General features: G+C 64.5%; 119 protein-coding genes, 4 tRNA genes and 4 riboswitches (1 of these 127 running past the window's edge). Of the genes, 30 read left to right on the top strand and 93 right to left on the bottom strand.

Translation table 11 applies throughout. The features are described 5' to 3' along the window. The 8 genes in view from IB273_RS16515 to IB273_RS16480 are tightly spaced (at most 44 nt apart) and all read right to left on the bottom strand, a layout consistent with a single transcriptional unit that may run on beyond the window. A protein-coding gene (locus IB273_RS16515) for a septal ring lytic transglycosylase RlpA family protein (RefSeq protein WP_139791516.1) crosses the window boundary here: on the bottom strand, positions 1 to 527 show its 5' portion. 496 nt of this gene lie to the left of the window's left edge; 527 of the gene's 1,023 nt are visible here — the first part of the coding sequence; its start codon is at positions 525 to 527; its stop codon lies off the left edge, out of view. Next, positions 524 to 1,546, bottom strand: a complete 1,023-nt coding sequence (gene mltB, locus IB273_RS16510; RefSeq protein ID WP_138216917.1) for a lytic murein transglycosylase B — start codon at positions 1,544 to 1,546, stop codon at positions 524 to 526. The genes IB273_RS16515 and mltB overlap by 4 nt, the downstream gene beginning before the upstream one ends. An 8-nt stretch (positions 1,547 to 1,554) precedes the next feature. Next, positions 1,555 to 2,658, bottom strand: a complete 1,104-nt coding sequence (gene rodA, locus IB273_RS16505; protein ID WP_138216950.1) for a rod shape-determining protein RodA — start codon at positions 2,656 to 2,658, stop codon at positions 1,555 to 1,557. A 44-nt stretch (positions 2,659 to 2,702) separates the two neighbouring features. Continuing rightward, positions 2,703 to 4,592 (bottom strand): penicillin-binding protein 2, encoded by a 1,890-nt coding sequence (gene mrdA, locus IB273_RS16500; RefSeq protein ID WP_192224564.1) that lies wholly within the window; start codon positions 4,590 to 4,592, stop codon positions 2,703 to 2,705. Positions 4,593 to 4,607: 15 nt separating this feature from the next. Continuing rightward, complete coding sequence (gene rlmH / locus IB273_RS16495; RefSeq protein ID WP_192224563.1) at positions 4,608 to 5,075, bottom strand: 23S rRNA (pseudouridine(1915)-N(3))-methyltransferase RlmH; 468 nt, start codon at positions 5,073 to 5,075, stop codon at positions 4,608 to 4,610. A 7-nt stretch (positions 5,076 to 5,082) separates the two neighbouring features. Then, entirely contained in the window at positions 5,083 to 5,436 is a 354-nt protein-coding gene (gene rsfS / locus IB273_RS16490) for a ribosome silencing factor (RefSeq protein WP_024763994.1), read from the bottom strand. Positions 5,437 to 5,455: 19 nt separating this feature from the next. Beyond that, on the bottom strand, positions 5,456 to 6,112 hold the full coding sequence (gene nadD, locus IB273_RS16485; RefSeq protein WP_192224562.1) for a nicotinate-nucleotide adenylyltransferase: 657 nt from the start codon (positions 6,110 to 6,112) through the stop codon (positions 5,456 to 5,458). Next, positions 6,112 to 7,377 (bottom strand): glutamate-5-semialdehyde dehydrogenase, encoded by a 1,266-nt coding sequence (locus IB273_RS16480; protein WP_192224561.1) that lies wholly within the window; start codon positions 7,375 to 7,377, stop codon positions 6,112 to 6,114. Before IB273_RS16480 ends, nadD begins: the two co-directional genes overlap by 1 nt. A gap of 299 nt (positions 7,378 to 7,676) precedes the next feature. On the opposite strand from IB273_RS16480, the gene IB273_RS16475 reads away from it, so the two are divergent. Next, positions 7,677 to 8,903 carry an alpha/beta fold hydrolase gene (locus IB273_RS16475; protein ID WP_081517139.1) on the top strand — a complete coding sequence of 409 codons (1,227 nt, stop codon included), beginning with the start codon at positions 7,677 to 7,679 and terminating at the stop codon, positions 8,901 to 8,903. A 36-nt stretch (positions 8,904 to 8,939) separates the two neighbouring features. Here IB273_RS16475 and IB273_RS16470 read toward each other — a convergent pair whose 3' ends face one another. Then, a complete protein-coding gene (locus IB273_RS16470) occupies positions 8,940 to 9,794 on the bottom strand; it encodes a class I SAM-dependent methyltransferase (protein ID WP_081517138.1) in 855 nt (284 codons plus the stop codon). Positions 9,795 to 9,857: 63 nt separating this feature from the next. On the opposite strand from IB273_RS16470, the gene IB273_RS16465 reads away from it, so the two are divergent. Beyond that, entirely contained in the window at positions 9,858 to 10,577 is a 720-nt protein-coding gene (locus tag IB273_RS16465) for a DNA-3-methyladenine glycosylase (RefSeq protein WP_151189297.1), read from the top strand. Beyond that, positions 10,574 to 11,890 carry a bifunctional DedA family/phosphatase PAP2 family protein gene (locus IB273_RS16460; protein ID WP_151189296.1) on the top strand — a complete coding sequence of 439 codons (1,317 nt, stop codon included), beginning with the start codon at positions 10,574 to 10,576 and terminating at the stop codon, positions 11,888 to 11,890. Before IB273_RS16465 ends, IB273_RS16460 begins: the two co-directional genes overlap by 4 nt. 7 nt (positions 11,891 to 11,897) lie before the next feature. Here IB273_RS16460 and IB273_RS16455 read toward each other — a convergent pair whose 3' ends face one another. Then, entirely contained in the window at positions 11,898 to 12,812 is a 915-nt protein-coding gene (locus IB273_RS16455) for a LysR family transcriptional regulator (RefSeq protein ID WP_081517135.1), read from the bottom strand. 103 nt (positions 12,813 to 12,915) lie between these two features. On the opposite strand from IB273_RS16455, the gene IB273_RS16450 reads away from it, so the two are divergent. Both IB273_RS16450 and IB273_RS16445 read left to right on the top strand, forming a co-directional pair. Then, positions 12,916 to 13,203, top strand: a complete 288-nt coding sequence (locus IB273_RS16450) for a putative quinol monooxygenase (protein ID WP_017521835.1) — start codon at positions 12,916 to 12,918, stop codon at positions 13,201 to 13,203. A gap of 25 nt (positions 13,204 to 13,228) precedes the next feature. Then, positions 13,229 to 14,242 carry a zinc-binding alcohol dehydrogenase family protein gene (locus IB273_RS16445; protein ID WP_192224560.1) on the top strand — a complete coding sequence of 338 codons (1,014 nt, stop codon included), beginning with the start codon at positions 13,229 to 13,231 and terminating at the stop codon, positions 14,240 to 14,242. A 61-nt stretch (positions 14,243 to 14,303) separates the two neighbouring features. Here IB273_RS16445 and IB273_RS16440 read toward each other — a convergent pair whose 3' ends face one another. The 13 genes from IB273_RS16440 to nrdR all read right to left on the bottom strand — a co-directional run bounded on the left by IB273_RS16440 (position 14,304) and on the right by nrdR (position 24,046). Beyond that, positions 14,304 to 15,104, bottom strand: a complete 801-nt coding sequence (locus IB273_RS16440) for a cobalamin-binding protein (protein ID WP_192224559.1) — start codon at positions 15,102 to 15,104, stop codon at positions 14,304 to 14,306. After that, positions 15,104 to 15,520 (bottom strand): MFS transporter, encoded by a 417-nt coding sequence (locus tag IB273_RS16435; protein WP_192224558.1) that lies wholly within the window; start codon positions 15,518 to 15,520, stop codon positions 15,104 to 15,106. Before IB273_RS16435 ends, IB273_RS16440 begins: the two co-directional genes overlap by 1 nt. Then, on the bottom strand, positions 15,517 to 16,146 hold the full coding sequence (ribA, locus tag IB273_RS16430; protein ID WP_081517131.1) for a GTP cyclohydrolase II: 630 nt from the start codon (positions 16,144 to 16,146) through the stop codon (positions 15,517 to 15,519). The genes IB273_RS16435 and ribA overlap by 4 nt, the downstream gene beginning before the upstream one ends. Before the next feature lie 137 nt (positions 16,147 to 16,283). Next, positions 16,284 to 16,928 carry a TIGR02281 family clan AA aspartic protease gene (locus IB273_RS16425; protein ID WP_081517130.1) on the bottom strand — a complete coding sequence of 215 codons (645 nt, stop codon included), beginning with the start codon at positions 16,926 to 16,928 and terminating at the stop codon, positions 16,284 to 16,286. A gap of 5 nt (positions 16,929 to 16,933) precedes the next feature. Next, entirely contained in the window at positions 16,934 to 17,719 is a 786-nt protein-coding gene (locus IB273_RS16420) for a substrate-binding periplasmic protein (protein ID WP_081517129.1), read from the bottom strand. Positions 17,720 to 17,728: 9 nt separating this feature from the next. Further along, the gene (locus tag IB273_RS16415) at positions 17,729 to 18,244 is read right to left on the bottom strand and encodes a phosphatidylglycerophosphatase A (RefSeq protein WP_081517128.1); all 516 of its coding nucleotides are present in this window, start codon (positions 18,242 to 18,244) and stop codon (positions 17,729 to 17,731) included. Positions 18,245 to 18,246: 2 nt separating this feature from the next. Beyond that, positions 18,247 to 19,206: a thiamine-phosphate kinase gene (gene thiL / locus IB273_RS16410; protein ID WP_081517127.1), complete on the bottom strand. Its 960-nt coding sequence runs from the start codon at positions 19,204 to 19,206 to the stop codon at positions 18,247 to 18,249. Between the two features lie 3 nt (positions 19,207 to 19,209). Then, the gene (gene nusB, locus IB273_RS16405; RefSeq protein WP_138216902.1) at positions 19,210 to 19,692 is read right to left on the bottom strand and encodes a transcription antitermination factor NusB; all 483 of its coding nucleotides are present in this window, start codon (positions 19,690 to 19,692) and stop codon (positions 19,210 to 19,212) included. Beyond that, positions 19,689 to 20,165 (bottom strand): 6,7-dimethyl-8-ribityllumazine synthase, encoded by a 477-nt coding sequence (gene ribE, locus IB273_RS16400; protein WP_081517125.1) that lies wholly within the window; start codon positions 20,163 to 20,165, stop codon positions 19,689 to 19,691. The genes nusB and ribE overlap by 4 nt, the downstream gene beginning before the upstream one ends. A gap of 97 nt (positions 20,166 to 20,262) precedes the next feature. Next, on the bottom strand, positions 20,263 to 21,360 hold the full coding sequence (gene ribBA, locus IB273_RS16395) for a bifunctional 3,4-dihydroxy-2-butanone-4-phosphate synthase/GTP cyclohydrolase II (RefSeq protein WP_081517124.1): 1,098 nt from the start codon (positions 21,358 to 21,360) through the stop codon (positions 20,263 to 20,265). Positions 21,361 to 21,376: 16 nt separating this feature from the next. Continuing rightward, entirely contained in the window at positions 21,377 to 22,045 is a 669-nt protein-coding gene (locus IB273_RS16390; RefSeq protein ID WP_192224557.1) for a riboflavin synthase, read from the bottom strand. 154 nt (positions 22,046 to 22,199) lie between these two features. Continuing rightward, a riboswitch (FMN riboswitch) is annotated at positions 22,200 to 22,362 on the bottom strand. Positions 22,363 to 22,484: 122 nt separating this feature from the next. Continuing rightward, positions 22,485 to 23,585, bottom strand: coding sequence for a bifunctional diaminohydroxyphosphoribosylaminopyrimidine deaminase/5-amino-6-(5-phosphoribosylamino)uracil reductase RibD (ribD, locus tag IB273_RS16385; RefSeq protein ID WP_192224556.1), 1,101 nt, complete (start codon positions 23,583 to 23,585; stop codon positions 22,485 to 22,487). Next, a complete protein-coding gene (gene nrdR, locus IB273_RS16380; protein WP_045215192.1) occupies positions 23,582 to 24,046 on the bottom strand; it encodes a transcriptional regulator NrdR in 465 nt (154 codons plus the stop codon). Before nrdR ends, ribD begins: the two co-directional genes overlap by 4 nt. Before the next feature lie 129 nt (positions 24,047 to 24,175). Between nrdR and IB273_RS16375 the strand changes: the two genes are divergently transcribed. From IB273_RS16375 to trxA, 3 genes are all read left to right on the top strand, one after another. Then, positions 24,176 to 24,643 (top strand): YbaY family lipoprotein, encoded by a 468-nt coding sequence (locus IB273_RS16375; RefSeq protein ID WP_081517121.1) that lies wholly within the window; start codon positions 24,176 to 24,178, stop codon positions 24,641 to 24,643. Next, on the top strand, positions 24,640 to 25,296 hold the full coding sequence (locus IB273_RS16370) for a class I SAM-dependent methyltransferase (protein ID WP_151189288.1): 657 nt from the start codon (positions 24,640 to 24,642) through the stop codon (positions 25,294 to 25,296). Before IB273_RS16375 ends, IB273_RS16370 begins: the two co-directional genes overlap by 4 nt. A gap of 212 nt (positions 25,297 to 25,508) precedes the next feature. Continuing rightward, positions 25,509 to 26,378, top strand: a complete 870-nt coding sequence (gene trxA / locus IB273_RS16365) for a thioredoxin (protein ID WP_192224555.1) — start codon at positions 25,509 to 25,511, stop codon at positions 26,376 to 26,378. A gap of 187 nt (positions 26,379 to 26,565) precedes the next feature. On the opposite strand, the gene IB273_RS16360 is transcribed toward trxA, so the two are convergent. After that, positions 26,566 to 26,919, bottom strand: a complete 354-nt coding sequence (locus IB273_RS16360; protein ID WP_192224554.1) for a hypothetical protein — start codon at positions 26,917 to 26,919, stop codon at positions 26,566 to 26,568. Positions 26,920 to 27,048: 129 nt separating this feature from the next. Between IB273_RS16360 and IB273_RS16355 the strand changes: the two genes are divergently transcribed. The 6 genes from IB273_RS16355 to IB273_RS16330 all read left to right on the top strand — a co-directional run bounded on the left by IB273_RS16355 (position 27,049) and on the right by IB273_RS16330 (position 31,450). Next, entirely contained in the window at positions 27,049 to 27,630 is a 582-nt protein-coding gene (locus IB273_RS16355; protein ID WP_081517117.1) for a DUF2796 domain-containing protein, read from the top strand. Between the two features lie 15 nt (positions 27,631 to 27,645). Beyond that, entirely contained in the window at positions 27,646 to 28,353 is a 708-nt protein-coding gene (locus IB273_RS16350) for an ABC transporter ATP-binding protein (protein WP_081517116.1), read from the top strand. 2 nt (positions 28,354 to 28,355) lie between these two features. Continuing rightward, on the top strand, positions 28,356 to 29,621 hold the full coding sequence (locus IB273_RS16345) for an ABC transporter permease (RefSeq protein ID WP_192224553.1): 1,266 nt from the start codon (positions 28,356 to 28,358) through the stop codon (positions 29,619 to 29,621). Positions 29,622 to 29,660: 39 nt separating this feature from the next. Next, positions 29,661 to 30,179 (top strand): DUF3299 domain-containing protein, encoded by a 519-nt coding sequence (locus tag IB273_RS16340; protein WP_081517114.1) that lies wholly within the window; start codon positions 29,661 to 29,663, stop codon positions 30,177 to 30,179. A 137-nt stretch (positions 30,180 to 30,316) separates the two neighbouring features. Then, complete coding sequence (locus IB273_RS16335; protein WP_081517113.1) at positions 30,317 to 31,036, top strand: OmpW/AlkL family protein; 720 nt, start codon at positions 30,317 to 30,319, stop codon at positions 31,034 to 31,036. A 57-nt stretch (positions 31,037 to 31,093) separates the two neighbouring features. After that, on the top strand, positions 31,094 to 31,450 hold the full coding sequence (locus IB273_RS16330) for a SirB2 family protein (protein WP_192224552.1): 357 nt from the start codon (positions 31,094 to 31,096) through the stop codon (positions 31,448 to 31,450). Here IB273_RS16330 and IB273_RS16325 read toward each other — a convergent pair. From IB273_RS16325 to IB273_RS16310, 4 genes are all read right to left on the bottom strand, one after another. Then, entirely contained in the window at positions 31,431 to 32,378 is a 948-nt protein-coding gene (locus IB273_RS16325; protein ID WP_192224551.1) for an NAD-dependent epimerase/dehydratase family protein, read from the bottom strand. The genes IB273_RS16330 and IB273_RS16325 overlap by 20 nt on opposite strands. Further along, complete coding sequence (locus IB273_RS16320; protein ID WP_192224550.1) at positions 32,371 to 33,255, bottom strand: sugar nucleotide-binding protein; 885 nt, start codon at positions 33,253 to 33,255, stop codon at positions 32,371 to 32,373. Before IB273_RS16320 ends, IB273_RS16325 begins: the two co-directional genes overlap by 8 nt. 140 nt (positions 33,256 to 33,395) lie before the next feature. After that, entirely contained in the window at positions 33,396 to 33,884 is a 489-nt protein-coding gene (locus IB273_RS16315) for a DUF934 domain-containing protein (protein ID WP_192224549.1), read from the bottom strand. After that, positions 33,881 to 35,557: a nitrite/sulfite reductase gene (locus IB273_RS16310; RefSeq protein WP_192224548.1), complete on the bottom strand. Its 1,677-nt coding sequence runs from the start codon at positions 35,555 to 35,557 to the stop codon at positions 33,881 to 33,883. The genes IB273_RS16315 and IB273_RS16310 overlap by 4 nt, the downstream gene beginning before the upstream one ends. Positions 35,558 to 35,902: 345 nt before the next feature. Between IB273_RS16310 and ccoG the strand changes: the two genes are divergently transcribed. Together ccoG and mapR are read left to right on the top strand one after the other, a co-directional pair. Further along, positions 35,903 to 37,312 (top strand): cytochrome c oxidase accessory protein CcoG, encoded by a 1,410-nt coding sequence (gene ccoG, locus IB273_RS16305; RefSeq protein ID WP_192224547.1) that lies wholly within the window; start codon positions 35,903 to 35,905, stop codon positions 37,310 to 37,312. An 86-nt stretch (positions 37,313 to 37,398) separates the two neighbouring features. Further along, on the top strand, positions 37,399 to 38,808 hold the full coding sequence (gene mapR / locus IB273_RS16300) for a GntR family transcriptional regulator MpaR (RefSeq protein ID WP_081518143.1): 1,410 nt from the start codon (positions 37,399 to 37,401) through the stop codon (positions 38,806 to 38,808). A 337-nt stretch (positions 38,809 to 39,145) separates the two neighbouring features. On the opposite strand, the gene cobM is transcribed toward mapR, so the two are convergent. The 4 genes from cobM to IB273_RS16280 form a co-directional block, all read right to left on the bottom strand. Beyond that, positions 39,146 to 39,901, bottom strand: coding sequence for a precorrin-4 C(11)-methyltransferase (gene cobM / locus IB273_RS16295; protein WP_081517106.1), 756 nt, complete (start codon positions 39,899 to 39,901; stop codon positions 39,146 to 39,148). Next, positions 39,898 to 40,314 (bottom strand): cobalamin biosynthesis protein, encoded by a 417-nt coding sequence (locus tag IB273_RS16290; protein ID WP_192224546.1) that lies wholly within the window; start codon positions 40,312 to 40,314, stop codon positions 39,898 to 39,900. The genes cobM and IB273_RS16290 overlap by 4 nt, the downstream gene beginning before the upstream one ends. Before the next feature lie 77 nt (positions 40,315 to 40,391). Continuing rightward, positions 40,392 to 41,102 carry a CbtA family protein gene (locus IB273_RS16285; protein ID WP_192224545.1) on the bottom strand — a complete coding sequence of 237 codons (711 nt, stop codon included), beginning with the start codon at positions 41,100 to 41,102 and terminating at the stop codon, positions 40,392 to 40,394. Between the two features lie 158 nt (positions 41,103 to 41,260). Beyond that, positions 41,261 to 41,449 (bottom strand): CbtB domain-containing protein, encoded by a 189-nt coding sequence (locus IB273_RS16280; protein WP_015475371.1) that lies wholly within the window; start codon positions 41,447 to 41,449, stop codon positions 41,261 to 41,263. A 99-nt stretch (positions 41,450 to 41,548) separates the two neighbouring features. Further along, positions 41,549 to 41,768, bottom strand: a riboswitch (cobalamin riboswitch). A 71-nt stretch (positions 41,769 to 41,839) separates the two neighbouring features. Further along, a riboswitch (cobalamin riboswitch) is annotated at positions 41,840 to 42,035 on the top strand. 234 nt (positions 42,036 to 42,269) lie between these two features. On the opposite strand from IB273_RS16280, the gene cobW reads away from it, so the two are divergent. Together cobW and cobN are read left to right on the top strand one after the other, a co-directional pair. Next, positions 42,270 to 43,322: a cobalamin biosynthesis protein CobW gene (gene cobW, locus IB273_RS16275; RefSeq protein ID WP_192224544.1), complete on the top strand. Its 1,053-nt coding sequence runs from the start codon at positions 42,270 to 42,272 to the stop codon at positions 43,320 to 43,322. A gap of 93 nt (positions 43,323 to 43,415) precedes the next feature. Further along, positions 43,416 to 47,147 carry a cobaltochelatase subunit CobN gene (gene cobN / locus IB273_RS16270; protein WP_192224543.1) on the top strand — a complete coding sequence of 1,244 codons (3,732 nt, stop codon included), beginning with the start codon at positions 43,416 to 43,418 and terminating at the stop codon, positions 47,145 to 47,147. 79 nt (positions 47,148 to 47,226) lie between these two features. Here cobN and IB273_RS16265 read toward each other — a convergent pair whose 3' ends face one another. The 4 genes from IB273_RS16265 to IB273_RS31625 all read right to left on the bottom strand — a co-directional run bounded on the left by IB273_RS16265 (position 47,227) and on the right by IB273_RS31625 (position 49,631). Then, positions 47,227 to 47,784, bottom strand: a complete 558-nt coding sequence (locus IB273_RS16265; protein ID WP_081517101.1) for a disulfide bond formation protein B — start codon at positions 47,782 to 47,784, stop codon at positions 47,227 to 47,229. A gap of 9 nt (positions 47,785 to 47,793) precedes the next feature. Next, positions 47,794 to 47,952, bottom strand: a complete 159-nt coding sequence (locus IB273_RS16260; protein ID WP_167523254.1) for a DUF5993 family protein — start codon at positions 47,950 to 47,952, stop codon at positions 47,794 to 47,796. 144 nt (positions 47,953 to 48,096) lie between these two features. Next, positions 48,097 to 49,194 carry a 3-deoxy-7-phosphoheptulonate synthase gene (locus IB273_RS16255; RefSeq protein WP_174824616.1) on the bottom strand — a complete coding sequence of 366 codons (1,098 nt, stop codon included), beginning with the start codon at positions 49,192 to 49,194 and terminating at the stop codon, positions 48,097 to 48,099. Positions 49,195 to 49,496: 302 nt separating this feature from the next. After that, a complete protein-coding gene (locus IB273_RS31625) occupies positions 49,497 to 49,631 on the bottom strand; it encodes a hypothetical protein (RefSeq protein ID WP_263866027.1) in 135 nt (44 codons plus the stop codon). Between the two features lie 143 nt (positions 49,632 to 49,774). Between IB273_RS31625 and IB273_RS16250 the strand changes: the two genes are divergently transcribed. The 3 genes from IB273_RS16250 (at position 49,775) to IB273_RS16240 (ending at position 52,151) form a co-directional block, all read left to right on the top strand. Then, the gene (locus IB273_RS16250; RefSeq protein WP_192224542.1) at positions 49,775 to 50,782 is read left to right on the top strand and encodes an ATP-binding protein; all 1,008 of its coding nucleotides are present in this window, start codon (positions 49,775 to 49,777) and stop codon (positions 50,780 to 50,782) included. Next, on the top strand, positions 50,707 to 51,453 hold the full coding sequence (locus IB273_RS16245) for a vWA domain-containing protein (RefSeq protein ID WP_151189274.1): 747 nt from the start codon (positions 50,707 to 50,709) through the stop codon (positions 51,451 to 51,453). Before IB273_RS16250 ends, IB273_RS16245 begins: the two co-directional genes overlap by 76 nt. A gap of 86 nt (positions 51,454 to 51,539) precedes the next feature. Further along, a complete protein-coding gene (locus IB273_RS16240; RefSeq protein ID WP_151189273.1) occupies positions 51,540 to 52,151 on the top strand; it encodes a hypothetical protein in 612 nt (203 codons plus the stop codon). Between the two features lie 13 nt (positions 52,152 to 52,164). Here the strand turns inward: IB273_RS16240 and IB273_RS16235 are convergent, their stop codons facing one another. From IB273_RS16235 to cbiE, 4 genes are all read right to left on the bottom strand, one after another. Further along, positions 52,165 to 52,788 (bottom strand): glutathione S-transferase family protein, encoded by a 624-nt coding sequence (locus IB273_RS16235; protein WP_151189272.1) that lies wholly within the window; start codon positions 52,786 to 52,788, stop codon positions 52,165 to 52,167. A 135-nt stretch (positions 52,789 to 52,923) separates the two neighbouring features. Next, positions 52,924 to 53,652, bottom strand: coding sequence for a cobalt-precorrin-6A reductase (locus IB273_RS16230; protein ID WP_192224541.1), 729 nt, complete (start codon positions 53,650 to 53,652; stop codon positions 52,924 to 52,926). After that, complete coding sequence (locus tag IB273_RS16225) at positions 53,649 to 54,746, bottom strand: cobalt-precorrin-5B (C(1))-methyltransferase (RefSeq protein WP_192224540.1); 1,098 nt, start codon at positions 54,744 to 54,746, stop codon at positions 53,649 to 53,651. Before IB273_RS16225 ends, IB273_RS16230 begins: the two co-directional genes overlap by 4 nt. A 2-nt stretch (positions 54,747 to 54,748) precedes the next feature. Beyond that, entirely contained in the window at positions 54,749 to 55,960 is a 1,212-nt protein-coding gene (gene cbiE, locus IB273_RS16220; RefSeq protein ID WP_192224539.1) for a precorrin-6y C5,15-methyltransferase (decarboxylating) subunit CbiE, read from the bottom strand. Positions 55,961 to 56,028: 68 nt separating this feature from the next. Beyond that, positions 56,029 to 56,269, top strand: a riboswitch (cobalamin riboswitch). Positions 56,270 to 56,346: 77 nt separating this feature from the next. Between cbiE and cobG the strand changes: the two genes are divergently transcribed. The 8 genes from cobG (at position 56,347) to IB273_RS16180 (ending at position 66,579) form a co-directional block, all read left to right on the top strand. Beyond that, a complete protein-coding gene (gene cobG, locus IB273_RS16215; protein ID WP_412548084.1) occupies positions 56,347 to 57,702 on the top strand; it encodes a precorrin-3B synthase in 1,356 nt (451 codons plus the stop codon). Beyond that, entirely contained in the window at positions 57,695 to 58,321 is a 627-nt protein-coding gene (locus tag IB273_RS16210) for a precorrin-8X methylmutase (protein ID WP_081517092.1), read from the top strand. The genes cobG and IB273_RS16210 overlap by 8 nt, the downstream gene beginning before the upstream one ends. Then, entirely contained in the window at positions 58,321 to 59,061 is a 741-nt protein-coding gene (locus tag IB273_RS16205; protein ID WP_081517091.1) for a precorrin-2 C(20)-methyltransferase, read from the top strand. Before IB273_RS16210 ends, IB273_RS16205 begins: the two co-directional genes overlap by 1 nt. Further along, positions 59,061 to 60,710 carry a precorrin-3B C(17)-methyltransferase gene (gene cobJ / locus IB273_RS16200; protein ID WP_192224537.1) on the top strand — a complete coding sequence of 550 codons (1,650 nt, stop codon included), beginning with the start codon at positions 59,061 to 59,063 and terminating at the stop codon, positions 60,708 to 60,710. Before IB273_RS16205 ends, cobJ begins: the two co-directional genes overlap by 1 nt. 274 nt (positions 60,711 to 60,984) lie before the next feature. Then, entirely contained in the window at positions 60,985 to 61,482 is a 498-nt protein-coding gene (locus tag IB273_RS16195) for a sigma-70 family RNA polymerase sigma factor (protein ID WP_081517089.1), read from the top strand. Beyond that, entirely contained in the window at positions 61,479 to 62,453 is a 975-nt protein-coding gene (locus tag IB273_RS16190; RefSeq protein ID WP_218189938.1) for a FecR domain-containing protein, read from the top strand. The genes IB273_RS16195 and IB273_RS16190 overlap by 4 nt, the downstream gene beginning before the upstream one ends. A gap of 177 nt (positions 62,454 to 62,630) precedes the next feature. After that, positions 62,631 to 65,075, top strand: coding sequence for a TonB-dependent siderophore receptor (locus IB273_RS16185; protein ID WP_192224536.1), 2,445 nt, complete (start codon positions 62,631 to 62,633; stop codon positions 65,073 to 65,075). A 175-nt stretch (positions 65,076 to 65,250) separates the two neighbouring features. Beyond that, a complete protein-coding gene (locus IB273_RS16180; RefSeq protein WP_081518140.1) occupies positions 65,251 to 66,579 on the top strand; it encodes an MFS transporter in 1,329 nt (442 codons plus the stop codon). Positions 66,580 to 66,632: 53 nt separating this feature from the next. On the opposite strand, the gene IB273_RS16175 is transcribed toward IB273_RS16180, so the two are convergent. From IB273_RS16175 to IB273_RS16165, 3 genes are all read right to left on the bottom strand, one after another. Beyond that, entirely contained in the window at positions 66,633 to 66,821 is a 189-nt protein-coding gene (locus tag IB273_RS16175) for a hypothetical protein (protein WP_081517087.1), read from the bottom strand. Between the two features lie 175 nt (positions 66,822 to 66,996). Beyond that, the gene (gene ssb, locus IB273_RS16170; RefSeq protein ID WP_081517086.1) at positions 66,997 to 67,497 is read right to left on the bottom strand and encodes a single-stranded DNA-binding protein; all 501 of its coding nucleotides are present in this window, start codon (positions 67,495 to 67,497) and stop codon (positions 66,997 to 66,999) included. A gap of 18 nt (positions 67,498 to 67,515) precedes the next feature. Then, positions 67,516 to 68,904, bottom strand: a complete 1,389-nt coding sequence (locus tag IB273_RS16165; protein ID WP_151189264.1) for an MFS transporter — start codon at positions 68,902 to 68,904, stop codon at positions 67,516 to 67,518. A 213-nt stretch (positions 68,905 to 69,117) separates the two neighbouring features. Here IB273_RS16165 and uvrA point away from each other — a divergent pair, with 213 nt between their 5' ends. Next, entirely contained in the window at positions 69,118 to 71,952 is a 2,835-nt protein-coding gene (gene uvrA, locus IB273_RS16160) for an excinuclease ABC subunit UvrA (RefSeq protein WP_081517084.1), read from the top strand. A 119-nt stretch (positions 71,953 to 72,071) separates the two neighbouring features. Here uvrA and bfr read toward each other — a convergent pair whose 3' ends face one another. The 50 genes from bfr to birA form a co-directional block, all read right to left on the bottom strand. Then, a complete protein-coding gene (gene bfr / locus IB273_RS16155) occupies positions 72,072 to 72,536 on the bottom strand; it encodes a bacterioferritin (RefSeq protein ID WP_015475340.1) in 465 nt (154 codons plus the stop codon). A 134-nt stretch (positions 72,537 to 72,670) separates the two neighbouring features. After that, positions 72,671 to 74,119, bottom strand: coding sequence for a catalase KatA (gene katA / locus IB273_RS16150; protein WP_192224535.1), 1,449 nt, complete (start codon positions 74,117 to 74,119; stop codon positions 72,671 to 72,673). A 272-nt stretch (positions 74,120 to 74,391) separates the two neighbouring features. Further along, a complete protein-coding gene (rplQ, locus tag IB273_RS16145) occupies positions 74,392 to 74,781 on the bottom strand; it encodes a 50S ribosomal protein L17 (protein ID WP_015475338.1) in 390 nt (129 codons plus the stop codon). A gap of 43 nt (positions 74,782 to 74,824) precedes the next feature. Continuing rightward, positions 74,825 to 75,826, bottom strand: coding sequence for a DNA-directed RNA polymerase subunit alpha (locus IB273_RS16140; RefSeq protein ID WP_009617182.1), 1,002 nt, complete (start codon positions 75,824 to 75,826; stop codon positions 74,825 to 74,827). A gap of 22 nt (positions 75,827 to 75,848) precedes the next feature. After that, positions 75,849 to 76,469, bottom strand: coding sequence for a 30S ribosomal protein S4 (gene rpsD, locus IB273_RS16135; RefSeq protein WP_054906702.1), 621 nt, complete (start codon positions 76,467 to 76,469; stop codon positions 75,849 to 75,851). Between the two features lie 16 nt (positions 76,470 to 76,485). Continuing rightward, positions 76,486 to 76,875 carry a 30S ribosomal protein S11 gene (gene rpsK, locus IB273_RS16130; protein WP_003093689.1) on the bottom strand — a complete coding sequence of 130 codons (390 nt, stop codon included), beginning with the start codon at positions 76,873 to 76,875 and terminating at the stop codon, positions 76,486 to 76,488. Between the two features lie 18 nt (positions 76,876 to 76,893). Then, positions 76,894 to 77,250: a 30S ribosomal protein S13 gene (rpsM, locus tag IB273_RS16125; protein WP_024767079.1), complete on the bottom strand. Its 357-nt coding sequence runs from the start codon at positions 77,248 to 77,250 to the stop codon at positions 76,894 to 76,896. 130 nt (positions 77,251 to 77,380) lie between these two features. Then, positions 77,381 to 77,497: a 50S ribosomal protein L36 gene (rpmJ, locus tag IB273_RS16120; RefSeq protein ID WP_014854209.1), complete on the bottom strand. Its 117-nt coding sequence runs from the start codon at positions 77,495 to 77,497 to the stop codon at positions 77,381 to 77,383. A gap of 24 nt (positions 77,498 to 77,521) precedes the next feature. Beyond that, positions 77,522 to 78,853, bottom strand: a complete 1,332-nt coding sequence (gene secY / locus IB273_RS16115; protein ID WP_024767080.1) for a preprotein translocase subunit SecY — start codon at positions 78,851 to 78,853, stop codon at positions 77,522 to 77,524. Beyond that, positions 78,854 to 79,288: a 50S ribosomal protein L15 gene (gene rplO, locus IB273_RS16110; protein WP_045215310.1), complete on the bottom strand. Its 435-nt coding sequence runs from the start codon at positions 79,286 to 79,288 to the stop codon at positions 78,854 to 78,856. Between the two features lie 3 nt (positions 79,289 to 79,291). Then, complete coding sequence (rpmD, locus tag IB273_RS16105; protein ID WP_009617174.1) at positions 79,292 to 79,468, bottom strand: 50S ribosomal protein L30; 177 nt, start codon at positions 79,466 to 79,468, stop codon at positions 79,292 to 79,294. A 2-nt stretch (positions 79,469 to 79,470) separates the two neighbouring features. Beyond that, entirely contained in the window at positions 79,471 to 79,971 is a 501-nt protein-coding gene (gene rpsE / locus IB273_RS16100; RefSeq protein WP_009617173.1) for a 30S ribosomal protein S5, read from the bottom strand. Between the two features lie 3 nt (positions 79,972 to 79,974). Then, complete coding sequence (gene rplR, locus IB273_RS16095) at positions 79,975 to 80,325, bottom strand: 50S ribosomal protein L18 (protein WP_017521897.1); 351 nt, start codon at positions 80,323 to 80,325, stop codon at positions 79,975 to 79,977. Between the two features lie 10 nt (positions 80,326 to 80,335). Then, positions 80,336 to 80,869, bottom strand: a complete 534-nt coding sequence (rplF, locus tag IB273_RS16090; protein ID WP_015475332.1) for a 50S ribosomal protein L6 — start codon at positions 80,867 to 80,869, stop codon at positions 80,336 to 80,338. Between the two features lie 11 nt (positions 80,870 to 80,880). Continuing rightward, positions 80,881 to 81,273 carry a 30S ribosomal protein S8 gene (gene rpsH / locus IB273_RS16085; RefSeq protein WP_015475331.1) on the bottom strand — a complete coding sequence of 131 codons (393 nt, stop codon included), beginning with the start codon at positions 81,271 to 81,273 and terminating at the stop codon, positions 80,881 to 80,883. A gap of 188 nt (positions 81,274 to 81,461) precedes the next feature. Continuing rightward, positions 81,462 to 81,767: a 30S ribosomal protein S14 gene (gene rpsN / locus IB273_RS16080; RefSeq protein ID WP_045215313.1), complete on the bottom strand. Its 306-nt coding sequence runs from the start codon at positions 81,765 to 81,767 to the stop codon at positions 81,462 to 81,464. 13 nt (positions 81,768 to 81,780) lie between these two features. Next, positions 81,781 to 82,320 carry a 50S ribosomal protein L5 gene (gene rplE / locus IB273_RS16075; protein WP_017521899.1) on the bottom strand — a complete coding sequence of 180 codons (540 nt, stop codon included), beginning with the start codon at positions 82,318 to 82,320 and terminating at the stop codon, positions 81,781 to 81,783. A 19-nt stretch (positions 82,321 to 82,339) separates the two neighbouring features. Beyond that, positions 82,340 to 82,654 (bottom strand): 50S ribosomal protein L24, encoded by a 315-nt coding sequence (gene rplX / locus IB273_RS16070; protein WP_045215317.1) that lies wholly within the window; start codon positions 82,652 to 82,654, stop codon positions 82,340 to 82,342. Positions 82,655 to 82,666: 12 nt separating this feature from the next. Continuing rightward, positions 82,667 to 83,035, bottom strand: coding sequence for a 50S ribosomal protein L14 (gene rplN / locus IB273_RS16065; RefSeq protein WP_017521901.1), 369 nt, complete (start codon positions 83,033 to 83,035; stop codon positions 82,667 to 82,669). 16 nt (positions 83,036 to 83,051) lie between these two features. Then, on the bottom strand, positions 83,052 to 83,318 hold the full coding sequence (gene rpsQ / locus IB273_RS16060) for a 30S ribosomal protein S17 (protein ID WP_009617165.1): 267 nt from the start codon (positions 83,316 to 83,318) through the stop codon (positions 83,052 to 83,054). A gap of 2 nt (positions 83,319 to 83,320) precedes the next feature. Continuing rightward, the gene (gene rpmC, locus IB273_RS16055; RefSeq protein ID WP_003093720.1) at positions 83,321 to 83,512 is read right to left on the bottom strand and encodes a 50S ribosomal protein L29; all 192 of its coding nucleotides are present in this window, start codon (positions 83,510 to 83,512) and stop codon (positions 83,321 to 83,323) included. Next, positions 83,512 to 83,925: a 50S ribosomal protein L16 gene (rplP, locus tag IB273_RS16050; protein WP_009617163.1), complete on the bottom strand. Its 414-nt coding sequence runs from the start codon at positions 83,923 to 83,925 to the stop codon at positions 83,512 to 83,514. The genes rpmC and rplP overlap by 1 nt, the downstream gene beginning before the upstream one ends. Positions 83,926 to 83,936: 11 nt before the next feature. Then, positions 83,937 to 84,623, bottom strand: coding sequence for a 30S ribosomal protein S3 (rpsC, locus tag IB273_RS16045; protein ID WP_015475326.1), 687 nt, complete (start codon positions 84,621 to 84,623; stop codon positions 83,937 to 83,939). A gap of 13 nt (positions 84,624 to 84,636) precedes the next feature. Further along, positions 84,637 to 84,969 (bottom strand): 50S ribosomal protein L22, encoded by a 333-nt coding sequence (rplV, locus tag IB273_RS16040; RefSeq protein ID WP_015475325.1) that lies wholly within the window; start codon positions 84,967 to 84,969, stop codon positions 84,637 to 84,639. Positions 84,970 to 84,981: 12 nt separating this feature from the next. Next, positions 84,982 to 85,257 carry a 30S ribosomal protein S19 gene (gene rpsS / locus IB273_RS16035; protein ID WP_017521902.1) on the bottom strand — a complete coding sequence of 92 codons (276 nt, stop codon included), beginning with the start codon at positions 85,255 to 85,257 and terminating at the stop codon, positions 84,982 to 84,984. A 16-nt stretch (positions 85,258 to 85,273) separates the two neighbouring features. Then, positions 85,274 to 86,095, bottom strand: a complete 822-nt coding sequence (rplB, locus tag IB273_RS16030; RefSeq protein ID WP_024767388.1) for a 50S ribosomal protein L2 — start codon at positions 86,093 to 86,095, stop codon at positions 85,274 to 85,276. A gap of 11 nt (positions 86,096 to 86,106) precedes the next feature. Next, on the bottom strand, positions 86,107 to 86,406 hold the full coding sequence (gene rplW / locus IB273_RS16025; protein WP_015475322.1) for a 50S ribosomal protein L23: 300 nt from the start codon (positions 86,404 to 86,406) through the stop codon (positions 86,107 to 86,109). Then, positions 86,403 to 87,005, bottom strand: a complete 603-nt coding sequence (rplD, locus tag IB273_RS16020; protein WP_017521904.1) for a 50S ribosomal protein L4 — start codon at positions 87,003 to 87,005, stop codon at positions 86,403 to 86,405. Before rplD ends, rplW begins: the two co-directional genes overlap by 4 nt. A 14-nt stretch (positions 87,006 to 87,019) precedes the next feature. Further along, the gene (rplC, locus tag IB273_RS16015) at positions 87,020 to 87,655 is read right to left on the bottom strand and encodes a 50S ribosomal protein L3 (RefSeq protein WP_024767389.1); all 636 of its coding nucleotides are present in this window, start codon (positions 87,653 to 87,655) and stop codon (positions 87,020 to 87,022) included. An 82-nt stretch (positions 87,656 to 87,737) separates the two neighbouring features. Next, positions 87,738 to 88,049, bottom strand: a complete 312-nt coding sequence (rpsJ, locus tag IB273_RS16010) for a 30S ribosomal protein S10 (protein WP_003243886.1) — start codon at positions 88,047 to 88,049, stop codon at positions 87,738 to 87,740. Positions 88,050 to 88,204: 155 nt separating this feature from the next. Continuing rightward, the gene (gene tuf / locus IB273_RS16005) at positions 88,205 to 89,398 is read right to left on the bottom strand and encodes an elongation factor Tu (RefSeq protein WP_054910987.1); all 1,194 of its coding nucleotides are present in this window, start codon (positions 89,396 to 89,398) and stop codon (positions 88,205 to 88,207) included. Between the two features lie 28 nt (positions 89,399 to 89,426). Beyond that, a complete protein-coding gene (fusA, locus tag IB273_RS16000) occupies positions 89,427 to 91,562 on the bottom strand; it encodes an elongation factor G (RefSeq protein WP_045217356.1) in 2,136 nt (711 codons plus the stop codon). Positions 91,563 to 91,592: 30 nt separating this feature from the next. Then, positions 91,593 to 92,063, bottom strand: a complete 471-nt coding sequence (gene rpsG / locus IB273_RS15995) for a 30S ribosomal protein S7 (RefSeq protein ID WP_015475318.1) — start codon at positions 92,061 to 92,063, stop codon at positions 91,593 to 91,595. A gap of 85 nt (positions 92,064 to 92,148) precedes the next feature. Further along, positions 92,149 to 92,520 (bottom strand): 30S ribosomal protein S12, encoded by a 372-nt coding sequence (gene rpsL, locus IB273_RS15990; protein WP_015475317.1) that lies wholly within the window; start codon positions 92,518 to 92,520, stop codon positions 92,149 to 92,151. Between the two features lie 154 nt (positions 92,521 to 92,674). Next, entirely contained in the window at positions 92,675 to 96,874 is a 4,200-nt protein-coding gene (gene rpoC / locus IB273_RS15985) for a DNA-directed RNA polymerase subunit beta' (protein ID WP_026078720.1), read from the bottom strand. 66 nt (positions 96,875 to 96,940) lie between these two features. Continuing rightward, a complete protein-coding gene (gene rpoB / locus IB273_RS15980) occupies positions 96,941 to 101,014 on the bottom strand; it encodes a DNA-directed RNA polymerase subunit beta (protein ID WP_192224534.1) in 4,074 nt (1,357 codons plus the stop codon). Positions 101,015 to 101,237: 223 nt separating this feature from the next. Next, positions 101,238 to 101,606: a 50S ribosomal protein L7/L12 gene (rplL, locus tag IB273_RS15975; protein ID WP_017516430.1), complete on the bottom strand. Its 369-nt coding sequence runs from the start codon at positions 101,604 to 101,606 to the stop codon at positions 101,238 to 101,240. Positions 101,607 to 101,682: 76 nt separating this feature from the next. After that, entirely contained in the window at positions 101,683 to 102,183 is a 501-nt protein-coding gene (gene rplJ / locus IB273_RS15970; protein ID WP_017516429.1) for a 50S ribosomal protein L10, read from the bottom strand. Between the two features lie 202 nt (positions 102,184 to 102,385). After that, complete coding sequence (gene rplA / locus IB273_RS15965; protein ID WP_015475312.1) at positions 102,386 to 103,081, bottom strand: 50S ribosomal protein L1; 696 nt, start codon at positions 103,079 to 103,081, stop codon at positions 102,386 to 102,388. After that, positions 103,081 to 103,512 (bottom strand): 50S ribosomal protein L11, encoded by a 432-nt coding sequence (rplK, locus tag IB273_RS15960; RefSeq protein WP_024767122.1) that lies wholly within the window; start codon positions 103,510 to 103,512, stop codon positions 103,081 to 103,083. Before rplK ends, rplA begins: the two co-directional genes overlap by 1 nt. Positions 103,513 to 103,632: 120 nt before the next feature. Then, positions 103,633 to 104,166: a transcription termination/antitermination protein NusG gene (gene nusG, locus IB273_RS15955; protein ID WP_081520875.1), complete on the bottom strand. Its 534-nt coding sequence runs from the start codon at positions 104,164 to 104,166 to the stop codon at positions 103,633 to 103,635. A 9-nt stretch (positions 104,167 to 104,175) separates the two neighbouring features. Continuing rightward, positions 104,176 to 104,544: a preprotein translocase subunit SecE gene (gene secE / locus IB273_RS15950; RefSeq protein WP_081520874.1), complete on the bottom strand. Its 369-nt coding sequence runs from the start codon at positions 104,542 to 104,544 to the stop codon at positions 104,176 to 104,178. 44 nt (positions 104,545 to 104,588) lie between these two features. Beyond that, positions 104,589 to 104,664, bottom strand: a tRNA-Trp gene (locus IB273_RS15945). A gap of 53 nt (positions 104,665 to 104,717) precedes the next feature. Further along, a complete protein-coding gene (gene tuf, locus IB273_RS15940; protein ID WP_054910987.1) occupies positions 104,718 to 105,911 on the bottom strand; it encodes an elongation factor Tu in 1,194 nt (397 codons plus the stop codon). A gap of 83 nt (positions 105,912 to 105,994) precedes the next feature. Then, positions 105,995 to 106,070 (bottom strand) — tRNA-Thr (locus IB273_RS15935). Between the two features lie 19 nt (positions 106,071 to 106,089). Then, positions 106,090 to 106,163 (bottom strand) — tRNA-Gly (locus IB273_RS15930). A 26-nt stretch (positions 106,164 to 106,189) separates the two neighbouring features. Then, a tRNA-Tyr gene (locus IB273_RS15925) sits at positions 106,190 to 106,274 on the bottom strand. 141 nt (positions 106,275 to 106,415) lie between these two features. Then, entirely contained in the window at positions 106,416 to 107,096 is a 681-nt protein-coding gene (locus tag IB273_RS15920; RefSeq protein ID WP_081517080.1) for an SPOR domain-containing protein, read from the bottom strand. Between the two features lie 9 nt (positions 107,097 to 107,105). Next, complete coding sequence (locus tag IB273_RS15915; protein ID WP_081517079.1) at positions 107,106 to 107,855, bottom strand: pantothenate kinase; 750 nt, start codon at positions 107,853 to 107,855, stop codon at positions 107,106 to 107,108. Continuing rightward, the gene (gene birA, locus IB273_RS15910) at positions 107,845 to 108,789 is read right to left on the bottom strand and encodes a bifunctional biotin--[acetyl-CoA-carboxylase] ligase/biotin operon repressor BirA (RefSeq protein ID WP_192224533.1); all 945 of its coding nucleotides are present in this window, start codon (positions 108,787 to 108,789) and stop codon (positions 107,845 to 107,847) included. The genes IB273_RS15915 and birA overlap by 11 nt, the downstream gene beginning before the upstream one ends. Between the last annotated feature and the right edge of the window lie 206 nt (positions 108,790 to 108,995).

The following is a 108,995-nucleotide window of genomic DNA, read 5'->3' as shown; positions in this document are numbered from 1 at the left end:
GCAGCGGCGAAGGACAGGTCGATCACCCGGTCGGAATAGAACGGGCCGCGGTCGTTGACGCGGACGATGACGCTCTTGCCGTTGTCCAGGTTGGTCACGCGGACGTAGCTGGGCAGCGGCAGGGTCTTGTGCGCGGCGGTCATGCCGTACAGGTCGTACTGCTCGCCGTTGGCGGTGGCCTGGCCATGGAACTTGGTGCCGTACCAGGAGGCGGTGCCGACCACGCTGTAGGTGTTCGCGTTGTTCAGCGGGTAGTAGGTCTTGCCCAGCACGGTGTAGGGGTTGTTCTTGAACGGTCCGTTGTGCGGCATCGGCACGGCATCGGGGATGCGCGACACGTCGACGTCCCACCAGGGCGCGCCGTCGCGGTGCGGGCGGTTGTAGTCATAGGGACCGGAAATGCCGCTGCTGGCCACCGGCTGCTGCTGGGGCGCGCGGTTGCCGGTACAGCTGGCGAGGAACACGGTGCTCAGGCCAACGCAGGCGGCCAGCGACCAGAGGCCGGGACTTGCGATTCGCTTGCTCAATGGACACCTCGTGCCTTGGCGATCTCGCCGGCCAGCTGATGGACCGCCATGGCGTACATGGCGCTGCGGTTGTAACGGGTAATGACGTAGAAGTTCGGCAGCCCGACCCAGTACTCGGTGCCCTGCGCGCCTTCCAGGCGCATGGCGGTCACCATCAGGTCGTCGCGGATCACGTCATGGGTTCGCCAGCCCTGAGAGCGTAGCTGACCGAGGTTCATCTGCGGTTCCAGGCCCTGGGTGAGCGCGTCTTCGGCGGTCGAGGTGCCGATTTCCGCCTGCGACACCACCGGTTCGCCGGTGTGCCAGCCGTGCTGCTTGAAGTAGTTGGCGACGCTGCCGATGGCATCGGTGGGGTCGCTCCAGATATTGATGTGGCCGTCTCCGTCGAAGTCCACGGCGTAGGCGCGGAAGCTGCTCGGCATGAACTGCGGCAGGCCCATGGCGCCGGCATAGGAGCCGGTGAGGCTGAGCGGGTCGACCTGCTGTTCGCGGGCCAGCAGCAGGAACTGCTTGAGCTCCTTGCGGAAGAAGTCGGCGCGCGGCGGGTAGTCGAAGCCCAGGGTGGACAGCGCGTCCATCACCTTGAAGTTGCCGGTATTGCGGCCGAAGAAGGTCTCCACGCCAATGATGGAGACGATGTACTGGGCCGGCACGCCGTATTCCTGCTCGGCGCGGGCCAGGGCCTCGGCATTCTGGTTCCAGAAGTCCACCCCGCGGTTGATGCGCGCGTCGGTGACGAAGATCGGCCGGTATTCCTTCCAGGTCTTCACCCGCTCGGCGGGGCGGGAGATGGCGTCGAGGATGGACTGCTTGCGTTCCACGTCGTGGAAGAGACCCATGAGCTGCTCGCCGGCGAAGCCGTAGTCACGGGTCATCTCGCTGACGAACTCGGCGACCTGGGGCGAACCATCGTAGTCGCCCGCGCCAGCGGCGCCGGACATGCCGATCGCCCCCGCGATTCCGACCCAATGCACCCCCCTGGCAGCCCAGGCGCGCAGTACTTGCATTCCTTTCTTCACTCTTGTCATCAAACCTGGGCGATCCACTTCCGGTGGGTGTGAATCGACATCAAAACGCCGAACCCTGACATCAGGGTCACCAGCGAAGTTCCGCCGTAACTGATAAAGGGCAGCGGTACCCCCACCACTGGCAACAATCCGCTGACCATACCAATGTTGACGAACACATACACGAAGAAGGTCATGGTGATACTGCCGGCCAGCAGCTTGCCGAACAGCGTCTGCGCCTGCGCCGTGATCACCAGCCCCCGGTAGATCACCAGCAGGTACAGCACCAGCAGAAGGCATACGCCGACCAGGCCGAACTCTTCGCCGAGCACGGCAATGATAAAGTCCGTGTGGCTTTCGGGCAAAAAATCCAGATGGGACTGCGTGCCCAGCAGCCAGCCCTTGCCGAAGACGCCGCCGGAACCGATGGCCGCTTTTGACTGGATGATGTTCCAGCCGGTACCCAGCGGATCGCTTTCCGGGTCGAGGAAGGTCAGTACGCGCTGCTTCTGGTAGTCGTGCATGACGAAGTACCACATGCCCACGGCGACCGGCACCGCGGCCGATACGGCCATGATGATCCAGCGCCAGCGCAGCCCGCCGACGAACAGCACGAAGGAGCCGGACGCCAGCACCAGCATGGCGGTGCCCAGGTCCGGCTGCTTGAGGATCAGCACGAAGGGCACGACGATCAGCGCCAGGCCCACCACGCTGTGCTTGAAGCCCGGCGGCAACGAGCGCTTGGACAGGTACCAGGCGATCGTCATGGGCATCAGCAGCTTCATGAATTCCGCCGGCTGGAAGCGGATCACCCCGGGAATGTTGATCCAGCGGGTCGCCCCCATGGCGTTGTGGCCCATCACGTCCACCACCACCAGCAGCGCCACGCCGATCAGGTAGCCCAGCGGCACCCAGCGGGCGAGGAAGCGCGGTTCGATCTGCGCCAGCACGAACATCGCGCCCAGGCCAAGGCCGAACGACGAGGCCTGCTTGATCAGCAGGTCCCAGCTCTTGCCGCTGGCGGAATAGAGGACGAACAGGCCGACCGAGCCGAGGGTCACCAGCAGCAGGAGCAGCAGGCCGTCGATGTGCAGGCGCTGCAGCAGGCTGGAGCGCCGCTTCATCACGTCTTCGCTGGACAGCGTGCGGTCGAAATTTCCGTTCATGGTCATGGTTTGGGCGCCTCCGCCGTGGTCTGCGGTGCGTATTCGGCCTTGAGCTTGCCGGTCTCGTCGAGCAACCAGGCGTCAGTCACGGCCTTGAGCACGGGGGCGGCAACGCCGGAGCCGGACTCGCCGTTCTCCACCATCACGGCCACGGCTATCTGCGGGTTGTCTGCAGGCGCGAAGCCGACGAACAAGGCGTGGTCGCGGTGGCGCTCGAGCAGCTTGGAGCGGTTGTATTTCTCGCCCTGCTTGATCGCGACGACCTGCGCGGTACCGGACTTGCCGGCAATGCGGTAGACGGACGTGGCGCCAACCTTGTGCGCGGTGCCGCGAGCCCCATGGACTACCTGTTGCATGCCGTAGTCCACCAGGTTCCAGTTGTTCGGGTCCTTGAGCTTGATATCCGGCATCGGGTCCTCGTCGACTGGCGGCTTGCCGTCGATGGTCTTGGCCAGGTGCGGTCGAATCCATTTGCCCTTGTTGGCCAGCAGCGCGGTCATCTGCGCCAACTGCAGCGGCGTGGCCTGCATGTAGCCCTGGCCGATGCCGAGAATCAGGGTTTCACCGGGGAACCAGGCCTGTCGGCGCAGCGCGCGCTTCCATTGGCGCGACGGCATCAGGCCTTCCGCTTCGCCGTACATGTCCAGGGCGACCCGTTGGCCGAAGCCGAATTCGCTCATGTAGTCGTGCAGGCGGTCGATCCCCAGCTTATGCGCGAGGTCGTAGAAGTAGGTGTCGTTGGAGCGCATGATCGCGGTCTCCAGGGTCACCCAGCCGTCGCCCATGCGGTTCCAGTTGCGGTACTTGTGGTCGTAGTTCGGCAGTTGGTAATAGCCGGGGTCGAACACTCGGCTGGAGGGCGTCACGACGCCTGCATCGAGGCCGGCGATGGCCACCGCCGGTTTTACCGTCGAGCCCGGCGGGTACAGGCCGCGCAGCACGCGGTTGTACAACGGGCGGTCCTCGGAATCGCGCAGGGCCGCATAGTCCTTGAAGCTGATGCCGGTGACGAACAGGTTGGGGTCGTAGGCGGGCTGGCTGACCATGGCCAGCACTTCGCCGGTGGACGGCTGGATCGCCACGATGGCGCCGCGCCGGCCGGCCAGTGCGGTTTCCGCGGCAGCCTGCAGCTTGCTGTCGATGCTCAGCACGATGTCACGGCCGGAGACCGGCTCGGTGCGCTTGAGTACGCGCAGGACGCGGCCGCGGGCGTTGGTCTCGACTTCCTCGTAGCCAACCGTGCCGTGCAGCGCGTCCTCGTAGAATTTTTCCACGCCGGTCTTGCCGATGTGGTGGGTGCCCGAATAGGCCACCGGGTCGAGCTTCTTCAGTTCCGCCTCGTTGATCCGCCCGACATAGCCGACCGAGTGGGCGAAGTGCTCGCCCAGCGGGTAATGGCGGACGAACTGCGCAGCCACGTCGACGCCATTGAGGCGGTACTGGTTCACCGCGATGCGGGCGATCTGCTCCTCGGACAGCTCGAACATGATCGGCACCGGCTCGAACGGCCGGCGCCCCTGTTTCATGCGCTTCTCGAAGATGGCCTTGTCTTCCTCGGTGAGGCCGAGGATCTCCACCAGGGTCTTGAGCGTCTCCTGCAGGTTCTCGGTGCGCTCGCGGGTGATGGTCAGGCTGAAGCTGGGGCGGTTGTCGGCGATGATCACCCCGTTGCGGTCGAAGATCAGCCCGCGATTGGGCGGAATCGGCTGCACGTGGACGCGGTTGTTCTCCGACAGCGTCGAGTGATAGTCGTACTGCGTCACCTGCAGGTGATACATGCGCGCCACCAGCACCAGGGCGAGCAGGAAGATCGCCACCCCGCCAACGATGACGCGGGCGCGGACCAGACGGGCGTCCTTCTCGTGGTCCTTGAGCTGTATCGGCTGCGGCATCGAAAACGGCTACGACTACTTGTGGTAGGGGTGCCTGGACAGAACCGTCCAGGCGCGGTAGATCTGCTCGCCGACCAGGATCCGCACCAGCGGGTGCGGCAGGGTCAGCGGCGACAGCGACCAGCGCTGCTCGCTGCGCGCGCAGACCTCCGGCGCCAGGCCTTCCGGCCCACCGACCATGAGGTTGACGGTGCGCGCGTCCAGGCGCCAGCGGTCGAGCTCCTGCGCCAGCTGGGGGGTGCTCCAGGGCTTGCCTTCGACTTCCAGGGTGACGATGCGTTCCCCCGGCTGGACCTTGCTCAGCATGGCCTCGCCTTCCTGGCGGATCAGCCGCGCCACGTCGGCATTCTTGCCGCGCGTGTTGAGCGGGATTTCCACCAGTTCCAGGGACAGCTCCGAGGGCAGGCGCTTGACGTACTCCGCCCAGCCCTCTTCCACCCAGCGCGGCATGCGCGAGCCGACCGCGATCAGACGCAGACGCACGGCAGGCTTACTCGGCGCTGTGCGAGGCGCGGCTCTGCTCGGCGCCCTGCCACAGGCGTTCCAGGTCATAGAACTGGCGGGTGGCCGGCTGCATGACGTGGACCACGACGTTGGCGAGGTCGATCAGGACCCACTCGCCGCCTTCCTGGCCTTCGCTGCCGATCGGGCGCACGCCCTGTTCCTTGACCTTTTCCAGGACGTTGTCGGCCAGCGACTTGACCTGACGGCTGGAGGCGCCGGTGGCGATGACCATGACGTCGGTGATGCTGGTCTTCTCGCGCACGTCGATGACGGTGATGTCCTGCGCCTTGAGATCTTCCAGGGCGGCGATGGTCAGTTCGACCAGTTGTTCGGTTTGCATGTATGACTCTCTAGCTTGATCAGTGAGACGCCTGGTACAGGCCGTGCGCCTCGATATAGTTCAATACCGCATCCGGCACCAGGTAGCGCACCGAGCGCCCCTGCGACAGGAGTTGGCGGATCTGGGTGGCGGATACTGCCAGCGGCGTCTGCCAGACGAAGGTGATCTGCCCGGCGGGGCCGGTCATCGCCTTCGGGTCGGCAACACTGCGCGCCGCCAGCAGGTCGCGCAGGTCTTCCGGCGGCTCGCTGTCGGCATCCGGGCGCTGCAGCACGACGATATGACAGTGCTCCAGCAACTCTTCCCAGCGATGCCAGGTCGGCAGGCCGCAAAATGCGTCCCAGCCGACCAGCAGGAACAACTGGTCCTGCTCATCCAGCTCCCCACGCAGCGACTCCAGGGTGTCGATGGTGTAGGAGGGTTTGTCACGCTTCAGCTCGCGGTCATCGACCACCAGCGGGATCACGCCGGCTACTGCCAGCTCGACCATCGCCAGCCGCTGCTCCGGTTTCACCTGGGGGGTGTCGCGGTGCGGCGGGCGGAAGTTGGGGATCAGGCGCAACTCGTCGAACTCGAACTGCTCGGCCATCTCCAACGCACTGCGCAGGTGACCGATGTGCACCGGGTCGAAGGTGCCACCGAACAGACCGACCCGACGGGAACACGCCTTGTTCATCAGGTCCGCACGTGTCCGTCGCCGAACACCACGTATTTCTCGCTGGTCAGGCCTTCCAGGCCGACCGGGCCGCGGGCGTGCAGCTTGTCGGTGGAAATGCCGATCTCCGCGCCCAGGCCGTATTCGAAGCCATCGGCGAAGCGGGTCGAGGCGTTGACCATGACCGAGGCCGAGTCCACTTCGGTGAGGAAGCGGCGGGCGTCGGTGAAGTTCTCGGTGATGATCGCATCGGTGTGCTGCGAGCCGTAGGTGTTGATGTGCTCGATGGCCGCGTCGAGGCCGTCGACAATACGGATCGACAGGATCGGCGCGTTGTACTCGGTGCGCCAGTCTTCCTCGGTGGCTTCCAGTACGTCGGCGCCCAGCAGCGCGCGGGTGGCGGCATCGCCGCGCAGTTCCACGCCCTTGTCACGGTAGATGGCGGCCAGCGGCGGCAGCACGCGGTCGGCGATGCCGGCGTGAACCAGCAGCGTCTCCATGGTGTTGCACGGCGCGTAGCGCTGGGTCTTCGAGTTGTCGGCGACGCGGATTGCCTTGTCCAGGTCGGCGGCGACGTCGATGTAGACGTGGCAGATGCCGTCCAGGTGCTTGATCACCGGGACCTTGGCGTCACGGCTGATGCGCTCGATCAGGCCCTTGCCGCCGCGCGGAACGATGACGTCGACGTACTCGGGCATGGTGATCAGCGCGCCGACAGCGGCGCGGTCGGTGGTTTCCACCACCTGCACGGCGCTGGCCGGCAGGCCGGCGGCGGCCAGGCCGGTCTGGATGCACGCAGCGATCGCCTGGTTGGAGTGGATCGCCTCGGAGCCACCGCGCAGGATGGTCGCGTTGCCGGACTTCAGGCACAGGCTCGCGGCGTCGATGGTCACGTTCGGACGGGATTCGTAGATGATCCCCACCACGCCCAGGGGCACGCGCATCTTGCCCAGCTGGATGCCGGACGGCACGTAGCGCATGTCGCGGATCTCACCGATCGGGTCCGGCAGCGAAGCGACCTGGCGCAGGCCTTCGATCATGTCGTCGATGCGCGCCGGCGTCAGGGCCAGGCGGTCGAGCATGGCGGGCTCCAGACCGTTGGCACGGCCATTGGCCAGATCCTGTTCGTTGGCTTCGGTCAGCTGGGCGCGGGCGGCGTCCAGGGCATCGGCTGCGGCCAGCAGGGCTTGGTTCTTCTGCGCGGTCGTGGCGCGCGCGACAACGCGCGACGCTTCACGGGCGGCGCGGCCCAGGCGGCTCATATAGTCGAGAACGGACTCGGTCATGATCTAACGCGTCTGCGTGAGGGAAATGCGCAAGTATAGCGGGAGCGCGCCCTCAGCGGCCAGCCACAGCAGCCGGCCGGTCAGCGACGCGCTTCGCGTAACGCCAGCGCCCGTCATCCCCCGCCCGCCGGTTACATCCGACACTCCCCGCCTCTCCCTGCCGCCCGAAGGTTGGGTAAACAAATTCGTATCGGCTGGTTACTTTGCAAGCATGGCTCATTGCCCCCGCAGCGTTCGCATTGCCAGGGAGGCACGCCAGGGAAGAACAACAAGAGGCGGCCCACCGCCGGAGAACTGCCATGCGCTATCGCACCGATTACAGCGCCCAGTCCCTGACCACCGCCCCGGCGGTGCTGGAACTGGACGGTTGGCAACTGCACTACCAGGCCTTCTCTTCACGGGAGGATGACACCCGCCCGCCGGTCCTGCTGCTGGGCGGCGCGTTCCAGAGCTTCCGCTCCTTCGCCAGCGAGGTCTCGGAGCTGCTCGCCGGGCACCCGGTGATCCTGCTCGACCTGCCCAGCCAGGGCGGCAACCTGCAACTGGCGCCAGAGCTGAGCCTGGAGGACCTGGCCGACCTGATCGCCGCCTTTGCGCAAACCCTGCAGCTGCCGCCGCTGATGCCCATCGGGCTGTCCTACGGCTCGGCGCTGGCCGCGCTGTTCGCAGCCCGCCACCCGGCGCGCTGCGGCCGCCTGCTGCTGGCCGGCATCACCGCCTTCGGCCGTCCCGGCGCCCGCGCACTGCTGGTGGAAGCCCTGGCGCGCCTGGAGCTGGGCGAGCAGACACCTTTCGCCCACGGCGTGCTGACCGGGCTGATCAACCCGCTGCGCCTGGCCGACACGGGCGTTTCCCCGGTATTCCGCAAGGCCCTGCTGCGCCAGCTGCAGCGCCTGACCCCGGCGGAGATCGAACGCTACCGGCAGAACAGCCAGCGCCTGCTGGCCTTCGGCGGCTTCGACCGCCACCCGCAGTGCCCGACCCTGGTGCTGGCCGGCGAGTACGACCACTTCACCCAGCCCTGGGAGCATGCCGAATTTGCCCACGCCTGCGCGGACGCCGAGTTCGCGCTGATCCACAACGCCGACCACTTGGCCCAGTTCGAGCGCCGCGATGCCTGCGCGCGGCTGTACAACCCGTTCCTGCGCGGTGAAGCACTGCCGCGCAGCGCCGCCGGTAGCACACGCTTCCAGCGCCAGCAGCTGCTGCACCTGGAACGCCGCTTCGAACCGCGCCTGGCGCCGGCCGACACCCGCGCCGTGCTGCGCAACGGCGAAGGTGGCGAATGGCGCTGCGAGCTGGCGGAGCTGGGGTATTTCGGCGGACTGGTCCGCGTCGAGCTGCCGGCAGATCGCCCGGCGCGCGGCTGGAAGCTGGCCGCCGCGGGCCTGCCGGAACTGGATATCCTGCCGCTGCGCTACTGCGGCGATGGGCTGGCCTTCATCTTCGCCCACGGCGACCCGCAGGCCAGCGCGGCGCTGGCGGCAATGGTGGTGCCGATGCAGCAGGGCGCGTGCGCGGCTTGAGACGCGACGGCGTATGACCACCAGAGGTCGTACGCCCTACACCCGCGCTTCGATCACCCGCACCAGGCTCGGCATCCGCCCCTTGGGCAACCCCAGCCCCGCGCCATCCACCTGCGGATCGAGCACAGCCACCCGACCGAACCCGCAGCCGCTGAACGCCTGCTCGATCTCGCCGGCACTGCGGTAATGCAGCGGATAGCCGCCACGGGTCAGCCGGCCGATCAACCCGACGCCCCAGCGGATCTGCCGGTAGCGCGGGTGTTCGCGCAGGTCGGGGTACAGTTCGGTCAGGTAGGTCGCTTCCGGGAACACCCGCAGGGCGGCCGCCAGACGGCGCCAGAAGCCCTCGATCACCGGGCGCTGAAAGTAGTTCACCAGCCCCTCGGTAATCACCGCCACCGGGCGGTCGCGGTCCAGCTCGGAGAACAGCGCAGCCAGGCTTTGCTCGCCCTGTTCGGCGAGGATATCCACGGCCCGCACGCGATGCTTGCCGTCCAGCCAGCCCTGTTCCTGCAGCAGCGCAGACTTGCGCGCCGCCATCGGCGGCAGGTCGGCTTCAATATAAGTCAGCTGGGGATAGCGCTCGCGGAAGCGCCGGCCACGGGGCGAAAGCCCACAGGCGATCTCCACCACCTGGGTCACACCACGCAATTCGATCGCCTGGGTCAGCCGGGCATCGATCAGCAGGTGACGTTGTAACAGGAAGTCTTCGATATTCAGCCCGAAGCCGATCCGCGCGCCCCAGTTGATCGGCGCCACGCAGCCATGCACCCAGCGGCCGAAAGCCGTGGCGAACGCCGGATCGGCCAGTTGGTGGCGATACCAGACGTAACCGGTGTAGTGCGCGCTGGGGGTGATGTGGGCGCTGTCGGCCCGGATCCGTTCAGCCATGCTTAAGAATCTTGTTGTTATGATTCCCCAGCCTAAGACCGGCCCGAGAACCGCGACAATCCGATGCCCGCCGAACCCAACCTAAGTTTGCCCTGGCCCGATGCGAACCCGCTGCCGGATGCCTTCTTCAACCGCGACGCCCTCACCGTCGCCCGCGAGCTGCTGGGCAAGGTGATCCGCCACCGGGTCGGCGAGCTGTGGCTGTCGGCGCGGATCATCGAGACCGAGGCCTATTACCTGGCCGAAAAAGGCAGCCACGCCTCGCTGGGCTACACCGAGAAGCGCAAGGCGCTGTTCCTCGATGGCGGGCACATCTACATGTATTACGCGCGCGGCGGCGACTCGCTGAACTTCAGTGCCGGCGGTGCGGGCAATGCGGTACTGATCAAGTCCGGCCACCCCTGGCTCGATCGCATCTCCGGAGACGCCGCCCTGGCCTGCATGCGCCAGCTCAATCCCGCCGCCGACGGCAGCGAACGCCCGCTGGGCAAGCTGTGCTCCGGCCAGACCCTGCTCTGCCGCTCGATGGGCCTGAAGGTGCCGGACTGGGACGCCCGGCGCTTCGACCCGCAGCGCCTGTTCGTCGATGACCTTGGCGAGCAGCCCTCGCTAGCCATCCAGGCCGCGCGCCTGGGCATTCCCCACGGCCGCGACGAACACCTGCAATACCGCTTCGTCGACGCCGCCTTCGCCAGCTTCTGCACGCGCAACCCTTTGCGTCGCGGACAGGTCGAAGGCCACGACTACCACCTGCTCGGAACCCAGGACGCCACCTTCCGATGATCGATCTCGCCGCCTTCAACACCTGGATGGCCACCCATCCGCAATGGCTCGCCCTGGTCCTGTTCCTGGTCGCCTTCCTCGAATGCGCCGCCGTCATTGGCATCATCCTGCCCGGCGTGGTGATGCTCTTCGCCATCGCCGTGCTGGCCGGCAGCGGCGCCCTCGGCCTGGGGGAAACCCTGGCGCTGGCGTTCTTCGGCGGCTTGCTGGGCGATTTGTCGTCCTACTGGATCGGCCGCCACTTCCACCAGGACATCCGCCGCCTGCCGGTGCTGCGCCACCATCCGGAATGGATGGCCGCCGCCGAAGGCTTCTTCCACCGCTACGGCGTCGCCAGCCTGCTGGTGGGCCGCTTCATCGGTGCGCTGCGGCCGTTCCTGCCGATGATCGCCGGTATGCTCGACATGCCTTTCGGCCGCTTCCTGGCCGTCTCCATCCTGGCCGCCGCCGGCTGGTCGATCGCCTATCTGGTGCCCGGCTGGGCCACCGGCGCGGCCATGCGCCTGCCGCTGCCCGAGGGCTTCTGGCCGGAGGCCGGGGTGGTCGCCGCCTGTGTCGCCGCGGTGCTGGCCCTGATCATCCACGCCGAACTGCGCAAGGAGCGGAAGGCTGCGCTGATCGGCGCCGTCGGCTGCTTCGCGCTGCTGATCGCCATGCTGATCGGCTGGCCGCACCTCGACGCCCTGGACAAGGGTCTGATGGCGCTGGTGCAGGAGCACCGCCACGCCTGGCTGGACGATGTGATGGTGGCCGTCACCCGCGTCGGCGACTTCCGCACCCAGTTCATCGCCGGCGCGCTGCTGGCTGTTCTGCTGGCCGCGCTGCGACTGTGGCGCCATGCGTTCTTCGCCGCCGGCACCATGGTCGGCACCGCCCTGCTCAACACCACCCTCAAGCACCTGTTCAGCCGCGCGCGCCCCGAAGTGATCGCCGACCCGCTGTCCGCCTTCAGCATGCCCAGCGGGCACAGCTCGGCATCCTTCGCCTTCTTCCTGGTGCTTGGCGTGCTGGCCAGCCGGGAAAAATCCCCACGTGTACGCCTGACCTGGATGCTGCTGGCGGTGATCCCTGCCGCCAGCATCGCGCTGTCGCGCGTGTACCTGGGAGCCCACTGGCCCAGCGACATCATTGCCGGCGCCCTGCTCGGCGCCTCGGTATGCGCCGCCAGCCTGTGGATAAGCCAGCGCCGCAGCGAGCTGCCGGCCCTGGCGCCGCGCATCTGGTGGAGCCTGCTGCCGACCGCCATGGTACTGCTGGCGGTGGCCAGCGCCTGGGGCCTGTCCGCGGCGATCCACCGCTACACGCCGCTCTGATCCCGCGTCAGGTCCAGGGGCGCTCGCGCATCAGTTCGGCGCAGCGCAACTGGACGAACTCGCGCAGCTGGGTCACCGCCCGGCTGAGCTGGGCGCGGTGGGTGCAGAACAGGTTCATCGGCGTAGCCTCGCCCAGGTAGTCCGCCAGCGCCACTTCCAGCCGACCGGCGCGTACGTCGGCCGCGACGTCCAGCCAGGACTTGTACACCAGCCCCTGCCCCGCCACGGCCCAGCGCCGCACCACATCGGCATCGTCGCAAAGGCGGTCGCCGCGCACCGCCACCACATGCTGCTTGCGGCTGTCGCTGAAGCTCCAGCGCTCATGGGCGCGCCCGCCGAGCATGTAGAGCAGGCAATTGTGCCGGTGCAGCTCGTCCGGGTGCGTCGGCTTGCCGTGGCGTGCGAAATACTCGGGAGCGGCACAGAGCACGCGGCGGTTGTCCGGGGCCAGCGGCAGCGCTACCAGGTTCGAATCACCCGGCTGGCCGAGACGAAAAGCCACGTCCACCGGCTGCCGGTAGAGATCGGCCTGGCGGTCGCTGATCAGCAGGCGCAGGTTCATCCTCGGGTGCAGCGCCTGGAATTCGTCGAGCCAGGGCAGCAGCACGTTGCGGCCGAAGTCCGACGGCGCCGAGACCTGGAAGTTGCCGGCAATCTCGCTCTTGCCGCCGGCCAGCAGCTGGCGGCCGTCGTCCAGGCTTTGCAGCGCGGCACGGGCGTGAGCCAGGTACAGCTCGCCCTCGGCGGTCAGGCGCAAACTGCGAGTGGAGCGGGCGAACAGGCGCACATCCAGCTCGCTTTCCAGGCGTTTGAGCGCTGCGCTGGCCACCGCCGGCGACAGTTCCAGCTCGCGGGCGGCGGCGGAAAGGCTGCCGCGCTCGGCGGTGCGGACGAAGATCTGCAGGTCGTCGAAACGCAGCATTTTCAAAAATCCTTTGAAAGAGACTCTCTACTTACGCGGTTTTTCTTCCCAACGAAAGAGAGCAGCATGCCCTCACCTTCCCCGCCCCACTGGAGATACCCGGATGAGCCTGACCCTGATCGCCATCATTCGCGCCAAGCCCGGCCGCGCCGACAGCCTGCAGGAGCGCCTGCACGGCATGCTCGCGCCGTCCCGCGCCGAGGCCGGCTGCCTGCAGTACGACCTGCACCGCGACATCAAGGACGCCGAGCTGATCTACATGATCGAGCAGTGGCGCGATGAGGAAGCCCTGGCCGAGCACGAAGCCAGTCCGCACTTCCAGGCCTTCGTGAAGGCCGCCGAACCCGATCTGGCGGAACTCGATATCCGCCTGATGAACCGCATCGACTGATCGCCTCGAACCCATAGGAATTCCCATGAAAGCCATCGGCTATACCCAGAGCCTGCCCAGCAACGACGCCAATTCCCTGCTCGACATCCAGCTGCCCGAGCCCACGCCCGGCCCACGCGACCTGCTGGTGGAAGTACGCGCCATCTCCGTCAACCCGGTGGACACCAAGGTGCGCCAGCGCGCCCAGCTCGCCGAAGGCCAGTACAAGGTGCTGGGCTGGGACGCCGCCGGCGTGGTTCGCGCGGTGGGCAGCGAGGTCAGCCTGTTCAAGCCGGGCGACAAGGTCTGGTACGCCGGCGACCTGACCCGCCCCGGCAGCAACGCCGAGCTGCAGCTGGTGGACGAGCGTATCGTCGGCCCGATGCCGCAGAGCCTGGATTTCGCCCACGCAGCCGCCCTGCCGCTGACCACCATCACCGCCTGGGAACTGCTGTTCGACCGCCTGCAGGTAGCCGAAGGCAAGGTCAGCGTCGGACAGAGCCTGCTGATCGTCGGCGCCGCCGGCGGTGTCGGCTCGATCCTCACCCAGCTGGCGCGCCAGCTCACCGGCATGACCGTGATCGGCACCGCTTCGCGTCCGGAAACCCAGGAATGGGTGCGCAACCTCGGCGCGCACCACGTGATCGATCACCGCAAGCCGCTGAGCGAAGAACTCAAGCGCATCGGCGTCGGCGAAGTCACCCACGTGGCCAGCCTCAACCAGACCGAGGAACACCTCGCCGAGATCGTCGCCAGCCTGCGCCCGCAAGGCCGCCTGGCGCTGATCGACGACCCGCTGAACCTCGACGTGCGCCTGCTCAAGCAGAAGAGCCTGTCGCTGCACTGGGAGTTCATGTACACCCGCTCGATGTTCCAGACCGACGACATGATCGAGCAGCACAAGCTGCTGCAGCGAGTGGCCGGGCTGATCGACAGTGGCGTGCTGAAGACCACCCTGGGCGAGCACTTCGGCAGGATCGACGCCGCCAACCTGCGCCGCGCCCACGCGCTGCTGGAAAGCAACACGGCCAAGGGCAAGATCGTGCTGGAAGGGTTCTGACCTGCGGCTCCCTGTAGGAGCGCCCCATGGGCGATCGCGGGCATGGCCCGCTCCTACAGGGCTACTCTTTCGCCTTGGACAGCAACCGACAGAGCTTCTCGGTCGCGTCGAGCATCGCGAAGCTCGGTTTCTCCAGGTTGCGATTCGGCACCACCCAGAGCTGCTTGAGCCGCGTGGCGCTGAGTTGCTGCATGCCGGTCCAGCTGCGCAGCTGGTCGTCGCTGGCCGCCAGGATCACCTGGGGATCGCGCGCCAATACCGCTTCCAGGCCAACCTGCGGCGCGGGCAGGTCCAGATCGGCGAACAGGTTGCGGCCCCCGCAAACCTCCAGCGCCTCGCTGATGATCTGCTGGCCACCGACGGTATAGAGCGGGCGATCCCACACCTGATAGAACACCTTGAGCGGCTGCTCGCGGCGGTACTGCGCCCGCAGCTGCGCCATGCCCGAATCGAAGGTTTCCGCCAGTTCACGGCCCTTTTCCGCCCTCCCCAGTCGCTCGCCCAGCTCGCGGAACTGTCGGGCGATATCCTCCAGACGGTGCGGATCGGCCACATAGACCGGGATGCCCACAGCCTGTAGACGCTGCAGCTGCGCTTCGGGCACGGCTCCAGGCCAGACCAGCAGCAGGTCAGGCTGCAGGGCAAGAATCTGTTCGAGGTTGACCTGGCCGTAGCGGCCGACGGACGGCAGGTCTTTCAGGGATTCCGCGCGCGGCCCGCCATCGAGCAGGCCGACCAGTCGGTCGGCGGCGCCCAGTTCGAGGACCATGTCGGTGAGGGAAGGCGCGAGGCTCACCACCCGCTCCGCCGCCACGACCGGTAAGCCGGCAAGCAGCAGGAGCAGGCAGAGGAAACGGCGCATCAGGCCAGTTGGCGCGGCAGGCGGTACAGCCAGAGGATGACCAGGCTGGCGAAGCCCAGCAGCAGGACGGGCACGCCATGCAGGTCGACCAGCACCGCCAGGGCGCCGATCCAGGCCGGCAGGCTGCCGACCAGCGCGCCACGGCGCTGCGCGGCGCCCAGCGCCTGCCAGGCGGCGGGTTCATCCACGCCGTCACGGGCCTTGCCGGTGGCAATCAGCGCATGCTTGTAGCGGCGGAACAGCGGCAGGGTGAGGAACATCGACAGCAGGCCGACGACGAACACCGGCGTGGCCAGCGACTCCGGCCCAGGCGCTTCGCCCACCAGCGCCAGCATCAGGTGCTGCGGCGCCAGCGCGAGCGCCAGCAGCAACCACCAGAGCAGATTCAGCCGGCGCCGGGCAGCGACGCGATTCACGAAGCGGATGCCTCGGCCTCGGCTTCGCCCTGATGCATGTTGCCCAGCATGTGGCCCAGCTTTCCTGCCTTGGTCTGCAGGTAACGCTTGTTGTGCGGGTTCAGGCCCTTCTGCAGCGGCACGCGCTCGGCAACGGTCAGGCCATAGCCTTCCAGCGCCTTCACCTTGCGCGGGTTGTTGGTCATCAGCCGCAGCGAGCAGACGCCCAGGTGCTTGAGCATCGGCAGGCACATGGCGTAGTCACGCTGGTCGGCGCCGAAGCCCAGGGCCAGGTTGGCTTCCACGGTATCGGCACCTTCGTCCTGCAGGGCGTAGGCGCGGATCTTGTTGAGCAGGCCGATGCCACGGCCTTCCTGACGCAGGTACAGCAGGACGCCGCGGCCTTCCTTGGCGATGGCCGACAACGCGCCCTCGAGCTGGAAACCGCAGTCGCAACGCAGGCTGAACAGCGCATCGCCGGTGAGGCACTCGGAATGCAGACGCCCCAGCGCCGGCTGGCCGTCGTCGAGCTTGCCCATGGTCAGGGCGACGTGTTCCTTGCCGGTTTCCTCGTCGAGGAAGCCATGCATGGTGAATTCGCCGAAGGGGGTGGGCAGCTTGGAGGCGGCGACGAAAACGACAGACACCGGAAACTCCTGAAAGATTTATCTAAGGAAGGAGGACCGGGATTGTAACAGCTGCGCCGGCCGCACCGTCATTGCGAATTCTGCAAGATAAGCATCGATGCTTTTGATAGAAGTCACGGGGACTGCAGACTACGGGCTCAGTGCTTGGCCTGGATGTACATCATGCCCTGGTCTTCGCGCCAGCCGACGCGGTTGAGGTAGCTCATGCCCAGCAGGATTTCGGTGGGGAAGTCGCCTTCGAGCACCACCGCCTCGACCCCCAGCACCTCGACGCCGCCGAGCTTCACGCTATTGAGCGTCACCCGCCAGCCCTTGGCCGTGCCGCTGGCGGTGGAGGCCATCATCGGCGTACCGCCGGCGCGGTAATCCAGCCCCAGGCGCCGGGCCTGACCTTCGTTCATGGCGATCGAGGTCGCGCCGGTGTCCACCAGGAACTGCGCATTCTGGTTGTTGATCGTGCCGGCCACCCAGTAATGGCCGCCGGTACCGCGGGCGATGCTGGTCTCGGCGTGCGCGGCCGGCGTGGCATAGCCGGCCGTGTTGTACTCGCGGCTCAACTCATAGGTCTGCTCGACGCCGCCCACGCGCAGCACCGCCTTGTGGCTGTCGGCACTGACCACCTGCACGCCTTCCGGGCCGGTCTGGCCGACCTTCACCAGCTTGCGCTGGCCATCGATGCTGAGCACCGCGGCACCGGGGAACAGCCCCACCACCTGCACCTGAGGCGCCGCCACGGCAGCGAAGGAGCAGAGAGACAGGCAGATCAGGGCGGACAGGCGCATGGCGATCACTCCTTGGGCGGCAGCAGCGGTTTCAGCGGGGCGTAGGGCCAGTGCCAGCGGGCGAAGATGCGTTCCAGCTCGCCGCTGCGGTAAAGCACCTGCATGCGTGAATCATAGAGTTTCGCCAATGCCCGCCCACGGTCGTTGTTGGCGAAGCCAAGATACAGCGCAATGGTGCCGATATCGGTGATGTGGTACTCGCTGGCATCAACGCCCCTGGCCTCGATCATCTCTTCCAGCTCGGGCCGCGCGTCGATGAAGTAGTCGATGCGGTGGCCGTCGAGCATTGGCAGGGCCGAGCTGCGCCGTTGCAGCTCGTTGCGCTGCTTGAGGTGGTCCAGGTAGCGGTCGAACGCATAGCCGCGCATCCACGCCAGGCGGTAGCGGTCGAGCGTGGCCAGGGTCGGCTGGGGAGAAGTCTTCAGGCCCAGTGCGCCGATCGGATCGACGTCATAGGGCCAGTGCGGATAGATGATGTGATCGATTTCGTTGCGGTAGGAGCCGACCCAGGCGTCCGCCTCGCCGCGCTGCACCAGCCCGACCGAGCGCACGTAGGGCTCGCTGCGCAGGCTCAGGCGCACACCTTCGGGTTCGTAGATGGCCCGCAGCAGATCCCAGGCCAGGCCACGCCCGTCTGCCTGGCTGTAGTTGACCCAGACTTCGCTGACCACCCGGACTTCCGCGGGCAGCCCGGCAGGCGCTTCGGCGGCCTTGTCAGAGGCCAGGGCCGACGTCAGGGAAGTCGCCGGCAGCCAGCACAGGCAGAGGAGCAGGCACAGCAGTCGGCGCATCGATCTTCCTCAGATCAGCCAGTGGGCCCAACCCCATGTCAGGCCTTGCATCACCAGCCAGGCAAAAACGCCGGCCAGCACATCGTCGAGCATGATGCCGACGCCGCCATGGACGTTGCGGTCGATCCAGCTGATCGGCCAGGGCTTGGAAATGTCGACGATGCGGAACACCACGAACCCGACCAGCAGCCACCACCAGCCTTCCGGCACCAGCCAGAGGGTGATCCACATGCCGACCATCTCGTCCCAGACGATGCCTTCGTGATCGTGCACGCGCAGGTCGTCGGCAACCTTGCCGCACAGCCAGAAGCCGAACAGCATGGTGACGCCCAGCATCAGCCAGTAACCCCAGTCCGGCAGCATCTGCCAGAGTGGTATGAAGGGTAGCGCAACCAGCGAACCCCAGGTGCCCGGCGCCTTGGGCAGGGTGCCCGAGCCGAAGCCGAAGGCCAGGAAGTGCCAGGGATTGCTCCATACCGAATGGGGTACGGGTTGGGCCGGGGCCTGGTTGGGGTGTTCTGTCACGGTCACTCCATGAAATGCAGGTAGCCGCCCTGATGCGGCGTGATGTCGGCACCAGCGCCATCGAGCACGCGTACGCCCGAACCGGCTTCCACCCTACCGACCACGCGTAGGGCCGGCCAGTTCGCCGAAAGTGCCGGCAGATGCTCGGCAGGCAGGGTGAAGGCGAGCACGTAGTCGTCACCGGCGCCCAGCTTGAGCTGCTGCGCGCGCTCGGCGCCCAGCAGGGTTTCCAGCGCCGGGCTTTCCGGCAGCTTGTCGGCTTCGACGATGAGCGCCACGCCAGAGGCGCGGGCGATGTGTCCGCAGTCGGCGAGCAGCCCGTCGGAAATATCCAGCGCCGCGGTGGCCTTGCCGCGCAGCGCCTGGCCGAAGTCCAGCTGCGGCTGCGGCGACCAGTAGCGCGCCAGCAGCGGCTCGGCGACGGACGGTTCGGCGGTCATCTCGCCCAGTACCAGCGGCAACGCCCCGCCCGCTTCGCCCAGCGGGCCACCGACGCAGAGCAGGTCGCCCGGCCGCGCACCGGCGCGGGTCAGCGCCTGCCCGGCGGGCACCCCGCCGAATACGGTGACGGTCATCGCCAGCGGGCCACGGGTGGTGTCGCCGCCGATCAGCACCAGCGCGCATTCCTGCGCCTTCTGGTTCAGGCCACGGGCGAAACCTTCCAGCCAGGCCGGGTCGGCCTCGGGCAGGGTCAGGGCAAGGGTGAAGCCGATGGGCGCGGCGCCCATGGCCGCCAGGTCGCTGGCGGACACCGCCAGGGCACGCTGGCCAAGCAGGAAGGGATCGCAGACGGCGGGAAAATGCACGCCGACGACCAGGGTGTCGGTGGAGATCGCCAGCTGTTCGCCGGCCTTGGGCGCGAGGAGCGCGCAGTCGTCGCCGATCCCCAATGCCACTGCCTCGCCGCCGGCCGCACAGGCGGCCGAGGCGAAGTAGCGACGGATCAGCTCGAACTCACCCATGCCTCAGCGCTTGGCGCCACGCAGTTCGGCGGCGCGCAGGCGCGGAGCGAGCTTGTCCAGCACGCCGTTGACGAACTTGTGTCCGTCGGTGGCGCCGAAGGTCTTGGCCAGCTCGATACCTTCGTTGATGACGACCTTGTACGGCACGTCCAGGCGATTGCGCAGCTCGTAGGTGGCCAGGCGCAGGATGGCCAGCTCCACCGGGTCGATCTCTTCCAGCGCACGGTCCAGGCAGGGAGTGAACGCCTCGTCCAGATCGGTCTTCAGGCGCGGTACGCCGTGCAGGATCTCGTGGAAGTAGGCACCGTCGACATCACTGAAATCGTTGTCGGTACGGAAGGTCGCCTCGATCTCGTTGAGCGGCTGGCCAGCCATCTGCCAGGAGTACAGGGCCTGCACCGCGAGGCTGCGGGCCTTGCGACGCATGGCGATCTTGTTCGGCTTGGCGGGCTTGGCCGGGGTGTTGTTGCCGTCCTGGGTGCTCACTTGGCCTCCAGCTGCGACAGCAGGCTCACCATTTCCAGGGCGGACAGGGCAGCTTCGGCGCCTTTGTTGCCGGCCTTGGTGCCGGAGCGCTCGATGGCTTGTTCGATGGAGTCGACAGTCAGCACGCCGAAGGCGACCGGCACACCGAACTGCAGGGAAACCTGCGCCAGACCCTTGGTGCACTCACCAGCAACGTACTCGAAGTGCGGGGTGCCGCCACGGATCACCGCGCCGAGGGCGATGATGGCGTCGAACTCGCCGCGCTGGGCGACTTTCTGCGCTACCAGCGGGATTTCGAAGGCGCCCGGAGCACGGATCACGGTGATTTCGCTCTGGGCGACGCCGTGGCGCACCAGCGCGTCGATAGCGCCTTCCACCAGGCTTTCCACCACGAAGCTGTTGAAGCGGCCAACCACCAGGGCGAAGCGGCCTTTGGGGGCGATGAAGGTACCTTCGATGGTCTTCAGGGTCATGGGCAAGTCTCACTGTTAAAGAGCCGGAGCGTCACTGTGGCGCTCCGCAAATAGGGTAGAAGAACGGCACCGCCGTGCCAGGGCACGGCGGCGAGGTTCATTCAGCGGGCAGGTATTCTACAACTTCCAGGTCGAAACCGGATATCGCGTTGAAGCGCATCGGTGCCGACATCAGGCGCATCTTGCGAACGCCCAGGTCGCGCAGGATCTGCGAACCGGCACCCACGGTGCTGTAGGTGGTGGTCGGCTTTTGCACGGGCGCCGGGGTATTGGTGATCTCGCGGACATGCGCCAGCAGATCGTCGCCGCCGACCTGGTGACCCAGCAGCAGGACCACGCCGGTGCCGGCCTCGGCCACCTTGGCCATGGCCGCGCGCAGGCTCCAGCGGCCCGCCTGGTTGACCATCAGCAGGTCGCGCAGCGGGTCGGGGTTATGCACACGCACCAGGGTCGGCTCTTCCGGGCAGACGTTGCCCAGGGTCAGCGCCAGGTGCACGTCGCCTTCCACGGAATCGCGGTAGGTGATCAGCTTGAACTGGCCCAGTTCGGTATCCAGCGGCTGCTCGGCGAGGCGCTCGACGGTGCGCTCGTGGATCAGGCGGTAGTGGATCAGGTCGGCGATGGTGCCGATCTTGATGCCGTGCTGCTGGGCGAACTCTTCCAGTTCCGGGCGACGGGCCATGGTGCCGTCGTCGTTCATGATCTCGCAGATCACGCCGGACGGCTCGAAACCGGCCATGCGCGCCAGGTCGCAGGCCGCTTCGGTGTGACCGGCGCGAGCCAGTACGCCGCCGGGCTGCGACATCAGCGGGAAGATGTGCCCGGGGCTGACGATGTCGGCGGCAACCGCGTTCTTCGCGGCGGCGGCCTGCACGGTGCGGGCGCGGTCAGCGGCGGAGATGCCGGTGGTGACGCCTTCAGCGGCCTCGATGGAGACGGTGAACTTGGTGCCGAAGCCGGAACCGTTGCGCTGCACCATCAGCGGGATGCCCAGGCGCTCGCAGCGCTCGCGGGTCATCGGCATGCAGATCAGGCCACGGGCGAAGCGGGCCATGAAGTTGATGTCTTCGGTGCGGACACACTCGGAGGCGATGATCAGGTCGCCTTCGTTCTCGCGGTCCTCGTCATCCATGAGGATGACCATCTTGCCCTGACGCATGTCGTCGAGCAGTTCTTCAATGCTGTTGAGTGCCATACGGGGAAGAGCCTTATCAGTGTTTCATGAAGCCGTTTTCGGCCAGGAATGCTTCGGTGATGCCGCCAGCGCCGGCGGCGGGGTCCGCCGCCTTGTCGCCGAGCAGCAGGCGCTCCAGGTAGCGCGCCAGCAGGTCGACTTCGAGGTTGACCAGGCGACCACCGCGGTAGTCCGCCATGATCGTCTCCTGCACGGTGTGCGGGACGATGGTCAGCTCGAACTCGGCGCCGTTGACCGCGTTCACCGTCAGGCTGGTGCCGTCCACGGTGATCGAGCCCTTGAGCGCGATGTACTTGGCCAGCTCACGCGGTGCGCGCACGGTGAACTGGATGGCGCGGGCGTTTTCCTCGCGCTTGACGATCTCGCCGACGCCGTCGACGTGGCCGCTGACCAGGTGGCCGCCCAGGCGGGTGGTCGGCGTCATGGCTTTTTCCAGGTTCACCCGGCTGCCGATCTTGAGCTGCGCGAAGGCGGTGCGCGCGAGGGTCTCGCGGCTGACGTCGGCCCAGAAGCCGTCGCCGGGCAGTTCCACCGCCGTCAGGCAGATGCCGTTGACCGCGATGCTGTCGCCGAGCTTGACGTCGGCGAGGTCGAGCTTGCCGGTCTTCACGTACAGGCGCACGTCACCGCCTTTCGGGGTGATGGATGCGATGGTGCCGATGGATTCGATTATGCCGGTGAACATGAGGCCTCCCGCACGGCAAAGGCCGCTGGCCGGCAAGGCCGCGTAGCCAACTGGGAAAGATGATGCATGTGGCGAACTCCTGTTTTGGTTAAAAAACAGGGCGTATCGATCGAAGGGATTTCACGGACGCGCGCAGGCACGCCCCGATGGCTCATCCCGTTCTCTCTTCATCCGGACTATTACCGTCGGCCCCGGAATCACACCGGGTCTGCTGACCCTGGCCATCCGGCGAACCGGTCTGGACAGGCGCTCGCGGGCTAGACGCATTGCGCGCCATTACCGCCGGTGGGGACTTGCACCCCGCCCTGAGAACGTCAATCGCGGTCGTTACAGCGTCGACCGCGTGTGGCGTTTTACCACAGGCCGGCGCAAGTCGGAAGCTTCCTATTGATCGCTCCGCGCCCGGCGGCAAGCCCAAGTCAGTGGCGCCGGCGCGCCATCACAGCGGTCTGGCCGTGACCAGCCAGTCGTCTCCCACTGCGCGGATGTCGACGATCTTCAGCTCGCGGGATTCACTCATGCGCTCCAGCGGCAGCTCCAGCAGCGGGCGCGCGGAGGAGCCGAGCAGCTTGGGCGCCATGAAGATGCTGTACTCGTCCACCAGCCCGAGGCGGGCGAAGGCTCCAGCCAGGCGCGGACCGGCTTCCACCAGCACCTCGTTGACGCCACGGCGGCCGAGTTCGGCCAGCAGCGCCATCAGGTCGACCTGGCCGTCGAGGCCGGCGAGGTTCAGCAGTTCGTGGCCGACCACGGCGTAGTTCGGATCGTCCTGGGTGCTCACCACCAGCGCCGGGCCGGCCTGGAAGAAGGTGGCGGTCAGCGGCACGCGCAGGCGGCCGTCGATCAGCACGCGCAGCGGCTGGCGCCGGGAGGCCACTTCAGCCTGTTCGGCGTCCAGGCCCAGCTCGTCCGGGCGCACGGTGAGGCGGGCGTCATCGGTCAGCACCGTATCGGCACCAGACAGCACCACGCTGGCTTGCGCGCGCAGGCGCTGCACGGCGCGGCGCGCGGCTGGGCCGGTGATCCACTGGCTCTCACCACTGGCCATCGCGGTGCGGCCGTCCAGGCTCATCGCCAGCTTCACGCGGACGAACGGCAAGCCGGTTTCCATGCGCTTGAGGAAGCCCTGGTTCAGCGCGCGGGCTTCGTTTTCCAGCACGCCGGAGCGCACTTCGATGCCCGCTTCGGCAATGCGCTTCATGCCGCTGCCGGCGACCTGCGGGTTCGGGTCCTGCATGGCCGCGACTACGCGAGCGAGGCCGGCGCCGATCAGCGCATCGGCGCACGGCGGCGTGCGGCCGAAATGGCTGCAGGGCTCCAGGGTGACGTAGGCGGTGGCGCCACGGGCCTTGTCGCCAGCCTGGCGCAGGGCGTGGACTTCCGCGTGGGGCTCGCCGGCGCGCACGTGCCAGCCTTCACCGACCACCTCGCCATCGCGGACGATGACACAGCCGACGCGCGGGTTGGGATGGGTCGTGTACCAGCCCTTGCGCGCCAGCTCGATGGCGCGGGCCATCCAGAACTCATCCATGCCACTCATTCCTTCGACGGCTCGCGAGCCAGGCGCTCGATTTCCTCGCGGAACTCGTTGAGGTCCTGGAAGCGGCGGTACACCGAGGCGAAGCGGATATAGGCGACCTCATCGAGCTTCTGCAGCTCGGCCATCACCAGCTCGCCCAGCACCCGCGACTTGATCTCGCGCTCGCCGGTGGCGCGCAGCTTGTGCTTGATGTGCGCCATCGCCTCCTCGAGTCGCTCGATGCTCACCGGACGCTTCTCCAGCGCACGCTGCATTCCGGCGCGCAGCTTGTCCTCGTCGAAGGGCTGGCGACTGCCGTCCTGCTTGATCAGGCGCGGCATGACCAGTTCGGCGGTCTCGAAGGTGGTGAAACGCTCGCCGCAGTTCAGGCACTCACGGCGCCGGCGGACCTGGTCGCCCTCGGCGACCAGGCGCGAATCGATGACTTTGGTGTCGTGGGCGCCGCAGAAAGGACAGTGCATGGCGAGTCTTGGGCAGTCAGGAAAGGTAAGAGGCTCATGGTAGCGCATCGACTGGCCGAAGAAACCCCGCTCCCACGAGACACGCCGCAGGCATTAGGCTATATAGGCGCCCGCCTGGAATCTGTTGCGATGGAGCCCGCCATGTTCGCCCGCCTGCTCTGCCTGTCCCTTACCGTCCTGCTGGCCGCCTGCGCCAGCGAGAAGCCTGCACCGGTCACCCAGCCAGTCGCCGTCACGAAGAAATCGACTTCCCCGCTGGACGAGCCCGTGCCGGCCAACATGCGCGCCCTCAGCGGCCAGCTCAGCAGCTCCCAGGGCTTCCTGCCAGCCGGCAGCGAAGTGGAACTGGCGCTGCTGGTGATCGACCAGCGCGACCGCCCGCAGCAGTTGCTCTCCAGCGAGAAGATGATTGCCACCGGCCAGGCCCTGCCGTTCCGCGTGGTGTTCAACCCGGAATCCTTCCCGGCCGGCGCCCGCGTCGAACTGCATGGCCGCGTCTCGCAGTCCGGCCAGCTGGCCTGGCGCCTGCCGCCGGTGCGCATCACCCAGCCGGAAACCCGCGCCCTCGGCGAGCTGCGCTTGGAGCGCGCGCCGTGACGCCACCGCTTTCCCTGCAGACAGCCCTCGGTGAACTGCTCGGCGACGCGCGCCTGTCCGCCGAAACCTTGCCGGGCACCGACATCCGCCTCTGGCTGATCGACGCGCAGAACATGGACCGCGAGTTCAGCCCCGACGAAACCCGGCGCATCCTCGAAGAACCGCCCTACTGGTGCTTCTGCTGGGCCAGCGGCCTGGTGCTGGCGCACTGGCTGGCCGAGAAACCCGAGTGGGTGCGCGGCAAGCGCGTACTGGATTTCGGCGCAGGCTCAGGCATCGCCGCCATCGCCGCGGCCAAGGCCGGTGCCGCCGAAGTGGTGGCCTGCGACCTCGACCCACTGGCGCTGGACGCCTGCCGCGCCAACGCCGAGCTGAACGGTGTGGAGCTGAGCTATTCGGCGGACTTCTTCCAGGAGCAAGACCGCTACGACCTGATCATCGTCGCCGACGTGCTCTACGACCGCGCCAACCTGCCGCTGCTGGACGAATTCCTCAGCCGTGGCCGCGAGGCCCTGGTCGCCGACTCGCGGGTCCGCGACTTCAGCCATCCGCTGTACCAGCGCCTGGGTATTCTCGACGGCTGCACCTGGCCGGACCTGGCCGAGCCGGCCGAATTCCGCCACGTCAGCCTCTATCACGCGCGCCGCGGGTAGCGCCGGCGCGGCGGGGCAAACCATCTCGGATACAGTCCTACGCTCAATGCGCGACGGGTGCGCCATTGTAGGAGCGGGCCATGCCCGCGATCGCGCCCATGGGGCGCTCCTACAGGGAATGCCGGCGCCAGCGTGTGGGTTGTTTCCGTCAGGCAGCGCCCCCACTTATAGTGGCAACCACCTTCATCGCCCCACTCGATTCGAGATTCCCTATGAGCGATACGCCTTACATCTTCGACGCCAGAATCGCCAACTTCGATCAGGTCGTCATCGAGAACTCCTTCCACAAGCCGGTCCTGGTGGACTTCTGGGCCGACTGGTGCGCCCCGTGCAAGGCGCTGATGCCGCTGCTGGCGCAGATCACCGAGTCCTACCAGGGCGAGTTGCTGCTGGCCAAGGTCAACTGCGACGTCGAGCAGGACATCGTGATGCGCTTCGGCATCCGCAGCCTGCCCACCGTGGTGCTGTTCAAGGACGGCCAGCCGGTGGATGGCTTCGCCGGCGCGCAGCCCGAATCGGCGATCCGCCAGATGCTCGAGCAGCACGTACAGCCACCCGCTCCGGCCGCCGATAATCCACTGGAACTGGCGCAGAACGCCTTCAACGAAGGCCGCTTTGCCGAAGCCGAGGCACAACTCAAGGTGCTGTTGGGCGAAGACAACACCAACGCCGCCGCGCTGATCCTCTACGCCCGTTGCCTCGCCGAGCGCGGCGAGCTGGGTGAAGCCGAGACCGTGCTCGACGCAGTGAAGAGCGACGAGCACAAGCAGGCGCTGGCCGCCGCCAAGGCCCAGCTGACCTTCCTGCGCCAGGCTGCCGACCTGCCCGACGCCGCCACACTGAAGACCCGCCTGGCCGCCGACGCCAACGACGACGAAGCCACGTACCAACTGGCCGTCCAGCAACTGGCCCGCCAGCAGTACGAGGCGGCGCTGGACGCCCTGCTCAAGCTGTTCGTGCGCAACCGCAGCTACGGCGAGGACCTGCCGCGCAAGACGCTGGTCCAGGTGTTCGACCTGCTGGGCAACGACCATCCGCTGGTGATCGCCTACCGGCGCAAACTGGCGAACGTGTTGTACTGATAAACAGGGCGCCGCGAGGCGCCCTTTTTCATGGCGGCATGGGCTCGGTCCGTGCCAGCGCTTTCCCCCAGCGCAGAGGCCTCCCGAACCGTAGGGCGCATAACCTGGAACAGGTTATGCGCCATCAAATTCGCGGCGGATAACGCTGGCGCGTTACTCGCCCTACCAGAGCAGGCCGCGAAGGTTTCTACTCCTCGATCCAGTTGAAGACCTGCACACCCTCGTGCACCTCGATCTTCACCTTCGGACTGTGCCGCAGGCGCACCAGCAGCCCCTTCGCCGCCCCTGAACTCCCCGCCAGCGCCGCCAGCTCATCCAGCAGTTGCGGTCCCTCGCTGCTGCCACTGCGGCGCAGCAGGCCCTGCGCGGCCAGCCACAGCTGATCCACTGGCGCGCCCGCTGCGGGCGCCGGCACGGCAGCGGCCACCGGCGCCACAGCGGCAGCCGGCAGGTTCTGCGCCAGCCGCGCCCAGTCGGCGTCGTCCATCTCCACGGTGAGGTCCACCGGCCAGTCGCCGATGGTGCCCTTGATTCTCAGCATCGCCCTTCTCCTCGCGGCCTTTCGCGCATGCTCCCACGGTGCAGGCGTCGCGCCAAATGAACGCTAAGCTGGCGTTAATAATTCATCTGTTATAACGTAACAAAATCATTCAACAGACCGGAGTTTCCCATGCGCCCCCTGCTCCTCGCTGTCGCCCTGCTGCCCCTCGCCGCCCAGGCCCACGACGAACATGAACACGGCAGCCTCGGCAAGCACGAGCATGGCGTCGCCCAGCTCAACGTCGCCCTCGACGGCAAGACCCTGGAACTGGAGATGGACAGCCCGGCGATGAACTTCGTCGGCTTCGAGCACACCGCCACCAGCGACGCCGACAAGGCCACGGTTGCCGCCGTGCAGGCCCAGCTCAAGCAGCCGCTGCAACTGCTCGCCCTGCCCGTCTCGGCAAAATGCAGCGTGCAGTCGGTGGAGCTATCCAGCCCGCTGTTCGGCGATGCGCCCAAGGCGGAAGACCACGATCATGACCACGAACATGCAGATGGCGACCACGACGAACACGAAGGTCACCAGCACGCCGACATCGACGCCCACTACCAGCTGACCTGCGCCCAGCCGCAGGATCTCGCCACCCTCGATTTCGCGCCGCTGTTCAAACGCTTCCCGGCGACCCAGAAGATTCAGGTACAACTGATCGGCCCGAGCGGCCAGCAAGGTGCAGAATTGACCGCCGCCAACCCGACCCTGAACTTCTGATCACGACGCTCTGAAATGACCGCACTGCTCGAACTCGACAACCTCGGCTTCGCCTGGCCCGGCCAGGCGGAGCTGCTGGACATCCCGGCCTTCACCCTGGCCCGTGGCGAGACCCTGTTCCTCAAGGGCCCGTCCGGCAGCGGCAAGACCACCCTGCTCGGCCTGCTCGGCGGCGTGCAGCGCCCCCAGCGCGGCAGCGTGAAGCTGCTCGGCGAAGACATCGCGCAGATGAAGCCTTCGCGCCGCGATCATTTTCGCGTCGATCACACCGGCTACATCTTCCAGCAGTTCAACCTGCTGCCGTTCCTTTCAGTGCGGGAAAACGTCGAGCTGCCCTGTCACTTCTCCCACAGCCGCGCCGAGCGCGCGACCCTGCGCCACGGCAGCGTGGCCAAGGCCGCCGAGGCGCTGCTCAAACATCTGGGCCTGGGCGATGCGGCGCTGATCGAACGCCGCGCCGACAGCCTGTCGATCGGCCAGCAGCAGCGCGTCGCCGCCGCCCGCGCGCTGATCGGCCAGCCGGAACTGGTGATCGCCGACGAACCGACCTCGGCGCTGGACGCCGACGCCCGCGAAGCCTTCCTCCAATTGCTGTTCGCCGAATGCCGCGAGGCCGGCGCCAGCCTGCTGTTCGTCAGCCACGACCAGAGCCTGGCGACCCTGTTCGATCGCAGCCTGTCGCTGACCGACCTCAACCGCGCCGCCCGCGCTCCGGGAATCTGAGCATGTACCTGTTGCGCCTGGCGCTCGCCAGCCTGTCCAACCGCCGCTTCACCGCGCTGCTGACCATCTTCGCCATCGCCCTCTCCGCCTGCCTGCTGCTGGCGGTGGAGCGCGTACGCACAGAGGCCAAGGCCAGCTTCGCCAGCACCATCTCCGGCACCGACCTGATCGTCGGCGCCCGCTCCGGCTCGGTGAACCTGCTGCTCTACTCGGTATTCCGCATCGGCAATGCCACCAACAACATCCGCTGGGAAAGCTACGAGACGGTGACCCACAGCCCGCTGGTGAAGTGGGCCATCCCGATCTCCCTGGGCGATTCGCACCGCGGCTATCGCGTCATGGGCACCGACACCGGCTACTTCGAGCACTACCGCTTCGGCCGCGGGCAGACGCTGGAGCTGGCAGAGGGCAAACCGTTCGGCCAGGACCTGTTCGACGTGGTGCTCGGCGCGGAAGTCGCGCAGGCCCTGCATTACAAGCTGGGCGACAAGATCGTCCTGGCCCACGGCGTCAGCACCATCAGCCTGGTGCAGCACGACGACAAGCCGTTCACCGTGGTCGGCATCCTCAAGCGCACCGGTACGCCGGTGGACCGCACCCTGCACATCTCCCTGCAAGGCATGGAGGCGCTGCACGTCGACTGGAAGAACGGCGTCCCGGCACGCGGCGCCGGCCGCGTCAGCGAAGACCAGGCGCGCGGCATGGACCTGCAGCCCAAGGCGATCACCGCCTTCCTGCTGGGCCTCAAGAGCAAGGTGGCAACGTTCACTCTGCAGCGGCAGATCAACGAATACGACGGCGAACCGCTGATGGCGATCCTCCCCGGCGTGGCGCTGCAGGAGCTGTGGGGGCTGATGGGCACGGCGGAGAAGGCGCTGTTCGTGGTCTCGCTGTTCGTGGTGCTGACTGGCCTGATCGGCATGCTCACCGCCATCCTCACCAGCCTCAACGAACGCCGCCGCGAGATGGCCATCCTGCGCTCGGTGGGCGCGCGGCCCTGGCACATCTTCAGCCTGCTGGTGGCGGAAGCCTTCGCTCTGGCGCTGGCGGGCGTGGCACTGGGCATCGGGCTGCTCTACGCCGGCATCGCCGGCAGCCAGGCGTACGTCCAGGCGAACTACGGCATCTTCCTGCCATTGGCGCTGCCCAGCGCCTATGAATGGTCACTGCTGGGCGGCATACTCCTGGCGGCGCTGCTGATCGGTTGTGTACCGGCGTGGCGTGCCTACCGGCAATCGCTGGCCGATGGCCTGTCGATCCGCCTCTGATTCAGCCCCCTGCGAGCCAGCCCCCTGAAGGAAAGCCCCATGCGTCGCCTGCTGTTTCTCCTGCTGATGCTCACCAGCGCCGCCGTCTGGGCGGCGCCGCGTGAGCTGAGCTGGCCGGAACTGATCCCCGAGGGCGCACCGCCGCCCCCGCCGCCAGTGCCGCTGCACGATATGTCCAAGCTCTCCGATGTACTCAATTCGGAGAGTGGACCGGCGGTGAAGCAGCAGATACCCAACGCTCCCGTGGTACAGCAGCTGGACGGCCAGGAAGTGAAGATGCCCGGCTACATCGTGCCGCTAGAAGTGGAGGAAGACGGCCAGACCGTTCGCGACTTCCTGCTGGTGCCCTACTACGGCGCCTGCATCCACGTGCCGGCACCGCCGTCCAACCAGATCGTCTATGTTCGAGGCGGCAAGGGCGTAAAAGTCGACGAGCTTTATCAGCCCTTCTGGATCATCGGCAGGATGAGCGTGAAGGCGATGGAAAGCGACCTCGCCGAGGCCGGCTACCAGATGCAGGCCAGCAGCATCGAACCCTACGAATACACCGGCCAGTGACAGGGCGCGGCGCTTTGCCGCACCCTCGATTCCTACAAAGCTTGTGGTCTTTATTGAGCCAGGTCAAAAGTGCGCTTTTAGCGCTGTCTACTATTCTGGGCACCAACACTTATACCAAAGAGATATTGGAGCTCATCATGCGTAAGTCCTGGCTCACCACTTCGCTTCTCTCACTTGCCGTCGCAGCGCCGGTCGCAGCCCAGGCCGCCGACATTCGCGGCCACCAGGCCGGCGACTTCCTGGTACGTGGTGGTTTCGCCACCGTGGCGCCCGATGACAGCAGCTCCAACGTCAAGCTCGACGGCACCAAGGTCAGCGGCACCAAGGCCACTGTCGACAGCGACACCCAGCTGGGCCTGACCTTCGCCTACCTGCTCACCGACAAGATCGGCATCGAGCTGGTCGCCGCCACCCCGTTCAACCACCAGGTCGACGTCAAGGGCCTGAACAAGGCCACCGGCCTGACCGGCCTGGACGGCAAGCTGGCCGACATCAAGCAGCTGCCGCCGACCGTGCTGCTGCAGTACTACCCCATGGGTGGTACCAACTCTGCCTTCCAGCCGTACGGCGGCCTGGGCATCAACTACACCACCTTCTTCGACGAAGACCTGGCCAGCAACCGCAAGGACCAGGGCTTCAGCAACCTGAAGCTGCAGGACTCCTGGGGCCTGGCCGCCGAGCTGGGCATGGACTACATGCTCAACGAGCACGCCTTCGTCAACGCCGCTGTCTGGTACATGGACATCGACACCAAGGCGAGCGTAGACGGCCCGTCCGCGCTGGGCGTACAGAAAACCAAGGTCGATGTTGACGTCGACCCCTGGGTTTACATGGTCGGTTTCGGCTACCGTTTCTGACGGAGCAAACATGAAAAAGGCGCCCAAGGGCGCCTTTTTCACTTTCAGGGAACCGGTATGTACCTCGAACTCAAAGCACTGCACGTCAGCCTTGCGATCATCAGCACGCTGCTTTTCCTCCTGCGCCTGGGCCTGAGCTGGTGGGGCAAGCGTCCAACCGGCTGGCAGCGCGGGCTACCCCATCTGATCGACACCCTGCTGCTGCTCAGCGCCCTGGGCCTGGTGCACCTGGCGATGCCCTGGCCGCTGCCGGTCTGGCTGCAGGTGAAGCTCGGCCTGCTGGTGCTCTACATCGTGCTGGCGGCCTTCGCCCTGCGCAGCGCGACGAAGCCAGCCAAGGCACTGCTCAGCGCTCTGGCACTGGGCTCGCTGGCCGGCATCTTCTACCTGGCAGTCAACAAACCCTGGTGGTGATCAACTGGGCCAGGCCATCGGCCAGCGGCGTGGGTGCGTCCAGACTGTAGCGCTGCAGCAGGCGCCGGTTGTCCGCGCGGGAATGGCGGATATCGCCGTGGCGCGCCGGCAGGTAGGTAATCTCCGGCAGGCCGCCGGTGAGGTTGCCGATCTCGGCCAGCAACTGGTTGAGGCTGGTGGACTGGTCGAGGCCGACGTTGATCGCCGACTCGGCCACGTCATCGGCCAGCAGCGCCGTCATCAGCAGCTTCACCAGGTCACCGACGTAGATGAAATCACGGGTCTGCTCGCCGTCGCCGAACACGGTGATCGGCAGGCCCTGCTCGGCGCGCCGGGCGAAGATGCTGATCACCCCGGAATAGGGCGAGGACGGGTCCTGGCGCGGGCCATAGACATTGAAGAAGCGGAAGATCGCCGGCTCCAGGCCGTGTTCGCGACGGTAGAAGTCCAGGTAGTACTCGCTGGCCAGCTTGTCCGCGGCATAGGGCGTCAGCGGCGCCTTCACCACGTCCTCGTCGATGGCGGAGCCTTCGCCGTTCTGCCCATAGACCGCCGCGCTGGAAGCGAACAGCACCCGGCGGATGCCTTCCTGGCGCATGGCCTCGCAGAGGTTCAGGGTGCCGATGAAGTTGGCGCGGTGGGTGCCCACCGGGTCTTCCACCGAAGCCTGCACCGAGGCGATGGCCGCCAGGTGCACGACACCTTGGCAGCCGCTCAGCGCACCACGCAGGGCGGCTTCATCGGCGACGTTGCCGACTATCAGGTCGACGCGGCTGTCGAGGTTCTCGCGCCGGCCGGTGGACAGGTCGTCCAGCACGCGCACGGCGAAGCCCTGCGCCAGCAGCGCGTCAGCCAGATGGGAACCGATGAACCCCGCGCCGCCGGTGATGAGGATGGGCTGCGCGGAGGGGGAAAGACGATCAGACATGGCGGTAATAGCGATCCAGCAAGGCGGGCAGGCCGGCGCGCCAGGCGCGCGGCTTGATACCGAAGGTATGGAGGATTTTCTTGCAGGCGAGCACCGCGTGCTGCGGTTCGTCGCCGGCATCCGGGCGCGCGGCGTGGGCCTGCGGGCTCGGTTCCTGGACAGCCAGGGTATGGAAGGCGCGGGCCTCGCCGAGAACCACCTGGCCCAGGGACAGGGTGGTCGTGGCCTCCAGGCCGCCGTAGTTGTAGGTGCCCCACAGCGGTGCCTGGCAGTCGAGTTGCTTGAGCACGGAGAGGATCACCCGCGCGGCGTCATCCACCGGGGTCGGGTTGCCGCGCCGGTCGTCGGCGAGGAACAGCACCTGCTCCTTCTCGGCACGCTCGAGGAAGCGGCCGAGCACGCCGTCGGCGCTGTCGTCCAGCAGCCAGCCGAAACGCAGCAGCACATGCCGCGGGCAGGTCGCCCGCACCCACTGTTCCATGCGCCACAGCGCCTGGCCACGCGGGCCCAGGGGCAGCGGCTCGTCCTTCTCGCTGTAGGCGGTGGCGCGGGCGCCATCGAACACGCGGTAGCTGGACGGCTGGATCAGCAGGATCTCGTGGTGCTGGCAGAGTTCGGACAGACGCTCCACCGCGCGCTCCTGGCTGGCCAGGCGAGCGGCGTCGACGGCCTCGGCCTGGAACCAGTCGTAGTAGTAGGCGAGGTTGATCACCGCGTCGGGGCGGGTCTCGTCCAGCAGGACGGTGAGGCTGGAAGCATCCCAGCCCTGCTCGGGCGGCCGGGGGGCGAGGAAGCCGATGTCCTCCTCGGCGCCAAGGCGGATCAGCGCCTGTCCAAGGGCATTACCGCCACCCAACAGCATCAGGCGCATGCGCATATTCTGGGGGTCACTCGAATCCGTGGGTTACCGCCGGCGCGCAAGGCGCCGGGGATGATGCCCGCATTTTTCCTGTGCCCCGGCACAGCGTCAAGCTTGGCCGACCCGCTGCAGCCTTCGCCGCACGCGGCGACTCCTGTCTAGGAGCGGCGACGGAACAGCGGACGCGGCTCGATCACCGAGCGGCCATAGAGCACGCTCAGGCCCGCCAGGCCCTTCAGGGCGTCTTCCACGGACTTGTCCTCGCGCACGGCAAAGGCATCGAAACCGCACTGGCGCATATGCGCCAACTGGTCACGCAGCACGTCGCCCACCGCGCGCAACTCCCCGCGCCAGCCCAGGCGGCTGCGCAACAGGTAGGCCAGGCTGTAACCGCGACCGTCGCGGAAACTGGGGAAGTCGATGGCAATGAGTGCGGGTTCCTTCAGGCGCCAGATGAGGTCCTCGGGATCGTCCTCCGGCGCCAGCCAGACGCCGAACCCCGTCCCGGACTCCAGCGCCAGCCAGTGCTTCAACGGCAGGATCAGTCGCCCACCGGGCAATACCTCCGGCACTTCGCGCAGCAATTCCCAGGGGTCGCCCGGCGCCATTTCCGCCACCCCGTCTCGCAGATGAATCAGGTTCCTCATGCCGGCACCTCCGCCTGGCGGTAGACCCGCGCCTTGAAAGGCTCCAGGCCGATGCGCTCGACCGTTTCGACGAAGCGCTCCCCGGCACCGCGCTGCTCCACATAGGTGTGCACCAGCGCCTCGATCACGTCCGGCACCTCGGCGGCGCTGAACGACGGGCCGATCACCTTGCCCAGCGCGCTCTTCACGCCCTGCGCGCCGCCGAGGGTGATCTGGTACCACTCGCTGCCGTTCTTATCGACGCCGAGGATGCCGATGTTGCCGATGTGGTGATGGCCGCAGGCGTTCATGCAGCCGGAGATGTTCAGGCTGAGGTCGCCCAGATCGTGCAGGTAGTCGAGGTCCTCGAAGCGCTGCTGGATACCCTGGGCGATGGGAATCGACTTGGCGTTGGCCAATGCACAGAAATCGCCGCCGGGGCAGGCGATGATGTCGGTCAGCAGGCCCTGGTTCGGCGTGCCCAGGCCAGCCACGCAGGCTTCCAGCCAGAGTGCGTGGAGGTCGGACTTGCGCACGTCCGGCAGCACCAGGTTCTGTTCGTGGGCGACACGGATCTCGCCGAAGCCGAAGCGCTCGGCCCAGTCGGCCACCTGTTCCATCTGCTCGGCGGTCGCGTCCCCCGGCGGCGCCTCGGCGCCCGGTTTGGTGGACAGCACCACGCTGGCATAGCCGGGCACGCGGTGCGGGCGCACATTGCGCGAAACCCAGCGCGCGAACGCCGCGTCGGCGGCCAACGCGCTGCCATAGGCCAGCTCGTCGGCCGCTTCGTGATTATCCTTGTAGCTCGGCGGATCGAATGCCGCGGCCACGCGCTGGTACTCGTCGAGCGTCAGTTGCGCCTCGCCATCGCGCAAATGCTGCCACTCCTCCTCCACCTCGCGGGAGAACGCCTCGATGCCCAGCGCCTTCACCAGGATCTTGATCCGTGCCTTGTACTTGTTGTCGCGCCGGCCGTGCCGGTTGTACACACGCAGGATCGCCTCGACATAGGACAACAGGTGCCACCAGGGCAGGTCGTCGCGGATCACCTGGCCCAGCATCGGCGTGCGCCCCAGCCCGCCGCCCACCAGCACTTTCAGGCGCAGCTCGCCGTCTTCGGCGCGGCGCAGGTAGAGGCCGATATCGTGCATCATCACCGCCGCGCGGTCTTCCTCGGCGGCGCAGAGGGCGATCTTGAACTTGCGCGGCAGGAACAGGAATTCGGGGTTCACCGTCGACCACTGGCGGAGGATTTCCGCCAGCGGGCGTGGGTCGAGGAATTCGTCGGCGGCGACACCGGCGAAGGCCTCGGTGGTGATGTTGCGTACGCAGTTGCCAGAGGTCTGGATGGCGTGCATCTCGACATCCGCCAGGCGCTCGAGAATGTCCGGCACGCGCGCCAGCTCGACCCAGTTGAACTGGATGTTCTGCCGCGTGGTGAAGTGGCCGTAGCCGCGGTCGTGCTCGCGGGCGATCCAGGCCAGGGTGCGCATCTGCTCGCTGGACAGGGTGCCGTAGGGAATCGCCACCCGCAGCATGTAGGCGTGCTTCTGCAGGTACAGGCCGTTCTGCAGGCGCAGCGGCAGGAATTCCTCTTCGCTCAGCTCATCGCTCAGGCGCCGCTGCACCTGGTCGCGGAACTGCGCCACCCGTTCGCGCACCAGGGCGCGGTCGTAATCATCGTATCGGTACATCGCCAGGCCACCTTCAGGACGTTGCGTAGCGGCCTGCTTCTGTCGTCGAGCGCGCTACTTTGCGGTTGACCGAATAGTGGCCGGCGCCTGCTGTGCAAAACAGCGGCAGATCGCGCGGGAAAAACCGGATCAGATGCGCCCGGCGCCTGCCCCGGCGGGCCTGCGACCGGTTGCCGCAACAGGCCCGATCAGCCGCCCCATCGCGCAGCACGCCAGGCCGCCAGCAGCGCGGGGCGGAGCGTTTTCCGCCATCTGATATGGTTTTTTCCGGCGAACCTGAATCTGTTTCGGGTGCAGACCGATTCGTACAGTCGCGGCGCCTCTTCTGCCTGATGGGCCACGACAATGAGCGAAAGAATCCAAGCGAAGGTCATCGAGATCGACGCACCGCAACGTTTCACCCCGCCGCCCAAACCGCTGTCGGCGGTGACCCCGACGGTCTACACCAAGCGCTTCGCCGGGCGTTTCCGCGACCTGCGGCGCCTCGGCGGCGGCCTGCTGTTCCTGCTGTTCTTCGGCACCCTGTGGCTGCAGTGGAACGGCCGCCAGGCGGTGCTCTGGGACCTGCCCGAGCGCAAGTTCTACATCTTCGGCGCGACCTTCTGGCCGCAGGACTTCATCCTGCTCTCGGCGATCCTGATCATCGCCGCCTTCGGCCTGTTCTTCATCACGGTGTTCGCCGGCCGCGTCTGGTGCGGCTACACCTGCCCGCAGAGCGTGTGGACCTGGGTCTTCATGTGGGCCGAGCAGGTCACCGAAGGCGACCGCAACCAGCGCATCAAGCGCGACCAGGGCCCGGTGAGTACCGAGAAAGTCCTGCGCAAGGGCGCCAAGCACGGGCTCTGGCTGCTGATCAGCCTGGTCACGGCGATCACCTTCATCGGCTACTTCACGCCGGTGCGGTCGCTGGTGGCGGACCTGTTCACCTTCAGGCTCGACCTGGAAAGCACCTTCTGGGTCGCCTTCTTCGCCGCCGCCACCTACGCAAACGCTGGCTGGCTGCGCGAGCAGGTGTGCATCCACATGTGCCCGTACTCGCGCTTCCAGAGCGTGATGTTCGACAAGGACACCCTGATCATTTCCTACGACGCGGCGCGCGGTGAGTCCCGTGGTGCGCGCAAGAAGGACGCCGACCCCAAGGCCCTGGGCCTGGGCGACTGCATCGACTGCCACCAGTGTGTGCAGGTCTGCCCCACCGGCATCGATATCCGCGACGGCCTGCAGATCGCCTGCATCGGCTGCGCCGCCTGCATCGACGCCTGCGACTCGGTGATGGACAAGATGGGCTACGACCGCGGCCTGGTGCGCTACACCTCGGAAAGCGCGCTGGAAGGCGGCAAGACCCACCTGCTGCGCCCACGCCTGATCGGCTACGCGGCAGTGCTGCTGGTGATGATCGGCGCGTTCGTCTGGGCGCTGGAAGCACGGCCGCTGATCAACCTCGACGTGGCCCGCGACCGTGGCCTGTTCCGCGAGAACGCCGTCGGCGAGATCGAGAACATCTACAACCTCAAGCTGATCAACAAGACCCAGCAGCCGCAGCATTACCAGCTGAGCCTTGCCGATGGCGCCGGCTACCGCCTGCAGGGCGTGCCGGAACTGATGCTGCAGCCGGGCGAGATCCGCGACTTCGCCGTCTCGGTGGCAAGCCTGGCGCAGAGCAGTGCCGGTGGCTCGGTGCCGCTGCACTTCAAGGTCAGCGATGGCAACGAGTCCATCGACGCCGCCAGCACCTTCGTCTCGCCGAGGCGCTGAGCATGGCTCGGGAGCTTGGCGTGACCTCGGCGCAGCGCCTAGAGTGGGCGGATTCTTCCGCCCCTCAGGCCGCCGTGCAGGACAAGATGAAGCGCTACGAGAAATTCGCCGACGAGATCGCCGGCCTGATCCGCAGCGGCGTGCTCGCCCCCGGCCAGAAAGTCCCCTCGGTGCGGCACGCCAGCCGCACCTACGGGGTCAGCGCATCCACCGTGTTCCAGGCCTATTACCTGCTGGAGGATCGCGGGCTGATCGTCGCCCGCGCGCGCTCGGGCTACTTCGTCCGCGAACACGTGCAGCGCGCCCTGGCCGAGCCGGAAATCGCCCGCCACGACGCGCAGACCACCGAGGTGGACGTCAGCGAACTGGTGTTCTCGGTACTCAGCTCGATCAAGGACCCGGATACCGTGCCCTTCGGCTCGGCCTTCCCGGCGCCGGAACTGTTCCCCCTGCCGCGTCTGGCGCGCTCCATGGCCCACGCCGTGCGCGACATGGACCCGCGCTCGGTGGTCGCCGACCTCGCCCCCGGCAGCCACGCGCTGCGCCGGCAGATTGCCCTGCGCTACATGGTCGGTGGCATGCCGCTGCCGGTGGAGGAGCTGGTGGTCACCAACGGCGCGCTGGAAGCGCTGAACCTGTGCCTGCAGGTGGTCACCCAGCCGGGCGACCTGGTCGCCATCGAGGCGCCGGCCTTCTATGCCAGCCTGCAGGTGCTCGAGCGCCTGAAACTCAAGGCCGTGGAAATCCCCGTGCACCCGCGCGAAGGCATCGATCTGGACGTGCTCGCCGACAGCCTGGCGCGCCTGCCGATCAAGGCCTGCTGGTTCATGAGCAACTTCCAGAACCCGCTGGGCGCCAGCATGGCCGAGGACAAGAAGCGCGCCCTCGCCGCACTGCTGGCCCAGCACCAGGTGCCGCTGATCGAGGACGACGTCTACGCCGAGCTGTACTTCGCCGCCCAGGCGCCCAAGCCGGTGAAGGCCTTCGACAGCGAAGGGCTGGTGATGCACTGCAGCTCCTTCTCCAAGAGCCTCGCGCCGGGCTACCGGGTCGGCTGGGTCGCCGGCGGGCGCTACGCCGAGCAGATCGAGCGGCTCAAGCTGATGACCAGCCTGTCGGCCTCGGTGCCGGCCCAGGCAGCCATCGCCGACTACCTGCAGCACGGCGGCTACGACCGCCACCTGCGCAAGCTGCGCCATGCGCTGGAAAGCCAGCAGCACGCGATGCTCGCCGCCGTGGCCCGGCACTTCCCCGCCGCCACCCGCGTCACCCGGCCCAGCGGCGGCTACTTCCTGTGGCTGGAGCTGCCCGAGCACATCGACGCGCTCAAGCTGTTCCAGCTCGCCCATGCTCAGGGCATCAGCCTCGCGCCGGGGCCGATCTTCTCGGCGACGCGGCGCTTCGGCCACTGCCTGCGCCTGAACTATGGCCACCCATGGACCACGGCCAGCGAACAGGCCATGGAAACCCTCGGGCGGATCATTCACTCGCTGTAGAGCGGCAGCCGGACTGATCCGCACATTCGGAAACGATCTGTACCTGTGCGGCGCTTTGTCGCAGGCCTACCCTGTCAGGCAGGAAACCCGGACGAGGGAAGCTGCCATGGAAGCGGAAGGCCTGATGATCCTGCTCACAGTGAGTGCCGCGCTCGGCGTGCACCTGTGGGTTCGCTGGTACCTGCGGCGCGGGATGCTGCCGCGCGGGGATCAGTGGCTGGCCTGAACCTCGTGCCTATCCGCTCTTCCGCAGGAGCGGGGGGATGCCATCGTTATTGCGCGCGAACCGCCCAGCCCTGGCGCCTCCGGGAATCCCTGCTCGCGAGCAAGCTCGCGCCTACAAGGCGCCCCCGCGATACAGATGCGCATGCCCCGCACTGTACAGCGACGAATCGGCAAACCCCTCCGCCCCCAGCACCTTGCCCACCAGGATCAGCGCCGTGCGCCGGAAGCCCTTGGCCGCCGCCTTGGGCAGGATGTCGCCGAGGGTGCCGGTGACCTGGTCCTGGTCCGGCCAGCTGGCGCGATGGATCACTGCAATGGGGCAGTCCGCGCCGTAGTGCGGCAACAGCTCGGCGACGATGTTCGCCAGTTGACCGACGCCCAGGTGAATGGCCAGGGTCGCGCGGTGCTGCGCCAGTTCCGCCAGCGACTCGCCCTCGGGCATGCGCGTCCTGCTCGCGTAGCGGGTGAGGATCAGCGTCTGGGAAATGTCCGGCAGGGTCAGCTCGCAACCGAGAATCGCCGCGCAGGCGGAAGTCGCGGTGACGCCGGGGACGATCTCGTAGGCGATGCCCCGTTCGCGCAGGTGACGGATCTGCTCGCCTATGGCGCCATACAGAGAGGGATCGCCGGAGTGCACCCGCGCGACGTCCTTGCCCTCCGCGTGGGCCTGCGCCAGCAGCTCGACGATCTCCTCCAGGTTCAGTTCGGCGGTATTCACCACGCGCTCGGCGCTGTGCCCTTCCAGCACGGCCGGCGGCACCAGGGAGCCTGCGTAGAGGATTACCGGACAGGTGCGGATCAGCCGCTGGCCCTTGACCGTGATGAGTTCGGGATCGCCGGGGCCGGCGCCGATGAAGTAGACCGTCATGGCTGCTCCTGTGCGGATTCGACGGGGATGAAGGCCAGCGCACAGGTGGCCTGCTCGCTGCGGCGCTTGCCCACCAGCAGGCGTGCCGGCGCACCACCTTGCGCCTCGGCCTGCAGCAATCCCGCCGCTTCGGCCACGCTCACACTGCCGGTGGCCGCGCGCACGGTTTCGGAAGGGTCGCCCAGGCGCTTCTCGCAGGCCGCGAGCTGTTGCGGCGTGAACAGCGCCAGCGGCAGGTCAAGTGCGGCAGCCAGGGCAGTCAGCCCTTCCTCGTCGGCCTTCAGCGTGGCGCTGGCCAGCGCGGTGAGGTTCGACTCGTCGAGCCCCGCTTCGGCCAATGTTTCTCGCAGCAGCGCACGCAGTTCGTCGAGCGGGCAGCCCCGGCGGCAACCGAGGCCGGCAACCAGCGTCATGGTCGCTCTCCTTGCAGATCAAAATAAAAACCCCGCAGTCGGCCAGGCCGGCTGCGGGGTCGAGCATAGCGCGTGAATCAGGCCGACGGCGCGAAGCGACGGAACAGCCAGGCCGCGACCAGGCCGAGCGCCACCCAGAACACCGCGTTGGTAACCAGCGAGGCGAGGATGAACTCATGGGCCAGGCTTTCCGGCGCAAGGCTGGAATGCACTTCCGGTTGCGGCGCGCCGATCACGTGCGGCACCACCAGCAACGCCAGGCCGACGATGCGCAGCGCCCAGTGGCGACCGAACACCAAGAGCGCGAGGCCGGCGGCGGTGGCGGCGGCCGTGCCGATCCACCAGGTCTGCCGCAGGCTCAGGTCGGCGGCGGCGGTGCCGGGGACTTCCGGCGGCAGGCCGAGGGACGGTGCGAGGGTGAACACGGCAAAGCCGGCCAGGCCCCAGAGCAGGCCTTCGGAGGTTTTGCCCGGCGCGCGCAGGGTGAACAGGCCGGCCAGCATCAGGGCGAAGCCCACCGCGACCACCAGGTTGCCGCCGGTGGTGGAGAGAATGCGCTGCCAGCCGTCTTCCGGCTCCCAGGCCCCCGCGTCGTGGTGGTGACCCGCAGCAGCACCGTCGGCATGCTCGTGGGCGTGCTCCTCGACCAGCGCGGCGGCCGGCTCGGATTTCTCATAGGTTTCCGCCTTGAGGATCAGCGGGGATACCCACAGCAGCTGGACTACGGTCAGCACCAGCGCGGCGATCAGACCGGCGAAACCGGCGGTCTGGGCGATACGTTTGATCATTTTTTCCTTTCCTTTTCGGACTCTCGAATCGAGCGAGCTAGAGCCAGGCAAGGCGGAGGATCGCCGGGGACGCGGAGTTGACTGCAGTCAATGAGCAGTCCACGGCGATACTCCAACGCAGCCTGGCCGACGCGCAGCCGATTGAAATCAGAACCGCATCAATGGCAGGGGAAGCCCGCGCTATGGCGAGTGTCGTGCGCGGCGTTGTGTACCGCTTCCAGATGCGAGAAACCGGCGAAATACACCAGCAGCGCACCGAGCAGGCTGGCGCCGACGGCCAGGCTGATGCGCTTGGAAAGGGGGATGGAAGTGCTCGACGCCTGTTGCGTCAGGATGCTGCTGGACATGAACGTTCCCTCTGAAAAGAGTGAGAACGCAGAGGTTGAACGCATTCGAACGCGCCGGATCGGTCGCGCCACGGCCTGCGCCCGCCCACCGCGGGTTGCCAAAATGTGAGGATTCCAGGCCGGTCTCCGGGCTTGCGACGCCAGCGAGAGACTCTCGCCGGATGGGTCAGCCTTCCCATGCCTTGGCACAGTGGCTACTGACGACCCTCGATGCGCTTACCGTTGCGGGGGCAGCGCCGGACTGGTCCTTGCGGACGCACCGGCTTCCCGTTTCACCTCGCGCGCGTCGGCGCGAGACACCTGAAACCGCGCTAGCTGACCACGGCAGTCCCGCAGCGTCAACTGCGCAGCAACCGATCCTCGGCGATTGACCGGCCCGGCCACGCTGCGTAGCCTTCCTCCCTTCGAGGTTCTCCGGCGCTGGCCGGAGCTAAGAGGGAACGTGGAAATCTTCGGATGCGCCACGGCTGCCCCCGCAACTGTGAACAGCCTGTCTCTTCACGCGCCACTGCCGATTCGGGCGGGAAGGCGAAGGGATAACAAAGGGCTGTGAGCCAGGAGACCTGCCTCGTGACGGGTTTTCGATCTGCTGCGCGTCGGCCATGCTGCGTTGGAGGATCGCCGTGGACTGCTCATTGACTACAGTCAACTCCGCGTCCCCAGCGACCCTCCGCCTTGCCTGGCTCCAGCTCGCGAGATCCAGAACTGGTTCGTTATCAACAGACAACCGGGCGGGGTGATCCGGTGGCGACCTTCGTTGCGCGGCGAACCCGCGCGCGCGCCCTTCATCCGCCCTCCCAATTTCGCTTGCGAGGCGCGCATGAAAACCCTGGCCAAACTCCCCGTCACCATCGTCACCGGCTTCCTCGGTGCCGGTAAGACCACCCTGCTCCGCCACATGCTCGATAACGCCTCCGGCCGCCGCATCGCGGTGATCGTCAACGAATTCGGCGAGCTGGGCATCGACGGCGAAATCCTCAAGCAGTGCTCCATCGGTTGCAGCGAAGAAGAAGCAGTTGGCCGCGTCTTCGAACTGGCCAACGGCTGCCTGTGCTGCACCGTGCAGGAAGAATTCTTCCCGGTGATGCGCGAACTGGTGACGCGCCGTGGCGACCTCGACCAGATCCTCATCGAGACCTCGGGCCTGGCCCTGCCCAAGCCGCTGGTGCAGGCCTTCCAGTGGCCGGAAATCCGCAACGCCTGCACCGTGGATGCGGTGATCACCGTGGTCGACAGCCCGGCAGTGGCCGCCGGCACCTTCGCCGCTTACCCCGAGCAGGTGGACGAGCAGCGCAAGCAGGACCCGAACCTGGACCACGAATCGCCGCTGCACGAACTCTTCGAAGACCAGCTGGCCAGCGCCGATCTGGTGGTACTGAACAAGGCCGACCTGCTCGACGCCGAGGCGCTGGCCCGCGTGCGCGCCGAAGTTGCCGAGGAGCTGCCACCGGCAGTGAAGATCGTCGAAGCCAACTCCGGCCAGCTGCCGCTCTCGGTGCTGCTGGGGCTGAACGCCGAAGCCGAGCTGCACATCGACAGCCGCCCGACCCACCATGACCACGAAGGCCATGAAGATCATGACCACGACGAGTTCGACTCCTTCCACGTCGACCTGCCGGAAGTGGAAGAGCGTGCCCTGCTTGATGCGCTGAACGCGCTTGTCGAGCGCCACGCCGTGCTGCGCATCAAGGGCTTCGTCGCCATCCCCGGCAAGCCCATGCGCCTGCTGGTGCAGGGCGTCGGCAAGCGCTTCGACAAGCACTTCGACCGCGCCTGGCGCAGTGACGAAACCCGTGGCACCCGCCTCGTGGTGATCGGCCAGGAACTGGACCAGGCCACCATCGCCAACGAGCTGCGTACCGCCCTGGCGTAACACAACGCTACCCGCAAACGCCGAACTGCCCCCTCTCCCTTCAGGGAGAGGGCTGGGGAGAGGGTGTTACCACCGAGCGACAAGGCCCGATCCATGCACCTGCTGCGCACCCAACCCGGCGGTTTCGTCCCCGACGACGGCATTGCCCATCTGGCCCAGACGCCCGCCGAGCTGGTGATCCTCTGCAGCGGCGATTCGCACCTGGCGCTGCTCGCCGAGGCCGCCCGAGAGCTGCCGGAAGACTATCCGAGCCTGCGCCTGGCCAACCCCATGCAACTGCAGAACCACGCCTCGGTGGACCTCTACGTCGACGAGGTGCTGCAGCACGCCAGGGTCATCCTGATCTCGGTGCACGGCGGCGTTGGCTACTGGCGCTACGGCATGGAGCAACTGGCGGCGCTGGCCGAGCGCGGCGCCACGCTGATCGCCGTGCCCGGCGACGACAAACCCGACCCCGAACTCGCCGCCCTGTGCAGCATCCCGCCGCAGGATGCCGAGCGCCTCTGGCAGTACCTGCGCCAGGGCGGCATGGACAATGCCCGGCAGTTCTTCGCCTGCCTGGCCAGCCATCACCTGCAACGCGACTACGTCTGGAGCGAACCCCGCACGCTGCCGCGCGTGGCGGTCTATCACCCGCAAGTAGGCAGTTGCGACCTCGCCCGCTGGCAGGCCGACTGGAACCCCGAGTACCCGGTCGCCGCGCTGCTGTTCTATCGCACCCACCTGCAGGCGGCGAACACCGGCTTCATCGACACCTTCTGCGAACGCCTGCAGGCCCAGGGCATCAACCCGCTGCCCATCGCCGTGGCCAGCCTCAAGGAAGCCGCCTGCCTGGAAGCGGTGGAAAGCCTGCTGGACAGCGCTGACACCGAGCTGATCATCAACACCACCGGCTTCGCCCAGTCGAACCCGGAGGCTCCGCAGGACCGGCCATTCCGCCGCGACGTGCCGGTACTGCAAGCCATCTGCTCGCTGGACAACCTCGACCTCTGGCGCGCCAACCCGCAGGGCCTCGGCCCGCGTGACCTGGCCATGCACATCGCGCTACCGGAGCTGGACGGTCGCATCATCACCCGGCCGATCAGCTTCAAGGGCCTGGCCTGGCGCAGCGAGCGCAGCCAGAGCGACGTGGTCTGCTACCTGCCGCACCTGCCTGGCATGGACTTCGTCGCCGAACTGGCGCGGCGCTGGATGCTGCTGGCGCGCAAGGCCAACGCCGACAAGCGCGTGGCGCTGATCCTGGCGAATTACCCGACCCGCGACGGACGCATCGGCAATGGGGTCGGCCTCGACACGCCGGCTGCCGCGCTGAACATCCTGCGCGCGCTGGAGGCCCAGGGTTATCCGGTCGCCGGTCTGCCCGATTCTGGCACCGCGCTGATCCAGCAGTTGCTCGGCGGCGTCAGCAATGACCTCGACAGCCTCGACCTGCGCCCCTGCGCGCAGAGCCTGGCGCTGGACGACTACCTCGCCTGCTTCGCGCGCCTGCCCGAAGCCAACCAGCAAGCGGTGCGCGAACGCTGGGGCGAACCACAGCAGGACCCGATGTTCCGCAGCGGCCGCCTGATGGTCGCCGGCCTGCGCTTCGGCCTCGGCTTCGTCGGCATCCAGCCGGCACGCGGCTACCAGCTCGACGCCGCGGCGATCTACCACGATCCGTCGCTGGTGCCGCCCCACGGCTACCTCGCCTTCTACTTCTGGCTGCGCGAGGTGTTCGGCGCCGACGCGGTGGTCCACGTCGGCAAGCACGGCAACCTCGAATGGCTGCCGGGCAAGGGTGTCGGGCTCTCCGAGAAATGCTGGCCGGACGCGATCCTCGGCGCGCTGCCGAACCTCTACCCGTTCATCGTCAACGACCCTGGCGAAGGCGCGCAGGCCAAGCGCCGCGCCCAGGCGGTGATCATCGACCACCTGATGCCGCCGCTGACCCGCGCGGAAAACTACGGCCCGCTGCGCGACCTCGAACGCCTGGCCGACGAGTACTACGACGCTTCCCTGCTCGACCCGCGCCGCGCCACCGAGCTGCGCGGTGACATCCTCACGCTGGTGCGCGAAACCGCGCTGGACCGCGAGCTGGGCCTGCAGCTGAGCGACGATGCGGAAAGCTGGCTGCCGCAGCTGGATGCCTACCTGTGCGACCTCAAGGAATCGCAGATTCGCGATGGTCTGCATGTGTTCGGCGAATCGCCCGTGGGCGAGTTGCGCCGCGATACGCTGCTGTCGCTGGTGCGCATCCCGCGCGGTGATGGACGCGGCGGCAATGCCAGCCTGCTGCGCGCGCTGAGCGAAGACCTGCAACTGGGTCGCGACCCGCTCGACGAAGCCTTCGCCGAAGCCTGGCAAGGCCCGCGCCCGGACGTGCTGCTCGGCATGAGCGACGAGCCCTGGCGCAGCAACGGCGACACCCGCGAGCGCCTGGAGCTGTTCGCCCTGCGCCTTATCGACGGCACGACCTGCGCGCCGGGAAGCGCCAGCGCGGCGGTCCTCACGCAACTTCACCAGCAGATCGCACCGACCCTGGACGCCTGCGGCGCCAGCGAGATCGGCCACCTGCTCGCCGGTCTCGACGGTCGCTTCGTCCCGCCCGGACCCAGCGGCGCGCCCAGTCGCGGGCGGGTCGATGTGCTGCCGACCGGGCGCAACTTCTTCACCGTGGACGTGCGCAACCTGCCCACGCCCACCGCCTTCCGCCTTGGCTTCCAGTCCGCCAGCCGCCTGCTCGAACGCCACCTGCAGGACCATGGCGACCACCTGCGCCAGCTCGGCCTGTCGGTGTGGGGCACGGCGACCATGCGCACCGGCGGCGACGACATCGCCCAGGCGCTGGCACTGCTCGGCGTGCGCCCGGTGTGGCAGGCCGGCAGCCAGCGCGTGGAAGACTTCGAGATCCTGCCGATCACCCTGCTCGACCGCCCGCGGGTCGACGTGACGCTGCGCGTCTCGGGCTTCTTCCGCGATGCTTTCGCCAACCTGATCCGCCTGTTCGACGCCGCCGTGCAGGCCGTTGCCGCGCTGGATGAGCCGGACGATCTGAACCCCCTGGCCGCTCGCGTCCGAGCCGACCAGTCACGCCTGGTGAGCGAAGGCCTGGATACCGACGAGGCCCGCCGCCAAGCCGGCTGGCGCATCTTCGGCGCCCAGCCCGGCGCCTACGGTGCCGGCGTGCAGGGCGTGATCGAATCACGCCAGTGGGACAGCCGCGCCGATCTTGCCGAGGCCTACCTGAACTGGGGCGGCTACGCCTACGGCGCCAGCGACGACGGCACCCCGGCGCGCGAGCGTTTCGCCCAGCGCCTGTCCGGCCTGCAGGCGGTGCTGCACAACCAGGACAACCGCGAGCACGACATCCTCGATTCCAACGACTACTACCAGTTCCAGGGTGGCATGCTTGCCGCCGCCGAGGTCATCCAGGGCCAGTCGCTGGCCAGCTACCACGGCGACCACAGCCAGCCGGACAACCCGCGCATCCGCACCCTGAAGGAAGAACTCGGCCGTGTGGTGCGCGCCCGTGCGGTGAACCCGAAATGGATCGCCGGCATGAAGCGCCACGGCTACAAGGGCGCCTTCGAACTGGCGGCGACAGTGGACTACCTGTTCGCCTTCGACGCCACCAGCGAGCTGGTGGACGACCACCAGTACCGCCTGCTGGCCGACGCCTACCTGCTGGACGACGGCACCCGCGAATTCATCCGCCAGCACAACCCCGAGGCCCTGCGCGACATCGCCGAACGTCTGGTGGAAGCGCAGCAGCGGGGGTTGTGGGAAGAGCCGGGGGAGTACCGCGAAACGCTGGAAAACCTGCTGGTGGACAGCGAGGAGCAATGAGCCGCACGGCTCCTGCAGGAGCGGGCCATGCCCGCGAATCGCGCCCATCGGGCGCTCCTACAGGACTTCCGCACGTCGTTCAGCGCAGCAGTTGATAGAACGTGGGATTGTCATCGCATTGCCCGCCGCCGCATTCCAGCACGGTGGACACAAGATTGGCCGCGATCAGCGCGGTGAACAGCAGCGCGCCCACCTTGCCCAGCAGAGAGAAGTGCGGCGCCTCCCGACTGGCCCCCTCTTTCAGCGTCATCATCAGGGCGACGGCGACAATCACCAGCAGCGAGGCCACCACCGTCCAGGTGTAAAAGTGCAGGCCGAGGAAGGGTGAGCCGTAGCCGGCATCCCCGGGAGTGATGTGCAGGAAGACCTGGCGCATGCCCACGGCCCCTGCCGTGATTGCCCCCAGCAGCGCCATGGCGTAATGACGGTTGCGGATGCCGAAACGGACGTTGAACAGGAAGCCGAAGCCGATCAGCAGCATTCCGCCCCGCTGCAACAGGCAAAGCGGACAAGGCAGCTCGATTTTCCACAACTGGTAATAGAAGGCGACCAGTAACGTGGCGCAAATCGCATAGAGGGCCAGGACATTCAGCCACAGCGGCAGGCGGCTTTCCGCCTGGAAGATGGGTGAGTTCATGGCGGGCCCTCAGAACGACAGCGTCAGCGGGTCGGTGACGTGGTGATCGAACCACCCCAGCGTGACCAGCAGCAGAACCAGCCAGAGCGCGTAGCTGACCCCGGCCTTCCCCATGAAAGTACTGACGGCTGCGCAGAGCGCGATCAGAAACGGCAGGAACATGTACATCGGCGTTACCTCGCTCCACAGCGGGAGCAGAAAGGACGATTCAGCCGCCGAATCTCGGCGGGACCGGCAGTAAAATTAGCCGGCACCGCCCGAGGAAATTTCGCCTTTTCAGAAGAGAAAGTTCACAAACGCCGCCCGAAGCGATCAGGCCCGACGCAGCCGCTCCGCCGCATTCAGCAACAGCGCCTCGGTGCCGCTCCAGCCCAGGCAGCCGTCGGTGATCGAGACACCGTAGCGCAGCTCGCCGGACAGCGGCTGGCAGCCGTCGAACAGGTGACTCTCCAGCATCACCCCGCGCAGCGACGCATCGCCGGCCAGACGCTGGTCGAGCACGCTGTCCAGCACGGCCGGCTGGCGCAGCGGGTCCTTGCCGCTGTTGGCGTGGCTGCAGTCGACCATGATGCTCGGCTCGAGACCGAGCTTTTCCAGCCCCTGGCGAATCTGCTGCACGCTGGCGGCATCGAAGTTCGGCCCGGCATGGCCGCCGCGCAGCACCAGATGAGTGTCCGGGTTGCCCTGGGTCTGCACCAGCGACGGACGCCCCAGCGCATCGATGCCGAAGTGCTGGTGCGGATGTGCCGCCGAACGCATGGCATCGGTGGCGATGCCGATGCTGCCGTCGGTGCCGTTCTTGAAGCCCACCGGCAGGTCGAGACCGCTGACCATCTCGCGATGCACCTGGGATTCGCTGGTGCGCGCACCGATGGCGGCCCAGCCCAGCAGGTCGTCGAAGTATCCGGCCACCAGGGGTTGCAGCAGTTCGGTGGCGATCGGCAGACCGCGCTCGAGCATGCCCAGCATCAGCCGTCGCGACAGCTCCAGGCCGCCAGCCATGTCACCAGTACCATCCAGCTGCGGGTCGTAGACCAGGCCTTTCCAGCCGATGGTGGTGCGCGGCTTCTCGACGTACGCGCGCATCACCAGCAGCAGCTGGTCGCTGACCTGCGGCGCCAGTTCGGCGAGTTGGTCGGCGTATTCGAGGGCGGAGATGGGGTCGTGCAGCGAGCAGGGGCCGATGACGACCAGCAGGCGCGGGTCGCGGCCATCGAGGACAGCGCGGATGGCATCGCGACCTTCGCGGACACGGTGGGCCATGGCGGCGGACAGCGGCAGGCGCTGGCGCAGTTCGGCGGGGCTCGGCAGCGGGTGTTCGCGGCGGCGGGCGGAGGGCAGCGGCAGGTCGAGGACTTCGGCGCGTGCTGCGTGTTCGGGGCGGATCAGGGTGGAGGTGGAAGCGTTCATCTGACTGGCATCCTTGGCCGGCGCGGAGGTCTTTCCGCGCTCGGCGCTCTATCTAAGTGTTCGTGGCAAGGCTCGTTGGGTGGCACGCAGCGCGCTGCTAAATCGCCAGTCGGAGTTGCGGTAATAGCGGTAATCGGTGGTGTAGGCGGTCATGTCTCGATCCTCTGTCTGAGCGTTTGCGCTCGTTTCAATGCGTTGGGCCTTGTGGGCTTTGAAAAACAAAAACCCCGGTCGGGTTGCCGACCGGGGTTTCGTGAATCTGTCTGGTTGGCGACCCTGCTTGCTAGGGCGCCTGTGGGGTATCAGGCGCGCCTTTGGCTAAACCAATACCCATAGAAGAAATAGCCGGCAGCAGCAGCCAGAACCTGCGCGCGAGCAACTGCGGAGCCGATGGCACCGAGGCGGGCGAGGGACTGGATGGACAGGCTGGACGGCATGATGTTCTCCGTGGAAGTGGAGCCAAGGTACTGCATCGCGCAGCGCCGATCAATGACTTGAATCTATCGTTCCGATGGACATTGGTCGCACCTCCTACACCCGGTTCGCTACCATGCACGGACGAAATCTGCAGGAAATCCCCATGAGCGCCCTTCCCTATTTCCCACTGGCAGCCGTCGTCGGCGCCGATGAGCTGAAGCTGGCCCTGTGCCTGGCAGCCATCGACCCGGCCATCGGCGGCGTGCTGATCGAAGGGCCGCGCGGCATGGCCAAGTCCACCCTGGCGCGCGGCGTCGCCGACCTGCTGGACGGCGGGCGCTTCGTCACCCTGCCGCTGGGCGCCAGCGAGGAACGCATCGTCGGCACCCTCGACCTGGATGCGGCGCTGGGCCAAGGCCGCGCGCAGTTCTCCCCCGGCGTGCTGGCCCATGCCCACGGCGGCGTGCTCTATGTGGATGAAGTGAACCTGCTGCCCGACCACCTCGTCGACCTGCTGCTCGACGTCGCCGCCAGCGGGGTCAACCTGATCGAACGCGACGGACTGTCCCACAGCCACCCGGCGCGCTTCGTGCTGATCGGCACGATGAACCCCGAGGAAGGCGAGCTGCGCCCGCAACTGCTGGACCGCTTCGGCCTCAAGGTGCAGCTGGAAGGAACGCCCGCACCGAGCGAGCGAGCCGAGATCGTCCGCCGCCGGCTGGCCTTTGACGCCGACCCACAAGCGTTCCTCTCGCATTGGCTGGATGCGCAGCAGGCTCTGCAACAGCGCTGCGGCGACGCGCGCCAGCAGTTGGCCGCGATTCCCCTGGACGATGCCGCGCTGGAGACCATCGCCGAGCGCTGCCATGCCGCTGACGTCGACGGTTTGCGTGCTGACCTCGTGTGGCTGCGCGCGGCTCGCGCTCACGCCGCCTGGCGCGGCGCTAGCGCCATCGAGGCGCAGGACATCGATGCAGTCGAGCACTTCGCCCTCGCCCATCGCCGCCGCCACGCGCCGCCGCAATCAAGCACTCCACCGCGGTCACCTTCGAGCCAACCCCAGGCACCATCCAACGCCTCCAGCGGCGAAGGCCAATGGGGCGAGCTGCCCGCGCAGAGCGTCGCCATGGGCGAACGCCGGCAACTGACGGGCTGGCCAAAAAAGCCCTGAGCATCCGCCCGCGCCCGGCCCCAGGCGCGGATGCCAACCCCCGACCCGGCCAGCTCGCCGGTGGCCGCAGCGGCGCCCGCCACACCGGCGCGCACGCCCGCATCGACTGGCCCGCCAGCCTGCGCAACGGCCGCCCGCAACGTCGCGCCGACCTGGTGCTGCGCGCCCGCAGCCGCCAGCCCGGCGAACTCTGGCTGGTGATAGTCGACGCCTCCGCCAGCACCCGCCGCCACGGCGCCCTCGCCCAGGCCAAGGGCCTGCTCGCCGACACCTTCGAACAGGCCTACCGGCAACGCGCTCGCCTCGCCGTGCTGCATGCCACGGGCGCACAACCACGCTGGTTGTGGCAGGGCCAGAAGGCTTCGAGTCAATTGCAGGAATGGCTGGAGCAACTCGGTGCCGGTGGCGGCACCCCGCTGATCGAGGCGCTGCAGCAAGCGAGCGAATGGCTGGACCAGCGCCAGCGACAGAAGCCGGGCGAGAGTCAGCGCCTGCTGGTGCTGACTGACGGCCGCCTGCGCGACTGGCCGGCGCTGCAGCCGCTGAACTGCCCGACAGTGCTGGTGGATATCGAGGGCGGAGCCGTGCGGCTGGGGCGGGCACAAGGACTCGCACAAGAGCTGGGAGCGGAATACCGCAGAGTCGCCGAGGTACCCGGCATAGATCGATAAGCGCGCCACTGTCACCTGTGAGCCGATCTGGATAAAGTGGGCCGCCGAAGGATCGGTCACGCTCACGTTCAAGGAAAGAACTCTTTATGCAGACACGTGCACTACTGCTGGCAGGCCTGGCCACGGCCCTCGCCTACTTCGCGTATGACCGCCACCAGGCTTCGACAGCCGACGCACAGGTTCTGGCGCCCGTGGTAGTCCCGACCGATGCCCCCGGCTTCATGGAAACGCCCGGGCAGATTTCCTCGCAAAGCCAGAGCGAAATCATCAATCACTACACGAGCCAGGGCTATCGCCTGAAATGCTACGGCGATCTCGGACCACGGGAGCGCATTCGTAACGACGACTATCTTTGCCTGGCGCCGATCAGCTCGGCCTTCGCCGAAATACCTGCCAGCCAGGTGGTGTTCTTCTTCAAGAAGGAGCGCCTGAACCATGTGCGCTTTCTGTTTCCGCCCAGTTCATTCGAGCCTCTTCGAGACTACTTGGGCACGTGGCAGGAAAACGCCAGGCGCCTGCCCGAATCCAGGTTCGGCGATTTCGGCCTGGACCCGTCGGGCAACAACCTGGTGGTCTGGAAAACACAGTACGGGCTTCTCACTGCCACGGAGACCAATCGTGCCGGCGAACCTGTGGTTGTGCTGTGGAGCGCCAGGAAGAACTTCGCGCGAATGAAGAACAGCCCCTGGGCCAAGTAGTGCCGCAACTCGCTCAAGGCTCGCCATTGCGCCCATGCAACAGGAACCCCGGCCGCTCGCTCAATCGCTCGTAGTAGGCCGCCACTGCCGGTAGATCGGGTCGCTGCATGGGCGTCAGGTACCAGCGGTTCACCGACAGACCGAGCACGACATCGGCGAGGCTGAAGCAGGCGCCGGTGACGAACGCGCCCGTGTGCGCCAGCTGGCGGTCCAGCAGGGCCATGCCGTGGTTCCACTGCGCCTCGCTCAGGGCGATGGCCGATTCGTCGGTATGGCCCGGGCTGCTGCGCACCCTGGCCATGAACGCATAGCGCCAGGCGTTGTTCAGCTCGGTGGCCTGCCAGCCCATCCACTGCTCCACCAGGGCTCGCTCGCGCGGCCGGGTCGGCAGCAACTCGTCGAGCGGGTACTGGGTAGCGAGGTAGCTGCAGATGGCGTTGGATTCCCAGAGCACGAAGTCGCCGTCGACCAGGACCGGCACCATGGCGTTGGGGTTGAGTGCGATGAACTCCGCCGAGGCGGTGGAGCGGAAGCCCGTGCCCCAGTCTTCGCGTTCATAGGGCAGGTTCAGTTCGGCGCAGGTCCAGAGCACCTTGCGCACGTTGATCGATGAGGCGCGGCCGAGGATTCGCAGCATGGTGTCACTCCCTGTGAAAACCGGGGCCCAGCATAGAGGCTGGCGGGGCGGCGGAGAAGCGCGGTCTTGACGCAACCGCGAGCTTGCCCGCGAATCGCTACGAAGCTGTGAACGCCCGCAGCGCAGGACGTTCCGTCAATCGGCTGCGAGGGGCTCCAGCGCCAGCCAGAGCGCCTCGACACTGTCGAACTGCCGGTCCACTTCCGGCAGTTCCGGCCGCGCCAGGATCAGCACCGGCACACCACGCTCGCGGGCGACCTGCAGCTTCGGTTCGGTGGCCTGGCTGCCGCTGTTCTTGCTGACCAGCACGTCGGTGCCAAGACGGGTGAACAACTCACGCTCGCCCTCGAGGGTGAACGGCCCCCGCGCGCCGAGCACTTCGGCGCACGCGTTGCCGGGCAGGTTCTGCAGGCAACGCACGGTCCAGTGTTGATGCTCAGGAATTTCCTCAAGGTGCTCCAGCGGCTCGCGGCCCATCGTGAAAAGCGGGCGGCGAAAATCCTCCAGCGCCGAGATCAGCGCCAGCCAGCCGGCCACCTCGCGCCAGTCGTCAGCGGCGCCCGCCTGCCAACCGGGGCGACGCAGCGCCCAGCAGGGCACGCCAGCCAGTTGCGCGGCGCGGGCGGCATTTTCACTGATCTGCGCGGCGTAGGGATGGGTAGCGTCGAGCAGCAGGTCGAAACCACGTTCGCGGATGAAGTCCGCCAGGCCTTCGGCGCCGCCGTAACCACCCACCCGCACCTCACAGGCGAGGTCGTCCGGCACCTTGCCGAGGCCGGCGAGGCTGTACAGGTGCCGAGGCCCAAGACGGCGCGCAATGGCCAGCGCCTCGCCAATACCGCCCAGCAGGAGAACCCGTTTCATCGCACCTCCAGCGCCTCGCCCACCAGGTTGCCCTGACGGTCGATGGCGAAGACTTCCAGCGTTACTTCCAGGGGCACGATGCGCCGGGCAAAGGCCAGCGCGCGGGCGCAGACGGCATCACCGAGGGCGATGCCCTCGGCGCGGCACAGGGCCAGCGCTTGCTGGCTGGTGTTGGCCTCACGCATGCGTTGTTGCAGGTCCGCCGTCGCGCCGATTTCCGCCGCCCACTCGGCCAGTTGTGGCAGGTCGATGCTGGAATGACGGCTGTGCAGGTCCATGTGGCCGGCGGCGAGCTTGCTGATCTTGCCGAAGCCGCCGCAGACGCTGAAGCGCTCCACCGGCACCTTGCGCAGGTGCTTGAGCGCGGCGCCGGCGAAGTCGCCCATCTCGATCAGCGCGGTGTCGTCGAAGCCATAGCGACGGCGCATGGCGTCCTCGCTCGCGTTGCCGGTGCAGGCGGCGAGATGGCGGAAGCCGTTGGCGCGGGCGACGTCAATTCCCTGCTGGATCGAGGCGATATACGCCGAGCAGGAGAACGGCCGGACGATGCCGGTGGTGCCGAGGATCGACAGGCCACCGAGGATGCCCAGGCGCGGGTTCATGGTCTTGAGCGCCAGCTCGGCGCCGCCCTCGATGTTGATCGTGACGTCGAAGCCCCCGGCGTAGCCGCACTCGGCCGCCAGCGCAGCGAGGTTGCCCTGCATCATCTGTCGCGGCACCGGGTTGATCGCCGGCTCACCCACCGCCAGCACCAGCCCCGGCTTGGTGACGGTGCCAACGCCTTCTCCTGCGTGGAAGCGCACGCCCGGTTCGGCAGTCAGAACGACGCGGGCGAAAACCAGCGCACCGTGGGTCACGTCCGGGTCGTCGCCGGCATCCTTCAGCGTGCCGGCTTCGGCGCCCTCGGCGGTGAGCCGGCAGAACTCCAGGCGCAGGGTCGCGCTGCGCTCTTTGGGCAGGGCGATCTGCGCCGCGTCCAGCGCCTCACCGGTCAGCAGCAGGCGCGCCGCCGCCAGGCTGGTGGCGGTGGCGCAGCTGCCGGTGGTGTAGCCACTGCGTAGCGGACGGGGCTCTTCGGAAGTTTCTTCGCGCATCGTCAGTCGGCCAGGGGCTTGCGCACTTCCAGCAGGGTGATCGGCAACGCCGCGCGCCAGGTATCGAAACCGCCGAGCGGCTGGGCCTGGGACACCGACAGGCGGGTCAGCTCACCACCGATGCGCGCGCGCCAGCTCAGCAGCATGGACTCGCTCTGCAGGGTGACGGCGTTGGCGACGAGCCGGCCGCCGGGCCTGAGTTGCTCCCAGCATTGCTCGAACACGCCGGGCAGGGTTACGCCGCCGCCGATGAAGATCGCGTCGGGGCGCTCCAGCCCCTGCAAGGCTTCCGGCGCGGCGCCGCAGACCAGTTGCAGCGCCGGCACGCCGAGGGCGTCGCGGTTGAAGCGAATATGTTCCTGGCGTCCGTCATTGGCTTCGATGGCCAGCGTGCGGCAGCTTGGATGCGCGCGCATCCACTCGATGCCGATGGAGCCACAGCCGGCGCCGACATCCCAGAGCAGCTCGCCGGGCTTGGGCGCCAGCCGCGCCAGGGTCACAGCACGCACGTCACGCTTGGTCAGCTGGCCGTCATGGCGGTAGGCATCGTCCGGCAGGCCGATGGTCAGCGGCAGACGCACCGCGTCGAAACCGGCTACGCACTGCACAGCCACCAGGTTGAGCGCAGCGGTCTCGCTCGGCGACCAGTCGCTGGCAAGCCCGTCGATGCGGCGCTCCACCTCGCCGCCCAGGTGCTCCAGCACGCTGAGGCGACTCGCGCCGAAACCCCGTTCGCGCAGCAGCGCAGCAATGGCCGCCGGGCTGTCACCATCGTTGCTGAGGATCAACAGCTTCGCGCCGTCGTGGATCTGCGCGTTGAGTGCCGCCAATGGGCGCGCCACCAGCGACAGCAGCGTGCATTCCTGTAACGCCCAGCCCATCCGTGCGGCGGCGAGCGAGGCGGAAGACGGCGCGGAAAGCACGAGCATTTCCACGGACGGAATCTGACGGGCAAGGCTCGCGCCGACGCCAAACAGCATCGGGTCACCGCTGGCCAGCACACAGGTCGGCTCGCCGCGCCGGCGCAGCACCGGTTCCAGGCTGAACGGGCTCGGCCAGGCCTGACGACGGGCGCCCAGGCAATGCGGCAGCAACTCCAGCTGGCGTGGCGCGCCAATCACTTCGCTGGCCGCGAGCAGCGCGCGGCGCGCGGCCTTGCCGAGGCCGGCATAGCCGTCCTCGCCGATGCCGACGATGGTCAGCCAGGGCGTCATGAAATGTCCTCGAAGGTGCGACGATCGATCCGACGGGCAGGCTTTTCCTGACCTCGGGCAAAGCAGGCATAATACCCGCTTCGTCGGTGCTCGTAGGACGCTTCGCCTTTTGCGGTGAGGTTTCTCAGAGCCGAAGAGGGAACACGGTTAAGCCGTGGCTGCCCCCGCAACTGTAAGCAGCGAGTCCGCGCAATGCGGCGACACGAGAACGACGTTCCGTGCCGCCGGCCAGGCCACTGGGCAACCGGGAAGGCCGCGCTGGATGAGGACCTGCCAGCCAGGAGACCTGCCGACGAAACCAGTCGCGCGTGCAGACATCGAGCGGGGTGTATCGGTGTCGTGAAGTCCCCTTTGGGGGATTCGCAGGTCACCGCGACCCAGCCCTGGTGACCTCAGTGCAAGACTCCTCAGCTCTGCCCGTCCGTCCGCATGCCTGTCCCGGCCTGCTGCGTATCGTGGCCTCCCGCGATGGCGGCATCTGCCGCATCAAGCTGCCCTGTGGGCAACTCGACGCCAGCGCCGCGCGCGCCATCGCGATGGCTGCCGAACGGCATGCCGACGGCGTGCTGGAAGCGACCAACCGCGCCAACCTGCAGATTCGCGGCGTGCATGCCGGTGCCGAAAATGCGCTGAGCCGGGAACTGCTGGCCGCCGGCCTCGGCCCGCGCGAACTGGCGTCGGACGACGTGCGCAACCTGCTGGTCAGCCCGGCAATGGGCCTGGGCACCGGCAGCGCTTTCGATGCGAGCCCGCTGGCCCGCCAGCTGCTCGACCTGCTGGAGCGCACCCCGCGCTTCCACGCCCTGTCCCCCAAGTTCGGCATCCAGCTGGACGCCGGCGAAGCGCTGGCGATGCTGGAGCACCCCAACGATCTCTGGCTGTCGGCCCTGTCCGACGATGCGGCGCCGCTGTTCGCCTTCGGCCTGGCCGGTTGCCCGCCGCAGCGCGAGAGCGATCGCCCGGCCCTCGCCGCCGTGTCCGCCGGGCAGGTGCCGCAGTTGGTGGAAGCCCTGCTGCACCTGTTCCTCGACCTCGCCGGCGACGGCCAGACGCGCATGCGCCACCTGCGCGAGATGCTTCGTGATGAAGTGCTGCTGGAACGCCTGCAGCAACGCCTGCCCTTCCCGCTGCAACACGGGGCGCTTGTGGATAACTGGCGACGTCCTGCACCACAGGCTTTCGGCCATCTCGGGATTCATCCCCAGCACCAGCCGCAACGCGCCATGGTCGGTGCGGGATTCGTCCTCGGACGACTCGACAGCACCACCCTGCTCGGCCTCGCGGACCTTGCCGAGCGCTTCAACGGCGGACAGCTGCGTCTGACCCCCTGGCAAAGCCTGCTCCTCCCTGACGTGGCACAAACCGATGCCGCTGTCGTACTCGGCGCGCTGGCCAACCTCGGCCTGGTGATCGACGCCGCACAGCCGCTGTCGCGCCTGGTCGCGTGCAGCGGCTCCAGCGGTTGCGCTCGCGGGCTGGCCGACACCAAGGCCGATGCCCTGCGTCTGGCCGAACGCCTGCGCCACGCACCGCCGGCCGGCGTGCACCTGTGTGGCTGCCCGCGCTCCTGCGCCGCCGCCCACGTCGCCCCCTACACCCTGCTGGCCGTCGCCGACGGCCGCTATGACCTGTTCCGTCGCGCCGATGGCGTGGCCGGCTTCGGCCAGCCATTGGCGCGCAACCTTTCCCTCGATGCCGCCGGCGACCTGCTGGCCGCACCCGGAGCCCTCACCGATGCTTGATTACATTCGCGACGGCCAGGCGATCTACCGCCAGTCCTTCGCCACTATTCGCGCCGAAGCCGATCTGTCCGGCATCCCCGCGGACCTCGAGAAACTCGCCGTGCGGGTGATCCACGCCTGCGGCATGGTCGACGTCGTGCAGGACCTGCACTTCTCCGCCGGCGCCGGAGCCATTGGCCGTGCGGCGCTGGCCGCTGGCGCGCCGATCCTCTGCGATGCGCGGATGGTCGCCGAGGGCATCACCCGCGCGCGCCTGCCGGCACACAACGAGGTGATCTGCACCCTCAACAATGCGGACGTGCCCGACCTCGCCCGCGAGCGGGGCAATACCCGCTCCGCGGTGGCGCTGGAGCACTGGCGCGAGCACCTGGAAGGCAGCGTGGTGGTGATCGGCAACGCGCCGACCGCGCTCTTCTACCTGCTGGAAATGCTCGATGCCGGCGCACCGAAACCGGCGCTGATCCTCGGCTTCCCGGTGGGCTTCGTCGGCGCCATGGAGTCCAAGGACGCCCTCGCCGCCGACAGCCGTGGCGTGCCCTACGTGATTGTCCGAGGCCGCCGTGGCGGCAGCGCGATGGCCGCCGCCGCAGTGAACGCCCTGGCCACGGAGGTGGAGTGATGACCGGCCGCCTGATCGGCCTGGGCGTCGGCCCGGGCGACCCGGAACTGCTGACCCTCAAGGCCCTGCGCCTGCTGCGTGCGTCCCCGGTGATCGGCTACTTCGTGGCCAAGGCCAAGCACCACGCCGGCCAGGGCGGCAACGCCTTCGCCATCATCGAGCAGCACCTGCTCGATGAGCAGCAACGCCTGCCGCTGGTCTACCCGGTGACCACCGAGAAGCTGGAGCCACCGCTGACCTACGAAGGCGTGATCAGCGACTTCTATGACACCGCCGCCGAGCAGGTGGCGATGCACCTGGATGCCGGCCGCGACGTGGCGGTGATCTGCGAGGGCGACCCGTTCTTCTACGGTTCCTACATGTACCTGCATGACCGTCTTTCGGAACGGTATGACACCGAAGTCGTACCCGGCGTCTGCTCGATGCTCGGCAGCGCGGCGGTGCTCGGCGTGCCGCTGGTGTATCGCAACCAGAGCCTGTCGGTGCTGTCCGGCGTGCTGCCGGAGGACGAGCTCAAGCGTCGCCTGGCCGACGCCGATGCGGCGGTGGTGATGAAGCTCGGCCGCAACTTCGACAAGGTCCGTCGCGTGCTGCGCGAGCTGGGCCGTGACGGCGGCGCCCACTACGTCGAGCGCGCGACCATGCGCGAGCAGCGCATCGTCGCGCTGGACGACGTGGACCCGATGGCTTCGCCGTACTTCTCGATGATCGTCATCCCCGGCCAGCGGTGGAACGGCTGATGCGCGCTGCCATCGTCATTCTCGGCCAGGGGGCGCTAGCCACGGCGCGACGCCTGCAGGGGATTTATCCACAGGCGCGCGTGCTGGGCCTGAAGGACCGAGTCGAAGGCGCCGATGAGTCCTACGCAAACTTCGGCGATACCCTGCGCCAGCTGTACCGCGACGACACCCCGATCATCGCCCTGTGCGCGGCCGGCATCGTCATTCGCACCCTCGCGGCACTGCTGGTCGAGAAAGGCGCTGAGCCGCCAGTGCTGGCCGTCGCCGAAGACGGCAGCGCCGTGGTACCGCTGCTCGGCGGGCTCGGCGGGGTGAACCGCATGGCCCGCGAGATGGCCGCCGCACTGGAAGTGGCGCCCGCCATCACCACCAGCGGCGAGCTGCGTTTCGGTGCCTGCCTGCTCGACCCGCCACCGGGCTATGCGCTGGCGGATATCGAACAGGGCAAGCGCTTCGTCTCCGACCTGCTGGGCGGCGACACCCTGCGCATTGAGGGCGACGCGCCTTGGCTGGAGGAACTGGACCTGCCGCTGGCCGACGACGCCGCGCACACCCTGCGCATCGACGTCCGCGCCGAGGGCATCGCGCAGAACGAGCTGCGTATCCATCCGCGCCTCGTTCTCGCCCACGTCACCCTGGTGGATTCGCAGCTGCCCGAGCGCATCCGCCAGGGCCTTGCACAGGCCGGGCTGGCCGAGGCGTCGCTGGCCGCGCTGGTGGCGCCGCGCTGCCGCATGGCCGACCCGGCGCTGGCCGAGGCCGCTGGCGAGCTGGGTGTACCACTGCGGTTCATCCACAGCGACGACGAACTGCCGCCAGCGGTGCTGCAGGGTGACTCCTTCCACCTGCACCGCGCCGCCGCGCCAGCTGAAGCCCAAGGCATTGGTCAGCCGCGCGGGCGACTCAGCGTGATCGGTCTGGGCCCCGGCGCCAGCGACTTCATGATTCCCGCCGTACGTCGCGCGCTGGACGAAGCCCAGGACCTGCTCGGCTACGAAACCTACGTGAAGATGGCCGAGCCGTTGCGCGACGACCAGGTGCGCCACTGCACCGACAACCGCGAGGAAATGCAGCGCGCCCGTCATGCCTTCGAACTGGCCGCCAGCGGCCGGCGCGTGGTGGTGATTTCCTCCGGTGACCCCGGCGTGTTCGCCATGGCCGCCGCCGTGATGGAAGCCCTGCACGAGAGCAGCGACCCGCATTGGCATGGTGTGGAGCTGGAGGTGCTGCCGGGCGTGTCCGCCGCGCTGGCGGCTGCCGCCAAGGCCGGTGCGCCGCTGGGGCATGATTTCTGTCTGATTTCCCTGTCGGACAACCTCAAGCCCTGGGACACCATCGAGAAGCGTCTCGACCATGCCGGCGCCGCCGACCTGGCCATGGCCTTCTACAACCCGATCTCCAAAGCCAGGCCCTGGCAGCTGGGGCGCGCACTGGAGATCGTCCGGCGCCACCGCACGCCGGAAACTCTGGTGGTGCTCGGCCGCGACATCGGCCGCCCGGCCGAGGCGCTGCGCGTCGTCACCCTCGGCGAGCTGGTGCCGGAGATGGTCGACATGCGCACCCTGGTGATCATCGGCTCGTCCCTGACCCGGCGCTTCCCCCGCGCTGGCGGTGGCGACTGGGTGTATACGCCGCGTTGGTACCACTGACAGTCCTACCGCACACAGCGAAATCTCCCGTTGGCGTCCGCGTAGGATGGCGTGGAGCGAAGCGATACCCATCGATGGCCTGGCAGCCAGGCTGATGGGTATCGCAAGCTCCACCCATCCTACGAACTGCGTAGACCTGTAGGAGCGCCCCACGGGCGTGATCGCGGGCATGGCCCGCTCCTACAGGAAACACCGGAGCTTCAGACACATCTTGCAAATGGCCATCGCCTTGTTGAAAATGCGATAAATTATCATTTGCAACCTTTGCGCGCCCATGTCCTCGACCTTCGACGTCCAGTCGCTCTACAGCGACCATCACGGCTGGCTGCACAACTGGCTTCGCGGCCGGTTGGGCAACGCCGCCGATGCCGCCGATCTGGCCCAGGACACTTTCCTTCGCGTATTGCTCAGACCCGAGCGCGTCGAACTGCATACCCCGCGCGCCTTCCTGCGCACCGTCGCCCGCGGTCTGGTGATCGACCACTGGCGTCGCCAGGAGCTGGAGCGCGCCTACCTCGACTCCATCGCCCATCTGCCGGAAGCGCAGGTGCCGTCGGCAGAAGACCGGCACACCATCCTCCAGCTGCTGGAGAACATCGCCCGCCTGCTCGACGGCCTCAAGCCGAAGGTGCGCAGCGCCTTCCTGCTGGCCCAGTGCGAGGGCATGCCCCACGCGCGGATCGCCGAAGAGCTGGGCGTCTCGGTACGCTCGGTGGAGCGCTACATCGCCGAAGCGCTGTTCCACTGCTACCAGCTGCGGTACGCCGAGTGAGCGGCGCCAGCGCCACGCCCGATCCGCGGGTGGTGAAGCAGGCCATCCAGTGGACCCTGCGCCTGAGCGGCAATGCCGATCCTGAGTTGCTCAGCGCCTGCGAGCACTGGCGCCAGGCCAGCCCCGAACACGAAACCGCCTGGCTGCGGGTGCAGGCGCTGAACAGCGAACTGGCCGCCGGCTACCAGGCCGTGCCTGGCGCTCGCGTGGCGCTGGAGACGCTGGAAAACACCAGCCAGCGCCTGCAGCGGCGCCAGGCGCTCAAGCTGCTCTCGACCTTCGCCATCGGCGCCTCCGCGCTGTGGCTGGCGCGCGACATCGCGCCCTGGCAACGCTGGATGGCCGACTACAGCACCACCACCGGCGAGCGCCGGCGCTTCACCCTGGCCGATGGCAGCCTGCTGCAACTGAACACCGACAGCGCAGTGAACGTGCGCTTCGATCCGCGCCAGCGCCTGCTGGTGCTGGAGCGCGGCGAGATTCTCGTCAGCACCGCGAAGGACGCCGCGCGCCCATTGCGGGTGCGCAATCGCGACGGCCTGTTCGAGGCCCTGGGCACCCGCTTCGTGCTGCGCCAGGACGAGCGCTCCACGCGCCTGAGTGTCGAGGAAGGTTCGGTGGCCATCGCCCCGCGCGTACGCGGCCAGACCACCACCATCGCCGAAGCCGGGCAGTCCTACGAGATCAATGGCGACAGCGCGCTGCTGGCCGAACGCAGCAACATGGACAGCGCCGCCTGGGCCGACGGCCTGATCGTCACCCGCGACATGCGCCTGGCGGACTTCCTCGCCGAGATCGGCCGCTACCGTCACGGGCATCTGCATTGCGATGCCAGCGTGGCCGACCTGCGACTGTCCGGCGTATTCCGCCTGGACGACACCGACAAGTTGCTGGCCCTGTTGCCGCAGACCCTGCCGGTGCGGGTGGAGAAACGCACGGACTGGTGGGTGACGGTGAGCGCGCGGGGCTGACGGTCAATTGCATCTGTAGGGGCACCCTAAGGGCGCGATCGCGGACGTGGCTCGTTCCTGCAAGTCAGCGCCAAACAGTTTTATTTCTCAAACGAGAATTATTTTTGTCGGGTTTCGCCGACCGGATCGGCAAGGAGGAATAACCCGATCATTTCCTTCGTCCACGGAAGCCCCAGCATGCCAGCCGTCCACCTCTCGATGCCCTCCTCCGCCCTGCCCCGCGCCAGCCGGCTGGCCCATGCCGTGCGCGGCGCGCTGCTGTGCGCCAGCCTGGGAGCCAGCCTGCCGCTGAGCGCCTTCGCCGCAGACGCTTCCGCCATCACCAGCAGTCGCGCCTACGCGATTCCGGCCGGACCGCTGGACGAGGTGCTGAACAGCTTCGCCCGCGAAGCCGGCATCACTCTGTCGGCCACGCCGGAGCAGACCCGCGGCCTGAACTCAGCCGGGCTGAACGGGACCTACTCGGTGGATCAGGGCTTGTCGCGCCTGCTGGCCGACACTCCGCTGGAAGCCGCCGACCAGGGCGACGGCAACTACGTGCTGCGCGCCGCCGCGCCGAGCGACGTGCTGGCCATGCCGTCCAGCGAAGTGTTCGCCCTCGGCAACGCGCTGGGCGAGGAAGACGGCTACCTGGCAACCCACAGCCAGATCGCCACCAAGACCTCCAAGTCCCTGCTGGAAACCAGCCAGAGCGTCTCGGTGATCACCCGCGAGCAGATCGACGACACCGCCTCCAAGACCGTACAGCAGGCGATCCGCTACACCCCCGGCATCTTCACCGGCCAGGTCGGCGCCTCGAACCGCTATGACTACATCGTCATGCGCGGCTTCGCCGACAACAGCGTGGACAACATCTACCTCGACGGCCTGAAGGCCATGGGCGACAGCGGCACCTTCAGCTCGATGCAGATCGATCCGTACTTCCTCGAACGCATCGACGTGCTCAAGGGCCCCTCCTCGGTGCTCTACGGCCGCAGCCTGCCCGGCGGCCTGGTGGCGCTGACCAGCAAAAAGCCGCTGTACGAGGACTACCACCAGATTACCGGCACCGTGGGCAACATGGGCCAGAAGGAAATGGGCTTCGACTTCAGCGGCCCGCTGGATGAGGAGAAGCGCATCGCCTACCGCCTGGTCGGCCTGGGCAAGGGTTCGGACACCCAGTTCGACCACGTCAAGGAGGAGCGCTACGCCATCGCCCCGACCCTGGCCATCGACTTCACCGACGACACCACCCTGACCCTGCAGGGTTACCTGCAGCACGACCCGAACGGCGGCTACCACGGCGGCGTGCCGGCGGACGGCGCGCTGTTCCACCACAACGGCCAGAAGATCTCCCGCGAGTTCTTCGACGGCGAGCCGAGCAAGGACGACTTCGACCGCACCCAGCGCATGTTCGGCTACCAGCTGGAACACCGTTTCGACGACGTGTGGACCGCGCGGCAGAACTTCCGCTACCTGGATTCCGACGTCGATCTCTCGCAGGTCTACGCCTACGGCTGGACAGCGCCGGACGAGAACACCCTGAACCGCTACTTCTCCGGCGCCCGCGAGCACCTGCAGGCGTATATCGTGGATAACATGGCGCAGGCCGAGTTCAGCACTGGCGCGGCCAAGCACACCCTGCTGATGGGGTTGGACTACCAGCGCCGCCGCACCACCGTGGACTGGCGCTCCGGCTCGGCGCAGCCGCTGGACGCGTTCGCCCCGCACTATGGCAACGACGCCATCAGCTACTACCCGGACGACAACCACACCCGTCGCCTGGAGCAGACCGGCGTCTACCTGCAGGACCTGATCGACATCGACAACTGGCGCTTCTCCCTGGGCATGCGCGAGGACTGGGTGACGGTCGAGGACAAGAACCGCAGCAGCGGCAGCAAGGCCGACGACGACTGGAAGAAATTCACCGGACGCCTCGGCGCGCTGTACCTGTTCGACAACGGCATCGCGCCGTACATCAGCTACTCCGAGTCGTTCAACCCCAACGCTTACTCCGACCAGTCCGGCACGCCGCTGGAACCGACCGAGGGCAAGCAGTGGGAAGCCGGCCTGAAATTCCAGCCCGAGGGCAGCCGCAGCCTGTACACCGCGTCGATCTTCCACATCACCCAGGAAAACGTCGCGTCGAAGGAGCCGCAGGACAACTTCTACACCTCCGTGGGTGAAGTGCGCTCCCAGGGCCTGGAGCTGGAGGCCCACACCCAGGTCACCGACAACCTCAAGGTACTCGGCAGCTACACCTACACCGACATCACCTACACGAAATCGCTGGACGGCAACCAGGGCCATACCCCGAACCAGGCGCCCAAGCACATGGCCTCGCTGTGGGCCGACTACGGCTTCAACGCCGGCCCGCTGGACGGCCTGACCCTCGGCGGCGGCGCCCGCTACGTCGGCGAGACCTGGGCGGACAAGGAAAACACCCTGCGTGTACCGGACTACACCCTGGTGGATGCGCGCATCGGCTACGACCTGTCCCGCGTCGGCCTGAAGGGCCTGGACGTCAGCCTCAACGCCAACAACCTGCTGGACAAGGACTACGTGGCGTCCTGCTACAGCCTGGACTTCTGCTACTTCGGCGAGAAGCGCAACGTCACCGCGACGGTGAACTACCAGTTCTGATTGCAAGCCACCCAGTTGCAGAGGGCGCATGCCCTCTGCAACTTCCTCTTACATATGCAGCCAGCCATATCCCCCCTTCGGGTGGGCACTGCTGGAACAGCACCGCTCTATGCTCGCCCTCCTGTCCGCGCTCTCGCACAACAAGAACAACCTGGCCAAGCCAGCAGGAGCCCTCATGAGTCAAAGTCTCGAGACGATCTCGTCCCCTCTGGCCGAGCAGATGACATCCAGCCGCGCGCTCTATCGCAAGGTCATCTGGCGCCTGCTGCCCTTCCTGGTGCTTGCCTACGCGATCAACGCCATCGACCGCCTCAACATTTCCTTCGCCAAGCTGCGCATGGCCGAAGACATCGCCCTGAGCGAGGCCGCCTACGGGATCGGCGCCGGCATCTTCTACCTGGGCTACATCCTCTTCGAGGTACCCAGCAACCTGTACATGCAGCGTGCCGGAGCCCGCGCCACGCTGACACGGATCATGGTGCTGTGGGGCATCGTCACGGTGGCCACCGCCTTCGTCACCACTGCCAATCAACTGATCGTCGCGCGGTTCTTCCTGGGCGTCGCTGAAGCCGGGTTCTTCCCTGGCGTCATTCTCTACCTCACGTACTGGTTCCCCAGCGAACTGCGGGGCCGGATCACCGCCGTATTCATCATGTCGGCCATGGTCGCCGGCATCACCAGCGGCCCGCTGGCCGGCTGGATCATGACCCACTTCCACGGCTGGATGGGCCTGCGCGACTGGCAGGTGCTGTTCGTCCTCGAAGGCATCCCCGCGATACTGCTGGGGGTGTTCGGCTGGTACTGGCTGGCCGACCGCCCGCGCGAGGCGAACTGGCTGAGCGACGAGGAGAAGGATCGCCTGGAGGCGGCACTGGCCAGCGAGCCGGCGAAATCCGGCGAACACGGCCGCTTCCTCGATGTGCTGCGCGACCCGCGGGTGTATATCGCCGGCCTGGTGTTCTTCTGCGTCTACAGCGGTTCGAACACCGTGTCGTACTGGATGCCGACACTGATCCGCGGCTTTGGCATCGAGGACCTCAAGTCCATCGGACTCCTCGCCAGCCTGCCGTACGCGGTGGGTATCGTCGGCATGTACCTGCTCGGTCGCAGCTCGGACAAGCGCCAGGAACGCCGCTGGCACGTCGGCGCGACCATGCTGGTCAGCGCCATCAGTTTCTTCCTGCTCGGTTTCGCCCAGGGCCACCTGCTGCTCTCGGTGGCCCTGATGACCCTCGGCGCAGCAACGGCGATGTCCGCTCTCTCGCTGTTCTGGACCATTCCACCGGCCCTGCTCAGCCCTGCCCGGGCAGCCGGCGGCATTGCAGTGATCAGCGCCATCGGCGGCCTGGCGGGAGTGATCAGCCAGATCATGGTCGGCGCGATCAAGACCGCCACCGGCAATCTGTACCTGGCCTTCGATGTGATTGCAGCGACCCTGGCCATCGGCGCGCTGATCCTGCTGATCGGCATTCCGGCGCATCACTTGCGCAAACGGCCGCACTGAGCGGCAGACAGCCAAAGGCCCCGGTTCGACGGGGCCTTTTGCTTAAACCGGGGTTAGAACTCCGCCGCGTGGCGGTAGCGCGCCTCCAGCTCCAGGGAGGCGCGATAGGCTTGCGCCTCGCCTTCGGTGTGGAAGATCCCGACCAGCTGGCCTTCCTGGTGCACATCCCAGCAACGCCCGCCGTGGGCGCGGAACTCGCGGGATTTATGGTCGTCGTCACGCTCGGTCACTGTAATGCTCATGTCTTTTCTTCTCCGGTTTTGCCGTACATCAAGGCAATGCCAGAATCATTTAATTAGCTAGCTAATTAAATACTCGCTTCCGAGAAAGACCGTTGCAGAGATTCGCCAAAACGAGCGTTTCAGAAACGCAAAAGCGCAGCTCGAAGGCTGCGCTCTTGGTGACGATCCGTTCGGGTTAGAACGGAATGTCGTCGTCGAAGCTGTCGTAGTCCGGAGCCGGTTGCGGCGCGGGCTGGGACTGTTGCTGCGGCGCAGGGCGCTGGGCCTGCTGCGGACGCTGCTGTTGCGGCTCACGGGGAGCGCGCGGAGCGTCGTCACCACCAGCGCCCGGACGGCCGCCCAGCAGCTGCATGTTGCCGTTGATGTCGACCACGATTTCGGTGGTGTACTTGTCCTGGCCGTCCTGACCCTGCCACTTGCGGGTACGCAGGCTGCCTTCGACGTAGATCTGCGAACCCTTGCGCACGTACTCGGCGACGATTTCCGCCAGGCGACCGAAGAACACCACGCGGTGCCACTCGGTACGCTCCTGCTGCTGGCCGGTCTGCTTGTCCTTCCAGCTCTCGCTGGTGGCCAGGGTGACGTTGGTCACCGCGTTGCCGTTGGGCATGTAGCGGGTTTCCGGATCGCCACCAACGTTACCGACCAGAATGACTTTGTTAACCCCACGGGCCATGACGCTCTCCTAAAGGCTTCAGCACGTCGCCTGCTCGGCACCGGCTAGGCGCTCGAGGGACGTGCGATCAACTTGTTGGGAATCCACTTTGACATAAGCGGCCGCTTCTTCAGCGACCACCATCACATCGCTCACACCGGGCAATGCCTTGAAACGCTCAGCCAACGAAGCATCGCGCAGCGCCTCAGCGGAAAGAGGCAGGCGAATACTCGTTACATAAGGCGGTTCGCGCATGGTAACAGCAATCGCCAGCCAGATGGCAGCCAGCACCGCGCAGCCGATGAACACCCCGTCGAGCCCGCCGTGCTGGAACATCCAGCCGCCCAGGATGCCGCCCACGGCGGCGCCTAGGAACTGGCTGGTGGAGTACACGCCCATCGCCGTGCCCTTGCCGCCGGCGGGCGAAACCTTGCTCACCAGCGAAGGCAGCGAGGCCTCCAGCAGGTTGAACGCGGTGAAGTAGACGATGATGCCGAACACCAGCTCCTTGAGGCTGTTGCCGAACTCCCAGAAGAACAGTTCGCAGAGCATCAGGGTCGCCACGGCACCGGTCAGCACGCGTTTCATCTGACGCTTCTTCTCGGCGTAGATGATGAACGGGACCATACCGAAGAAGCCCACCAGCAGCGCGGTCAGGTAGACCCACCAGTGTTCTTCCTTGGGCAGCCCGGCGCGCTCCACCAGCGCCAGCGGCAGTGCGACGAAGCTGGCCATGAGGATGGCGTGCAGGACCAGGATGCCGGCGTCCAGGCGCAGCAGCTCGCCGTTCTTCAGGGTCGGCAGCAGCGACTGCTTGGCCACGCTCGACTCGCGGTGCTGCATGCGGTGGTCGGGGGTCGGCACGAAGAACAGGATGATCAGCATGCCCACCAGCGCCATGCCGGCGGTGAACCAGAACAGGCCGTGCAGGCCGAACCAGTGGGTCAGTACCGGGCCTGCGACCATCGCCACGGCGAAGGATACGCCGATGCTCATGCCGATCATCGCCATGGCCTTGGTGCGGTGCTGCTCGCGGGTGAGGTCGGAGAGCATCGCCATCACCGCCGCGGAGATCGCCCCGGCGCCCTGCAGGACGCGACCGGCAATGATGCCCCAGATGGAATCGGCGTTGGCCGCCAGCGCGGCACCGGCGGCGAACACCAGCAGGCCGACGACGATGATCGGCCGGCGGCCGATGCGGTCAGACAGAGTGCCCAGCGGAATCTGCAGGATCGCCTGGGTCAGGCCGTAGGCGCCGATGGCCAGGCCGATCAGTGCCGGGGTGGCGCCGGCCAGGTCCTGGCCGTAGGTGGCGAGCACCGGCAGGACCATGAACATGCCGAGCATGCGGAACGCGAAGACCAGGGACAGGCCGGCGGCCGCGCGGGTTTCGGTGCCACTCATGCGCTCAGTGTGGGAATCGTGCATAAGCCCCTCATGAAAAGACAAAAAACGGGAATGCGCTGGATTGCCCCCGTGGCATCGCGTCATCCGGGCCTTGCAGGGCCGGTTGTCGCCAACGCCGAAAAATAGCCGCGCATTCTACCAGCCCAACGGTCCAAGGGCACACACGCGCTACTTTGCCGCGTGCCGGAAACGCCCCGTATAATCGATAGTTTTCGCCCGCCATGCGAGGCCGCAGTGGACAAGATCCTCATCCGTGGGGCACGTACCCACAACCTGAAGAACATCGACCTGACCCTGCCGCGCGACAAGCTGATCGTGATCACCGGCCTGTCCGGTTCCGGCAAATCTTCCCTGGCCTTCGACACGCTCTACGCCGAAGGCCAGCGCCGCTACGTGGAATCCCTGTCGGCCTATGCCCGGCAGTTCCTCTCGATGATGGAAAAGCCTGACGTCGACACCATCGAAGGCCTGTCGCCGGCGATTTCCATCGAGCAGAAATCCACCTCCCACAACCCGCGTTCCACCGTGGGCACCATCACCGAGATCTACGACTACCTGCGCCTGCTCTATGCACGCGTGGGTATTCCGCGCTGCCCGGACCACGACATCCCGCTGGAAGCGCAGACCGTCAGCCAGATGGTCGACCAGGTGCTGGCGCTGCCCGAAGGCCGCAAGCTGATGCTGCTGGCTCCGGTGATCCGCGAGCGCAAGGGCGAGCACCTGGCGGTGTTCGAGGAGATGCGCGCCCAGGGCTTCGTCCGTGCCCGCGTCGACGGCAAGCTCTACGAACTGGATGAAGTGCCCAAGCTGGACAAGAAGCTCAAGCACTCCATCGACATCGTGGTCGACCGCTTCAAGGTGCGTGGCGACCTGCAGCAGCGCCTGGCGGAATCCTTCGAGACGGCGATCAACCTGGCAGATGGCATCGCGCTCGTGGCACCGATGGATGACGAAGAAGGCGAAGAGATGATCTTCTCCGCCCGCTTCGCCTGCCCGATCTGCGGCCATTCCATCAGCGAGCTGGAACCCAAGCTGTTCTCCTTCAACAACCCGGCCGGCGCCTGCCCGACCTGCGACGGCCTGGGCGTGAAGCAGTTCTTCGACGCGCGCCGGGTGGTCAACGGCGAGCTGACCCTGGCCGAGGGCGCGATCCGTGGCTGGGACCGGCGCAATGTCTACTACTTCCAGATGCTCGGCTCGCTGGCCGGGCACTTCGGCTTCAGCCTGGAAGAACCCTTCCAGGACCTCGATCCGGACCACCAGAAGTTCATCCTCAACGGCTCCGGCCGCGAGAACGTCGAGTTCCGCTACCTCAACGACCGTGGCGACATCGTCAAGCGCGCGCACCCGTTCGAGGGCATCCTGCCGAACCTGGAGCGCCGCTACCGCGAGACCGAGTCGGCCACCGTGCGCGAGGAGCTGGCCAAGTTCCTCAGCACCCAGCCCTGCCCGGACTGCCACGGCACCCGCCTGCGCCGCGAGGCACGTCATGTGTGGGTGGGCGACAAGACCCTGCCGGCGATCACCTCGATGCCGGTGGGCACCGCCTGTGAGTACGCCGAGAGCCTGACCCTGACCGGCCGCCGCGGCGAGATCGCCTCGAAGATCCTCAAGGAGATTCGCGAGCGCCTGCAGTTCCTGGTCAACGTCGGCCTCGACTACCTGACCCTGGACCGCAGCGCCGACACCCTGTCCGGCGGCGAGGCCCAGCGCATCCGCCTGGCCAGCCAGATCGGCGCCGGCCTGGTGGGCGTCATGTACATCCTCGACGAGCCTTCCATCGGCCTGCACCAGCGTGACAACGAGCGCCTGCTGGGCACCCTCACCCACCTGCGCAACCTGGGCAACACGGTGATCGTGGTCGAGCACGACGAGGACGCCATCCGCCTCGCCGACTATGTCGTCGACATCGGCCCCGGCGCCGGTGTGCACGGCGGACAGATCGTCGCCGAGGGCACACCGCAACAGGTCATGGACCATCCGGACTCGGTCACCGGCGCCTACCTGTCCGGCCGCACCAAGATCGTCGTGCCTGCCGAGCGCACTCCGCGCAACAAGAAGCAATTGCTCAAGCTCAAGGGCGCGCGCGGCAACAACCTGCAGAACGTCAACCTGGAAATCCCGGTCGGCCTGTTCACCTGCATCACCGGCGTGTCCGGCTCGGGCAAGTCGACGCTGATCAACAACACCCTGTTCCCGATCACCGCCACCGCGCTCAACGGCGCCACCACGCTGGAGGTCGCGCCCTACGACTCGTTCGACGGCCTGCAGCACCTGGACAAGGTGGTGGACATCGACCAGAGCCCGATCGGCCGCACCCCGCGCTCCAACCCCGCGACCTACACCGGGCTGTTCACGCCGATCCGCGAGCTGTTCGCCGGCGTGCCGGAAGCCCGCTCGCGCGGCTACGGTCCGGGGCGTTTCTCGTTCAACGTCAAGGGAGGCCGCTGCGAGGCTTGCCAGGGCGACGGCGTGATCAAGGTGGAAATGCACTTCCTGCCGGACATCTACGTCCCCTGCGACGTCTGCAAGGGCAAGCGCTACAACCGCGAGACCCTGGAAGTCCGCTACAAGGGCAAGAGCATCACCGAAGTGCTGGACATGACCATCGAGGACGCCCGAGCGTTCTTCGACGCCGTGCCGGCCATCGCCCGCAAGCTGCAGACACTGATGGACGTCGGCCTGTCGTACATCAAGCTCGGCCAGAGCGCGACCACGCTGTCCGGTGGTGAGGCGCAACGGGTGAAGCTGTCCCGCGAGTTGTCCAAGCGCGATACCGGCAAGACCCTGTACATCCTCGACGAGCCGACCACCGGCCTGCACTTCGCGGATATCCAGCAACTGCTCGACGTGCTGCACCGCCTGCGCGACCACGGCAACACCGTGGTGGTGATCGAGCACAACCTGGATGTGATCAAGACCGCCGACTGGCTGGTCGACCTCGGTCCCGAGGGCGGCTCCAAGGGCGGCCAGATCATCGCCACCGGCACACCGGAGCAGGTCGCGGAGCTGGCGGTGTCGCACACCGGGCACTTCCTCAAGCCACTGCTGGAGCGCGATCGGGCCTGATCCGCACCGGCATGAAAAAGCCCCTGCTGCCGAACGGCGCAGGGGCTTTTCTTTGGGCTATTGCAGGAGCGGGCCATGCCCGCGATCAGCGCGCCTCGCGCGCTCCTGCAAGATGCACATCAGATCTGCGACTGCAGATAGTTCTCCAGGCCCATCTTCTGGATCAGACCGAGCTGCTGCTCCAGCCAGTAGGCGTGGTCTTCCTCGGTATCGGTCAGCTGCACGCGCAGGATGTCGCGGGTGACGAAGTCCTTGTGCTTCTCGCACAGGGCGATGCCCTTGGCCAGGGCGGCGCGTACGTGACGCTCCAGCTTGAGGTCGGCTTCCAGCATCTCCGGCACGGTCTTGCCCGGGTGGATGTCGTCCGGGCGCATGCGCGGAGTGCCTTCGAGCAGCAGGATGCGACGCAGCAGGGCGTCGGCGTGCTGGGTTTCCTCTTCCATTTCGTGGTTGAGGCGCTCGTAGAGCTTGGTGAAGCCCCAGTCCTCGTACATGCGCGAATGGATGAAGTACTGGTCGCGAGCGGCCAGCTCACCGGTCAGCAGCGTGTTGAGATAATCGATAACCTCGGCATGGCCTTGCATCAGCCTTCTCCCTGGGACGTGACAGCGAATTAAACGGCGCTATGGTCGCGACTGGCCATGACCGGGGTCAAGTCCGCAATGCCCCACAAACGCAACCGCCCTCCGAAGAGGGCGGCTGGTGGAACGGCTTCAGCTTAGTCCAGCTTCAGGCCCAGCGCCTTGGCGACGCCTTCACCGTAGGCCGGATCGATGTTGAAGAACAGAGCGAGCTGACGACGCTGGATAACCTCCGGAACGCCCGCCATGTCACCGGCGATGTTCTCGTACAGGCGCTGCCGCTGGGCTTCGTCGAACAGGCGGAACAGCGCTGCCGGCTGGCTGTAGTAATCATCGTCGACGCGGTGGTTCCAGTGATCTGCGCTGCCTTCCAGGGTCAGCGGCGGTTCGGAGTAGTCCGGCTGCTCCTGCCACTGGTTGAAGCTGTTCGGCTCGTAGGTGACGGTCATGTCGCCGTTGTTGCCATCCACGCGCATGGCGCCGTCGCGGTGATAGATGCGCGGGTTGTTGCGCGCAGCGTTCACCGGGATCTGGTGGTGGTTCACGCCCAGGCGGTAGCGGTGCGCATCGCCGTAGGAGAACAGGCGGCCCTGGAGCATCCTGTCCGGCGAGAAGCCGATACCGGGGACGATGTTCGCCGGGCTGAAGGCGGACTGTTCGACCTCGGCGAAGTAGTTCGCCGGGTTACGGTTGAGCTCGAAGTAGCCCACCTCGATCAGCGGATAGTCCCCGTGCGGCCAGACCTTGGTCAGGTCGAACGGGTTGTATCGGTAGCTCGCAGCCTCCTTCTCAGGCATTACCTGCACATACATCTTCCAGCGCGGGAAATCGCCGCGTTCGATGGCGTCGTACAGGTCACGCTGCGAGCTTTCGCGGTCGGCGCCAACCAGCTTGGCAGCTTCCTCGTTGCTCAGGTTCTCGATGCCCTGTTGGGTCTTGAAGTGGAACTTGACCCAGAAGCGCTCGTTGCTGGCGTTGATGAAGCTGAAGGTGTGGCTGCCGAAGCCGTGGACGTGACGGTAGCTGCGCGGCAGCCCGCGATCGCTGAAGTCGATGGTCAGCTGGTGCAGGGCTTCGGGCAGGTGCGAGAAGAAGTCCCACTTCAGGGTCGCGTTGCGCAGGTTGGTGCGCGGATCGCGTTTCACCACGTGGTTCAGGTCGGGGAATTTCAGCGGGTCGCGGAAGTAGAAGACCGGGGTGTTGTTTCCCACCAGGTCCCAGTTGCCTTCCTCCGTGTAGAACTTCATGGCGAAGCCGCGGATATCGCGCTCGGCGTCAGCAGCGCCACGCTCACCGGCCACCGTGGAGAAGCGCAGGAACAACGGAGTCTGCTTGCCGACCTCGGAGAACAGCTTGGCGCGGCTGTACCGGGTAATGTCGTGGGTGACGGTGAAGGTGCCGTAGGCAGCAGAGCCCTTGGCATGCATGCGGCGCTCAGGGATCACTTCGCGGTCGAAGTGCGCCAGTTTCTCCAGGAACCAGACGTCCTGCAGCAGCATCGGGCCCCGCGGGCCGGCGGTCTGGACGTTCTGGTTATCGGCGACCGGCGCTCCGGCAGCAGTCGTCAGGCGGGTGTTGTCACTCATCGTTACTCTCCTCAACGGCGGGGTGTTCGAAGACCGGCGGATCACCATGGCAGTGAGCGCGGCCCGACATCCCAATCGGACAATTAAGCGCCTCCACCGGCGTTGCGGCTGTTGATCCAGCTCAGCAAGCAGTAGAAGTCGGCGTCGTTAAGGATCGGTGACAAGGGCATGGATCAGCCAATTTATTGATTCGAGCCGATCGATAGAGAAAAACTTTTTCATAGGCGATAAAAAACCGGGCACAGGGCCCGGTTTCTTATAAGGCGTAAACCTTACTCTGCAGCTTCTACTGCTTGGCCGCCAACAGCGCGGTCAATCAGTTCGACGTATGCCATGGGGGCATTGTCGCCGGCGCGGAAGCCGCACTTCAGGATGCGCAGGTAGCCGCCCGGACGGTTGGCGTAGCGCTTGCCCAGTTCGTTGAACAGCTTGCCTACGGCTTCTTTCGAACGGGTACGGTCGAAAGCGAGACGACGGTTGGCAACGCTATCCACTTTAGCCAGGGTGATCAGCGGCTCGGCAACGCGACGCAGCTCCTTGGCCTTGGGCAGGGTGGTTTTGATCAGTTCGTGTTCGAAGAGCGACACAGCCATGTTCTGGAACATAGCCTTGCGGTGCGCGCTGGTGCGGCTCAGGTGACGACCACTTTTACGATGGCGCATGGTTCAATTCCTTTCCAAACTTTACGTTCGGTAGCTACGACGATCAGGCAGTAGCCTTGTCGTCTTTCTTGAGACTTGCCGGCGGCCAGTTGTCGAGGCGCATACCGAGGGACAGACCGCGAGAGGCCAGAACGTCCTTGATTTCGGTCAGGGACTTCTTACCCAGGTTCGGCGTTTTGAGCAGCTCTACTTCGGTGCGCTGAATCAGGTCACCGATGTAGTAGATGTTCTCTGCCTTCAGGCAGTTGGCCGAACGGACGGTCAGCTCAAGGTCATCGACCGGACGCAGCAGGATCGGATCGATCTCGTCTTCCTGCTCTTCAACAACAGGCTCGCTGTCGCCTTTGAGGTCCACGAACGCTGCCAGCTGCTGTTGCAGGATGGTAGCGGCGCGACGGATAGCCTCTTCAGGGTCCAGGGTGCCGTTGGTTTCCAGATCGAGGACCAGCTTGTCCAGGTTGGTACGCTGTTCGACACGGGCGTTTTCGACCACGTAGGCAACACGACGTACGGGGCTGAACGAGGCGTCGAGCTGAAGACGGCCAATGCTGCGGCTTTCGTCTTCATCGCTCGAACGGGCATCAGCCGGCTCGTAGCCACGGCCACGAGCGACTTTCAGCTTCATGTTCAGCGCGCCGTTATCGGCCAGGTGGGCGATAACATGGTCACCGTTGACGATCTCGACATCATGATCCAGCTGAATATCGGCAGCGGTCACCACACCCGAGCCCTTTTTCGCCAGGGTCAGCGTCACTTCGTCACGGCCGTGCAGCTTGATGGCCAGGCCTTTCAGGTTGAGCAGGATCTCGATGACATCTTCCTGCACACCTTCGATGGCGGAGTACTCGTGGAGTACGCCGTCGATCTCGGCCTCGACTACTGCACAGCCAGGCATGGAGGACAACAGGATGCGACGCAGCGCGTTGCCCAGGGTATGGCCGAAACCACGCTCGAGAGGCTCGAGAGTGATCTTGGCGCGGGTTTGGCTGACCACCTGCACATCGATGTGGCGGGGGGTCAGGAACTCATTTACCGAACTCTGCATGGATGCACCTATTTTCTAGCCCTTACTTGGAGTAGAGCTCGACAATCAGGTTTTCGTTGATGTCGGCGGACAGATCGGCACGAGCCGGGACACTTTTGAAGGTGCCAGCTTTCTTGTCGGTGTCCACGTCGACCCACTCAACGCGACCGCGCTGGGCGCACAGGTCCAGAGCTTGGGCGATACGCAGCTGGTTCTTCGATTTCTCGCGAACAGCAACCACGTCACCAGCTTTGACCTGGTAGGACGGTACGTTTACGGTCTGACCGTTGACGCTGATGGTCTTGTGGGACACCAGCTGACGGGATTCGGAACGAGTGGAACCGAAGCCCATACGGTAGACGACGTTGTCCAGACGGCACTCAAGCAGCTGCAGCAGGTTTTCACCCGTGGAGCCCTTGCGGCGGGACGCTTCCTGATAGTAGCCACGGAATTGACGTTCCAGAACGCCGTAGATGCGGCGAACTTTTTGCTTCTCGCGCAGCTGCAGACCGTAGTCGGACAGGCGACCACGACGCTGGCCATGCTGACCGGGAACTTGTTCTGCCTTGCACTTCGAGTCGAGGGCACGAACGCCGCTCTTCAGGAAGAGGTCAGTGCCTTCGCGGCGGGACAGTTTGCACTTGGGACCAATGTAACGAGCCATTTCTCACTGTCTCCTATTACACGCGACGCTTTTTCGGCGGACGGCAGCCGTTATGCGGGATCGGGGTTACGTCGGTGATGCTGGCGATCTTGTAACCGCAGGCATTCAGCGCACGAACAGCCGACTCGCGACCCGGGCCCGGGCCTTTGACGTTTACGTCAAGGTTCTTCAGACCGTATTCCAGAGCAGCCTGGCCGGCACGCTCGGCCGCTACCTGGGCAGCGAACGGGGTGCTCTTACGCGAGCCGCGGAAGCCCGAACCACCGGAGGTAGCCCAGGACAGAGCGTTGCCCTGACGATCAGTGATGGTAACGATGGTGTTGTTGAAGGACGCGTGGATGTGCGCGATCCCGTCGACCACCGTCTTTTTGACTTTCTTGCGAGGACGAGCAGCAGGTTTTGCCATGACTAGATTCCTAAGCGATTACTTGCGGATCGGCTTACGCGGGCCCTTACGGGTGCGCGCGTTGGTCTTGGTGCGCTGACCGCGAACCGGCAGACCACGACGATGACGCAGACCGCGGTAGCAACCGAGGTCCATCAGACGCTTGATGTTCATGTTGATTTCGCGACGCAGGTCACCTTCGGTGGTCAGCTTGGCCACCTCGGTACGCAGCGAATCAATCTGCTCTTCGCTCAGCTCTTTGATCTTTACAGCCGGGCTGATGCCGGTGGCTGCACAGATGCTCTGTGCGGTAGTGCGACCAACACCATAGATGTAGGTCAGCGAGATAACAGTGTGCTTGTTATCCGGAATGTTTACGCCTGCAATACGGGCCATTCAGAAAAACTCCAATTGACAGCTACCCGGCGCCCAGGGAGCCAAGAAAGGGCGCGGATATTAGCGCTGTAAAAACAAATAATCAACCCGGCAGCACACTAGCTGCCGGGTTATAACGCGTGGTTCACACTCAGCCTTGGCGCTGCTTGTGACGCGGCTCCGCGCTGCAGATCACACGAACGACGCCTTCGCGACGGACGATCTTGCAGTTACGGCACAGCTTCTTAACCGATGCACGAACTTTCATCAGTGACTCCTCGAACCTTACGGGTTAGCGCAGCAGACCGCTGCCATAGCCCTTCAGGTTGGCTTTCTTCATGAGGGATTCGTACTGGTGAGAAACGAGGTGCGATTGTACTTGAGCCATAAAGTCCATCACAACCACGACCACGATCAGCAACGAGGTCCCGCCAAGGTAGAACGGTACGTGGGCAGCTACGACCAGGAACTGGGGCAGCAGGCACACAGCCGTCATGTACAGGGCACCGAACATGGTCAAACGGGTCAACACGCCATCGATGTAGCGAGCCGACTGTTCACCCGGACGAATACCCGGAATAAATGCACCGGACTTCTTGAGGTTTTCCGCCACGTCCTTCGGGTTGAACATCAGCGCTGTGTAGAAGAAGCAGAAGAAAACGATCCCTGCACTAAACAGCAGAATGTTCAGCGGCTGACCAGGAGCAATCGCTTGCGCGACGTCCTGCAGCCAACCCAGGCCTTCCGACTGACCGAACCAGGCACCCAGGGATGCCGGGAACAGCAGGATGCTGCTGGCGAAAATCGCGGGGATTACACCCGCCATGTTCACTTTCAGCGGCAGATGGCTCGTCTGGGCGGCAAACACCTTGCGACCTTGCTGGCGCTTGGCGTAATGCACGGCGATACGGCGCTGACCCCGCTCGATGAACACCACGAACGCGATGATTGCCACAGCCAGGAGGCCGATGGCGATCAGGGCGAAGATGTTGATGTCACCTTGACGCGCGGACTCGAAGGACTGACCGATTGCTCGGGGCAGGCCTGCGACGATACCGGAGAAGATCAGCATGGAGATGCCGTTGCCGACACCCCGTTCGGTGATCTGCTCACCCAGCCACATCATGAACAGTGCACCCGCCACGAAGGTGGTGACCGACACGAAGTAGAAGCCGAAGTCGTTGGAGAAGGCCACGCCCTGGCTACCCAGACCAATGGACATGCCAATGGCCTGGACGAGTGCCAGGACGAGAGTTGCGTAGCGGGTGTACTGGCTGATCTTGCGACGCCCAGACTCACCCTCTTTCTTCAACTGCTCCAGCTGCGGGCTGATAGCGGTCATGAGCTGCATGATGATCGATGCCGAGATGTACGGCATGATCCCCAGTGCAAAGATACTCATGCGCTCCAGCGCGCCGCCGGAAAACATGTTGAAGAGGCTAAGAATGGTCCCCTCGTTCTGCCGGAACAGTGCCGCCAAGCGATCGGGGTTGATGCCCGGGACTGGGATATGCGCGCCGATCCGATAGACGATGATCGCCAGGAACAGGAAACGCAGACGTGCCCAGAGCTCGGACAAACCACCACCGTTGCTCAGCGCAGAGAGAGCACCTTGCTTAGCCATTTAGTCCTCGATTTTGCCGCCAGCTGCTTCGATAGCCGCACGAGCGCCCTTGGTGGCGCCGATGCCTTTCAGGGTGACTGCGCGAGTAACGTCGCCCGACAGCATGACTTTCACACGCTGTACGTTCTGGTTAATCACGTTGGCATCCTTCAGGGACTGCACGGTTACGACATCACCCTCGACCTTGGCCAGTTCGGAAGTGCGCACTTCTGCGCGATCCATGGCTTTCAGCGAGTTGAAGCCGAACTTCGGCAGACGACGGTGCAGCGGTTGCTGACCACCCTCGAAGCCCGGAGCGATGGAGCCACCGGAGCGGGAGGTTTGACCTTTGTGACCACGGCCACCGGTCTTGCCCAGACCGCTACCGATGCCACGGCCCGGACGGTGCTTTTCGCGACGGGCACCCGGCGCGGAACGCAGATCGTTCAGTTGCATGGATTAACCCTCCACACGCAGCAGGTAGTAAGCCTTGTTAATCATGCCGCGGTTTTCAGGAGTGTCCTGAACTTCGACGGTGTGATTAATGCGACGCAGGCCGAGGCCTTTGACGCAAGCCTTGTGATTGGCCAGACGGCCGTTCAGGCTCTTGATCAGGGTAACTTTGACAGTTGCCATGGTTAGAGAATCTCCTCGACGCTCTTGCCACGCTTGGCCGCTACCGACTCAGGGGACTGCATGTTCTTCAGGCCCTTGAAGGTTGCGTAGACCACGTTCACCGGATTGGTGGAGCCGTAGCACTTCGCCAGAACGTTCTGCACACCAGCAACTTCCAGGACAGCGCGCATGGCGCCGCCGGCGATGATGCCGGTACCTTCGGAAGCCGGCTGCATGTACACCTTGGAGGCGCCATGAGCGGACTTGGTCGGGTACTGCAGGGTGGTGCCGTTCAGATCAACCTGGATCATGTTGCGGCGAGCAGCTTCCATTGCCTTCTGGATGGCGGCAGGCACTTCACGCGCCTTGCCACGACCGAAGCCAACACGGCCCTTGCCATCGCCAACCACGGTCAGCGCGGTGAAGGCGAAGATACGGCCACCTTTTACGGTTTTGGCGACGCGGTTCACTTGAACCAGCTTCTCGATGTAGCCTTCGTCGCGCTTTTGATCGTTGTTTGCCATAACTTAGAACTCCAGACCGCCTTCACGAGCGGCATCAGCCAGGGCCTTGATACGACCGTGGTACTTGAAGCCAGAACGGTCGAACGCCACCTGAGTGACGCCGGCAGCCTTGGCGCGTTCCGCGACCAGTTGACCAACTTTCTTGGCTGCGTCGACGTTGCCGGTGGCAGCTTCGCGCAGTTCTTTGTCCAGGGTCGAGGCGCTGGCCAGGACCTTGCCGCCGTCGGCTGCAATGACCTGGGCGTAGATGTGCTGGGAGGAGCGGTACACGCAGAGGCGTACGGCTTCCAGTTCGCGCATCTTCAGGCGAGCCTTGCGAGCGCGGCGCAGACGGGTTTCTTTCTTGACGCTCATTTGCTATGCCCTACTTCTTCTTGGCTTCTTTACGAAGGACGACTTCGTCGGCGTAACGCACGCCCTTGCCTTTGTACGGCTCCGGCGGACGGAAGTCGCGGATTTCCGCGGCAACCTGGCCAACCAGCTGCTTGTCGATACCCTTGATCAGGATGTCGGTCTGGCTGGGGGTTTCCGCGACGATGCCGGCAGGCAGTTCGTAATCAACCGGGTGGGAGAAGCCGAGAGCCAGGGACAGCACTTGGCCTTTGGCCTGCGCTTTGTAACCAACACCAACCAGCTGGAGCTTGCGCTCGAAGCCCTGGCTGACGCCGATTACCATGTTGTTGACCAGAGCGCGGGTGGTACCGGCCATGGCACGGGTCTGCTGGTCGCCGTTACGCGCAGCGAAACGCAGCTCACCGTTGTCCTGAATGACTTCGACGGACGGATGTACTTTCAGCTCGAGAGCGCCTTTGGCACCCTTGATCGAAAGTTCCTGACCAGCCAGCTTGATTTCGACGCCGGCGGGCAGAATGACGGGGTTCTTAGCAACGCGAGACATGCTGATTCCCCTTAGAACACAGTGCAGAGCACTTCGCCACCGACGCCAGCGGCACGGGCAGCACGATCAGTCATCACACCTTTGTTGGTGGAGACAATCGAAACGCCCAGGCCGCCACGAACTTTCGGCAGCTGGTCTACGGATTTGTACTGGCGCAGGCCAGGACGGCTGATTCGCTTCACTTCCTCGATGACAGGCTTGCCTTCGAAGTACTTCAGCTCGATCGACAGCAGAGGCTTGGCCTCGGCGGTGACTTGGAAATCCGCAATATAGCCTTCGTCCTTGAGGACTTTGGCGACTGCCGCTTTCAGCTTGGAAGACGGCATGCTCACGACGGTCTTCTCAGCCATCTGGGCATTACGGATGCGAGTTAGCATGTCTGCTAACGGGTCCTGCATACTCATGGGCTTAATGCTCCTGATACAAAAGATAAGCCTTCAACTTCATAACTCGCCCTCAAAACGCCGGGCGATCTAAACCCAGGCTCGGGGGAGCCGGGTATTCTAGAGATCGCTCAAAAACGAATCAAGCCCCACGAGGGGGCTTGCTTCGCAAAGCGATCAACGGAGCCGTTGCCGACCCCGTCTAGCACTTACCAGCTGGCTTTCACCAGGCCCGGTACGTCACCGCGCATTGCCGCTTCACGCAGCTTGTTACGGCTCAGGCCGAACTTGCGGTAGTAACCGTGCGGACGACCGGTCAGGCGGCAACGGTTACGCAGGCGGCTGGCGCTCGCGTCACGCGGCTGCTTCTGCAGGGCGACCTGGGCATTCCAACGATCTTCAGCCGAAGTGCTCGGATTAGCGATGATCGCTTTCAGCTCGGCACGCTTTTTGGCGTACTTGGCTACCGTTTGCTGACGCTTCAGCTCACGGTTCTTCATGCTCTCTTTAGCCATGGTCCTACTCCAATCAGTTGCGGAACGGGAATTTGAAGGCGCGCAGCAGTGCACGACCCTCATCATCCGAACGCGCGGTGGTGGTCAGAGTGATATCCATACCGCGGAGGGCATCGATCTTGTCGTAATCGATTTCCGGGAAGATGATCTGCTCTTTGACGCCCATGCTGTAGTTGCCACGGCCGTCGAAGGACTTGGCGTTCAGACCGCGGAAGTCACGAACGCGCGGCAGAGAGATCGACAGCAGACGGTCCAGGAACTCGTACATGCGATCGCCACGCAGGGTGACTTTCACGCCGATCGGCCAGCCTTCACGAATCTTGAAACCAGCGATGGACTTACGAGCGTAAGTCACAACCGGCTTCTGACCCGCGATCTTTTCCAGATCAGCTACGGCGCTCTCGATGACTTTCTTGTCGCCGACAGCTTCGCCAAGACCCATGTTCAGGGTGATTTTGGTAACGCGCGGAACTTCCATCACGTTCGCCAGCTGAAGCTCTTGCTTCAGCTTGGGAGCGATTTCCTTCCGATAAATTTCTTTCAATCGTGCCATGGTGATCTACCTAGCTCCCTCAAGCCTGAACCGGTTTCTGGGTCGACTTGAAGACACGAATCTTCTTACCGTCTTCGACTTTGAAACCAACGCGGTCAGCCTTGTTGGTTTCAGCGTTGAAGATGGCGACGTTGGAGACGTGCAGAGGCGCCTCCTTCTCGACGATCCCGCCTTGCTGGTTGAGCATGGGGTTGGGCTTGGTGTGGCGCTTGACCAGGTTCACACCGCCAACGACCAGACGGTCATCAGCCAGAACCTTGATCACTTTGCCACGCTTGCCCTTGTCCTTGCCGGCAATGACGATGACTTCGTCGTCACGACGAATTTTTTGCATGACGGCTACTCCTTACAGCACTTCAGGGGCAAGGGAGACGATCTTCATGAACTTCTCGGTACGAAGTTCACGAGTCACCGGCCCGAAGATACGGGTGCCGATCGGCTCCTGCTTGTTGTTCAGCAGGACGGCGGCGTTGCCGTCGAAGCGAATGATGGAACCGTCGGTACGACGTACGCCGTGCTTGGTGCGAACGACCACGGCAGTCATTACCTGACCCTTCTTCACCTTGCCACGCGGAATTGCTTCCTTGACGGTGACCTTGATGATGTCGCCAATGCCGGCGTAGCGGCGGTGGGAACCGCCGAGCACCTTGATGCACATTACGCGACGCGCGCCGCTGTTGTCAGCGACTTCGAGCATGGATTGAGTCTGAATCATCTTCTATCTCCGACCCTTAGACTTCAACCGCGCGCTCGACGATGTCAACCAGAGTCCAGGCCTTGGTTTTGGCCAGAGGACGGGTCTCGCGAATGGTGACCAGGTCACCAATGCGGCACTGGTTGGTTTCGTCGTGGGCGTGCAGTTTGGTCGAACGCTTCACGTATTTGCCGTAGATCGGGTGCTTAACGCGGCGCTCGATCAGAACGGTGACGGTCTTGTCCATCTTGTCGCTGACGACGCGGCCAGTCAGCGTACGGACGGTTTTCTGAGCTTCAGCCATGATTACTTACCTGCTTGCTGGTTGAGCACAGTTTTCACGCGAGCGATGTCGCGCTTAACCTGCGAGAGCAGGTGAGACTGCCCCAACTGGCCAGTTGCTTTCTGCATGCGCAGATTGAACTGGTCGCGCAGCAGGCCGAGCAGTTGCTCGTTCAGCTGCTCAACGGATTTTTCACGAAGTTCATTCGCTTTCATCACATCACCGTCCGCTTAACAAAGGAGGTGGCGAGCGGCAGCTTTGCAGCAGCCAGGGCGAATGCCTCACGCGCCAGCTCTTCGGATACACCCTCGATCTCGTACAGGACCTTGCCCGGTTGAATCTGGGCTACCCAGTACTCGACGCCGCCCTTACCTTTACCCATACGTACTTCCAGGGGCTTCTTGGTAACAGGCTTGTCGGGGAATACGCGAATCCAGATCTTGCCGCCACGTTTAACGTGACGGGTCAGCGCACGACGTGCGGACTCGATCTGACGCGCGGTGAGACGGCCGCGGCTGGTTGCCTTGAGGGCGAACTCGCCGAAGCTGACTTTGGAACCGCGATGAGCCAGGCCACGGTTGTGACCGGTCATTTGCTTGCGGAACTTCGTACGCTTAGGTTGCAGCATTTGCGTACTCCTTACTTAGCAGCTTTTTTACGAGGAGCGGGCGCTACAGGCTTCAGCTCTTCCTGGCGGCCACCAATGACCTCGCCTTTGAAGATCCAAACCTTCACACCGATCACACCGTAGGTGGTGTGCGCTTCGTAGGTTGCATAGTCGATGTCGGCACGCAGGGTGTGCAGGGGCACACGACCTTCGCGATACCACTCGGTACGAGCGATTTCAGCACCGCCCAGACGACCGCTTACCTGGATCTTGATGCCTTTGGCACCAATGCGCATGGCGTTCTGTACAGCGCGCTTCATGGCGCGACGGAACATAACGCGACGCTCCAGCTGCTGAGCTACGCTCTGCGCAACCAGCATACCGTCGAGTTCCGGCTTGCGGATCTCTTCGATGTTGATGTGCACCGGCACACCCATTTGCTTGGTCAGGTCCTGACGCAGCTTCTCAACATCTTCACCTTTCTTGCCGATCACAATGCCGGGACGAGCGGTGTGGATGGTGATGCGTGCAGTCTGAGCCGGACGATGGATGTCGATACGGCTTACGGACGCGCTTTTTAGTTTGTCTTGGAGATACTCACGTACCTTCAGGTCGGCGAACAGATAATCGGCGTAAGTGCGCTTATCTGCGTACCAAACGGAGGTGTGCTCCTTGACGATACCCAGGCGGATGCCATTGGGATGTACTTTCTGACCCATCTGATCGACTCCGTTACTTGTCCGCAACCTTGACAGTGATATGGCAAGACCGCTTGACGATGCGATCAGCACGGCCTTTGGCACGCGGCATGATGCGCTTGAGCGAACGACCTTCGTTGACGAAGACGGTGGAGACTTTGAGATCGTCTACATCGGCGCCTTCGTTGTGCTCGGCGTTGGCAACGGCCGACTCCAGCACTTTCTTCATGATCTCGGCGGCTTTCTTGTTGCTGAAAGCCAGGAGGTTGAGCGCGTCGCCCACCTTCTTCCCGCGGATCTGGTCGGCGACCAAGCGGGCTTTCTGGGCGGAGATACGAGCGCCCGAGAGCTTAGCGGCTACTTCCATCTTCCTTACCCCTTAACGCTTGGCTTTCTTGTCCGCAGCGTGCCCACGATAAGTGCGGGTAGCAGCGAACTCGCCGAGTTTGTGACCGACCATGTCTTCGTTGACCAGAACCGGCACGTGTTGACGGCCGTTGTGGACAGCGATGGTCAGACCAACCATGTGCGGCATGATCATAGAACGGCGCGACCAGGTCTTGATCGGCTTGCGGTCGTTCTTTTCTACCGCCACTTCGATCTTCTTCAGCAGGTGAAGATCGATAAAAGGACCTTTTTTCAGAGAACGTGGCACTGTCGTATCCCTCTATTTACTTGCGGCGACGGACGATCATGTTGTCGGTACGCTTGTTCGCGCGAGTCTTCTTACCCTTGGTCTGAAGACCCCACGGCGATACCGGATGACGACCAGCAGAGGTACGACCTTCACCACCACCATGCGGGTGGTCGACCGGGTTCATGGCAACACCACGAACGGTCGGGCGAACGCCACGCCAGCGTTTGGCACCGGCTTTACCCAGCGAACGCAGGCTGTGCTCGGAGTTCGAGACTTCACCCAGGGTCGCACGGCAGTCAGCCAGGACTTTACGCATCTCACCGGAACGCAGACGTACGGTTACGTATGCACCTTCACGGGCTACCAGCTGAGCCGAAGCGCCAGCGGAGCGAGCGATCTGAGCGCCTTTGCCAGGCTTCAGTTCGATACCGTGGATGGTGCTACCAACCGGAATGTTGCGCAGCGGCATGTTGTTGCCGGCCTTGATCGGAGCGCCGATACCGGAGATCAGTTGATCGCCAGCCACCACGCCTTTGGGGGCGATGATGTAACGACGCTCGCCGTCCGCGTATTTCAGCAGAGCGATGTGAGCAGTACGGTTCGGATCGTATTCGACGCGCTCAACGATGGCAGGAATGCCATCCTTGTTGCGACGGAAGTCGACCAGACGATAGTGCTGCTTGTGACCACCACCGATATGACGGGTGGTGATGCGACCGTTGTTGTTACGGCCGCCCGACTTGGACTTCTTCTCGAGCAGGGGAGCGAACGGAGCACCTTTGTGCAGGTCCTGGTTCACTACCTTGACGACGAAACGACGACCAGCGGAAGTCGGTTTGCATTTAACGATTGCCATGATGCACCCCTTTACTCAGCGCCAGCTGCGAAATCGAGATCCTGGCCCGGCTGGAGAGCGATGTACGCTTTTTTCCAGTCGTTACGCTTGCCCAGGCCGCGAACGGTACGCTTGGTCTTGCCCTGAACATTCAGGGTGGTGACGCGACGTACTTTCACGCCGAACAGGCTTTCTACGGCCTTCTTGATTTCCAGCTTGGTTGCATCAGTGGCAACCTTGAAAACGAATTGGCTGTTGCCGTCCGCCAGGCCAGTGGCCTTCTCGGAGATATGCGGGCCCAGCAGCACTTTGAATACGCGTTCCTGGTTCATGCCAGCAGCTCCTCGAACTTCTTCACGGCGGACACGGTGACCAGCACCTTGTCGTAGGCGATGAGGCTGACCGGATCGGAAGCCTGGACATCACGTACATCGACGTGGGCCAGGTTGCGAGCTGCCAGGTACAGGTTCTCATCGACGCCTTCGGTGACGATCAGTACATCTTTCAGGCCCAGGCCTTCCAGCTTGCTGACCAGACCTTTGGTCTTCGGTGCGTCGACAGCGAAGTCGGCAACGACAACCAGACGATCCAGACGAACCAGCTCAGAGAGGATGGAGCGCAGAGCAGCGCGGTACATCTTCTTGTTGAGCTTCTGGGAGTGATCCTGGGGCTTGGCCGCGAAGGTCGCGCCGCCGCCACGCCAGATGGGGCTACGGATGGTGCCAGCACGAGCACGACCAGTGCCCTTCTGACGCCACGGCTTCTTGCCACCACCGGAGACTTCGGAACGAGTTTTCTGAGCCTTGGTGCCCTGACGACCGCCAGCCATGTAGGCGACGACTGCCTGGTGAACCAGGGTCTCGTTGAATTCGCTACCAAAAGTACGCTCGGAAACCTCGATCGCCTGAGCGCCATTTACATTCAGTTGCATCTCAGCTTCCTCTCTTAACCGCGAGCCTTGGCTGCCGGACGCACCAGCACATCACCACCGGTAGCGCCGGGAACGGCACCTTTGACCAGCAGCAGATTGCGCTCTGCATCGACACGCACGACCTCAAGGGATTGAACGGTTACACGCTCAGCACCCATGTGGCCCGACATTTTTTTGCCCTTGAACACTCGACCAGGAGTCTGGCACTGGCCGATGGAACCCGGGACGCGGTGGGAAACGGAGTTACCGTGGGTGTTATCTTGACCACGGAAGTTCCAGCGCTTGATGGTACCGGCAAAGCCTTTACCTTTGGACTCACCAGTAACGTCTACCAGCTGACCGGCCTGGAACAGGTCGACAGAGATGGAATCGCCTGCCTTGAACTCCTCTTCGCCCAGACGGAATTCCCACACGCCGCGACCGGCGGCGACATTCGCCTTGGCAAAGTGACCGGCTTGAGCCTTGGTCACGCGAGAAGCACGACGCTCGCCAGCAGTTACCTGCACAGCGCGATAGCCATCGCTTTCTTCGTTTTTGAACTGGGTGACGCGATTCGGCTCGACCTCAATGACCGTGACCGGAATGGAGACACCATCTTCGGTGAAGATGCGGGTCATGCCGCACTTACGACCGACAACACCAATTGTCATCTTTAGAACCTCTTTAGTGTACGGGGCTTTCACCCGCTATGGCCGCCCATTTCAGAGCGTTACACGACCAATGCCGAGGGCATTAGCCGAGGCTGATCTGTACTTCGACGCCAGCAGCAAGGTCGAGCTTCATCAGCGCGTCGACGGTTTTGTCGGTCGGCTGAACGATGTCGAGAACACGCTTGTGGGTACGGATTTCGTACTGGTCACGAGCGTCCTTGTTGACGTGCGGGGAAATCAGCACGGTGTAACGTTCCTTGCGGGTCGGCAGAGGAATCGGACCACGCACCTGAGCCCCAGTACGTTTCGCGGTTTCCACGATTTCCTGGGTAGATTGGTCGATCAGGCGGTGATCAAAAGCCTTCAACCGAATACGGATTTGTTGATTTTGCATTTGACCTCAGACTCCAAGTTGCCATTCCCAACGGACGGACTCCGCCCGTTAAAAGGAGGCGCAATTGTACGGATGCGCCTGAGGGGTGTCAATATTTAACCAACTCAACGAAAAAGGGACCCCGAAGGGTCCCTTTTCCTGGAGCGGATCAGCGATTACTCGATGATCTTGGCAACCACGCCGGCGCCAACGGTACGGCCGCCTTCGCGAATCGCGAAGCGCAGGCCATCTTCCATGGCGATCGGAGCGATCAGGGTGACAACCATTTTCACGTTGTCGCCCGGCATTACCATCTCAACGCCTTCCGGCAGTTCGCAGTTGCCGGTTACGTCGGTGGTACGGAAGTAGAACTGCGGGCGGTAGCCTTTGAAGAACGGGGTGTGACGACCACCTTCTTCCTTGGACAGCACGTACACTTCGCACTCGAACTTGGTGTGCGGCTTGATGGTGCCCGGCTTGGCCAGAACCTGGCCACGCTCTACGTCTTCACGCTTGGTGCCACGCAGCAGAACGCCGACGTTCTCACCAGCACGACCTTCGTCGAGCAGCTTGCGGAACATTTCAACGCCGGTGCAGGTAGTCTTGGTGGTCGCCTTGATGCCGACGATTTCCACTTCTTCCTGGATCTTGACGATGCCACGCTCAACACGGCCAGTTACCACGGTGCCACGACCGGAGATCGAGAATACGTCTTCGATCGGCATCAGGAACGGCTTGTCGATGGCGCGCTCGGGCTCGGGGATGTACGAGTCCAGGGTTTCTACCAGCTTGCGCACGGCGGAAACGCCCATCTCGTTGTCGTCCTGGCCGTTCAGGGCCATCAGAGCGGAACCGATAACGATCGGGGTGTCGTCGCCCGGGAAGTCGTAGGTGTTCAGCAGATCGCGAACTTCCATTTCGACCAGTTCCAGCAGCTCGGCGTCGTCAACCATGTCGGCCTTGTTCAGGAACACGACAATGTAAGGAACGCCTACCTGACGGGACAGCAGGATGTGCTCGCGGGTCTGCGGCATGGGGCCGTCAGCAGCCGAGCAAACCAGGATCGCGCCGTCCATCTGGGCAGCACCGGTGATCATGTTCTTCACGTAGTCGGCGTGACCCGGGCAGTCTACGTGAGCGTAGTGGCGTACCGGCGAGTCGTATTCAACGTGAGAGGTGTTGATGGTGATACCACGAGCCTTCTCTTCCGGCGCGTTGTCGATCTGGTCGAAAGCGCGAGCGGAGCCGCCCCAGGTCTCGGAGCAGACCTTGGTCAGAGCAGCGGTCAGAGTGGTTTTGCCGTGGTCAACGTGACCGATGGTGCCGACGTTGACGTGCGGTTTGTTACGTTCAAATTTTTCTTTAGCCACGAGAGTAACCTCTACTAAAAGAGCTGAATCAAGCTTGTTTTTTGGCCAGAGCTTCGACGACGTTCGCCGGAGCTTCAGCGTACTTGGAGAATTCCATGGAGTAGCTAGCGCGACCCTGGGACATGGAACGCACGTCGGTTGCGTAACCGAACATCTCGCCCAGCGGAACCTCGGCACGGATAACCTTACCGGAAACCGAGTCTTCCATCCCCTGAATCAGACCACGACGACGGTTCAGGTCACCCATCACGTCACCCATGTAGTCCTCAGGAGTCACCACTTCCACCTTCATGATCGGCTCCAGGACCTTGCCGCCGCCCTTCTGGGCCAACTGCTTGGTCGCCATGGAAGCAGCGATCTTGAACGCCATCTCGTTGGAGTCGACGTCGTGGTAGGAACCATCGAAGACGGTCGCCTTCAGGCCGATCAGCGGATAGCCGGCAACAACGCCGTTCTTCATCTGCTCTTCGATGCCCTTCTGGATGGCCGGGATGTATTCCTTCGGAACCACACCGCCCACGACTTCGTTGGTGAAGACCAGGCCTTCAGTGATGTTGCCCTTGTCGTCCACGTCCGGAGTCGAGAAGCGAATCCAGCAGTGACCGAACTGACCACGACCACCGGACTGACGAACGAACTTGCCTTCGATCTCGATGTTGTCCTTCGAGATGGTTTCGCGGTACGAAACCTGCGGCTTGCCGATGTTCGCCTCAACGCCGAATTCACGCTTCATGCGGTCGACGAGGATGTCCAGGTGCAGCTCACCCATACCGGAGATGATGGTCTGGCCGGTTTCTTCGTCGGTCTTGACGCGGAACGACGGGTCTTCCTGAGCCAGCTTGCCGAGGGCAATGCCCATCTTCTCCTGGTCAGCCTTGGTCTTCGGCTCAACAGCTACCGAGATTACCGGCTCCGGGAAGTCCATACGCTCGAGGATGATCGGCTTCTCGATATCGCACAGGGTGTCACCGGTGGTGACGTCCTTCATGCCAATCAGAGCAGCGATGTCGCCAGCGCGTACTTCTTTGATCTCGTCACGCTGGTTCGCGTGCATCTGCACCATACGACCAACGCGCTCTTTCTTGCCTTTCACGGAGTTGATAACGGAGTTACCAGACTCCAGAACGCCCGAGTAGACGCGAACGAAGGTCAGAGTACCTACGAACGGGTCGGTGGCGATCTTGAATGCCAGAGCCGAGAACGGAGCATTGTCGTCGGCAGGACGATCGTCCTTCGGAGCTTCGTCGCCGTCGTCGATGTGATCCGGGTGGATACCCTGGATAGCAGGGATCTCGGTCGGAGCAGGCAGGAAGTCGATCACGGCGTCGAGAACCAGGGGCACGCCCTTGTTCTTGAACGAGGAGCCGCAGACAGCCGGTACGATTTCGCAGGCGATGGTACGCAGACGCAGGCCAGCCTTGATCTCTTCGATCGACAGCTCACCCTCTTCCAGGTACTTGTTCATCAGCTCTTCGTTGGCTTCGGCAGCAGCTTCGACCATGTTGTTGCGCCACTCGGTGGCCAGCTCGACCATATCCGCAGGAATTTCTTCCTCGCGGTAGGAAGTGCCTTTGTCGTCTTCGTTCCAGTAGATGGCCTTCATCTTCAGCAGGTCAACCTGACCCTGGAAGTCATCTTCTGCACCGATGGCCAGCTGAACCGGAACCGGGGTGTGACCCAGGCGGTTCTTGATCTGACCGACAACGCGCAGGAAGTTGGCGCCGGCGCGGTCCATCTTGTTCACGTAAACGATACGCGGAACGCCGTACTTGTTGGCTTGACGCCATACGGTTTCGGACTGCGGCTCAACGCCGGAGGTGCCGCAGAACACAACGACGGCGCCGTCCAGTACGCGCAGGGAGCGCTCAACTTCAATGGTGAAGTCTACGTGGCCGGGGGTGTCGATGACGTTTACGCGGTACTTGTCGTACTGGCCGCGCGAACCTTCCCAGAAGGTGGTGATCGCAGCGGAGGTGATGGTAATACCACGCTCCTGCTCCTGCACCATCCAGTCGGTAGTGGCAGCGCCGTCATGCACCTCACCCATCTTGTGGCTGAGACCTGTGTAGAACAGGATCCGCTCGGTGGTGGTGGTCTTGCCCGCGTCAACGTGGGCACAGATACCAATGTTCCGGTAGCGGTTGATTGCTGTGTTACGAGCCATAAAGCCCTCGCAGAAGTAGTGTTGCCGTAATTAGAAGCGGTAGTGCGAGAACGCTTTGTTGGCCTCGGCCATACGGTGTACGTCTTCACGCTTCTTGACAGCGGCGCCTTTACCTTCAGCGGCGTCCATCAGTTCGCCAGCGAGACGCAGAGCCATGGACTTCTCGCCACGCTTGCGGGCGAAGTCCACCAGCCAGCGCATGGCCAGTGCATTACGACGGGACGGACGTACTTCGACCGGAACCTGGTAGGTAGCACCGCCTACACGGCGGGACTTCACTTCGACCAGCGGAGCGATGGCGTCGAGTGCTTTTTCGAAGAGTTCCAGGGGGTCGCCTTTACCGCGCTCTTTGACCTTGTCCAGAGCACCGTAAACGATACGCTCGGCAACGGCTTTCTTGCCGCTTTCCATCACGTGGTTCATGAACTTCGCCAGAATCTGGCTTCCGTATTTAGGATCGGCCAGGATCTCACGTTTGGCCGCTACACGACGTCTTGGCATTGATAAGCCCTCAAACGGTCTTCAGGTAATCCGGGACTTGATGCCCGACCTTACTCTTATCGACTCAGCAAATAGGAAAACAAAATTACTTCGGACGCTTCGCGCCGTACTTCGAACGACCCTGCTTACGGTCTTTGACGCCGGAGGTATCCAGCGAACCGCGCACGGTGTGGTAGCGAACACCCGGAAGGTCCTTTACACGACCGCCACGGATCAGCACTACGCTGTGCTCCTGCAGGTTGTGACCTTCACCACCGATGTACGAGGAAACCTCGAAACCGTTGGTCAGACGAACACGGCACACTTTACGCAGTGCGGAGTTCGGCTTCTTCGGGGTGGTGGTGTATACGCGGGTGCATACGCCGCGACGCTGAGGGCAGTTCTGCAGGGCAGGAACGCCGCTCTTGTCTACCAGGCGCTTGCGCGGTTTGCGCACCAGCTGGTTGATAGTTGCCATCTATAGCTCCACTGATTGTCTTACGACACTTAAAAACAAAAATGGGCAGAGCACGCGCCCTGCCAATTTTCGGGGTACAAGATACTAAAGAGCTTACGGAAGCCAGTCAAGACAAAGCCCCGGTTGTCAAGACAACCGGGGCTTCGTTTGAGGCTTAGTTACCGCTCAGATTGAGCGCTTCGGCCAGTGCTGCTTCGGCCTCGCTCGCGCTCACGCGCTGCGGCTTGCCGAGTTCGCGCTGACGCTTGCGCTCGCTGTGGTAGGCCAGACCGGTACCCGCCGGGATCAGACGACCCACGACCACGTTCTCCTTCAGGCCGCGCAGGAAGTCGCGCTTGCCGGTGACCGCCGCCTCGGTGAGGACGCGGGTGGTCTCCTGGAAGGATGCCGCCGAGATGAACGACTCGGTGGACAGCGAGGCCTTGGTGATACCCAGCAGAACGCGCTCGTACTTGGCCGGGAACTTGTCCTGGGTGCCCAGTACTTCGTTCTCTTCCAGCACGTGAACCAGTTCGACCTGGTCGCCCTTGATGAAGGACGAATCGCCCGACTCGGCCACTTCGACCTTGCGCAGCATCTGGCGCAGGATGGTCTCGATATGCTTGTCGTTGATCTTCACGCCCTGCAGACGGTAAACGTCCTGGATCTCGTTGACGATGTACTTGGCCAGCGAGCTGACACCCAGCAGACGGAGGATGTCGTGCGGGTTGCTCGGGCCGTCGGAGATCACTTCACCACGGCTTACCTGTTCACCTTCGAACACGTTCAGGTGACGCCACTTCGGAATCAGCTCCTCGTACGGATCGCTACCGTCGGTGGGAGTGATGACCAGGCGACGCTTGCCCTTGGTTTCCTTGCCGAAGGAAATGGTGCCGCTGATTTCCGCCAGGATCGAAGGCTCTTTCGGACGACGAGCTTCGAACAGGTCGGCAACGCGCGGCAGACCACCGGTGATGTCGCGGGTCTTCGAGGTTTCCTGCGGGATACGCGCGATAACGTCACCGATACGCACTTTCGCGCCATCGTTGAGGTTGACCAGGGCGTTCGCCGGCAGGAAGTACTGGGCCGGTACGTCGGTACCCGGCAGCAGCAGATCCTTGCCTGCGGCGTCGATCAGCTTCACAGCCGGACGAATGTCCTTGCCGGCAGCCGGACGATCCTTCGGATCCATCACTTCAATGTTGGTCAGACCGGTCAGTTCGTCGGTCTGGCGCTTGATGGTGATGCCCTCTTCCATGCCCACGAAGGCCACGGTGCCGTCCATCTCGGTGACGATCGGGTGGGTGTGCGGGTCCCACTTGGCGACGATGGCGCCCGGGTCGACCTTGTCACCTTCCTTCACGGAAATCACCGCACCGTACGGCAGCTTGTAGCGCTCGCGCTCACGACCGAAGTCGTCGGCTACCGCCAGCTCACCGGAACGGGAAACCGCTACCAGGGCGCCGTCGGCACGCTCTACGTGCTTCAGGTTGTGCAGGCGAATGGTGCCGCCGTTCTTGACCTGTACGTTGTCCACCGCGGAAGTACGGCTGGCCGCACCACCGATGTGGAAGGTACGCATGGTCAGCTGGGTACCCGGCTCACCGATCGACTGGGCAGCGATAACGCCGACAGCCTCACCGATGTTCACGCGGTGACCACGGGCCAGATCGCGGCCGTAGCACATGGCGCAGATGCCGTGACGGGTTTCGCAGGTGATCGGCGAACGCACAACGACTTCGTCGACGCTCATCTGCTCGAGGAAATCGACCCACTTCTCGTCGATCAGGGTACCGGCTTCGACGATCACGTCGTCGCTGCCCGGCTTGAACACGTCGCGAGCCATTACGCGGCCGAGTACACGCTCACCCAGCGGCTCTACCACGTCGCCGCCTTCGATGTGCGGGGACATGACCAGGCCATGCTCGGTGCCGCAGTCGATCTCGGTCACGACCAGGTCCTGGGCCACGTCGACGAGACGACGGGTCAGGTAACCGGAGTTCGCGGTCTTCAGCGCGGTATCCGCCAGACCTTTACGAGCACCGTGAGTGGAGATGAAGTACTGGAGTACGTTCAGGCCTTCACGGAAGTTCGCGGTGATCGGGGTCTCGATGATGGAGCCGTCCGGCTTGGCCATCAGGCCACGCATACCGGCCAGCTGACGGATCTGGGCCGCGGAACCCCGCGCACCGGAGTCCGCCATCATGTACATGGAGTTGAAGGACTCCTGGTCGACCTGCTTGCCTTCGCGATCGGTCACCTTCTCTTTCGAGAGGTTGGCCATCATCGCCTTGGACACTTCGTCGTTGGCCTTGGACCAGAGGTCGATCACCTTGTTGTACTTCTCGCCCTGGGTTACCAGGCCGGAGGCGTACTGGCTCTCGATCTCCTTCACTTCCTCGGTGGCGGCATCGATGATGCGGGCCTTTTCGTCCGGGATGACGAAGTCGTTCACGCCGATCGACACACCGGAGATGGTCGAGTAGGCGAAGCCGGTGTACATCAGCTGGTCAGCGAAGATGACGGTGTCCTTCAGACCCACCACGCGGTAGCAGTGGTTGATCAGCTTGGAGATCGCCTTCTTCTTCATCGACTGATTGACCACGTCGAAGGGCAGGCCGGCCGGGACAACCTGGAACAGCAGCGCACGGCCGACAGTGGAGTCGACGATACGGGTGTTGGCGGTCAGGGAGCCGTCTTCGTTCTTGATCTTCTCGTTGATGCGCACTTTTACGCGGGCGTGCAGGGACACCTGGCCGCTGCGGTACGCGCGGTCAACTTCCTGCAGGTCTGCGAAAGCCATGCCCTCGCCCTTCGCGTTGATCGCTTCACGGGTCATGTAGTAGAGACCCATTACCACGTCCTGCGACGGAACGATGATCGGCTCGCCGTTGGCGGGCGACAGAATGTTGTTGGTGGACATCATCAGCGCACGCGCTTCCAGCTGAGCCTCGAGGGTCAGCGGAACGTGCACGGCCATCTGGTCACCGTCGAAGTCGGCGTTGTACGCGGCGCAGACCAGCGGGTGCAGCTGGATGGCTTTACCTTCGATCAGTACCGGCTCGAACGCCTGGATGCCCAGACGGTGCAGGGTCGGCGCACGGTTCAGCAGTACGGGGTGTTCGCGGATGACTTCAGCGAGAACGTCCCACACTTCCGGCAGCTCGCGCTCGACCATCTTCTTGGCAGCCTTGATGGTGGTGGCCATGCCACGACCTTCCAGCTTGCCGAAGATGAACGGCTTGAACAGCTCCAGGGCCATTTTCTTCGGCAGACCGCACTGGTGCAGACGCAGGGTCGGACCTACGGTAATTACCGAACGACCGGAGTAGTCCACGCGCTTGCCGAGCAGGTTCTGACGGAAGCGACCCTGCTTGCCCTTGATCATGTCGGCCAGGGACTTCAGCGGGCGCTTGTTCGAGCCGGTGATGGCACGGCCGCGGCGACCGTTGTCCAGCAGGGCGTCGACGGCTTCCTGCAGCATGCGCTTTTCGTTGCGCACGATGATGTCGGGAGCTGCCAGATCGAGCAGGCGCTTCAGACGGTTGTTACGGTTGATCACGCGGCGATACAGATCGTTCAGATCCGAAGTCGCGAAGCGGCCGCCATCCAGCGGAACCAGCGGACGCAGGTCCGGCGGCAGCACCGGCAGGACGGTCAGCACCATCCACTCGGGATGGTTGCCGGAGCCCTGGAAGGCTTCCATCAGCTTCAGGCGCTTGGACAGCTTCTTGATCTTGGTTTCCGAGTTGGTCTGCGGAATCTCTTCGCGCAGGCGGCCAATCTCGTGCTCCAGATCGATAGCGTTGAGCAGCTCGCGAACGGCTTCCGCACCCATGCGGGCGTCGAAGTCGTCACCGAACTCTTCGAGGGCTTCGAAGTACTGCTCGTCGTTCAGCAGCTGACCCTTCTCGAGGGTGGTCATGCCCGGATCGATCACCACGTAGCTCTCGAAATAGAGCACGCGCTCGATGTCACGCAGGGTCATGTCCAGCAGCAGGCCGATACGGGACGGCAGGGACTTCAGGAACCAGATGTGGGCGACCGGCGAGGCCAGCTCGATGTGGCCCATGCGCTCGCGGCGCACCTTGGCCAGAGCGACTTCCACGCCGCACTTCTCGCAGATCACACCGCGGTGCTTCAGGCGCTTGTACTTACCGCACAGACACTCGTAGTCCTTCACCGGGCCAAAGATCTTGGCGCAGAACAGGCCATCGCGCTCCGGCTTGAAGGTACGGTAGTTGATGGTCTCCGGCTTCTTGACTTCGCCGAAGGACCAGGAACGAATCATCTCGGGCGAGGCCAGGCCAATACGGATGGCATCGAACTCTTCGATCTGACCCTGGTTTTTCAACAGATTAAGCAAGTCTTTCAAGGCCTTTCCTCCTCACGGACCCGGTGCGACCGGCCTTGACCAGCCGCACCGTTCTGACGTCACGTGTTATTCGGTTTCCAGTTCGATATCGATGCCGAGCGAGCGGATCTCTTTGATCAACACGTTGAAGGACTCGGGCATGCCGGCCTCCATGCGGTGATCCCCGTCCACGATGTTCTTGTACATCTTGGTACGGCCGTTCACGTCGTCCGACTTCACGGTCAGCATTTCCTGCAGGGTGTAGGCGGCACCGTAGGCTTCCAGCGCCCAGACCTCCATCTCCCCGAAACGCTGGCCACCGAACTGCGCCTTACCACCCAGCGGCTGCTGGGTAACCAGGCTGTAAGAGCCGGTGGAACGTGCGTGCATCTTGTCATCGACCAGGTGGTTCAGCTTGAGCATGTACATGTAACCAACGGTGGTCGTACGCTCGAACTGGTTGCCGGTGCGGCCGTCATACAGACGCATCTGACCGCTCTCCGGCAGATCGGCCAGCTTCAGCATGGCCTTGATCTCGCGCTCCTTGGCACCGTCGAACACTGGGGTAGCCATGGGCACGCCGCCCTTGAGGTTGTTGGCCAGAGCGAGGATCTCGTTATCGCTCAGCTCGTCCAGGCTTTCCTGGCGGCCGCCGATCTCGTTGTAGATCTCGTTCAGGAACACACGCAGCTCGGCGATCTTGCGCTGCTCTTCGAGCATGCGGTTGATCTTCTCGCCCAGACCCTTGGCCGCAAGGCCCAGGTGGGTTTCGAGAATCTGACCGACGTTCATACGCGACGGTACGCCCAGCGGGTTCAGAACGATGTCGACCGGAGTGCCATGCACGTCGTGCGGCATGTCTTCGACCGGCATGATCACCGAGACCACACCCTTGTTACCGTGGCGGCCTGCCATCTTGTCGCCCGGCTGGATGCGGCGCTTGATAGCGAGGTAGACCTTGACGATCTTCAGTACGCCCGGAGCCAGGTCGTCGCCCTGCTGCAGCTTGCGCTTCTTGTCTTCGAACTTGTCGTCCAGCATCTGACGGCGGTCGCTGATGTAGGCCTGGGCCTTCTCCAGCTGCTCGTTCAGAGCATCTTCCGCCATGCGCAGCTTGAACCACTGGCCGCGCTCGAGGCCGTCCAGGTACTCGTCGGTGATCTCTGCGCCTTTCTTCAGGGCAGGACCGCCGTCGGCCTTGGCGCCGACCAGAGCGGAACGCAGACGCTCGAAGGTTGCGCCTTCGACGATGCGGAACTCTTCGTTCAGGTCCTTGCGGATCTCGTCCAGCTGCATCTTCTCGATGGACAGGGCACGGCTGTCGCGCTCCACGCCATCGCGGGTGAAGACCTGTACGTCGATGACGGTACCCTTGGTGCCGGTCGGCACGCGCAGGGAGGTGTCCTTCACGTCGGACGCCTTCTCACCGAAGATCGCACGCAGCAGCTTCTCTTCCGGAGTCAGCTGAGTCTCGCCTTTCGGGGTGACTTTGCCGACCAGGATGTCGCCAGCCTGTACTTCGGCGCCGACGTAGACGATGCCAGCTTCGTCCAGCTTGTTCAGCGCAGCCTCACCCACGTTCGGGATGTCCGCGGTGATTTCTTCTGGGCCGAGCTTGGTGTCACGGGCAACGCAAGTCAGTTCCTGGATGTGGATCGTGGTGAAACGATCTTCCTGGACCACGCGCTCGGACAGGCAGATGGAGTCTTCGAAGTTGAAGCCGTTCCAGGGCATGAACGCTACGCGCATGTTCTGACCCAGAGCCAGTTCACCCATGTCGGTGGACGGGCCGTCGGCCAGGATGTCGCTGCGCGAAACCTGGTCACCCTTCTGCACCAGCGGACGCTGGTTGATGCAGGTGTTCTGGTTCGAACGGGTGTACTTGGTCAGGTTGTAGATGTCGACACCGGCTTCGCCAGTCTCGACTTCGTCGTCGTTCACGCGGACCACGATACGGCTGGCGTCGACCGAGTCGATCACGCCACCACGACGGGCAACCACGCAGACACCGGAGTCACGGGCGACGTTGCGCTCCATGCCAGTACCTACCAGCGGCTTGTCGGCGCGCAGGGTCGGTACAGCCTGACGCTGCATGTTCGAACCCATGAGTGCACGGTTGGCGTCGTCGTGCTCGAGGAACGGAATCAGCGAGGCAGCGACGGAAACGACCTGCTTCGGCGACACGTCCATGAGGGTGACGTCTTCCGGCGCCTTCACGGTGAATTCGTTCAGGTGACGTACGGCTACCAGTTCGTCGATCAGCTCACCCTTTTCGTTCAGGGTGGCGGAGGCCTGGGCGATCACATGATCGGCCTCTTCGATCGCGGACAGGAAGACGATGTCGTCGCTGACCAGACCTTCCTTCACCACGCGGTACGGGCTTTCGAGGAAGCCGTACTTGTTGGTGCGGGCGTAGGTAGCCAGGGAGTTGATCAGACCGATGTTCGGACCTTCAGGGGTTTCGATCGGGCACACGCGGCCGTAGTGGGTCGGGTGTACGTCACGAACCTCGAAGCCCGCGCGCTCACGGGTCAGACCACCCGGGCCGAGTGCGGAGACGCGGCGCTTGTGGGTGATCTCGGAGAGCGGGTTGTTCTGGTCCATGAACTGCGACAGCTGGCTGGAACCGAAGAACTCCTTGATCGCGGCAGCCACCGGCTTGGCGTTGATCAGGTCCTGCGGCATCAGGCCTTCGCTTTCGGCCATCGACAGACGTTCCTTGACCGCGCGCTCTACACGCACCAGGCCAACGCGGAACTGGTTCTCGGCCATCTCGCCGACGCAACGGACGCGACGGTTACCCAGGTGGTCGATGTCGTCGACGATGCCTTTACCGTTACGGATGGCAACCAGGGTCTTGAGGACCTCGACGATGTCTTCCTTGCTCAGGACGCCGGCGCCTTCGATCTCGGTACGACCGATACGACGGTTGAACTTCATGCGGCCAACGGCGGACAGGTCGTAACGCTCGGCGCTGAAGAACAGGTTGCCGAACAGGGTCTCGGCGGCTTCCTTGGTCGGCGGCTCGCCGGGACGCATCATGCGATAGATCTCGACCAGCGCTTCCAGTTGGTTGCTGGTGGAGTCGATCTTCAGCGTGTCGGAGATGAACGGACCGCAGTCGATGTCGTTGGTGTACAGAGTTTCCAGGCGCGCAACCTGGGCCTTGGCGATCTTGGCCAGGGCATCGACGGTCAGCTCGGTGTTGCACTCGGCGATGATCTCGCCGGTAGCCGGGTGCACGACAGCCTTGGCCACGGTACGGCCAATCAGGTAGTCGAACGGCACTTCCAGCTGGCTGATGCCAGCCTTCTCGAGCTGATTGATGTGGCGCGCGGTGATACGGCGGCCCGCTTCAACGATGACCTTGCCGGCAGCATCCTTGATGTCGAAGCTGGCGATCTCGCCACGCAGACGCGACGGCACCAGCTCCAGATTCAGGGTCTCGCCCTTGATCTCGTAGACGTTGGTGTCATAGAACGCGTTGAGGATTTCCTCGGTGCTGTAGTTCAGCGCGCGCAGCAGGACGGAAGCCGGCAGTTTGCGGCGACGGTCGATACGAACGAACACGCAGTCCTTCGGATCGAACTCGAAGTCGAGCCAGGAACCGCGGTAAGGAATGATGCGCGCGGAGTACAGCAGCTTGCCGGAGCTGTGGGTCTTGCCACGGTCGTGGTCGAAGAACACGCCCGGGGAGCGGTGCAGCTGGGAAACGATGACGCGCTCGGTACCGTTGATGATGAAGGTACCGTTCTCGGTCATCAGGGGGATTTCCCCCATGTAGACTTCTTGTTCCTTGATGTCCTTGATCGCTTTGTTCGACGATTCCTTGTCGAAAATGATCAGGCGCACTTTCACACGCAGCGGGACCGCGAAGGTCACACCACGCAGCACGCATTCCTTGACATCGAAGGCCGGCTCACCCAGACGGTAGCCGACGTATTCCAGGGCAGCATTGCCGGAATAGCTGATAATCGGGAAGACGGACTTGAAGGCCGCATGCAGGCCGATGTCTCGGACCTGGTCCTTGCTTGCACCCGCCTGCAGGAATTCGCGATAGGAATCCAGCTGGATGGCCAGCAAATACGGCACATCCATGACGTCCGGCAACTTGCTAAAGTCCTTGCGGATACGTTTTTTCTCAGTGTATGAGTAAGCCATCAGCGTTCCCCAGCTTGGTCACCTGCTTGTTTGGCCTCTCCCGCACAGGGGAGCAGCCCAAAAATCGTGCAAACCCTAGGTTTGCGCCGCCACTCGTGGCGGGATTTTCACGTTATGGGAGGCACCTACGGCACCCCACCCATAACGGAAAAAGGCCGGTGGCAATTGCCACCAGCCATCAGCCTGTCGCTTAACGCTCGGGCTGTCGACGCAAGGTACGAACTTACTTGAGCTCGACCTTGGCGCCTGCTTCTTCCAGGGCTTTCTTGGCAGCTTCGGCTTCTTCTTTCGAAGCGCCTTCCTTGACCACGCCCGGGGCGCCGTCAACGACAGCCTTGGCTTCTTTCAGGCCCAGGCCGGTCAGTTCACGAACGACCTTGATCACGTTCACTTTCTTGTCGCCAGCTTCGGCCAGGACGATGGTGAACTCGGTCTGCTCTTCAGCAGCGGCAGCAGCCGGGCCGGCAGCAGCAACGGTAGCGGCAGCAGCGGTAACGCCGAACTTCTCTTCCATCGCCTTGATCAGTTCAACGATCTGCATGACGGACATTTCGGATACGGCGGAGATGATGTCTTCGTTGGTCAGAGCCATGACTCTAATTCCTGTATTGGGTGACGGCCTAAGGCCATCGAATTAAACAAAAAAGGTTGAAAGCAGATGCCGAGCCTTAGGCTGCGGTAGCTTCTTTCTGATCGCGAATTGCCGCCAGAGTACGAGCCAGCTTGCTGGTAGCGCCTTGGATCACGCTCATCAGCTGTGCAACAGCTTCGTTGTAGGTCGGCAGGGTCGCCAGCACGTCGATCTGATTGGCTGCGAGGAACTGACCCTCGAACGCGGCCGCCTTGATCTCGAACTTGTCCTGACCCTTGGCAAACTCCTTGAAGATACGAGCGGCAGCGCCCGGATGTTCGTTGGAGAAAGCAATCAGGGTCGGGCCCTTGAACGTGTCGTTGAGCACTTCAAACTGAGTGCCTTCAACGGCGCGCTTGAGCAGGGTGTTACGTACGACTTTCACGTACACACCAGCTGCGCGGGCCTCTTTACGGAGTCCGGTCATAGCGCCGACAGTCACGCCGCGTGCATCAACCACGACAGCGGACAGACCGGCTTTGGCAGCCTCGTTGACTTCAGCGACGATGGCCTTCTTGTCTTCGAGTTTAATTGCCACGGGTTTACTCCTGGATGTTACCGATTCGTCCAGCCGGAGCCGGACGGCGTTTTGGTGTCTGATTCGGTAAACGAATCGGGAGCACCATCTGCGTAGGCTTGAGGTTTAAGGCTTGCGCCGCCTACGGTCTTGGATAGCCCCCGCCAGGCAGGGACCCCAATACCTGCGAGCAGTGGGCGAACCCACTACTCGACTTAGTTCATCAGCCTTCCAGCGAAGCCTGATCGATCTGCAGACCCGGGCCCATGGTGGTGCTCAGGGTCACGCGCTGAACGTACACGCCCTTCGAGGAGGACGGCTTCAGGCGCTTCAGATCGCTCAGCAGCGCTTCCACGTTCTGCTTCAGCTTGACCGGCTCGAAGTCGATCTTGCCAACGGAAGCGTGGATGATGCCGTTCTTGTCGGTACGGAAACGTACCTGACCGGCTTTGGCGTTCTTGACGGCGGTAGCGACGTCCGGGGTCACGGTGCCGACCTTCGGGTTCGGCATCAGACCGCGCGGGCCCAGTACCTGGCCCAGCTGGCCAACAACACGCATCGCGTCCGGGGAGGCGATAACGACGTCGTAGTTCAGGTCGCCGGCTTTCATTTCGGCAGCCAGTTCGTCCATGCCAACCTTGTCTGCACCAGCAGCCAGGGCAGCTTCAACACCAGGACCCTGGGTGAAGACGGCAACGCGTACGGATTTGCCGGTACCGTTCGGCAGAACGGTGGCGCCACGTACGACCTGGTCGGATTTACGCGGATCAACGCCCAGATTGATGGCGATGTCCACGGACTCCTTGAACTTGATGGTCGACAGCTCGGCCAGCAGCTTGGCGGCATCTTCGAAGCCGTATTGCTTGCCTGCTTCGATCTTCTCGGCGATAGCCTTTTGACGCTTGGTCAGCTTAGCCATTACACACCCTCCACGTTCAGGCCCATGCTGCGCGCGGAGCCAGCAATGGTACGTACGGCAGCGTCCAGGTCAGCAGCGGTCAGGTCAGCCTGCTTGGCCTTGGCGATCTCTTCCAGCTGAGCACGGGTAACGGTGCCGACTTTCTGAGAGTTCGGACGAGCGGAACCGCTGGTGATGCCAGCTGCTTTTTTCAGCAGGACGGCAGCGGGGGTGCTCTTGGTTTCGAAGGTGAAGCTACGGTCGCTGTAAACGGTGATGATCACAGGAGTCGGCAGACCCGGCTCTTGGCCTTGGGTCTTGGCGTTGAACGCCTTGCAGAATTCCATGATGTTCACGCCGTGCTGACCCAGAGCCGGGCCGACGGGCGGCGACGGGTTGGCCTGGCCGGCCTTAACTTGCAGCTTGATGTAAGCCGTGATTTTCTTAGCCATTTGCTACTCCAAATGCGGGTCAAGCGCCCTGTCGGGCTCCCCGGTTGCTTTCGCGTTTTATCCCAAGGACGACAAAACCCCGCAGCCTAGGGCTGCGGGGTGTGGGATTCAGTGTGCCAGTTAAACTTTCTCTACCTGGCTGAACTCCAGCTCTACCGGGGTAGAGCGACCGAAAATGAGCACAGCGACCTGGATGCGGCTCTTTTCGTAGTTAACTTCTTCGACGACGCCATTGAAGTCAGCAAACGGACCATCGATGACACGAACAGTCTCGCCCGGCTCGAACAGGGTCTTCGGCTTCGGCTTGTCGCCGCTATCAGCGACACGACGCAGGATGGCATCAGCCTCTTTATCGGTGATCGGCGCCGGTTTGTCGGCAGTACCACCAATGAAGCCCATGACGCGAGGAGTATCCTTGACCAGGTGCCAAGTACCCTCGTTCATATCCATCTGCACCAGGACATAGCCCGGGAAGAATTTGCGCTCACTCTTGCGCTTCTGGCCGTTCCGCATCTCCACGACTTCTTCAGTGGGGACGAGAATCTCACCAAACCCATCTTCCATGCCGGCCAGTTTGACCCGCTCGATCAGCGAGCGCATGACATGCTTCTCGTAACCCGAGTAGGCATGCACAACGTACCAACGCTTAGCCACGGAACACCCTTAACCTACGATCATGGAAACCAGCCAACCCAGCAGGGAGTCGAGCCCCCAAAGCACCAGCGCCATTACCAGCACTACTGCCACTACGATCAGCGTGGTCTGAGTTGTCTCTTGACGAGACGGCCATACAACCTTGCGAATCTCGGCGCGAGCTTCTTTAGCCAAAGTAAAGAAGGCACGCCCCTTGACGGTCTGCAGCGAGATGAAGCCAGCAACAGCCGCCATTACGAGGATACCGAGAACGCGATAGAAGATCGGTTGCGCGGAATAATACTGGTTGGCAACCACAGCCACCACAACCAGCACTGCAACCACAAGCCACTTCAAGAGATCAAGACGCGACTCTTTGGCTTCTACCTTCGCATTCATCTGCTAGGAATCCCGTTTAAAGAAGTGCCAGATCTTGAGAAATCTGGCAGGCCAGGAGGGAATCGAACCCCCAACCTGCGGTTTTGGAGACCGCCGCTCTGCCAATTGAGCTACTGGCCTAGAACAAAGTCAGGCCGACCATTATGCCGGCCTGAGAGGGAAAGATCAATCGATTATTCGATGATCTTGGCAACCACGCCGGCGCCAACGGTACGGCCGCCTTCGCGAATCGCGAAGCGCAGGCCATCTTCCATGGCGATCGGAGCGATCAGGGTGACAACCATTTTCACGTTGTCGCCCGGCATTACCATCTCAACGCCTTCCGGCAGTTCGCAGTTGCCGGTTACGTCGGTGGTACGGAAGTAGAACTGCGGGCGGTAGCCTTTGAAGAACGGGGTGTGACGACCACCTTCTTCCTTGGACAGCACGTACACTTCGCACTCGAACTTGGTGTGCGGCTTGATGGTGCCCGGCTTGGCCAGAACCTGACCACGCTCTACGTCTTCACGCTTGGTGCCACGCAGCAGAACGCCGACGTTCTCACCAGCACGACCTTCGTCGAGCAGCTTGCGGAACATTTCAACGCCGGTGCAGGTAGTCTTGGTGGTCGCCTTGATGCCGACGATTTCCACTTCTTCCTGGATCTTGACGATGCCACGCTCAACACGGCCAGTTACCACGGTGCCACGACCGGAGATCGAGAATACGTCTTCGATCGGCATCAGGAACGGCTTGTCGATAGCGCGCTCGGGCTCAGGGATGTACGAGTCCAGGGTTTCTACCAGCTTGCGCACAGCGGAAACGCCCATCTCGTTGTCGTCCTGGCCGTTCAGAGCCATCAGAGCGGAACCGATAACGATCGGGGTGTCGTCGCCCGGGAAGTCGTAGGTGTTCAGCAGATCGCGAACTTCCATTTCGACCAGTTCCAGCAGCTCGGCGTCGTCAACCATGTCGGCCTTGTTCAGGAACACGACAATGTAAGGAACGCCTACCTGACGGGACAGCAGGATGTGCTCGCGGGTCTGCGGCATGGGGCCGTCAGCAGCGGAGCAAACCAGGATCGCGCCGTCCATCTGGGCAGCACCGGTGATCATGTTCTTCACGTAGTCGGCGTGACCCGGGCAGTCTACGTGAGCGTAGTGGCGTACCGGCGAGTCGTATTCAACGTGAGAGGTGTTGATGGTGATACCACGAGCCTTCTCTTCCGGCGCGTTGTCGATCTGGTCGAAAGCGCGAGCGGAGCCGCCCCAGGTCTCGGAGCAGACCTTGGTCAGAGCAGCGGTCAGAGTGGTTTTGCCGTGGTCAACGTGACCGATGGTGCCGACGTTTACGTGCGGCTTGTTACGCTCAAACTTTTCTTTAGCCATCTTGACCGCCTCCCGTAAGGAATTGAGAAAGTCACGTCACCATTAAAACAAAGGCAGATATTTTCATATCTGCCTTTGCGAGATGGAGCTCATGAGCGGATTTGAACCGCTGACCTCACCCTTACCAAGGGTGTGCTCTACCAGCTGAGCTACATGAGCAAGACATAAGCAACAAACTTGGAGCGGGTAGCGGGAATCGAACCCGCATCATCAGCTTGGAAGGCTGAGGTTCTACCACTGAACTATACCCGCGGAGCTTGCAGCTCACGCTTGAAAACTGGTGGAGGGGGAAGGATTCGAACCTTCGAAGTCTGAGACGTCAGATTTACAGTCTGATCCCTTTGGCCGCTCGGGAACCCCTCCGAGTGAGGCGGCATTCTACAGCCTGCCACCGCGTTGTCAACTGTTTTTCTTTAAAAAACTTGAGCTTAGCTCTTCGACAACGGCTTCCAGTGTTTGACCTTTTCAGGCCGCCCCTGTGAAGCGGGCGCCATTCTATTCAAACTATTGAGGGCTTGCAACGCTTTTACACGGCATTGTTTGTTTTTCCAGTTCCGGGAAGTCCGGGACCAGTTGACGCACCACGGAATCATCCACCAGGCGCGCGCTTTCTGCGGCTATCTGCGCCCAGTAATCATGCTGCGAGCGAGCAAGTTCGCGCACCAGAGCATCGTAGCCAGCAGATTTCAGACGCTCGACGACACTGTCAGCGGAATCCTTGCGCTGGAAGATCCCGAGGGAAATCCCGTCAGTCAGGTCGCCCTCGGTGATGATGTAGCTATCGATCTTGCGCGCCTGCAGCTCGCGCAGCTGCCACAGGGATGCCTGGCGCGATGCCAGCGGCGGCAGATAAACCCAGTAATCGACACCTGCCGCGGCATCCACCGTCTGCACTGACGCCTGGACATCCAGGCTCAGCAAGCGCTGGACCAGTTGCCGGGCGCGATCCTCAGCAGGGAAGCTGCCCAGGAAGACACACGCGGACGCAGGAGCAGCCGCCGGCTTTTCTTCTGCCGGACGACGCTGAGGCGCCTCGGCAGACTCACTGAGCAGGCGAATATTCTTTTGCTCAGAGTGAAACAGACTGAGCGGCGCAATCTCCTTCGGGCGAAGCGGCGCCTGCTGCTGGTGCCAGACGTAATAGAAGACATTGAGGGCGAGCAGGAAGAGGAAGAACCAACGCATCGATCAGACTCACTCGATCGGACAGGCAAGCGCCAAGCCGAGAAACACCAGGTCCGGAAGCACGACAGCACGAGCACTCTCATCCTTGACGAGCTCAGCATCACCCCCGGTCAGATAGACAGCGCAGTCATCGCCCAGCAGCTTGTTGGCCAGAGCAATCTGCTCCCGCACAAACCCGCGCAGCATCAGCACGCAACCGCGCTCTACGGCCTCGGACGTTTCCTGGCCTGGCAGCAGATTCTGCAGCGCTTCATGAGCTGCCTCATCGTCATAACGAATACGGCGCGTATGCGTGCGCAACTGGCTGCGCATCAGAGGCATCCCGGGAGCTATATAGCCACCCAGATGCTTGCCGGCGGCGTCGACCAGATCGGAAGTGACCGCAGTGCCCAGATCGAGCACCAGGCAGCCACGCCCCGCAAGGCAATGGCCCGCCACGAGGGCAAGCCAGCGATCCATCCCGAGCCGCTGATACTCGCGGTAGCCATTCAGCACACCGCTCAACTCGGTCGCCGGCGCAGCAATCTGCACAGCAATGGGGAATGCGCTTTCCAGGCCAACACGAAGCGCGTCGGTTTCCTGCTCGCTGCGCACGCTGACCATACGGCAATAGCGAATATCGACCACTTCGCTGGCCTGCAATTGCGCAAGCAGCGCCTGATCGGAATCAGCCACGCCACCCGCGACGGTCACCAGGTCGTGCTTTCTGACCACCCGCCACTTGATCAGGCTGTTTCCGCAATCCAACTCAAGAATCATCCGACAACCTCAGACTCAACTCGCCTCCGCTGTAGCTCTGCTCCTTGCCATCCACCAGGAGACGCAGCGCGCCTCTTTCATCGATGCCAAGGGCACGCCCAACGATATTATTGGCGACAGTGGACAGTGTGACCTGCCGCCCCTGCCATAGATGAAGGGATTCCCACTCCTCGCGACTCGCGGCAAATCCGCGTTCGCGATGACGGGAGAGCGCATGCGCGAGTTGTGACTCCAACGCCTGCAGCAACTCATTGCGATCGACCAGCCTACCCAGCGTTTCTCGCACCGACGTCCAGGGCTGATCAATGGCGTCAGCCTTGCGCATGTTCACATTGATACCGATACCGATGGCAACGCTGCAGATGTCAGCAGGATCCCCAGTCAACTCCAACAGGATACCGGCGATCTTCTTGCCACCGACGAGGACGTCATTGGGCCATTTCAGGCCGACATCCTTTACGCCCAGCGCCTGGATGGCCTTCGCCACAGCAAGACCAACCACCAGACTCATCCCCTCCAGCTCCTGCGCACCACCGCGCACAGTGATGCCGAGGGTGTAATAAAGGTTGGCACCGAACGGACTTTCCCACTGCCGCCCTCGCCTCCCCCGCCCAGCAGTCTGGCGCTCACCAAGAATGGCGAACGGCGCCACAGAGCCGGCAGAGAGGCGTCTCAGGACCTCAGCGTTGGTGGAGTCGATCGAAAACAGGACATCGAGAGGCCACTGGCCGGAGTCGGACCTGGGCGAGATGATGCTCAGAGGCTCTTCCAGGCGGTAGCCACGGCCGCGCACTCGCTGCACGACCATACCGTAGTCACGCTCAAAACCCTCAAGGCGCTTCCAGACAGCACTGCGACTTACTCCGAGGAGAGCACCCAGCTCCTCTCCGGAATGGAAGCGGCCATCGCTCAGCAGTTTCAGCAAGGTCTGCATATCACCCCCGCAACAGTCAGGCACGCATCATATAGAGGCATGCCTGAATTGCCTACGCAGCAATGGCCCGACTTTTCAGCGCGCAAAAGCAAAACCCCCGGCCAGCGATGCTGACCAGGGGTCTTGGGATAGGAGCTTGACGATGACCTACTCTCACATGGAGAAACTCCACACTACCATCGGCGATGCGTCGTTTCACTACTGAG

The sequence above is a fragment of the Pseudomonas sp. PDM19 genome, from assembly GCF_014852215.1.
Lineage (GTDB): Bacteria > Pseudomonadota > Gammaproteobacteria > Pseudomonadales > Pseudomonadaceae > Pseudomonas.
This window is presented reverse-complemented; position numbering and strand designations above follow the sequence as displayed.

What these genes read in the sequence shown, in the direction of transcription:
- rodA (WP_138216950.1), bottom strand. Translation starts at nt 2,658, where the DNA reads ATGAAGCGGCGCTCCAGCCTGCTGCAGCGCCTGCACATCGACGGCCTG.
- mrdA (WP_192224564.1), bottom strand. Translation starts at nt 4,592, where the DNA reads ATGCCGCAGCCGATACAGCTCAAGGACCACGAGAAGGACGCCCGTCTG.
- rsfS (WP_024763994.1), bottom strand. Translation starts at nt 5,436, where the DNA reads ATGCAAACCGAACAACTGGTCGAACTGACCATCGCCGCCCTGGAAGAT.
- nadD (WP_192224562.1), bottom strand. Translation starts at nt 6,112, where the DNA reads ATGAACAAGGCGTGTTCCCGTCGGGTCGGTCTGTTCGGTGGCACCTTC.
- IB273_RS16480 (WP_192224561.1), bottom strand. Translation starts at nt 7,377, where the DNA reads ATGACCGAGTCCGTTCTCGACTATATGAGCCGCCTGGGCCGCGCCGCC.
- IB273_RS16475 (WP_081517139.1), top strand. Translation starts at nt 7,677, where the DNA reads ATGCGCTATCGCACCGATTACAGCGCCCAGTCCCTGACCACCGCCCCG.
- IB273_RS16470 (WP_081517138.1), bottom strand. Translation starts at nt 9,794, where the DNA reads ATGGCTGAACGGATCCGGGCCGACAGCGCCCACATCACCCCCAGCGCG.
- IB273_RS16465 (WP_151189297.1), top strand. Translation starts at nt 9,858, where the DNA reads ATGCCCGCCGAACCCAACCTAAGTTTGCCCTGGCCCGATGCGAACCCG.
- IB273_RS16460 (WP_151189296.1), top strand. Translation starts at nt 10,574, where the DNA reads ATGATCGATCTCGCCGCCTTCAACACCTGGATGGCCACCCATCCGCAA.
- IB273_RS16455 (WP_081517135.1), bottom strand. Translation starts at nt 12,812, where the DNA reads ATGCTGCGTTTCGACGACCTGCAGATCTTCGTCCGCACCGCCGAGCGC.
- IB273_RS16450 (WP_017521835.1), top strand. Translation starts at nt 12,916, where the DNA reads ATGAGCCTGACCCTGATCGCCATCATTCGCGCCAAGCCCGGCCGCGCC.
- IB273_RS16445 (WP_192224560.1), top strand. Translation starts at nt 13,229, where the DNA reads ATGAAAGCCATCGGCTATACCCAGAGCCTGCCCAGCAACGACGCCAAT.
- IB273_RS16440 (WP_192224559.1), bottom strand. Translation starts at nt 15,104, where the DNA reads ATGCGCCGTTTCCTCTGCCTGCTCCTGCTGCTTGCCGGCTTACCGGTC.
- IB273_RS16425 (WP_081517130.1), bottom strand. Translation starts at nt 16,928, where the DNA reads ATGCGCCTGTCCGCCCTGATCTGCCTGTCTCTCTGCTCCTTCGCTGCC.
- IB273_RS16420 (WP_081517129.1), bottom strand. Translation starts at nt 17,719, where the DNA reads ATGCGCCGACTGCTGTGCCTGCTCCTCTGCCTGTGCTGGCTGCCGGCG.
- thiL (WP_081517127.1), bottom strand. Translation starts at nt 19,206, where the DNA reads ATGGGTGAGTTCGAGCTGATCCGTCGCTACTTCGCCTCGGCCGCCTGT.
- ribE (WP_081517125.1), bottom strand. Translation starts at nt 20,165, where the DNA reads ATGACCCTGAAGACCATCGAAGGTACCTTCATCGCCCCCAAAGGCCGC.
- ribBA (WP_081517124.1), bottom strand. Translation starts at nt 21,360, where the DNA reads ATGGCACTCAACAGCATTGAAGAACTGCTCGACGACATGCGTCAGGGC.
- IB273_RS16390 (WP_192224557.1), bottom strand. Translation starts at nt 22,045, where the DNA reads ATGTTCACCGGCATAATCGAATCCATCGGCACCATCGCATCCATCACC.
- ribD (WP_192224556.1), bottom strand. Translation starts at nt 23,585, where the DNA reads ATGAGTGGCATGGATGAGTTCTGGATGGCCCGCGCCATCGAGCTGGCG.
- nrdR (WP_045215192.1), bottom strand. Translation starts at nt 24,046, where the DNA reads ATGCACTGTCCTTTCTGCGGCGCCCACGACACCAAAGTCATCGATTCG.
- IB273_RS16375 (WP_081517121.1), top strand. Translation starts at nt 24,176, where the DNA reads ATGGAGCCCGCCATGTTCGCCCGCCTGCTCTGCCTGTCCCTTACCGTC.
- trxA (WP_192224555.1), top strand. Translation starts at nt 25,509, where the DNA reads ATGAGCGATACGCCTTACATCTTCGACGCCAGAATCGCCAACTTCGAT.
- IB273_RS16360 (WP_192224554.1), bottom strand. Translation starts at nt 26,919, where the DNA reads ATGCTGAGAATCAAGGGCACCATCGGCGACTGGCCGGTGGACCTCACC.
- IB273_RS16355 (WP_081517117.1), top strand. Translation starts at nt 27,049, where the DNA reads ATGCGCCCCCTGCTCCTCGCTGTCGCCCTGCTGCCCCTCGCCGCCCAG.
- IB273_RS16350 (WP_081517116.1), top strand. Translation starts at nt 27,646, where the DNA reads ATGACCGCACTGCTCGAACTCGACAACCTCGGCTTCGCCTGGCCCGGC.
- IB273_RS16345 (WP_192224553.1), top strand. Translation starts at nt 28,356, where the DNA reads ATGTACCTGTTGCGCCTGGCGCTCGCCAGCCTGTCCAACCGCCGCTTC.
- IB273_RS16340 (WP_081517114.1), top strand. Translation starts at nt 29,661, where the DNA reads ATGCGTCGCCTGCTGTTTCTCCTGCTGATGCTCACCAGCGCCGCCGTC.
- IB273_RS16335 (WP_081517113.1), top strand. Translation starts at nt 30,317, where the DNA reads ATGCGTAAGTCCTGGCTCACCACTTCGCTTCTCTCACTTGCCGTCGCA.
- IB273_RS16330 (WP_192224552.1), top strand. Translation starts at nt 31,094, where the DNA reads ATGTACCTCGAACTCAAAGCACTGCACGTCAGCCTTGCGATCATCAGC.
- IB273_RS16325 (WP_192224551.1), bottom strand. Translation starts at nt 32,378, where the DNA reads ATGTCTGATCGTCTTTCCCCCTCCGCGCAGCCCATCCTCATCACCGGC.
- IB273_RS16320 (WP_192224550.1), bottom strand. Translation starts at nt 33,255, where the DNA reads ATGCGCATGCGCCTGATGCTGTTGGGTGGCGGTAATGCCCTTGGACAG.
- IB273_RS16315 (WP_192224549.1), bottom strand. Translation starts at nt 33,884, where the DNA reads ATGAGGAACCTGATTCATCTGCGAGACGGGGTGGCGGAAATGGCGCCG.
- IB273_RS16310 (WP_192224548.1), bottom strand. Translation starts at nt 35,557, where the DNA reads ATGTACCGATACGATGATTACGACCGCGCCCTGGTGCGCGAACGGGTG.
- ccoG (WP_192224547.1), top strand. Translation starts at nt 35,903, where the DNA reads ATGAGCGAAAGAATCCAAGCGAAGGTCATCGAGATCGACGCACCGCAA.
- mapR (WP_081518143.1), top strand. Translation starts at nt 37,399, where the DNA reads ATGAAGCGCTACGAGAAATTCGCCGACGAGATCGCCGGCCTGATCCGC.
- cobM (WP_081517106.1), bottom strand. Translation starts at nt 39,901, where the DNA reads ATGACGGTCTACTTCATCGGCGCCGGCCCCGGCGATCCCGAACTCATC.
- IB273_RS16290 (WP_192224546.1), bottom strand. Translation starts at nt 40,314, where the DNA reads ATGACGCTGGTTGCCGGCCTCGGTTGCCGCCGGGGCTGCCCGCTCGAC.
- IB273_RS16285 (WP_192224545.1), bottom strand. Translation starts at nt 41,102, where the DNA reads ATGATCAAACGTATCGCCCAGACCGCCGGTTTCGCCGGTCTGATCGCC.
- IB273_RS16280 (WP_015475371.1), bottom strand. Translation starts at nt 41,449, where the DNA reads ATGTCCAGCAGCATCCTGACGCAACAGGCGTCGAGCACTTCCATCCCC.
- cobW (WP_192224544.1), top strand. Translation starts at nt 42,270, where the DNA reads ATGAAAACCCTGGCCAAACTCCCCGTCACCATCGTCACCGGCTTCCTC.
- cobN (WP_192224543.1), top strand. Translation starts at nt 43,416, where the DNA reads ATGCACCTGCTGCGCACCCAACCCGGCGGTTTCGTCCCCGACGACGGC.
- IB273_RS16265 (WP_081517101.1), bottom strand. Translation starts at nt 47,784, where the DNA reads ATGAACTCACCCATCTTCCAGGCGGAAAGCCGCCTGCCGCTGTGGCTG.
- IB273_RS16260 (WP_167523254.1), bottom strand. Translation starts at nt 47,952, where the DNA reads ATGTACATGTTCCTGCCGTTTCTGATCGCGCTCTGCGCAGCCGTCAGT.
- IB273_RS16255 (WP_174824616.1), bottom strand. Translation starts at nt 49,194, where the DNA reads ATGAACGCTTCCACCTCCACCCTGATCCGCCCCGAACACGCAGCACGC.
- IB273_RS31625 (WP_263866027.1), bottom strand. Translation starts at nt 49,631, where the DNA reads ATGCCGTCCAGCCTGTCCATCCAGTCCCTCGCCCGCCTCGGTGCCATC.
- IB273_RS16250 (WP_192224542.1), top strand. Translation starts at nt 49,775, where the DNA reads ATGAGCGCCCTTCCCTATTTCCCACTGGCAGCCGTCGTCGGCGCCGAT.
- IB273_RS16245 (WP_151189274.1), top strand. Translation starts at nt 50,707, where the DNA reads ATGGGGCGAGCTGCCCGCGCAGAGCGTCGCCATGGGCGAACGCCGGCA.
- IB273_RS16240 (WP_151189273.1), top strand. Translation starts at nt 51,540, where the DNA reads ATGCAGACACGTGCACTACTGCTGGCAGGCCTGGCCACGGCCCTCGCC.
- IB273_RS16235 (WP_151189272.1), bottom strand. Translation starts at nt 52,788, where the DNA reads ATGCTGCGAATCCTCGGCCGCGCCTCATCGATCAACGTGCGCAAGGTG.
- IB273_RS16230 (WP_192224541.1), bottom strand. Translation starts at nt 53,652, where the DNA reads ATGAAACGGGTTCTCCTGCTGGGCGGTATTGGCGAGGCGCTGGCCATT.
- IB273_RS16225 (WP_192224540.1), bottom strand. Translation starts at nt 54,746, where the DNA reads ATGCGCGAAGAAACTTCCGAAGAGCCCCGTCCGCTACGCAGTGGCTAC.
- cbiE (WP_192224539.1), bottom strand. Translation starts at nt 55,960, where the DNA reads ATGACGCCCTGGCTGACCATCGTCGGCATCGGCGAGGACGGCTATGCC.
- IB273_RS16210 (WP_081517092.1), top strand. Translation starts at nt 57,695, where the DNA reads ATGCTTGATTACATTCGCGACGGCCAGGCGATCTACCGCCAGTCCTTC.
- IB273_RS16205 (WP_081517091.1), top strand. Translation starts at nt 58,321, where the DNA reads ATGACCGGCCGCCTGATCGGCCTGGGCGTCGGCCCGGGCGACCCGGAA.
- cobJ (WP_192224537.1), top strand. Translation starts at nt 59,061, where the DNA reads ATGCGCGCTGCCATCGTCATTCTCGGCCAGGGGGCGCTAGCCACGGCG.
- IB273_RS16195 (WP_081517089.1), top strand. Translation starts at nt 60,985, where the DNA reads ATGTCCTCGACCTTCGACGTCCAGTCGCTCTACAGCGACCATCACGGC.
- IB273_RS16185 (WP_192224536.1), top strand. Translation starts at nt 62,631, where the DNA reads ATGCCAGCCGTCCACCTCTCGATGCCCTCCTCCGCCCTGCCCCGCGCC.
- IB273_RS16180 (WP_081518140.1), top strand. Translation starts at nt 65,251, where the DNA reads ATGAGTCAAAGTCTCGAGACGATCTCGTCCCCTCTGGCCGAGCAGATG.
- IB273_RS16175 (WP_081517087.1), bottom strand. Translation starts at nt 66,821, where the DNA reads ATGAGCATTACAGTGACCGAGCGTGACGACGACCATAAATCCCGCGAG.
- ssb (WP_081517086.1), bottom strand. Translation starts at nt 67,497, where the DNA reads ATGGCCCGTGGGGTTAACAAAGTCATTCTGGTCGGTAACGTTGGTGGC.
- IB273_RS16165 (WP_151189264.1), bottom strand. Translation starts at nt 68,904, where the DNA reads ATGCACGATTCCCACACTGAGCGCATGAGTGGCACCGAAACCCGCGCG.
- bfr (WP_015475340.1), bottom strand. Translation starts at nt 72,536, where the DNA reads ATGCAAGGCCATGCCGAGGTTATCGATTATCTCAACACGCTGCTGACC.
- katA (WP_192224535.1), bottom strand. Translation starts at nt 74,119, where the DNA reads ATGAGTGACAACACCCGCCTGACGACTGCTGCCGGAGCGCCGGTCGCC.
- rplQ (WP_015475338.1), bottom strand. Translation starts at nt 74,781, where the DNA reads ATGCGCCATCGTAAAAGTGGTCGTCACCTGAGCCGCACCAGCGCGCAC.
- IB273_RS16140 (WP_009617182.1), bottom strand. Translation starts at nt 75,826, where the DNA reads ATGCAGAGTTCGGTAAATGAGTTCCTGACCCCCCGCCACATCGATGTG.
- rpsD (WP_054906702.1), bottom strand. Translation starts at nt 76,469, where the DNA reads ATGGCTCGTTACATTGGTCCCAAGTGCAAACTGTCCCGCCGCGAAGGC.
- rpsK (WP_003093689.1), bottom strand. Translation starts at nt 76,875, where the DNA reads ATGGCAAAACCTGCTGCTCGTCCTCGCAAGAAAGTCAAAAAGACGGTG.
- rpsM (WP_024767079.1), bottom strand. Translation starts at nt 77,250, where the DNA reads ATGGCCCGTATTGCAGGCGTAAACATTCCGGATAACAAGCACACTGTT.
- rpmJ (WP_014854209.1), bottom strand. Translation starts at nt 77,497, where the DNA reads ATGAAAGTTCGTGCATCGGTTAAGAAGCTGTGCCGTAACTGCAAGATC.
- secY (WP_024767080.1), bottom strand. Translation starts at nt 78,853, where the DNA reads ATGGCTAAGCAAGGTGCTCTCTCTGCGCTGAGCAACGGTGGTGGTTTG.
- rplO (WP_045215310.1), bottom strand. Translation starts at nt 79,288, where the DNA reads ATGCAACTGAACGATCTGCGTTCCGCGCCGGGTGCCCGTCGCGAAAAG.
- rpmD (WP_009617174.1), bottom strand. Translation starts at nt 79,468, where the DNA reads ATGGCAACTGTCAAAGTTACCCTGATCAAGAGCCTGAACGGCCGTCTG.
- rpsE (WP_009617173.1), bottom strand. Translation starts at nt 79,971, where the DNA reads ATGGCAAACAACGATCAAAAGCGCGACGAAGGCTACATCGAGAAGCTG.
- rplR (WP_017521897.1), bottom strand. Translation starts at nt 80,325, where the DNA reads ATGAGCGTCAAGAAAGAAACCCGTCTGCGCCGCGCTCGCAAGGCTCGC.
- rplF (WP_015475332.1), bottom strand. Translation starts at nt 80,869, where the DNA reads ATGTCTCGCGTTGCTAAGAACCCCGTCATTCTGCCCGCCGGCGTCGAA.
- rpsH (WP_015475331.1), bottom strand. Translation starts at nt 81,273, where the DNA reads ATGAGTATGCAGGACCCGTTAGCAGACATGCTAACTCGCATCCGTAAT.
- rpsN (WP_045215313.1), bottom strand. Translation starts at nt 81,767, where the DNA reads ATGGCTAAAGAGAGCATGAAGAACCGTGAGCTGAAGCGTCAGCAAACG.
- rplE (WP_017521899.1), bottom strand. Translation starts at nt 82,320, where the DNA reads ATGGCACGATTGAAAGAAATTTATCGGAAGGAAATCGCTCCCAAGCTG.
- rplX (WP_045215317.1), bottom strand. Translation starts at nt 82,654, where the DNA reads ATGCAAAAAATTCGTCGTGACGACGAAGTCATCGTCATTGCCGGCAAG.
- rplN (WP_017521901.1), bottom strand. Translation starts at nt 83,035, where the DNA reads ATGATTCAGACTCAATCCATGCTCGAAGTCGCTGACAACAGCGGCGCG.
- rpsQ (WP_009617165.1), bottom strand. Translation starts at nt 83,318, where the DNA reads ATGGCTGAAGCTCAGAAAACCGTCCGTACGCTGACTGGCCGCGTCGTC.
- rpmC (WP_003093720.1), bottom strand. Translation starts at nt 83,512, where the DNA reads ATGAAAGCGAATGAACTTCGTGAAAAATCCGTTGAGCAGCTGAACGAG.
- rplP (WP_009617163.1), bottom strand. Translation starts at nt 83,925, where the DNA reads ATGCTGCAACCTAAGCGTACGAAGTTCCGCAAGCAAATGACCGGTCAC.
- rpsC (WP_015475326.1), bottom strand. Translation starts at nt 84,623, where the DNA reads ATGGGTCAGAAAGTACATCCCAATGGCATCCGCCTGGGTATCGTCAAG.
- rplV (WP_015475325.1), bottom strand. Translation starts at nt 84,969, where the DNA reads ATGGAAGTAGCCGCTAAGCTCTCGGGCGCTCGTATCTCCGCCCAGAAA.
- rplB (WP_024767388.1), bottom strand. Translation starts at nt 86,095, where the DNA reads ATGGCAATCGTTAAATGCAAACCGACTTCCGCTGGTCGTCGTTTCGTC.
- rplW (WP_015475322.1), bottom strand. Translation starts at nt 86,406, where the DNA reads ATGAACCAGGAACGCGTATTCAAAGTGCTGCTGGGCCCGCATATCTCC.
- rplD (WP_017521904.1), bottom strand. Translation starts at nt 87,005, where the DNA reads ATGCAACTGAATGTAAATGGCGCTCAGGCGATCGAGGTTTCCGAGCGT.
- rplC (WP_024767389.1), bottom strand. Translation starts at nt 87,655, where the DNA reads ATGACAATTGGTGTTGTCGGTCGTAAGTGCGGCATGACCCGCATCTTC.
- rpsJ (WP_003243886.1), bottom strand. Translation starts at nt 88,049, where the DNA reads ATGCAAAATCAACAAATCCGTATTCGGTTGAAGGCTTTTGATCACCGC.
- fusA (WP_045217356.1), bottom strand. Translation starts at nt 91,562, where the DNA reads ATGGCTCGTAACACAGCAATCAACCGCTACCGGAACATTGGTATCTGT.
- rpsG (WP_015475318.1), bottom strand. Translation starts at nt 92,063, where the DNA reads ATGCCAAGACGTCGTGTAGCGGCCAAACGTGAGATCCTGGCCGATCCT.
- rpsL (WP_015475317.1), bottom strand. Translation starts at nt 92,520, where the DNA reads ATGGCAACTATCAACCAGCTGGTGCGCAAACCGCGCAAGCGCCTGGTA.
- rpoB (WP_192224534.1), bottom strand. Translation starts at nt 101,014, where the DNA reads ATGGCTTACTCATACACTGAGAAAAAACGTATCCGCAAGGACTTTAGC.
- rplL (WP_017516430.1), bottom strand. Translation starts at nt 101,606, where the DNA reads ATGGCTCTGACCAACGAAGACATCATCTCCGCCGTATCCGAAATGTCC.
- rplA (WP_015475312.1), bottom strand. Translation starts at nt 103,081, where the DNA reads ATGGCTAAGCTGACCAAGCGTCAAAAGGCTATCGCCGAGAAGATCGAA.
- rplK (WP_024767122.1), bottom strand. Translation starts at nt 103,512, where the DNA reads ATGGCTAAGAAAATCACGGCTTACATCAAGCTGCAAGTTAAGGCCGGC.
- secE (WP_081520874.1), bottom strand. Translation starts at nt 104,544, where the DNA reads ATGAATGCGAAGGTAGAAGCCAAAGAGTCGCGTCTTGATCTCTTGAAG.
- tuf (WP_054910987.1), bottom strand. Translation starts at nt 105,911, where the DNA reads ATGGCTAAAGAAAAGTTTGAGCGTAACAAGCCGCACGTAAACGTCGGC.
- IB273_RS15920 (WP_081517080.1), bottom strand. Translation starts at nt 107,096, where the DNA reads ATGCGTTGGTTCTTCCTCTTCCTGCTCGCCCTCAATGTCTTCTATTAC.
- IB273_RS15915 (WP_081517079.1), bottom strand. Translation starts at nt 107,855, where the DNA reads ATGATTCTTGAGTTGGATTGCGGAAACAGCCTGATCAAGTGGCGGGTG.
- birA (WP_192224533.1), bottom strand. Translation starts at nt 108,789, where the DNA reads ATGCAGACCTTGCTGAAACTGCTGAGCGATGGCCGCTTCCATTCCGGA.